The 95,719-nt window shown below is 36.3% G+C and carries 87 protein-coding genes, 1 tRNA gene and 2 pseudogenes; 62 read left to right on the plus strand and 28 right to left on the minus strand.

The features are described 5' to 3' along the window. Positions 1-110 precede the first annotated feature (110 nt). The 3 genes from BOQ62_RS20675 to BOQ62_RS20685 all read right to left on the minus strand — a co-directional run bounded on the left by BOQ62_RS20675 (position 111) and on the right by BOQ62_RS20685 (position 4,435). Entirely contained in the window at positions 111-2,408 is a 2,298-nt protein-coding gene (locus BOQ62_RS20675; RefSeq protein ID WP_129042251.1) for a GH92 family glycosyl hydrolase, read from the minus strand. A gap of 77 nt (positions 2,409-2,485) precedes the next feature. Next, the gene (locus tag BOQ62_RS20680) at positions 2,486-3,169 is read right to left on the minus strand and encodes a response regulator transcription factor (protein WP_129042252.1); all 684 of its coding nucleotides are present in this window, start codon (positions 3,167-3,169) and stop codon (positions 2,486-2,488) included. A 12-nt stretch (positions 3,170-3,181) separates the two neighbouring features. Then, positions 3,182-4,435, minus strand: a complete 1,254-nt coding sequence (locus BOQ62_RS20685; protein WP_129042253.1) for a sensor histidine kinase — start codon at positions 4,433-4,435, stop codon at positions 3,182-3,184. 148 nt (positions 4,436-4,583) lie between these two features. On the opposite strand from BOQ62_RS20685, the gene BOQ62_RS20690 reads away from it, so the two are divergent. From BOQ62_RS20690 to BOQ62_RS20730, 9 genes are all read left to right on the plus strand, one after another. Next, a complete protein-coding gene (locus BOQ62_RS20690) occupies positions 4,584-4,994 on the plus strand; it encodes a DUF1573 domain-containing protein (protein ID WP_129042254.1) in 411 nt (136 codons plus the stop codon). Between the two features lie 176 nt (positions 4,995-5,170). Further along, complete coding sequence (locus BOQ62_RS20695; protein WP_129042255.1) at positions 5,171-6,067, plus strand: SDR family oxidoreductase; 897 nt, start codon at positions 5,171-5,173, stop codon at positions 6,065-6,067. Between the two features lie 67 nt (positions 6,068-6,134). Further along, entirely contained in the window at positions 6,135-8,099 is a 1,965-nt protein-coding gene (locus BOQ62_RS20700; protein WP_129042256.1) for a M1 family metallopeptidase, read from the plus strand. A gap of 332 nt (positions 8,100-8,431) precedes the next feature. Beyond that, a complete protein-coding gene (locus tag BOQ62_RS20705) occupies positions 8,432-9,319 on the plus strand; it encodes a DUF2589 domain-containing protein (RefSeq protein WP_129042257.1) in 888 nt (295 codons plus the stop codon). Between the two features lie 16 nt (positions 9,320-9,335). Then, complete coding sequence (locus tag BOQ62_RS20710) at positions 9,336-10,031, plus strand: hypothetical protein (RefSeq protein WP_129042258.1); 696 nt, start codon at positions 9,336-9,338, stop codon at positions 10,029-10,031. After that, a complete protein-coding gene (locus tag BOQ62_RS20715; protein ID WP_129042259.1) occupies positions 10,031-10,609 on the plus strand; it encodes a hypothetical protein in 579 nt (192 codons plus the stop codon). Before BOQ62_RS20710 ends, BOQ62_RS20715 begins: the two co-directional genes overlap by 1 nt. Before the next feature lie 11 nt (positions 10,610-10,620). Further along, a complete protein-coding gene (locus BOQ62_RS20720) occupies positions 10,621-11,883 on the plus strand; it encodes a S8 family peptidase (protein WP_129042260.1) in 1,263 nt (420 codons plus the stop codon). Further along, a complete protein-coding gene (locus BOQ62_RS20725; protein WP_129042261.1) occupies positions 11,880-12,083 on the plus strand; it encodes a hypothetical protein in 204 nt (67 codons plus the stop codon). The genes BOQ62_RS20720 and BOQ62_RS20725 overlap by 4 nt, the downstream gene beginning before the upstream one ends. A 66-nt stretch (positions 12,084-12,149) precedes the next feature. Next, entirely contained in the window at positions 12,150-12,977 is an 828-nt protein-coding gene (locus BOQ62_RS20730) for an endonuclease/exonuclease/phosphatase family protein (protein WP_129042262.1), read from the plus strand. A gap of 5 nt (positions 12,978-12,982) precedes the next feature. Here the strand turns inward: BOQ62_RS20730 and BOQ62_RS20735 are convergent, their stop codons facing one another. Then, positions 12,983-13,669 (minus strand): response regulator transcription factor, encoded by a 687-nt coding sequence (locus BOQ62_RS20735; protein ID WP_129042263.1) that lies wholly within the window; start codon positions 13,667-13,669, stop codon positions 12,983-12,985. Further along, positions 13,659-14,981, minus strand: coding sequence for a sensor histidine kinase (locus BOQ62_RS20740; protein WP_129042264.1), 1,323 nt, complete (start codon positions 14,979-14,981; stop codon positions 13,659-13,661). Before BOQ62_RS20740 ends, BOQ62_RS20735 begins: the two co-directional genes overlap by 11 nt. A 323-nt stretch (positions 14,982-15,304) precedes the next feature. Between BOQ62_RS20740 and BOQ62_RS20745 the strand changes: the two genes are divergently transcribed. Both BOQ62_RS20745 and BOQ62_RS20750 read left to right on the plus strand, forming a co-directional pair. Continuing rightward, positions 15,305-17,599 carry an outer membrane beta-barrel family protein gene (locus tag BOQ62_RS20745; protein ID WP_262708375.1) on the plus strand — a complete coding sequence of 765 codons (2,295 nt, stop codon included), beginning with the start codon at positions 15,305-15,307 and terminating at the stop codon, positions 17,597-17,599. Between the two features lie 106 nt (positions 17,600-17,705). Then, positions 17,706-19,571 (plus strand): M1 family metallopeptidase, encoded by a 1,866-nt coding sequence (locus BOQ62_RS20750; protein WP_129042266.1) that lies wholly within the window; start codon positions 17,706-17,708, stop codon positions 19,569-19,571. A 36-nt stretch (positions 19,572-19,607) separates the two neighbouring features. Here BOQ62_RS20750 and BOQ62_RS23695 read toward each other — a convergent pair whose 3' ends face one another. From BOQ62_RS23695 to clpB, 11 genes are all read right to left on the minus strand, one after another. Next, positions 19,608-20,117: a hypothetical protein gene (locus tag BOQ62_RS23695; protein ID WP_228414416.1), complete on the minus strand. Its 510-nt coding sequence runs from the start codon at positions 20,115-20,117 to the stop codon at positions 19,608-19,610. Continuing rightward, positions 20,092-20,838: a phosphatase PAP2 family protein gene (locus BOQ62_RS23700; protein ID WP_228414418.1), complete on the minus strand. Its 747-nt coding sequence runs from the start codon at positions 20,836-20,838 to the stop codon at positions 20,092-20,094. Before BOQ62_RS23700 ends, BOQ62_RS23695 begins: the two co-directional genes overlap by 26 nt. Next, on the minus strand, positions 20,820-21,014 hold the full coding sequence (locus tag BOQ62_RS23705) for a hypothetical protein (RefSeq protein ID WP_228414420.1): 195 nt from the start codon (positions 21,012-21,014) through the stop codon (positions 20,820-20,822). Before BOQ62_RS23705 ends, BOQ62_RS23700 begins: the two co-directional genes overlap by 19 nt. 101 nt (positions 21,015-21,115) lie before the next feature. Then, positions 21,116-22,129: a zinc metalloprotease gene (locus BOQ62_RS20760; RefSeq protein WP_129042267.1), complete on the minus strand. Its 1,014-nt coding sequence runs from the start codon at positions 22,127-22,129 to the stop codon at positions 21,116-21,118. A gap of 364 nt (positions 22,130-22,493) precedes the next feature. Further along, a complete protein-coding gene (locus BOQ62_RS20765; protein ID WP_129042268.1) occupies positions 22,494-23,507 on the minus strand; it encodes a zinc metalloprotease in 1,014 nt (337 codons plus the stop codon). A 246-nt stretch (positions 23,508-23,753) separates the two neighbouring features. Then, the gene (locus BOQ62_RS20770; RefSeq protein WP_129042269.1) at positions 23,754-24,395 is read right to left on the minus strand and encodes a response regulator transcription factor; all 642 of its coding nucleotides are present in this window, start codon (positions 24,393-24,395) and stop codon (positions 23,754-23,756) included. Further along, positions 24,392-25,123: a sensor histidine kinase gene (locus BOQ62_RS20775; RefSeq protein ID WP_228414436.1), complete on the minus strand. Its 732-nt coding sequence runs from the start codon at positions 25,121-25,123 to the stop codon at positions 24,392-24,394. Before BOQ62_RS20775 ends, BOQ62_RS20770 begins: the two co-directional genes overlap by 4 nt. Before the next feature lie 32 nt (positions 25,124-25,155). Further along, entirely contained in the window at positions 25,156-25,803 is a 648-nt protein-coding gene (locus BOQ62_RS20780; RefSeq protein WP_129042271.1) for a hypothetical protein, read from the minus strand. Between the two features lie 20 nt (positions 25,804-25,823). Then, on the minus strand, positions 25,824-26,375 hold the full coding sequence (locus tag BOQ62_RS20785; protein ID WP_129042272.1) for a hypothetical protein: 552 nt from the start codon (positions 26,373-26,375) through the stop codon (positions 25,824-25,826). Between the two features lie 202 nt (positions 26,376-26,577). Beyond that, the gene (locus BOQ62_RS22645) at positions 26,578-26,730 is read right to left on the minus strand and encodes a hypothetical protein (protein ID WP_164976812.1); all 153 of its coding nucleotides are present in this window, start codon (positions 26,728-26,730) and stop codon (positions 26,578-26,580) included. A gap of 138 nt (positions 26,731-26,868) precedes the next feature. Continuing rightward, positions 26,869-29,463 (minus strand): ATP-dependent chaperone ClpB, encoded by a 2,595-nt coding sequence (gene clpB / locus BOQ62_RS20790; RefSeq protein ID WP_129042273.1) that lies wholly within the window; start codon positions 29,461-29,463, stop codon positions 26,869-26,871. A gap of 371 nt (positions 29,464-29,834) precedes the next feature. Here clpB and BOQ62_RS20795 point away from each other — a divergent pair, with 371 nt between their 5' ends. The 23 genes from BOQ62_RS20795 (at position 29,835) to BOQ62_RS20905 (ending at position 49,027) form a co-directional block, all read left to right on the plus strand. Beyond that, positions 29,835-30,413: a TetR/AcrR family transcriptional regulator gene (locus tag BOQ62_RS20795; protein WP_129042274.1), complete on the plus strand. Its 579-nt coding sequence runs from the start codon at positions 29,835-29,837 to the stop codon at positions 30,411-30,413. Between the two features lie 229 nt (positions 30,414-30,642). Beyond that, positions 30,643-31,959, plus strand: coding sequence for a phenylacetate--CoA ligase family protein (locus tag BOQ62_RS20800; RefSeq protein ID WP_129042275.1), 1,317 nt, complete (start codon positions 30,643-30,645; stop codon positions 31,957-31,959). Next, entirely contained in the window at positions 31,959-32,972 is a 1,014-nt protein-coding gene (locus tag BOQ62_RS20805; RefSeq protein WP_228414422.1) for an FAD-binding oxidoreductase, read from the plus strand. Before BOQ62_RS20800 ends, BOQ62_RS20805 begins: the two co-directional genes overlap by 1 nt. Positions 32,973-33,149: 177 nt before the next feature. Then, on the plus strand, positions 33,150-34,088 hold the full coding sequence (gene paaA / locus BOQ62_RS20810) for a 1,2-phenylacetyl-CoA epoxidase subunit PaaA (RefSeq protein ID WP_105684614.1): 939 nt from the start codon (positions 33,150-33,152) through the stop codon (positions 34,086-34,088). 103 nt (positions 34,089-34,191) lie between these two features. After that, positions 34,192-34,473: a 1,2-phenylacetyl-CoA epoxidase subunit PaaB gene (gene paaB / locus BOQ62_RS20815; protein ID WP_129042276.1), complete on the plus strand. Its 282-nt coding sequence runs from the start codon at positions 34,192-34,194 to the stop codon at positions 34,471-34,473. Positions 34,474-34,576: 103 nt separating this feature from the next. Next, the gene (gene paaC, locus BOQ62_RS20820; RefSeq protein ID WP_129042277.1) at positions 34,577-35,326 is read left to right on the plus strand and encodes a 1,2-phenylacetyl-CoA epoxidase subunit PaaC; all 750 of its coding nucleotides are present in this window, start codon (positions 34,577-34,579) and stop codon (positions 35,324-35,326) included. Then, complete coding sequence (locus BOQ62_RS20825; protein ID WP_129042278.1) at positions 35,320-36,015, plus strand: hypothetical protein; 696 nt, start codon at positions 35,320-35,322, stop codon at positions 36,013-36,015. Before paaC ends, BOQ62_RS20825 begins: the two co-directional genes overlap by 7 nt. Further along, a complete protein-coding gene (gene paaD / locus BOQ62_RS20830) occupies positions 36,012-36,476 on the plus strand; it encodes a 1,2-phenylacetyl-CoA epoxidase subunit PaaD (RefSeq protein ID WP_185146814.1) in 465 nt (154 codons plus the stop codon). The genes BOQ62_RS20825 and paaD overlap by 4 nt, the downstream gene beginning before the upstream one ends. Positions 36,477-36,618: 142 nt before the next feature. Then, a complete protein-coding gene (locus BOQ62_RS20835; RefSeq protein ID WP_129042280.1) occupies positions 36,619-37,419 on the plus strand; it encodes an enoyl-CoA hydratase/isomerase family protein in 801 nt (266 codons plus the stop codon). Between the two features lie 35 nt (positions 37,420-37,454). Then, a complete protein-coding gene (locus tag BOQ62_RS20840; protein ID WP_034695809.1) occupies positions 37,455-37,808 on the plus strand; it encodes a four helix bundle protein in 354 nt (117 codons plus the stop codon). A 40-nt stretch (positions 37,809-37,848) separates the two neighbouring features. Then, entirely contained in the window at positions 37,849-38,979 is a 1,131-nt protein-coding gene (locus tag BOQ62_RS20845) for a 3-hydroxyacyl-CoA dehydrogenase NAD-binding domain-containing protein (protein ID WP_129042281.1), read from the plus strand. Between the two features lie 270 nt (positions 38,980-39,249). Continuing rightward, positions 39,250-39,558, plus strand: coding sequence for a hypothetical protein (locus tag BOQ62_RS20855; protein ID WP_129042283.1), 309 nt, complete (start codon positions 39,250-39,252; stop codon positions 39,556-39,558). A 113-nt stretch (positions 39,559-39,671) separates the two neighbouring features. Then, on the plus strand, positions 39,672-39,980 hold the full coding sequence (locus tag BOQ62_RS20860; RefSeq protein WP_262708376.1) for a hotdog fold thioesterase: 309 nt from the start codon (positions 39,672-39,674) through the stop codon (positions 39,978-39,980). A gap of 89 nt (positions 39,981-40,069) precedes the next feature. Continuing rightward, entirely contained in the window at positions 40,070-41,275 is a 1,206-nt protein-coding gene (gene pcaF / locus BOQ62_RS20865; protein WP_129042284.1) for a 3-oxoadipyl-CoA thiolase, read from the plus strand. 106 nt (positions 41,276-41,381) lie between these two features. After that, positions 41,382-41,975 carry a transferase hexapeptide repeat family protein gene (locus BOQ62_RS20870; protein WP_129042285.1) on the plus strand — a complete coding sequence of 198 codons (594 nt, stop codon included), beginning with the start codon at positions 41,382-41,384 and terminating at the stop codon, positions 41,973-41,975. Between the two features lie 84 nt (positions 41,976-42,059). Continuing rightward, entirely contained in the window at positions 42,060-42,638 is a 579-nt protein-coding gene (locus tag BOQ62_RS20875) for a transposase (protein ID WP_129042286.1), read from the plus strand. Between the two features lie 57 nt (positions 42,639-42,695). Continuing rightward, positions 42,696-43,523, plus strand: coding sequence for an alpha/beta hydrolase (locus BOQ62_RS20880; protein ID WP_129042287.1), 828 nt, complete (start codon positions 42,696-42,698; stop codon positions 43,521-43,523). A gap of 65 nt (positions 43,524-43,588) precedes the next feature. Then, positions 43,589-43,810 carry a hypothetical protein gene (locus BOQ62_RS20885; RefSeq protein ID WP_129042288.1) on the plus strand — a complete coding sequence of 74 codons (222 nt, stop codon included), beginning with the start codon at positions 43,589-43,591 and terminating at the stop codon, positions 43,808-43,810. A gap of 8 nt (positions 43,811-43,818) precedes the next feature. Next, positions 43,819-46,314: a phenylacetic acid degradation bifunctional protein PaaZ gene (gene paaZ, locus BOQ62_RS20890; protein ID WP_129042289.1), complete on the plus strand. Its 2,496-nt coding sequence runs from the start codon at positions 43,819-43,821 to the stop codon at positions 46,312-46,314. Between the two features lie 95 nt (positions 46,315-46,409). After that, entirely contained in the window at positions 46,410-47,123 is a 714-nt protein-coding gene (locus BOQ62_RS20895; RefSeq protein WP_129042290.1) for an XAC2610-related protein, read from the plus strand. Between the two features lie 135 nt (positions 47,124-47,258). Next, positions 47,259-47,420: a bacteriocin-like protein gene (locus BOQ62_RS22650; protein ID WP_164976813.1), complete on the plus strand. Its 162-nt coding sequence runs from the start codon at positions 47,259-47,261 to the stop codon at positions 47,418-47,420. A 147-nt stretch (positions 47,421-47,567) separates the two neighbouring features. Beyond that, complete coding sequence (locus BOQ62_RS20900) at positions 47,568-48,338, plus strand: DUF4241 domain-containing protein (RefSeq protein ID WP_129042291.1); 771 nt, start codon at positions 47,568-47,570, stop codon at positions 48,336-48,338. A gap of 2 nt (positions 48,339-48,340) precedes the next feature. Continuing rightward, positions 48,341-49,027, plus strand: coding sequence for an SMUG2 DNA glycosylase family protein (locus BOQ62_RS20905; RefSeq protein WP_129042292.1), 687 nt, complete (start codon positions 48,341-48,343; stop codon positions 49,025-49,027). An 85-nt stretch (positions 49,028-49,112) separates the two neighbouring features. Here BOQ62_RS20905 and BOQ62_RS20910 read toward each other — a convergent pair whose 3' ends face one another. Next, positions 49,113-49,934, minus strand: coding sequence for a T9SS type A sorting domain-containing protein (locus BOQ62_RS20910; RefSeq protein WP_129042293.1), 822 nt, complete (start codon positions 49,932-49,934; stop codon positions 49,113-49,115). 36 nt (positions 49,935-49,970) lie between these two features. Continuing rightward, positions 49,971-50,522, minus strand: a complete 552-nt coding sequence (locus BOQ62_RS20915) for a phage tail protein (RefSeq protein WP_129042294.1) — start codon at positions 50,520-50,522, stop codon at positions 49,971-49,973. Positions 50,523-50,781: 259 nt separating this feature from the next. Here BOQ62_RS20915 and BOQ62_RS20920 point away from each other — a divergent pair, with 259 nt between their 5' ends. The 12 genes from BOQ62_RS20920 to BOQ62_RS20975 all read left to right on the plus strand — a co-directional run bounded on the left by BOQ62_RS20920 (position 50,782) and on the right by BOQ62_RS20975 (position 62,448). Next, positions 50,782-51,546: an enoyl-CoA hydratase/isomerase family protein gene (locus BOQ62_RS20920; RefSeq protein ID WP_129042295.1), complete on the plus strand. Its 765-nt coding sequence runs from the start codon at positions 50,782-50,784 to the stop codon at positions 51,544-51,546. A gap of 430 nt (positions 51,547-51,976) precedes the next feature. Beyond that, complete coding sequence (locus BOQ62_RS20925; RefSeq protein ID WP_228414426.1) at positions 51,977-54,949, plus strand: SusC/RagA family TonB-linked outer membrane protein; 2,973 nt, start codon at positions 51,977-51,979, stop codon at positions 54,947-54,949. Between the two features lie 11 nt (positions 54,950-54,960). After that, on the plus strand, positions 54,961-56,463 hold the full coding sequence (locus BOQ62_RS20930) for a RagB/SusD family nutrient uptake outer membrane protein (protein WP_129042297.1): 1,503 nt from the start codon (positions 54,961-54,963) through the stop codon (positions 56,461-56,463). A 172-nt stretch (positions 56,464-56,635) separates the two neighbouring features. Next, the gene (locus BOQ62_RS20935; RefSeq protein ID WP_129042298.1) at positions 56,636-57,253 is read left to right on the plus strand and encodes a hypothetical protein; all 618 of its coding nucleotides are present in this window, start codon (positions 56,636-56,638) and stop codon (positions 57,251-57,253) included. A 100-nt stretch (positions 57,254-57,353) separates the two neighbouring features. Further along, positions 57,354-57,644, plus strand: a complete 291-nt coding sequence (locus BOQ62_RS20940) for a winged helix-turn-helix domain-containing protein (RefSeq protein WP_129042299.1) — start codon at positions 57,354-57,356, stop codon at positions 57,642-57,644. 71 nt (positions 57,645-57,715) lie between these two features. Continuing rightward, complete coding sequence (locus BOQ62_RS20945) at positions 57,716-58,006, plus strand: hypothetical protein (protein WP_129042300.1); 291 nt, start codon at positions 57,716-57,718, stop codon at positions 58,004-58,006. Between the two features lie 33 nt (positions 58,007-58,039). Beyond that, a complete protein-coding gene (locus tag BOQ62_RS20950) occupies positions 58,040-58,336 on the plus strand; it encodes a hypothetical protein (RefSeq protein ID WP_129042301.1) in 297 nt (98 codons plus the stop codon). Positions 58,337-58,348: 12 nt separating this feature from the next. After that, on the plus strand, positions 58,349-58,834 hold the full coding sequence (locus BOQ62_RS20955; RefSeq protein ID WP_129042302.1) for a Coq4 family protein: 486 nt from the start codon (positions 58,349-58,351) through the stop codon (positions 58,832-58,834). A 368-nt stretch (positions 58,835-59,202) separates the two neighbouring features. Next, on the plus strand, positions 59,203-60,513 hold the full coding sequence (locus BOQ62_RS20960; protein WP_228414428.1) for a DUF4153 domain-containing protein: 1,311 nt from the start codon (positions 59,203-59,205) through the stop codon (positions 60,511-60,513). Between the two features lie 65 nt (positions 60,514-60,578). Beyond that, the gene (locus BOQ62_RS20965) at positions 60,579-61,283 is read left to right on the plus strand and encodes a DUF1361 domain-containing protein (RefSeq protein ID WP_129042303.1); all 705 of its coding nucleotides are present in this window, start codon (positions 60,579-60,581) and stop codon (positions 61,281-61,283) included. 53 nt (positions 61,284-61,336) lie between these two features. Further along, positions 61,337-61,876 carry a hypothetical protein gene (locus BOQ62_RS20970; RefSeq protein ID WP_129042304.1) on the plus strand — a complete coding sequence of 180 codons (540 nt, stop codon included), beginning with the start codon at positions 61,337-61,339 and terminating at the stop codon, positions 61,874-61,876. Positions 61,877-61,935: 59 nt separating this feature from the next. Then, complete coding sequence (locus BOQ62_RS20975; protein WP_129042305.1) at positions 61,936-62,448, plus strand: hypothetical protein; 513 nt, start codon at positions 61,936-61,938, stop codon at positions 62,446-62,448. An 89-nt stretch (positions 62,449-62,537) separates the two neighbouring features. Here BOQ62_RS20975 and BOQ62_RS20980 read toward each other — a convergent pair whose 3' ends face one another. The 3 genes from BOQ62_RS20980 to BOQ62_RS20990 all read right to left on the minus strand — a co-directional run bounded on the left by BOQ62_RS20980 (position 62,538) and on the right by BOQ62_RS20990 (position 65,376). Then, positions 62,538-64,196, minus strand: a complete 1,659-nt coding sequence (locus tag BOQ62_RS20980) for a S8/S53 family peptidase (RefSeq protein WP_129042306.1) — start codon at positions 64,194-64,196, stop codon at positions 62,538-62,540. Between the two features lie 266 nt (positions 64,197-64,462). Continuing rightward, the gene (dtd, locus tag BOQ62_RS20985) at positions 64,463-64,912 is read right to left on the minus strand and encodes a D-aminoacyl-tRNA deacylase (RefSeq protein ID WP_129042307.1); all 450 of its coding nucleotides are present in this window, start codon (positions 64,910-64,912) and stop codon (positions 64,463-64,465) included. A gap of 8 nt (positions 64,913-64,920) precedes the next feature. Beyond that, entirely contained in the window at positions 64,921-65,376 is a 456-nt protein-coding gene (locus BOQ62_RS20990) for a hypothetical protein (protein ID WP_129042308.1), read from the minus strand. Positions 65,377-65,484: 108 nt separating this feature from the next. On the opposite strand from BOQ62_RS20990, the gene greA reads away from it, so the two are divergent. The 8 genes and pseudogenes from greA to BOQ62_RS21025 all read left to right on the plus strand — a co-directional run bounded on the left by greA (position 65,485) and on the right by BOQ62_RS21025 (position 71,399). Then, positions 65,485-65,955 (plus strand): transcription elongation factor GreA, encoded by a 471-nt coding sequence (gene greA, locus BOQ62_RS20995; protein ID WP_121490200.1) that lies wholly within the window; start codon positions 65,485-65,487, stop codon positions 65,953-65,955. Between the two features lie 57 nt (positions 65,956-66,012). Next, positions 66,013-66,402, plus strand: a complete 390-nt coding sequence (locus tag BOQ62_RS21000; RefSeq protein WP_129042309.1) for an HIT family protein — start codon at positions 66,013-66,015, stop codon at positions 66,400-66,402. Positions 66,403-66,464: 62 nt separating this feature from the next. Next, positions 66,465-67,651: pseudogene (clpX, locus tag BOQ62_RS21005) on the plus strand (ATP-dependent Clp protease ATP-binding subunit ClpX). A gap of 70 nt (positions 67,652-67,721) precedes the next feature. Continuing rightward, the gene (locus tag BOQ62_RS21010) at positions 67,722-69,698 is read left to right on the plus strand and encodes a T9SS type A sorting domain-containing protein (protein WP_129042310.1); all 1,977 of its coding nucleotides are present in this window, start codon (positions 67,722-67,724) and stop codon (positions 69,696-69,698) included. Between the two features lie 5 nt (positions 69,699-69,703). Beyond that, positions 69,704-69,928 (plus strand): signal peptidase, encoded by a 225-nt coding sequence (locus tag BOQ62_RS21015; RefSeq protein ID WP_129042311.1) that lies wholly within the window; start codon positions 69,704-69,706, stop codon positions 69,926-69,928. 61 nt (positions 69,929-69,989) lie between these two features. Next, complete coding sequence (locus BOQ62_RS23710; RefSeq protein WP_228414430.1) at positions 69,990-70,382, plus strand: hypothetical protein; 393 nt, start codon at positions 69,990-69,992, stop codon at positions 70,380-70,382. Further along, on the plus strand, positions 70,370-71,281 hold the full coding sequence (locus tag BOQ62_RS21020; RefSeq protein ID WP_228414432.1) for a TlpA family protein disulfide reductase: 912 nt from the start codon (positions 70,370-70,372) through the stop codon (positions 71,279-71,281). Before BOQ62_RS23710 ends, BOQ62_RS21020 begins: the two co-directional genes overlap by 13 nt. 44 nt (positions 71,282-71,325) lie before the next feature. Continuing rightward, positions 71,326-71,399: transfer RNA gene (locus BOQ62_RS21025), tRNA-Met, on the plus strand. Positions 71,400-71,798: 399 nt separating this feature from the next. Here BOQ62_RS21025 and BOQ62_RS21030 read toward each other — a convergent pair. From BOQ62_RS21030 to BOQ62_RS21060, 7 genes are all read right to left on the minus strand, one after another. Continuing rightward, positions 71,799-73,097: an HlyD family secretion protein gene (locus tag BOQ62_RS21030; protein ID WP_129042312.1), complete on the minus strand. Its 1,299-nt coding sequence runs from the start codon at positions 73,095-73,097 to the stop codon at positions 71,799-71,801. Positions 73,098-73,398: 301 nt separating this feature from the next. Next, positions 73,399-75,606, minus strand: a complete 2,208-nt coding sequence (locus tag BOQ62_RS21035; RefSeq protein ID WP_129042313.1) for a peptidase domain-containing ABC transporter — start codon at positions 75,604-75,606, stop codon at positions 73,399-73,401. A gap of 177 nt (positions 75,607-75,783) precedes the next feature. Then, positions 75,784-77,298, minus strand: coding sequence for a thioredoxin domain-containing protein (locus BOQ62_RS21040; protein WP_129042314.1), 1,515 nt, complete (start codon positions 77,296-77,298; stop codon positions 75,784-75,786). Positions 77,299-78,042: 744 nt separating this feature from the next. Further along, the gene (locus tag BOQ62_RS21045; RefSeq protein WP_228414434.1) at positions 78,043-78,951 is read right to left on the minus strand and encodes a DUF3810 domain-containing protein; all 909 of its coding nucleotides are present in this window, start codon (positions 78,949-78,951) and stop codon (positions 78,043-78,045) included. 144 nt (positions 78,952-79,095) lie between these two features. Beyond that, positions 79,096-80,541 carry an MFS transporter gene (locus BOQ62_RS21050; RefSeq protein ID WP_129042315.1) on the minus strand — a complete coding sequence of 482 codons (1,446 nt, stop codon included), beginning with the start codon at positions 80,539-80,541 and terminating at the stop codon, positions 79,096-79,098. A gap of 30 nt (positions 80,542-80,571) precedes the next feature. Further along, positions 80,572-81,309 carry a lysophospholipid acyltransferase family protein gene (locus BOQ62_RS21055; RefSeq protein ID WP_129042316.1) on the minus strand — a complete coding sequence of 246 codons (738 nt, stop codon included), beginning with the start codon at positions 81,307-81,309 and terminating at the stop codon, positions 80,572-80,574. Positions 81,310-81,312: 3 nt separating this feature from the next. Then, the gene (locus tag BOQ62_RS21060; RefSeq protein ID WP_129042317.1) at positions 81,313-81,771 is read right to left on the minus strand and encodes a GtrA family protein; all 459 of its coding nucleotides are present in this window, start codon (positions 81,769-81,771) and stop codon (positions 81,313-81,315) included. Positions 81,772-82,133: 362 nt separating this feature from the next. Here BOQ62_RS21060 and BOQ62_RS21065 point away from each other — a divergent pair, with 362 nt between their 5' ends. The 8 genes and pseudogenes from BOQ62_RS21065 (at position 82,134) to BOQ62_RS21100 (ending at position 95,216) form a co-directional block, all read left to right on the plus strand. Beyond that, a complete protein-coding gene (locus tag BOQ62_RS21065) occupies positions 82,134-82,397 on the plus strand; it encodes a hypothetical protein (protein WP_089696488.1) in 264 nt (87 codons plus the stop codon). 85 nt (positions 82,398-82,482) lie between these two features. After that, positions 82,483-83,334 carry a BadF/BadG/BcrA/BcrD ATPase family protein gene (locus BOQ62_RS21070; protein ID WP_129042318.1) on the plus strand — a complete coding sequence of 284 codons (852 nt, stop codon included), beginning with the start codon at positions 82,483-82,485 and terminating at the stop codon, positions 83,332-83,334. A gap of 16 nt (positions 83,335-83,350) precedes the next feature. Continuing rightward, complete coding sequence (locus BOQ62_RS21075; RefSeq protein WP_129042319.1) at positions 83,351-85,636, plus strand: NADP-dependent malic enzyme; 2,286 nt, start codon at positions 83,351-83,353, stop codon at positions 85,634-85,636. Positions 85,637-85,952: 316 nt separating this feature from the next. Then, positions 85,953-86,624: a GLPGLI family protein gene (locus BOQ62_RS21080; RefSeq protein WP_129042320.1), complete on the plus strand. Its 672-nt coding sequence runs from the start codon at positions 85,953-85,955 to the stop codon at positions 86,622-86,624. A gap of 82 nt (positions 86,625-86,706) precedes the next feature. Further along, the gene (ruvA, locus tag BOQ62_RS21085; protein WP_129042321.1) at positions 86,707-87,291 is read left to right on the plus strand and encodes a Holliday junction branch migration protein RuvA; all 585 of its coding nucleotides are present in this window, start codon (positions 86,707-86,709) and stop codon (positions 87,289-87,291) included. A 57-nt stretch (positions 87,292-87,348) separates the two neighbouring features. Next, a pseudogene (sprA, locus tag BOQ62_RS21090) lies at positions 87,349-94,379 on the plus strand (cell surface protein SprA). A gap of 107 nt (positions 94,380-94,486) precedes the next feature. Next, positions 94,487-94,864 carry a glycine cleavage system protein GcvH gene (gene gcvH, locus BOQ62_RS21095; protein WP_129042322.1) on the plus strand — a complete coding sequence of 126 codons (378 nt, stop codon included), beginning with the start codon at positions 94,487-94,489 and terminating at the stop codon, positions 94,862-94,864. 25 nt (positions 94,865-94,889) lie between these two features. Further along, on the plus strand, positions 94,890-95,216 hold the full coding sequence (locus BOQ62_RS21100; protein WP_410494232.1) for a VanZ family protein: 327 nt from the start codon (positions 94,890-94,892) through the stop codon (positions 95,214-95,216). Positions 95,217-95,719: the final 503 nt, after the last annotated feature.

Below are 95,719 nucleotides of genomic sequence, written 5' to 3' on the forward strand. Positions count from 1 at the left end.
AAAAATGGTCGGAAATTTCTTCCGACCATGACTAGGCTTTAGCCCGCTCTCTTTATTTTAGATCTTCCATTGGCTTTAGCCAAAACTTATTATTTCAACCCCTGACCGTTTTACTTCTTCGCTTTACCTCCCATATAAAAAGTAAGTTTTCCACCATTCATAATCTCAGAATGCTTCAACGTAAAATTCTTAATCTCTTTTCCATTCAAAAGAACTTTCTGAACATAGACGTTTTTCGGACTTTGATTAATGGCTTCAATTTCAAAAGTTTTTCCATTTTCCAGATTCAATACAGCGTTATCAACCGCAGGACTTCCAATAGAGTAGTTTTCTGAACCGGGAGCTACAGGATAAAATCCTAATGAGCTTAAAATATACCATGCACTCATTTGCCCGGCATCATCATTTCCTCCCAGTCCGTCCGGTGTCGCTTTATATTGCATTTCCAGAATACGGCGAATTTGTGCCTGAGCTTTCCAAGGCTGTCCAGCCCAGTTATAAAAATAAACAACATGGTGGGCGGGCTCATTTCCGTGAACATATCCACCGATAATTCCTTCACGGGTAATATCTTCAGTGTCTGCAAAGAACTCATCTGGTAAATGCATGGTGAATAGTTCGTCCAGTTTTGAAGCGAATTTCTTTTTTCCACCCATCAGAGTAATCAATTCATCAGGATTTTGTGGCACAAAGAAACTGTAGTTCCATGAGTTTCCTTCAATAAAACCCTGCCCGTGGGTGCTTAGTACATCAAAATCTTTTTTAAAGCTTCCATCTGCCAGACGAGGACGCATAAATCCGATGGTTTTGTCAAAATTATTTTTCCAGTTTTCAGATCGCTTGATAAACTGATTATAGATTTCTGTTTTGTTTAAATGTTTTGCCAGCTGAGCAATAGCCCAGTCATCATAGGCATACTCCAGCGTATTGGAAACTGAAGTTCCGTTTTTCTCAGCCGGAATATATCCAAGGTCGATATATTGTCCTATTCCTTCGTAATTTCTTTTATTAGCAGTTTCTATACATGCTTTTAAGGCTTCTTCGGGATCACCCGCATAATTTCCTTTAATAATAGCATCAGCAACAACACTTACACTGTGATAGCCACTCATACACCAGTTATCATTCGCATAATGTGACCAGATGGGCAGCATTTTCATCGAAAACTGATGATAATGAGCCATCATAGATTTTACCATATCACCATTTCGCTTAGGCTGGATGATATTAAAGAAAGGATGCAGCGTACGGTAAGTATCCCATAGAGAAAAGGTAGTATAATTGGTAAAGCCATCTGCCTTATGAACATTTTGATCAAGCCCTTTATATTCTCCATTTACATCCATGTAAGTGGTTGGATTAATGAATGTATGGTACATTGCAGTATAAAAGTTCGTTTTTTCAGTATCAGAACCTTTGATGACAATTTTATTTAATTCCTTATTCCAGTTGTCCTGAGCCTGAGTTTTGGCCTGATCAAAATTTATATTTCCGGCTTCTTTTTCCAGATTTTCCAGGGCATTGGTCTGGCTTACCGGAGAAATAGCCAATTTTACTTCAATGGCTTCGTTTTCATTGGTATCAAAATCAAAGTACATTTTCAGATTCTTACCTGCGATTTCCGGGAAATTCTGATTTTGATCAAATTTTCTCCAAAATCCCTTGTAAACCTGCTTCTCATCATAGTTCTTCTGACCATAAGATTTAAAAGGTTTCGAAAACTTCATCGCAAAATAAACCGTTCTGGTTCTTGCCCAACCGTTGGTTTGACGGTAGCCCGTGATCGTATTTCCGTTTTGTACACGTACATAGGTCCAGATATTTTTTCCGTCATAATTGTAAATGCCAGCCATCAAATCCAGAATAATATGAGCCTGGTCAGATTTAGGGAAAGTATAACGGTGAATTCCTACTCTTGGTGTTGCTGTCAGTTCAGCCAGAATATTGTGATCATCCAGTTTAACTTTATAATATCCGGCTTCTGCGGTCTCGTTCTGGTGTGAAAATCTGCTTCTGTAGCCACTTTCCGGGTTGGAAGCTGTTCCCGGATTCAGCTGAAGTTTTCCTACGGTAGGCATTACCAGAAAATCTCCCAGATCAGAATGTCCTGTTCCACTGAAGTGAGTCGAACTGAAACCTACAATCGTTTTATCTTCATAACGATAGCCGGCGCAGTATTTATAAACCTCACCATTATATTTTCCATTAAGTTCGTAAGAAATAGAGTCTGTTTCAGGGCTTAGCTGTACCGCGCCAAAAGGGACCGTAGCTCCCGGGTAAGTATGTCCCATCTTTTCGGTCCCGATCAGAGGGTTGACATATTGGATTAATTTTTCAAATTTTTGAGCCTTAAATTGTGCAGTTACACATAAAAGAAATAGAAAAACAGTAGATCTGTGATTTTTCATTAATAGGAAATTTTCAGAGTTTAAAATTAATTAAAATCATCATTTGCTGTTGTGTTTTGGAGATGTTTGCGTACTATTTATTCTTTTTCAGAAAAACGGAAACCTATTCCGTGAAGGTTTTCTATTAAAACATTCTGTTCTTCGGCTAATACTTTTCGCAATCGGGAAATAAACACATCAAGACTTCGGCCCATAAAATAGTCATCATCCCCCCAAATCGCTTTCAGGATTTCCTGTCGTTTGACCACCAGATTCTTGTGACGGATAAAGTATAAAAGCAAGTCAGATTCTCTCTGAGTAAGGGTCATGCTATTTTCTATACCCTGCAGGGTGTAGTTTTTAGGATCAAAATCATATTTGCCGACTTTATATTTTAGAGGAGAAGTATCTGTTTTCTTGGTACGTTTCAGAAAAACTTCAATTTTCAACATCAGTTCTTCAATGCTGAATGGTTTTACCAGATAATCATCAGCACCTATTTTAAGCCCTTTAATCCTATCTTCTTTTAAAGCTTTTGCAGAGATAAAAATTATCGGTATTTCAGAATTTTTACTACGAATTCGTTGTGCTACTTCAAACCCATTCATGCCGGGCATCATAATATCCAGCAGGCAAATATCGAAATCCTGACTGTTAAATGCTTCCAATGCAGATTCACCATCAGAATAACAGCTGATATCATAATAACTTTCCAGACTGTCTTCTACCAGGAAAGCTATTGTTTTGTCATCTTCGGCATATAAAATTTTAGATTTCTCCATACTTACACATGATTAATTTGAAAACGGGCAAAAAAGAGTTGTGGTAATTCCTCTGTCTTCATTATTCTCCACAGAAATTTTCCAATGGTGCTGCTGAACGACTTTTTTTACATAAAATAATCCCAGCCCAAAACCATTCACCTCTTCACTTCTTTTGGTATGTACCCGGTAAAATTTTTCAAAAATATGAGGAATATTTTTAGCGGGGATTCCCATTCCGTTGTCTTTAAACTTTAAATATAACCCTTTTGAATCTTTATGGGCCGAAATTTTAATCACAGGCTGCGTTTCACAATACTTGATGGAATTATCCAACAGGTTGTAAATGATGTTGGTAAAGTGAAATTCATCAGCCATCACGGAAGTGCTGTTTTCAATATCAATTTCGACGCTGAGATCTTTATTTTTTTGCTGTATATTGTCTGCAATCTCCTGAATAAAGGGAAGAAGTAAAATTTTTTGTGGTTTTAATAAAAGTCCGGCAGCATCGTTCTTAGCAATATTCAATATTTTCTCAATATGATTATTGAGCTTGTGACTTTGATTAATGATAATGGAAGTGTACGTCTGTAGTTTAGAGTTTTCCTGTACCATTTCCTGTTTATTAAGCGCTTCTGAAGCCAAAAGTATCGAGGATAAAGGAGTCTTAAACTCGTGAGTCATATTGTTGATGAAATCACGCTGTAGCTCTGAAAATTTCTTCTGCTGAATGATGGTATAAATGGAATATACATACACCAGAAGAATAATGATAAGGGCAAATGTCAGAAGATACCAAAATCTTAACGAACTGATCAGATAAGTGGTTTTATCGGGAAAACGAATGGAAAAATAATAGATCAGATTTTTATGTTTCGGAAAATTGATTACCTTATTACTGGGACTTTCCTGATGGGAAGTCATGTATTTTCCGTAGACCATTTTATCGCTGTGGCAATTGTATAATGCATACACATAATCTGTATTGATCTGAAAGCGGGTAAATTCTGTCTTTAGATAATATTCAAGAACAACGGGATGAAATTCATTATTAATATTAACCACGTAATAGTCATTGGCAATATTCTGTACTGGATTTTCTGTGTAGGATGTCTTTCCTCCGGAAAGCTTTTCCGCAACCTCCATTAGGGCAATATTTACCTTTTGGTTGAATTTTTTATCTTCAAGATTATAAGCCTGGCGGGTCCACATCAGCTGGGCTATTAAAATTCCGATAATAGCAATGAACCCCAGCGTTATGATAATATTGAGTCTTTTTATTTTCATTTCCTGAAACAATATTATCCAAAAATATCTATTTATCTTTTATTATTAACAACTCGTTAACAAATGTTTGACAGCGGTTAACAAGTTGTAATCACTGTGTGCTTTACATTTGCTATATCGAAATATAATAATATTAAAATTTATACTCATGAAAAAACTAAAAATTACAGCTCTTTTGGCAGTGTTAGCATTCTCTCCTTTTTATGCTAATGTATTTACTGCAGACGCTCCATCTATTGTAAAAATGGTAGCTGATGCTATTAAATGGAAATCAGAATCTATTGATGTAGGAAATATTCCTCAGGGAAAACCAAAATTGATCAGATTTGAATTCACGAATACAAGTTCAAAACCAATCATTATCCAGAATGTAGCTCCTTCATGTGGATGTACAACAGCAGATTATACAAAAACTCCTATTCAGCCAGGAAAAAAAGGATTTGTAGAAGCTAGCTATAATGCAGCTGCAGCAGGTCCGTTTATGAAGACTGTAAATGTTACGACAAGTGACAGCAAAACTCCTAAAACACTTTCATTCAAAGGTGTAGTAGCTTCTTAATATTTTATTTTTTAAAAGATAAAAACAGCCTGATAAGTAATTGTCAGGCTGTTTCCTTTTTGAAGAATCTGATGGATTTAAAAATAATATCAGGAATAATTATTTGTAGCATTATTTATCAATCTATTTTAAAGGATTGCATTTTAATATTTATTATTTTTAAGAAAAAATAAATTATGAGTCTATATACACAACCTATGCTGCGCGAAGGTGCACTAAAAGATAAAGTAGCAATTGTAACAGGAGGCGGAAGCGGTCTTGGAAAAGCGATGACGAAATACTTTCTTGAATTGGGCGCTAAAGTAGTGATTACTTCCAGAAATCTGGAGAAGCTACAGGCAACAGCTAAGGAGTTGGAAGATGAAACAGGAGGCAAAGTGCTTTGTGTCGCTTGTGATGTAAGAAGCTGGGATGAGGTAGAAGCGATGAAAGAAGCGACATTGAAAGAATTCGGGAAGATTGATATCTTATTGAATAATGCTGCCGGAAACTTTATTTCTCCAACAGAAAAATTGACTCACTCGGCTTTTGATTCTATTTTAGATATTGTTTTAAAAGGAACAAAAAACTGTACTCTTTCGGTAGGGAAACACTGGATAGACTCTAAAACTCCGGGGACTGTACTGAATATTGTAACAACTTACGCATGGACAGGTTCTGCCTACGTAGTACCTTCAGCCTGTGCAAAGGCAGGAGTTCTGGCCATGACAAGATCTTTGGCGGTAGAATGGGCTAAATACGGAGTCCGTTTCAATGCCATTGCTCCGGGACCTTTCCCTACAAAAGGAGCTTGGGACAGACTTCTTCCGGGAGACCTTCAGGAGAAATTTGATATGAAGAAAAAAGTTCCGTTGAGAAGAGTAGGAGAACATCAGGAGCTTGCCAATCTTGCCGCTTATCTGGTTTCCGATTACTCAGCGTATATGAATGGTGAAGTAGTAACGATCGATGGAGGAGAATGGCTTCAGGGAGCTGGAGAATTTAACATGCTTGAAGCAATTCCGAAAGAAATGTGGGATGCTTTGGAAGCGATGATTAAAGCAAAAAATCAAATTAAATTAAACTTATATTAAAAAAGCTCCCGGATGTGTAACAAATCCGGGAGTTTTTTTTACCTATACAGTAAATAATATTTTTCAAATGAATTATAAACTTCCAACCTTCGTTTCCGCCATTGCAGTGATTCTGTTTTCAGGATCTGTATATGCACAGGAGAACCCAAAGTATGATTATGTAGAAGCATTTAAGCCGTTTTTCTATCCGCAGACAGGTACAGTAACCCGTTCTGCAAGCGGACAGCCGGGGCATGCTTATTGGCAGAATTCGGCAGATTATCATTTGAACGTCAGCCTGAATGAAGATAAAAAAGAGATTACAGGTACAGCAGAAATTACGTATACCAACAACAGCCCGGATAAATTGGGCTTTCTTTGGCTGCAGCTGGATCAGAACCTTTTTGCAAAAGATTCCAGAGGAAATGGGGTAGTGCCGCTTTCCGGAAGCAGAAATGGGGCGCACGGTGAAGAATTTAATGGAGGATATAAAATTAAATCAGTCAAACTTGACGGAAAAAGAGAAGTAAAATACACCATTACCGATACAAGAATGCAGATTGATCTTCCAAAAGAATTAAAAGCGAATGGAGGCGTTGCTAAAATAGAAATTGAATACACATTTATCTCTCCGGAGTACGGTTCAGACAGAATGGGAATTCAGGATACCAAAAACGGTAAGATATTTACCATGGCACAATGGTATCCGAGAATGTGTGTGTATGATGATGTTCTGGGATGGAACACACTTCCATATCTTGGAGCCTCAGAGTTTTATTTAGAGTATGGAAATATTACAGCTAATATTACTGTTCCGGCTAATCATTATGTGATGGCATCGGGAGAGCTTCTGAATGAGAAAGAAGTGTACAGCAAAGAGGAAATCAACAGATGGAATGTGGCGAGAAACAGTGATAAAACAGTAATGATCCGTCCAGAATCTGAAATCGGTAAAAATAAAGCTTCCGGTACAAAAACATGGAAATTTAAAATTACACAGGCCAGAGATTTTGCCTGGGCATCATCGGCTGGATTTATTTTAGATGCAGCAAAAATTAATCTTCCTAGTGGAAAAAAATCTTTGGCTATTTCAGCTTACCCGGCAGAAAGTGCGGGTGAAAAAGCATGGGGAAGATCTACAGAATATACGAAAGCTGCTATAGAACATTATTCAAAGAAATGGTATGAATATACCTATCCGGCTGCTACCAATGTAGCAGGAAATGAAGGTGGTATGGAATATCCGGGAATTGTTTTCTGCCATATGGATTCCAAAGGAGAAGATCTTTGGGGGGTTACAGACCATGAGTTTGGACACAACTGGTTTCCTATGATCGTAGGATCTAATGAAAGACTTTTTGCCTGGATGGACGAAGGATTTAATACATTCATTAACGGACTTTCAACCGAAGCTTTCAATAAAGGAGAATATTATCGTAAACCGAACCTGGCAAGATCAGGAACGTATTTGTTAACTGATAATCTGGAGCCTGTAATGGTAGGACCGGACAATATGAAAGAGAGAAATATCGGTGCATTAGCTTACTACAAACCAGGAACAGGATTAGATGTTCTAAGAGAAGCTATTCTGGGCCCTGAAAAATTTGACAAAGCATTCAGAACGTATATTGACCGATGGGCTTTCAAACATCCTACACCTTGGGATTTCTTCCATACGATGGAAAATGTTTCCGGAGAAGAATTGAACTGGTTCTGGAGAGGATGGTTCTTTAATAAATGGAAAATTGATCAGGCTGTTAAAAATGTACAATACGTCAACGGAAGTTTTAAAAACGGAGCTCAGATTACCATTGAAAATCTTGGTCAGCTGCCAATGCCTACAACAGTTCAGCTGAAATTTAAAGATGGAACAGCACAAACGATAAATATCCCTGTGGAAGTTTGGAAAAGAAATAAAGAATGGACATTCAAAGTAGATTCTAACAAGGAAATAGATGAGGTGAAACTGGATCCTAATTCTGTTGTTCCTGATGTCAATCTGGAAAACAACAGCAAAAACCGTCGTAGAAATCTTGGATCTACTTCATTTTAACGCAAAGATTTAATATCTCCTGTTGAATTTTCAAGGAAGCGAAGGTGGAATCAATGGAATTGATTCTTTCTAAGCGTAAGCATATTCATACAGCTTCATCAGCAACTTTGTTGCTTTCTTAGCTTACTTAAGAATAATAATAGTTAATATGATCTTTGCGTCTATAAAATAAATATCTGCAGTATGCATTACAAAAGCCTGAGCTTACCATCGTAAGTTCAGGCTTTTTATTTTAGGGTGTTTTTCCGGGGTAAGTAGAGTTGTTTCCCTTCAATGTTTGGGTGGTTTGCAATATAATTTTGCCTTACCATATTAATCAAAAACAAAACAACATGGAAACATTAAAATCAGTGCTTGAAGCAAGCCACGCCAAAAAAACAAAAAATGAGTTAATTGACCTCTTATCGGGAGTAGAAAAAGTGCTTACTCCGGCAGTGTATGAAAAAGTATCAGGAATTGAAATTTCGGAATTAAGTACACTGACCAATAAAGAGCTACAGAACATTGTAGAAGATTTCAAAAAAAATTATGATGCGAAATGGGAAAAATCATTTTCCGGAGCTTCATCAGATATCCTGAAACTGATTGCCGGTAAAATAGCTGCTGATGAAGAAATTTTCAAAACTTCAGATGCCGCCAGTGCAGATTTTGCAGCAGAATTGGGAAGTATTGATTTCGCTACCATTATTGGAGGACCTTTGGATGCCTGTGTAAAAGCACAGTCTAACGCCTCTATAGCCACCGTTAATTTCATCAATGAAGTTGGTTTCGAGCTTACGGATCCTAATAACCCGAATAGTGCGAAAAAGCTCAGAATGGCAGAATTCAAATACAAAAAAAACATTCCGAATCCGGATTTTAAAGAAGATGAACCGGTAAGTGCTACCAATCCTAAAACAATTCCGAATGATGTAGAAATTTCAGTGCCTTTTATTGCGCTTCTGAATGTTCCAAGTTTCAGAATTGAAACCTGTGAAGTAGACTTTAATGTTAAGCTTAATTCTACTTATACCAAAGATGTAAGTGACGAATTCGGAATCAATGCCGGAGTATCAGGAGGATGGGGGCCTGTGAAATTCAAAGTGGATGTGTCTTACAAAAGAACTTCCAGCACAGGCATTAAAGTGGAAAAAGAATATTCTCTTGGAGTAAAAGTACGTGCAACCAACGATGAGATGCCTGCCGGATTAGAAAAAGTTCTTGGACTTCTTTCACAATAAAAATATTTTACGAAAGATGATAAAACTATCAGATTACCTGGATTATCTCAACAACGAGATAATTCAGGCTCGTAAAAAAGCAGACGAGAATGCAGTTCTTATTGCCAAAGAATATGCCCGTCATGAATACCTTAAATATTTTAAGGTGCCAAGATATGCCCTGCCCAGTGTAAAGATGGATATTCCGATCAAAATCACAGATATAGATTCAGATCCTAAGTATAATTTTAAACTGAATCAGGATCAGTTTGTGACAGAAATAAATGAAAGAATCCGTCTGGTGAATAAAGAGAAGAAAATGAATATTCTTGAAATCAACAAGAGACAGATTCAAACTGAAGAGTTTAAAACCCTGTTCAGTAACCTGGAAAAAAATGATCAGAAATTCGGAAAGCTCCCAGCCAATGAAGTTCTTAAGCTGGATCTCAGAAAGAAAATGCAGCTTCTTAATTCCGGAATATTTAGACCTCAGGAAGGAATAGAAGAAGAAACAGATGAGCTGAAAGAAATTTTTTCAAAAGTTCTGTTGAATAAATATACGCTGGTGAATGCAAAGCTGAACAGCATTTACATAGATCCCAATACCAGTGCAGCAGAAGATAAAGATAAACTATTCATCAACCTTCATGTGGAAATGGAGGAGGAAGGAATCAGGATTGTGTCTTACAAAGATAAAGACGGCAACGAAATAGAACAGATAACTTTTGAGTAATGCAGGAACTTATTCACTTTACAGTACAGAAAATCAAAGAATTGCTGGAACAGTTCAATGAGGTTCAGGCTTTATACCTGTCAAAATCATTTGACTTTGATACCCGGTTTGATGCTTTTCTCAACGAAGTTCTGGAGTATTTCCGTACTAAAGGAAACACCAGCCACGAATCTGAAGTATTGAAAATTATGAATATGATTTCCACCGTTAAAAGAGGTTTTAATCCAATAAAAATGGAGAAAATAATGAATGGGAGAAGGGAAATTCTTGGAGGATTCTCATTCAATGGAATGGAAAGTATTTATGATATTCTCATGGAAATATATGCCAAAGAAAATAAAAAACTTGAGGATGCGGAAGAACTTATTTCAGGAATCATTGTCTCATTATATCAGAGTGGTATTCTTGATGATGAAAAACTGAAAGAAATGAATTCCGTTCCCAAAATTGAAAACTTCTGGAACTCTCTCGTGGAACAGAATGCTGCTATATCCGGAATCAACAAAAAGCTGAGACTTTCTATCATTCCGGAAGACGTTTTTCTTATTCTGGAAAAAATATTTATGAAATTAATTTAAAAAAGATCATTATGGAAACCGGAAGATATATTGTTCTGCTACAGGATCAGCAGAAAAATTCGCTCAAAAAAATAGAAAAAGAGCTGGAAGTGAATATTACTTCTTCAGAATTGCTGTCCAAAGAAAACCGTTCCTACGAAATCATTGATCAGGATAACGGTGTGCTTTACAAAAATCTGGGAGTTCTTGTGGTGGAAAATATGGATGAAGACCAATTGAAAAGTGCCGTGAAAAATGAATCAAATTCTATCATTTATTATGAAAAAGAAAGAGAATTTTTTCCTGCAGATGAATTGCAGCTTATTAATGAGCTGAAAAAACAGTCAGCCGGACTTGCTGAAAAAATCTCAGAACTTGAACAATATATAACCACCAAGCCTTTGCCTCAAAAATCATTTGTTGAGATGGAGTGGGGATTAAAAGCTATTGGCCTGGAAAATACTAATTATACAGGAAAAGGAATTGATATTTGTATTCTGGATACCGGACTTGAAACTTCCCACCCCGATTTTTCTTCTGAAGAAATTGAAGGAAAATCTTTCATAGATGGTCAGGACTGGAACAGAGATCCCAACGGGCATGGTACACACTGTGCCGGGGTTGCTACAGGAAATACCAGAAGTGATACAGGACGCCGCTACGGAATTGCGCGAGACTGCAATCTGAAAATAGCAAAAGTGCTCGCAGACAATGGTAGAGGAACTACCAGCAGCGTAATTGATGCGATAGACTGGGCAATCACGAAAAAATTCAGAATTTTGTCTCTTTCGCTGGCTTCTCCGGTGAAGCTTGATGATCAACCTTCTGTCCTTTTTGAAACCATTGGAGAACGGGCACTTGAAAATAACTGTCTTATTATAGCTGCTGCAGGAAACGACAGCAACAGACCCCAGATTCCGCAGCCGGTTTCCATGCCGGCCAATTCAAAATCTATAATGGCAATCGGAGCTATGGATGCTCAGATGAAAATTGCCAGATTTTCAAACGCAGGAATCAATCCGTCTACAGGAGGAAATATCAATGTCTGTGCTCCCGGAGTAGATATTATCAGTTCCTATCCTAAAAATGCTAAGAACAAAAATAATTTATATTACAGCATTAGCGGTACAAGCATGGCGGCACCGCATGTTTCCGGACTTGCCGCTTTGTATATGGAACAGTTTCCCGATAAATCAGCAAAAGAGATCTGGGAACTGATTGAAAATAAAGCAAGGCCTATTGAAGGCATAAAATACAGAGATATTGGAAACGGTTTAATACAGGTATACTTATGATCACTTATCTCGCAGTTTTAAAAAAAGATATAAACATTAAAAAGCTGGAAGCGCTTCTTAAAAGTAAAAGCATAAAACTGGCTTCTCATTACAAAACCATCGGCGTTGTAAAACTTGAAAGTAACACTTCCATTTCGGAGTCCGAATTTCAGGAGTATTTTATATCTATAGAAGAAGAAAAAGATAATTTAACAATATAATCACATCAATAAAGCTTTTCTGTCGCAGAGAAGTTTTATTTTTGTCTCTTACTGATAAAATAAGATATGAATTTCAGATTTTCAATCGTGTTTCTGATGCTTTTTGCATTAGGATTTTCACAGGACCTTACCGTAATGAGTTTTAATATCAGACTGAATGTAGAGTCGGATAAAGACAATGCCTGGCCAAAAAGAAAGCAGGATGTTGCAGATTTACTGGCCTATTATCATCCTGATTATTTCGGAGTACAGGAAGCGCTTCCGGAACAGATGAAAGATATTAAAACAGGGTTAAAAAACTATGATTATATCGGAGTAGGAAGAGATGATGGTAAGGAACAAGGAGAATTTTCAGCGATCTTTTATGATACGAATAAATTAGAAATTGTAAAATCGGGGACGTTCTGGCTGTCTGAAACCCCGGAAAAACCTTCAAAAGGCTGGGATGCTGCGCTGAACAGAATTTGTACCTATGCTGTATTCAAAGATAAAAAATCGAAGAAAGAATTCCTTGCAATGAACCTTCATTTCGATCATGTAGGAAATGTAGCCAGAGTAAAATCTTCCGAACTGATCCTGAAAAAAATCAAAGAACTGAATCCAAAAAATCTTCCGGTGGCACTAAGCGGAGATTTTAACCTGACAGATGATTCAGAACCTATTAAAATTCTTTCCCAGAATATGAAAGATACTTTCTATCATTCAGAAACCAAACATTATGGTCCGGTAGGAACTTTTACAGGTTTCAATGTGAATGAAGTTCCTAAAGACAGAATTGATTATATTTTTACAAAAGGCTTTAAGATCAGATCTCACAGACACATCAATGACAGAAGAGAAAATCTTTTGTATCCTTCAGATCATTTTCCGGTGATTGTGAATCTTTCCCTATAAAAAAATCAGTGGGTTGGAAAATCGACTTCAAATCCAATTCCTCTCAGGGATTGGATTTTTATTTTGGGATCACTGTTGAAATACTTACGAAGCCTGCTGATGAAAACATCAAGACTTCTTCCAGTAAAATAGTCATTGGTTTCCCAAAGATTATCCAGAATATTATCCCTTGTAATGATAGATCGGTTGTGCTTCAGAAGATACAGCAAAAGCTCTTGCTCCCGTATGGTCAGACGATTGTTTCCGTTAGGATGAGACAACAGAAGTTTAGTGGTGTCAAGTGAAAATTCTCCGATTTTTATCTGACTTTCGGTAATGGCGGGAAGTGTTCTCTTCAGAATATTTTTAATTCGTAAAACCAGTTCTTCGGGATCGCAGGGTTTGGCAATATAATCGTCTGCACCTATTTTCAATCCTGTGAGGCGGTCTATTTTTTGATTTTTGGCGGTTAAAAATAACAATGGGAAATCCTTTTTTTCCTTAATGATCATTTTTGCCAGAGAAAAACCATCAATATTGGGCATCATCACATCCAGAATTCCTATCTGAAAAGGAAAATCAGCATGAAGCAATGGAGCTACATCTTCCGGATTCTGAAACCAGCTGACTTCAAAATCTTCCAATTCAAGATACTGCTTAAGGATCATTCCGAAATCCGGATCATCTTCTGCCAGAAGGATTTTAGTTTTCATAAGGAATTGATATTTTAAAAGTACTGCCTGCATTGATTTGGCTGGAAACCTCTATTTTTCCATTATAATCTGTAATGATCTTCTTCACAAAATAAAGCCCAAGCCCAAGCCCTTTGCTGTTGTGAATATTGTTATTCTGTATTCTGTAGAACTTTTCAAAAATAGTATTCAATTCTTTGGCTTCCATGCCCTGGCCGTTATCAGAAACTTCAATATCCAATTGTTGAGAAATGTTGTGAAGGTTTATGGTAACTGTAGATGCTCCATATTTTACACTATTTTCACAAAGGTTTTTAATGACTGTTTCCATCAGATTTTTATCAAAAGGAAGACCCTGTGAAACAGTATTTTCAAGCTTAAAATCAATATCTGGATAAGTAACTGAAAGATCCTGAATGAAAAAAGTCCAGTCCTCAGGCTGTACAGCGGTCATTTCATCAGGTATTTCATCCTTATGAAGCTGAAACATCAGACTTTCAAGGCGGGAAATCTGTCTGTCAACGAGAGGAAGTGTTTCGGGATTCCATTCTTTTTTTAATGCTTTTGAAGCTATTTTTAAAGTAGCGATCGGAGTTTTAAACTCATGTGAAATGTTATCCACAATAGTGTGGAGAACTTCAACCTGCTTCTGCTGCTGGATCAGATTTCTAATGGTGAAAATATAAAGCAGAAGAACTCCCGAAAGCAGAAGAATACAGCAGATAATCAGCAAAGTAAGCTCTTTGAAAACAATACTTTTTATGTTTTTGATCTCAAAATCTGTCTGGGTTTTGACAAGAAAAGTGTTCTTTCTTTCAACATGGCCTTTATCACTATCATTTCTTTTGGTTGTTGAAGTTTCCCAGCTTCCGTTACTGGCAATACGCGGATTTTTTATCTTATCCTTTGTTTCAAAAATAACAATCGGTTCAGTAATTACTTTGGCACTGTCCGGAAGATGTACAATAGATAAATAGCGGATTCTTGCAGAGATTACATAGCCGTCTTTCTGGTAACGGCTGTCGATATAATGAATCAGCCTTTGTCTGGCAGGTTTTCTGTTTTCTATGAAATAGTTTAGAAAATCTTTTTTATTGACCTCCTTATTATGGTATCTGATAATGATTTGCTGAAGAGAATCATCGTTCCTTTCCTTGGCTTCCTGGATGTCTTCAAGATTGTCCGTATAATTGGTAAGCCCGTCATTCACGGATCTGTAGATATCCCTTTCCTTTACCTGATAGGTTTTATACATAAAGTAAACCTGAATTCCCAGTAATAGTAGGAACAGGGCGGCAAAAACCGAAATCAGAATTTTACTCTTGGCGATCATCGAAACAAAGATAAAGCTTTAGCTATTTTCCAGAAATGATTATTTTATTATTAACCTTCCATTAACCATAATTTTGAATCCACAAAATAAATAATCATTCATACTTCCGAATTTGTGAATTTTGATGGCAAAAAAAGACATTAACCCATCATTAACCTTCCATTAACCCTGTTTTTTCTGGCTAATATAGAATTTTGTACCCATAGAACAGAACAGTGATTTTGTTTAAAAGGATAAAAAAAATAGTTATGTATAAAATTCTTTTTCTTCTGTGTTTGCCGGTCTTGATTTTTTCCCAGCAGCAAAAATCTGGAGGCACAATTGTGAACACCGAAAATGAAAAGCTTTCATCAGTGAAAGTGGAAGTGTATAATGCTCAAAATGAATTAATCAAAGAAATAAAAACAGATGATAACGGAACATTTGTACTGGAGGATATTGCGGAACAGGAGGTAAAACTGGTTATTAAAAATCAGGGATACTCTTTATTTGAGAAAAAACTGAATTTGAATAAACCTGAACCTTTAAATATTATTCTTAAAAAAGAATCTCAGGAAATAGAGGGAGTAGTAATGACGAAACGTAAACCTTTGGTGAAAAGAAAGGTCGACCGTCTGGAATTTAATGTGGAAAACAGTAATATTTCATCACTCAATGCCTGGGAAATCTTAAAAAATACACCCAGTGTCACTGTCAATAATAGTGTATTGAGCGTAAAGGGAAGCACGGGAATTCTGGTGACTATTAATGATAAAAAAGTGATGCTCACAGGGGATGAGCTTAAAAATCTTCTTGAAAATACACAGGGAGATGAGGTGAAATCAGTAGAAGTAATTACCAATCCGCCTGCAAAATATGAAGCCTCAGGAAGTTCAGTGCTGAATATCGTTCTGAAAAAGAATAAAATTGAAGGTTACCGTGGAATTCTTTCTTCAAAATATGTGCAGACACAATATGCGAAAGGCGTCTTCGGTCTTTCCCAATATTATAAAAAAGATAAACTTTCCGTTATGGGAAGCTATTATAGAGGGCTGGGGACGTACTACCGTGAAGGAACAGATTATGTAAATTATCCGGAAAGCCAAACCCGATGGATCAGTACAATGAACAGGAAGGATAAGAACAATAACCAAAATACCCTGAATTTTAATGTGGAATATGAGCTGGACAGTTTGACCAACTTAAGCCTCAACTATTCAGGGTTTTTCTCTCCAAAATCCTTCGGAACCTACAATGTTCCTACACTCATCTATAATCAGCAAGATATCGCAGAATCCAATTATACTACCATCAATGATCACCGTTCACGGTCCATCAACAACTCTGTGAGTTTTCAGATAGACCGGAAATTGAATAAGAAAAGTAGCCTTTCCTGGGTTAATTATTTTACCGGGAATAATGCTGATAAATACCAAAATGTGATTACCGACCTGAACTTTGCAGGACAGCCTCCAAAAGAAGATAATTTCATTACTCAGAATAAAGCGGATGTTCAATTATATTCCACTCAATTCGATTATCAGTGGAAAGGAGATAAACTGGAGCTGGAATCCGGAGCGAAATATAGTTTTGTAAAGACAAACAGTACGCTTGACTTCTCTGACAATGAGAATGGAGTATTGCAATACCGTCCGGAAAAGAGCAGTATTTTTGATTATAAGGAACACAACTTTGCGCTGTATTCTTCATTAGCCTACAATATAGGAAAATGGAGTTTCAAAGGAGGACTCCGTGCAGAAATGACAGATCTTGAAGGAATAGTTTCTGAACCTTATGAATTGAATAAAAGCAATTACTGGAAGTTTTTCCCTACTTTTTATGCACAATATACCACAGAAAATAAACACGAATTTGGTTTCTCTTATGGGAAAAGAATCAGCAGACCTTCCTATTCATGGTTGAATCCGGCAAAGTCTTATTATAACCTGTTTTCATACTACCAAGGGGATCCAAAATTAAAAGCAACCATTACTCATAATCTTAACTTTACCTATTCCTGGAAAGACTGGAATCTGGATTTATACTACAGGAAAGAAATATATCCATCCATGGAAATTTCCTATCAGGAACCGAGTACCAACAGCCTGATTTATTACTTTACCAATATTGAGAAAGGAGAAGCTTTCGGATTAAGTTTATACAAAAACTTTCAGGTCAAGTCATGGTGGAATATCATTCTCTCTGAAAACCTTGAACACAACGAAAATTACTTCAAAGGAACAGACGGAATGCTGTATAAAAATAAAGTATGGAACTGGGTTTCCAATATTTCCACAAGTTTTACCCTTGATAAAAACAGCGATTGGAAAATGGAAATGGGGCACCGCTACTATTCTCCTGGAATACAGGGAACATTCAGGATTTCTTCTCTCTGGTCAGCCTATTTTGTAATGAACAGAAAGTTCTTTAATAAAAAGCTGGATGCCAGTCTCATTTTTACCGATATTTTCAGAACTACAGGTCAGAAAGTGAGTACGAAATATGCCAATCAGGATAATTATTTTCTTGATTATACAGATGCTCAGGGTTTTACTTTTTCTCTGAAATTCAATTTTGGAAATCAATCTGTGAAAAATGCAAAAACGATCAAAAAAACTGCGGAACAGGATAGACTGTAGAATAATATGATAGAAATCCCATTACAATAAAATATTATTATAAAAGAAATGATCTCCTGATGTCACATTTTCGCTATTTTTGATACCTATCTTTAAAAAGATCGCTATGAAGAAAATTTTTTCCGGAATGCTGATGGTTGTTTCCTTACTGCAATTATCTGCACAGGAACTGTATATGCCGAGGAATATCAAAAAGGCTTATGATAAAGGAACGCGTGATATCTCTGGAGCACCAGGCAAAAACTACTGGCAGAATAAGGGAGTATATAATGTAGATGTAAAAGTGGATGCCAATACTAAAACGGTTTCCGGAAAAGAAACAATAGTCTATATTAATAACAGTCCGGATAACCTGAATGAACTGGCTATTCGATTTGTGAATAACCTTCATAAGCCGCAATCACCAAGATCGGGATTCGTGTCTAAAGATTTTCTGTCATCAGGACTAAAGATTAAATCTTTCATTGTAAACGGTGATAAATATGATATCAATAGTAATGACTGGAGCACTGTTGAAAAAGTAAAATTGAAATCAGCTTTAAAATCCAAATCAAAAGCTGAAGTTAAAATAGAATGGGAGTATCCATTATCTGTACAGAGTGGAAGAGAAGGGCAGATTGACCCGGAAACATTCTATGTTGCATATTCTTTTCCAAGAATTTCTGTGTATGACGATTACAACGGATGGGATATGCTTCAGCACTCAGACAGGCAAGAATTTTATAATGACTTCAATGATTACAGTTTTGCTATCACTGCCCCCAAAAATTACGTGGTCTGGGCTACTGGCGATTTTCTGAACCCGGAAGCTGTACTTCAGCCGGAATATTTGAAAAGATATAAAGCTTCATTAAAAAGCGATAAAGTAATGCACATTGCTACAGAGCAGGAAATGAAGTCCGGAAAAGTTACGCTGCAAAACAAGTGGAACGTTTGGAAATTTAAAGCCAGCCATATCACAGATTTCTGCTTTGCGATGAGCAATCACTATGTTTGGGATGCAGCAAGTGTTCAGTTGAAAACAAAAAGAGCAAGCGTTCAGTCGGGATATAAAAACGGAGCGAAAGATTTTGAACACTATGTAGACTGGATGCGATATAACCTGGATTGGTTTTCAAAAAACTGGCCGGGAGTAGAATATCCTTATAATGTAATGACAGCTATTCAGGGGTATGCAGATATGGAATATCCAATGATGATCAATGATACCAGTATTCCTGATGATCTTCAGGATGCAAGACTTACCGCAGATCATGAAATTGCTCATACTTATTTCCCTTTCTATATGGGAATCAATGAAACAAGATATGCATTCATGGATGAAGGCTGGGCTACTACACTGGAATATCTTATAGGAATTGATGAAAACGGAGAAGCTGCAGCAAAAGAATTTTATAAAAATTTCCGTGTGAAAAAGTGGATCAATGATCCTTCTACAGAGCAGGATCAGCCGGTGATTACCATGAGTACACAGGTGAGCGGAGCCGGATATGGAAATAACTCTTATGTGAAAGCATCGCTGTCTTACCTGGCTTTGAAAGATTATTTAGGAGATGAGCTGTTTAAAAAAGCATTACACCATTATATGGATAACTGGAACGGAAAGCACCCTGTTCCATGGGATTATTTCAATTCGATGAATACGGGTTCAGGAAAAAATCTGAACTGGTTCTTCCAGAATTGGTTTTATACTAATAATTATATTGATCTAAAAGTAACGGGAGCATCCCAAATGAATGATATGCTTACCATAAACGTTGCGAATGTTGGAGGATTTGCCATTCCGTTTGATGCTATATTAGCTTATGAAGACGGAACTACAGAGAAACTTCATTTCTCACCTTCCGTTTGGGAAAAAGATCAGAAACTGACGGACCTCGTGATTCCTATTAAGAAGAAAGTGAAATCTGTGCAGTTGGATGGAGACTTATTTATGGATTATACTCCGGATGATAACCGTAAAACCTTATAAAAGTAAAAGCCTTCAGATTCTGAAGGCTTTGTCTTTTTAAAAATAGGCAGTTAATCTTAAGCCTAATGTAATATAACTGATCTTTTCTTTAGCAATCATATTGTTTAGTTCCTGATCCAGTTCATCGCTTTCTTTAATCTCATCGCTGAAGTAATAGCGGATGGTAGAATTGATCTGGTTATAATCCGTATAGAAAGTAAGACCTAATCCTGGATTGAATTTATAAGTCATAGAAGTTCCGGTATTCCATCGGAAAGCTGGTTTCGGTTTGTATGTGGCTATCTGAAGCTCGTGATTGGGAGCATCAATATCACTTCCTTTTACAAAAACTTTTCCGCTGGCAGTTGCCGCATAACCTCCTGTTACCTTTAGCATAAGCTGCCATTTATCAGAAAATTCATGGGAAAAATAAGGTCCTATGCCTGCAGAAAGAAATCCAAGAGATTGTGTTTTGAGCTCATGATCCCCAAAAACCTGCTCGTCATCAAAAGTTATTCTTTGAGATTTAATAGGAAAGCTGCTAAAGGACACATCTGCACCTACCATCCCTTTTTCGAAAGAAATAAGCGCCTTCCAATCCACCTTCAAAACCAATTTGCTTTTTGTCATCCAGTTCAGATTCCTTCAGGAAATTGGTGGTACCTAATGCGGTACCCATTTTTAGAGCAAGAAAAGAAGGGTAATCATTACCATGTATTCTGGATAACAGGCTTAAATTATCTCCTTTGTTCTTATAAATTTTATCAATAAAGAAATACCCGAGCTCTGTGGAAATAATCCCAATCCCTGCTCCAGCAAGGATATCCGGAACCCAGTGTCTGTTATTTAAATTCCGCCCAAGTCCTGTAAGGGTAGCTGAACCATATCCTGCAATACTGTAGGCTGGGTTTACCATTCCATATTCTTTGTGTAAAAAGCTGGCATTGGTGAAAGCCATAGCAGTATGCCCTGATGGAAAAGAATTGTTCTTGGAGCCATCCGGACGTTCCACTTTTGCTGTATACTTAATGGAATTGACTAAAATAGCCATGATCGCTAAACTTGTACCGTAAGATAGAGTTGCTCTCCCGAGATTGTTCCTTCCTTTTACACCAGCTAGCTTTAATCCATAAACGGCAGCGGCAGGAGCGTATTGAAGATAATCGTCATATTTTACTTTGAAGTTGGGAAGATATCGGTTTCTTACCTCGCGGATGTTCTCTTTTTCTCCCCATGTTGCAGCAGCGGCTGTGAAAAGAATAGCAGGAGCTATAGATTTTTTTCCCATGGTTTTTTGAAAAAAGGAGTCTTCTCCTGAATGCTATATCCAGTATTGATAATTGCAAGATCTTCCTTGAGATTCCTGGTCGGGATAGTATCCTGTGTTTTGATCTGAATAGTATCCTGTGCCTTAATACAGTATAAGTGCAATAGTATTCCTGATGCTAGTGCTATTTTTTTCATCGTAGTAGTGGTGCGAAATTAAATCGTGTAAAAATATAAAAAAAATCTATCCCAAGTATCGGGATAGACTATTTTTATAACATTACAAATCAAGTTGTTAATTATCTTAAACCAGCTCTTGGTCCTGCAGCAGCTACTACAGCCTGCATTCTTGTTTTTTGATTGGCAGAGAACATTACCATAGATTTATCATCTACATAATCCATATAGTTCATGAACATCTGAGAACGGCTTACCCCTCCGCAAACTCTGTTTAGTGGGTATGTAGGATTTCCGTAGTTAGGGCCAGGAGAGGTAGGGGTATCATTAGAGTAATCTGTCTGGCATCCTGCATCAGAAGATCCCCAAAGGTGAGGCAGATTCAGGTAGTGTCCTACTTCGTGAGTAACAGTTCTTCCTAAATTGAATGGAGCAGAAGCACCTGTTTTCCCGATATACTGATACCCGATTACAAGACCGTCATACCATTGTCCTGCATTTTCAGGGTAATAGGCGTAACCTAATGTTCCAGGTTGGTTATTTTCGTCAAGGATCGAATTCACTACCCAGATATTCATGTTTTTATTTACATTAGTAGCATCAATACCTCCAGTACTTGCTTTTTTCATTTGCTCAAGATCAGATCTCCAGCCTGTTTTTGAATTTTGCTTACGATTAGTGGCTACCAGTTTGAAACGAATTTTTACATCACCAGCAGCTACGGGCTGAAATGCTGAAGGAATTTTATTGATGTCAGAATTTGTGGCACCATAATCAGCATTCAGTACTGCGATTTGTTCTGCAATTCTTGCATCAGAAACATTTTGTGCGGAAGTGTTGTAGATTACGTTAAAAACAACTGGGATTTCAACAGTTCCGTCTGCAAGAACTTTTCCAAGTTTAAGATTCTCAGCGAAGTTTTGAGTACGTGCTTCAATCTCTTCTGCTTTTAATCGTAGTGCAGGGTTTTTCTGTAACATTTGAGCTCTCAATTCTTCTGATGGACAGCTTCTTTTAAGAGCGCTTGGGGTTGTTGGCTCTTGGCCCTGAGGGGTTTCATTCTGATTGGTTAAGTTGTCAGTGTTACATGCCGACATAAGGCCCAGAACTAGGGCTCCAAATAGGAATTTTTTCATATCGTTATAATATAATTTGGTTGAGGGTGTGAAATTATATTATTTGAATTTAATATGCAAATAATTCGTAAAATATTTATTAAATTGATATGTTTTACTCTATTTGAGTGTTTTTAATTTAAAGTTATTGTAAAACGATTGAATTTTAATTAATTTAAACTATTTTGTTTTGTATTTCACGATTAAGTGTATTTTAAATGTAAATAATTTTTTATTTTTCGTTTTTTATAGAATTTTTTACTAAAAATAAAACTATAGATTCTTATCATAGTTTTCATAAACTACCGCTTAAACACTTTAATAATGGTAAAAAAGCCTATCTCAAAATCTGAGATAGGCTTTCTGTATTTAAAAAGATTTAATTTTAATAAACTCTTAATCCGGATCTTGCACCAGAAGAGGATGTTACAGACTGCATTTTTGTTTTTTGTCCCGCTGTAAACATATAGAGAGAACTGTCATTAGAATAATCCATGTAATTCATAAACATTACAGATCTTTTTACTCCATAGCAGGTGTTATAAAGAGGGTAGGTTGGGTTTCCACTATTATAATTTGTTTGAGTAGGTGTATCTGCAATTAAGTCATCACCACAATTGGTATCTCCCCAGATATGTCTAAGACCTAAATAATGACCCACTTCATGAGTAGCTGTTCTTCCCAGATTAAATGGCGCAGAAGCTCCAGTTTTTCCGAAATAAGGAGCGGCAATTACAACACCATCTTTCCATGTGCCCGCATCCTCAGGGAAGGTAGCGTATCCAAGAATACTTCCTTGGGTATCCGGCATGCTTCCAACAATCCAGATATTAAAATAATTGGTAGGATTAGTAGCATCAATTCCTCCTGTGGAAGCTTTTTTCATGGTATTGTTTACTCTGTCCGTTTTACTCCATGATGTTTTAGTAGTTGTTTTTCTTATGGTGTTTGTCAGTTTGAATCTTACTTTGACATCACCAGCTTTTACTCCCTGAAATTCTGCAGGGATCTGTGAAACATCACTGTTTGTACCACCATAGTCAGCATTCAAAATTGCAATTTGCTCTGCAATTCTCGCATCAGATACATTTTGTGCTGCGGTTTTATAGATTACATTAACAACTACGGGAATTTCGACAGTTCCATCCGCAAGAACTTTTCCTAAAGCAAGATTATTGGCAAATTTTTTTGCATTAGCTTCAATTTCTTCTACCTTTTGTCTGAGTGCTGGATCTTTTTGTAATGCCTCTTGTCTCATTTCCTCAGATGGACAAATTCTTTTGGAGGCCAGTGAAGAAGTTTCTGATTCAGGCTGTACTTCATTTTGGTTAGGAATGTTGTCATTGTTACAAGCCGTCATTAACCCGAGCATAAGAGCTCCGAATAATAGTTTTTTCATATCGTTATAATTTGGTTGAGGATGTGAAATTATATTATTTGAAATTAATATGCAAACAATTTCGTAAATTAATTACGAAATTGTTATTGTTTTTGAATTTTAATTGATTTTATTTCAATATTTTTTAATGTGTTTTGAATTTAAATCAATTACCGAAAATATAATGATGTGTTTTGTTGATATGTTGTTTTTTGATGAAATTATTTCGTTTTAATCTGGTTTTTAATGAATTTTTTAAAAAGGAAATTAGTTTGCAAAACCATTTTTGATCGCAAAAACTGCCAGCCCTACACGGGTCTTTAAATCCAGTTTTTCGCAAAGCTGATCACGATAGCTTTCTACAGTTCTTGGGCTGCAGCGCATTCTGTCCGCAATTTCTTTATAACTTAGTTCTGTGACTGTATATTTCAGGAATTCTTTCTCCCTGTCAGAAATTCTTATGGCGATTTCAGCCTCAGTTTCCTTGTTAAGATTAGAGAAAATGATTTTTGAAGCCCAGTCCGGATAAAAGAATCCGTCACTGTTTAGTCGGGTAAGTGCTGTTTCCAGATCTCTTGGATGGGTATTTTTCAAGAGATAACCTTTTGCTCCGCTTTTGATCATTTTAATCACGCTGTTGTCATCGCCCTGCATACTGAGAGCCATGACCTTAATACCGGGGTGATTTTTTGTAAGCCAGACTGCTGTTTCAAAACCATCCATAATGGGCATACTGATATCTAAAAGAATAATATCCGGAACAGGATTGCCCTCTTCAAGTTTTTGGATGAGGTCTTTGCCGTTTTCACATACGTAGATAACCTCAAATTCGTTAAAATTACCAATGATCCCTTCCAGCGCTTTCGCAATAAGTATATGGTCGTCAACAATTACAATAGATTTTTTCATGACTGTTTTTTTAAGATAATATGGAGTTGGGTTCCTGTATTTTCATGGCTTTCCATGCGAAAACTGGCACCTATAATTTCAGCTCTGTTTTTCATGTTGGTAAGCCCTATTCCGTTGGATTTGATCTGTGAAGTATCAAACCCTCTTCCGTCATCACGGATATTGAGTTCCCAAAGGATCTCATCAGAAGTATTCAGGCTGATAAAAATATTTTTACAACCGGAGTGTTTTATACTATTCTGAATAAATTCCTGTGTGATTCTGAGCAGCATATTTTTATGAACAAATCCTAAATCTAATTGTTTAAAACTATGTTCAAAACTAACATTGCATTTTTTAAAGGAGTTGGTATTGTCTACTTCCTCCTGGATAAGTGTTACAATTTCCTTTTGGTTAATGTTGTCATCCGTAAGTGTTTTAGACAAGCTTCTGAGATCCTGCAGAGACTGGTTGATAATCTGGGAAACCTGATCAATCCTTTCACTGGCTTCAGAAACTTTGTTTTCATAAAGCATCTGCTGTACATATAAACTTACCAGCGTAAGTTTTTGGCCGATATTATCATGAAGCTCCCGCCCGATCTGCTGCATGGTAGCCTGTTGAATTTCCAATTGGGTAGAAAGGAGCTCCCTTTGATGAAGTTCGTTTTTCATCTCAATTTCATTCAGATACTCTCTTTTTCTTTGTCTGTAATTCCGGATATAGATAAACACGGCGATTACAAACATCAAGAAAAAGATGTTGAATGAAATAATAGTTATTAAGAGCTCTGTTTTCCCCATATGAATGAACTTGCAAATAAAATATACATTACTGCTCCTGAAACCTGGAAGTATATAAAATAAATATCCCAAATATCAATATATTTCCACAGAAGAGAATTAAATGTCATAAATGGCTGATTGGCAATATAAAAAAGCGTTATTCCCAGATTGATATAAAACATCCTGTTTTTACTGAAATTGAGGATCTCGGATGAATTAACCTGTTTATAAAATTCCATAATCACAAGTCCCATTAAAAGTAAGCAGCCTACATTATAATTAAAAGAAAAGATGATTTTCTTTTCGGGAAAGAAAAGCCCCCTGAGGATATAGGTTAAAATATATATGCCTGTCAGAATGTAGAATAGTTTTACTTTCTTCAGAGATTCTTTTGCATACAGCCAATAAAAAAATATAAACTGCAACGGTATTACGAAATAGTTGTAAAAATTTATTCTGTCTATTTTAAGCGGTTTTTCTCCCCATTTTACTGCTGATTCACACAGAAAAATAAGAATGAGATAAATGGCCAGATATTTCCAGGGCTGCTTTTTTACACGGTTATAATAAACCAGGGAGATTATAGCGGCAAAGGCTTCTCCCCAATACATAAATGATGCAAAAATTTTTTGAATCTCAGTCATGCGGCTTTTAAGAATGGTAATTAATAAGATGTGCCCATTGGGGGAGCTGGTGGAATAAGAGTTCCACTGTTTTCTCCAAGACCGGTGTCGTCACCTTGGGGACCTCCATCACCATCACCGGATGGAGTAAAGTTGCGTGCATTTAATGCTAATTTTGAATTGTCTCCATTGGCTTGAAGAGTATTAAAATCAGAATCATAGGCGATACCATTTTCGCTTGTTTTTTTTATGGTTGGTATTAAAACCAACGTGTGCTTTTCAGCGTATTCCTGAGGTACCGGGTGAGATGCCATGACATCCCAGTTTTCAGTTTTAGGATAAGAAGCGTAGTAAAATCTGATTCCCAAGTCTGCTTCTGAAGCAGCAGGATTTACTTTTGCAACTTCTTCTTCAATTTTTGCGATGAAACTTTTTAATTTCGGAAGATCAAACCAAATAGAATGAGCGTCCTGTATTCCTAGAGCAGTGTTAATTGCTGTTAAGTGATTTTGACGGTAATTATCGATCAGAGCCTGGATAAGGCTGTTTGACATTATTCCAGGTTGTAGTGGATTGTTTGATTCTGTATTCATAGCTTAGTGGTTTACGGTAAAACTCAATTAATATGCAAATCTCGGAAAAATATGCTAGAAAATGTATTCGTAAATAGGGAATTATACTGTTATTTTTACCGTGTTTTTACGGATTGTATGTAAAGTATAATAATTTAGATCCTACTCATAGGAGAATTCATACTATAAAAAAGCGGAGAAATGTTTTTTCTCCGCCTGTTCTTTAAATACATGGATATTTTTTCCAATCCCTGCAGACAAGTCCAGATGTACAGCAAAGACCTTGAGGACAGCTCCAGTCCTCACCGCATGCAATTGGGAACGGTTCAATTCCTCCATCAATTTTCTTTAATTCATTTCTTTTTAACTTTTTCATGTTGATTTTGTTTAAGTTATTAGAGTAGTAAATATAATTATATTTCACGCAATAAGGATAAATTAGGTGAAAAAATAAGTGCTGCAGATTATTCTACAGCACTTATTCACAAAAACTATGTATATGAAAAAAACTATTTTATTGTTCGGTAGGTCTGAAAACCAACCCTGTTTCTACAAAGTAATCCAGAGTGATTCTATCTCCATCATTTACATTTCCTGCAAGAATTTCTTTAGACAGTTTGTTTAATACCTCCTGTTGGATCACTCTTTTCAGTGGTCTTGCTCCGAAGGCCGGATCATATCCTTTATTCATCAGATAATCTACCGCATCCTGAGTGAAAGTCATGATAATGTTTCGTTTTGATAACATTTCATTAAATCCTCTCAACTGATACTGTACGATTTTTCCGATTTCTTTTTTTCTTAAAGGCTGGAAAAGTACAATCTCGTCAATTCTGTTCAGGAATTCCGGACGAAGGGTTTGTTTTAAAAGATCAAAAACTTCATCTTTTGTTTTATCCACAATTTCATCCTGGTTTTCCTCAGTAAGGTTTTCAAAATTCTCCTGAATAAGGTGGGAACCTAAATTCGAGGTCATAATGATAATTGAATTTTTGAAATTCACCACTCTTCCTTTATTATCCGTCAAACGTCCATCATCCAATACCTGAAGTAATGTGTTGAACACATCCGGGTGTGCTTTTTCAATTTCGTCTAAAAGCACAACAGAATAAGGTCTTCTTCTAACCGCTTCCGTCAATTGTCCACCCTCATCATAACCTACATATCCCGGAGGAGCTCCTACCAATCTTGAAACACTGTGACGTTCCTGATATTCACTCATATCAATTCTTGTCATATTGTTTTCATCATCGAATAAGAATTCCGCTAATGCTTTTGCCAGCTCGGTTTTACCTACCCCGGTTGTTCCCAGGAATAAGAATGAACCAATAGGTTTTTTATCATCGCTCAATCCGGCTCTGTTTCTTCTGATAGCATCAGCAACCGCCTGAATTGCCTCATCCTGTCCTACCACTCTGTGATGCAGCTCAGATTCAAGATTCAGTAATTTTTCTCTTTCAGACTGTAATAATTTGGTTACAGGAATGCCTGTCCATTTACCAATCACCTCAGAGATGTTTTCTGCAGTAACTTCTTCTTTAATCAGTTCGTTCTGATGATTCTGCATTTCCAGCTCCATTTTGCTGAGCTCTTCTTCTTTTTCACGAAGTTTTCCGTATTGGATCTCCGCTACTTTTGCATAATCTCCTGCTCTGGAAGCTCTTTCTGCTTCATGTTTCAGAGATTCAATATCTTTTTTGATCTGGGTAAGATCTTCACTTTTCTGTTTTTCTTTCAGCCATTTGGCATTGATCTCATTTCTCTGTTCAGAAATTTTGGCAATATCCTCCTTCAAATGATCAATTTTTGTCTGATTACCTTCTCTTGAAATGGCTGCCAGTTCAATTTCCAGCTGCATCAATCTTCTGTCCAGAACATCTAGCTCTTCCGGCTTGGAATTGATTTCCATTCTAAGCTTTGCAGAAGCTTCATCAATAAGGTCAATCGCTTTATCCGGTAAAAAACGGTCTGAAATATATCTTTGAGACATTTCCACCGCCGCAATAATTGCCTCATCTTTAATCCTTACCTTATGATGAGCTTCATATTTGTCTTTAATACCACGAAGGATAGAAATGGCAGATTCAGTATCCGGTTCTTCCACCATTACTTTCTGGAAACGTCTTTCCAACGCTTTATCTTTTTCAAAATACTTTTGATATTCATTAAGCGTAGTCGCTCCGATCGCTCTTAATTCTCCTCTTGCCAAAGCAGGCTTTAAGATATTGGCTGCATCCATTGCTCCTTCGCCACCTCCGGCTCCTACCAAAGTGTGGATTTCGTCAATGAAAAGAATAATCTGTCCATCAGACTTAATCACTTCATTCACTACGGATTTTAAACGCTCTTCAAATTCACCTTTATATTTTGCTCCGGCGATCAGAGCTCCCATATCCAATGAGAATAACGTTTTATCCATCAGGTTTTCAGGAACGTCACCACTAATAATTCTGTGGGCAATTCCTTCAGCAATGGCTGTTTTACCTACACCCGGTTCCCCGATAAGGATTGGATTATTTTTAGTTCTTCTGGAAAGGATCTGTAAAACCCTTCTGATTTCCTCATCACGTCCGATTACGGGATCCAGTTTCCCTTCTGCTGCTAACTCGTTAAAGTTTTTAGCATATTTATTTAAGGATTGATAAGTTTCTTCCGAGCTTGCAGAAGTAGCTTTGCTTCCTTTTCTTAATTCTTTAATAGCGCCTTCCAATAGGTTTTTGGTTACGCCCATATCTTTCAGCATTTTGGAAACTTCTGAACTTGTTTCCAAAAGAGATAGCCATAAGTGCTCAATCGTTACATATTCATCACCCATTTTCTTAGCGATATTGGGTGCATCCAGCAATACTTTATTGGCAGATTGTGAAAGATAAATGTTTCCTCCCTGTACTTTGGAAAGTTTCTCTAAATTTTCACGGTTGCGCTCTCTTACTAAATTGGCATCTGCTTCAGATTTCTTCAGTAGGAAAGGCGATATATTTTCATCCACCTGGAAGATACCTTCAAGGAGATGTTGAGGTTCGATACTTTGGTTGCCCAGTTCCATAGCAACCTGTTGTGCTGCCTGGATGGCTTCCTGTGATTTTACAGTATATTGGTTTAAGTTCATATTTTATATATTTTTGGTAATGGTTCGTTTAAAATTTCGTTTTAAAAAAACATCAAGAAACCAAATTCTGAGGCTCAGTTTCTTAATGCCATCAATTATTTAATCATTTATTCGCTGACTGTATCGCAAAAACTGTTCAATTATTAAATTTACAAAAAAATAGGACAAATTTTCCGGATATTGTATTTTTAACGGAAATTTAACTTGACAAAATTTCCGATTTCGTAATTATTTCTTTGAAATCCATGAACAAAAAGTCATAACAAGATAAAATAATCAAAGATTGAAACCGAGAGTGATAAGTCTTTTTTCTTTTTATGGTCAAAAAATGAACATTTTGAATCAGAATAATTACTTTTGCATTTTACCAAATGGAACTAAAAGAAAAACAAAGAAAAATATTAGACGTAGCAGTAGAACTTTTCAAGGAGAAAGGTTATATGGGAAGTTCTGTAAGAGACCTGGCTACGAAACTCAATATCAAAGCTGCATCATTGTATGCACATATCCGTTCAAAGGAAGAAATTCTTGAATGGATTTGTTTTGGCATTGCTCAGGAGTTTTTCGATGAACTTCAGGAAGTGAAAAATACCAATATCGCTCCAAGGGAAAAATTGAATCTCTTATTGGATAAGCACTTATCCGTTGTTCTTAAAAACCGTGATGTTACTCATATTTATTCCAATGAATGGAAACATCTTGAAGAAAGGCTTGCCGAATTTGTAGAATTAAGAAAAAACTACCAGCAGGAAGTTGAAGAACTGATTTCTGAGATCTACAAAGCTGAAAACTGGGAACTGAAATCGCCGTCATTTACCACAAGATTTATCCTTCATACATTAAATAACTCTTATTTTTGGTTCAAAAGAAGCAGCGATTCTACAGATGAAATTACAAATGAAATAAGAGATAAGATTCTTTTTGGACTGCTTGGAAACCAGAAAAAATAATCACTCTGTTTACCTCGAATCTAGCAATAAATCTGAATATTTTCAAAGATTCTTCACTACATTTCTTCACTATGTTTGCAAACTTTCAGTGTGTGCTTAGAATGGCATAGTGCATAATTTTAACCATCTTTCTTATTTAGAATCATTCAAAATATGACAAAAGTCATAAAAATTTTGCCAGCTTCCAAAATCTTTTTAAATTTACACCTAACAAATGTTAGTTAGTTTTATGGATTTTTCAGTTGAATATCTGGAGCTGGGTCAGTTGAGACAGCTTCAATCCGACCGGTTGATCAGCCTGATCAGCTATTTGGGAGAGAAGTCGGAATTTTATAAAAAGAAATTTGATGAATTGCAAATATCTCCGCAGGATATAAGGTCGATTGAGGATATCGCTAAACTTCCTATTACTTACAAGCAGGATTTAAGAGATAACTATCCGTTCGGATTATTTACCGTTCCGAAAAGTGAGCTTCAGCGTATTCATTGCTCAAGTGGAACCACGGGAAAACCGACTGTGGTAGGATATACCAAAGAAGATGTAGACCTTTTCAGTGAAGTCGTGGCAAGATCGTTACACGCCGCAGGAGCAAGACCAGGAATGCAGTTACATAACGCTTATGGGTATGGAATTTTCACCGGAGGTTTAGGGCTTCATTATGGAGCCGAAATGTTGGGCATGAGTGTTCTTCCTATTTCTGGGGGAATGACGGCAAGACAGGTAGATCTGATTGTAGATTTTAAACCGGAAGTGATATGCTGCTCTCCTTCATATGCCTTAACGATTGCAGATGAGTTTGCAAAAAGAGGAATTGCTGCAGAGGACATCAGTCTAAAATATGCAGTATTAGGTTCAGAGCCATGGACGGAGATTATCAGAGGCCACATTGAAGAAAGATTAGGCGTTCATGCAACCAATATTTATGGATTAAGTGAAATTATTGGCCCGGGAGTTTCCATGGAAGATTTTGAAGAGAAAGGAGGAGCTTATATCTGGGAAGATCATTTCTATCCTGAGATTTTAGACCCGGTTACCAAACAGCCGGTTCCTTTTGGAGAAGAAGGCGTATTGGTGATTACCACTTTAACCAAAAAAGCAATGCCGCTTTTGCGTTACTGGACAAATGATATTACAAGCCTTTACTACGATGAAAATGCCAAGAGAACGATGGTGAAAATGAAGCCGATCGTTGGAAGGGCAGATGATATGCTGATCGTAAGAGGAGTAAACGTATACCCAAGCCAGATTGAAGAAGCTTTTTCTTATGTAAAAGGAGTAGTTCCTAACTATTATCTGACTCCTGTAGAAAAAGAACAGATGTGTATTGCTTTGGATATTGATGTGGAAATAGATGATGAATTGGTAAAATCTCAAAAAATAGAATCAAATACCGATGATTATTTTAATTTTGTCGGGAACTTTGGAAAAAACATAGAAAACGAAATAAAAAAGAGGGTGGGGATTACTACGAAAGTAAAAGTTCATGCTCAGGACAGCCTGCCGAAGTGCGAAGGTGGAAAAATTAATAGAATACTAAAAAAATAATGAATTCATTTTATAAACTTAAAACAGTTAAAGTTCAGAAAGATACTTCCGAAGCAGTAAATGTAGCGGTAGAAATCCCTGAAGAACTGAAAGATAAGTTCAGATTCAAACAAGGGCAGTATCTGAATTTCCGAATGATGATCAACGGAAATGAAGAAAGACGTTCTTACTCTATCTGCAACGCTCCAAGTGAAAAAGGCAATACGCTGGAAGTATTGGTGAAGTTGCTTGAAGGCGGAAAAGTATCAGGGTATTTCAATGAACATCTTCACATGGATGAAGTGCTGGAAGTAATGCCACCAATGGGTGGTTTCAATACTTCTTATCACCCGACAAACGTAAAGACTTATGTTGGTCTGGCTGCAGGAAGTGGAATTTCCCCTGTTTTATCCAATATTAAAGAAAGCCTTTATCAGGAACCGAATTCAAATGCTTATTTGTTCTACAGCAATAGAAGCATGAATCATGTGATGAAAAAAGGTGAGATCGATAAATTGGTGGAATCTTTTAATGGCAGATTGAAAGTTGTTTATTTAGTAAGCCGTGAAAAACATGAAGATCCGATTTTTGAAGGAAGAATTTCTCCTGAAAAATTAGATTTACTGTTTGAAAGATATACCGATATTGATGTAAAAGATGCAACCTATTTCATTTGCGGACCTTCGGAAATGATCAAAGGGATTGCAGATTATCTGAAAAAAGATAAGAAAGTTCCTGCTATTCAGGTTCTTTTTGAATATTTCACCGCTCCGGATGAAGAAAATACGGAGGAAATGAGTGATGAATTCAAGGCAATTGCCAATATTGAAAGTATGGTAACGGTAATCATTGATGATGATGAATATTCGTTTCACCTTAATTCTAAAAAAGAAAGTATCTTAGATAAAGCATTGAAAGATCAGCTTCCGGTTCCTTTCGCATGTAAAGGAGGCGTTTGCTGTACGTGTAAGGCGCAGGTTTTGGAAGGAGAAGTTTTCATGGAAAAAACTATGCACTTACCGAAGAAGAAGTAGCCAGAGGCTTCGTTCTGACCTGTCAATGTCACCCTACAACCAATGTGGTGATGCTTAATTATGATGTTTAAGACAATTTGAAAATGAGAAATGTGCTAATTTGAAAATGCCATTATCGTGTTTAAAATTTCCGAATTCTCAAACTATCAAATTATTTAATTTTCAAATTCAAAAAAGATGGACTTAGAAAAATTTGTTCAATACGTTCACGAAGAAAATAAAGTAGAACCAAAAGATGTAATGCCAGATGATTACAGAAAATTATTGGTTCGTCAGATTTCACAGCACGCTCATTCCGAGATTGTAGGAATGTTGCCGGAAGCGAACTGGATTTCCAGAGCGCCTTCATTGAGAAGAAAAATGGCTCTTTTAGCGAAAGTTCAGGATGAAGCAGGTCACGGCCTATATCTTTATTCTGCCACTGAAACGTTAGGAGACGGAAGCATCAGAGCAGACAGAGATGCTACTTATGATGATATGCTGGAAGGAAAAGCAAAATATTCAAGTATTTTCAACTATCCTACCTTAAGCTGGGCAGATATCGGTGCCATCGGTTGGTTAGTAGACGGTGCTGCAATCATGAACCAGGTAATGCTTATGGGGAACTCTTACGGCCCTTATTCAAGAGCAATGGTAAAGATCTGTAAGGAAGAATCTTTTCACCAAAGACAAGGATATGAAATTTTGATGGCATTGTGCCGTGGTACAAAACAACAGAAAGAAATGGCTCAGGCTTCGTTAAACCGTTTCTGGTGGCCGGCTCTAATGATGTTCGGACCTAATGATGACAGTTCGCCAAACTCTAAAATCTCTATGAACTACAGAGTAAAAAGAGAAAGTAACGATAACCTTCGTCAGAGATTTATTGATGTTACTGTTTCTCAGGCTGAATTCCTAGGATTAACCATTCCGGATAAAGATTTAAAATGGAATGAGGAAAGACAGCATTATGATTTCGGAGAACTTCCTTGGGATGAATTCATGGAAATCTTAAAAGGAAACGGACCTTGCAACAAAAAGCGTATCGAAACGAAGAGAAAAGCGCAAAGAGAAAATTCTTGGGTAAAAGAAGCTGCAGCAGCTTTTGCGGAAAAACAACAAAAAGAAGTAATATAATTTAATGTATTAATTTGAAAATGTGCTGATTTGAAAATGTAACTACTCCAGATTAATTTTCAAATTAACTTATTCTCAAATTTTCAAATTCTCAAATTACAATATGGCAAATTTAGATATATGGGAAGTGTTTATTCAAACTAAACCGGGGTTATCTCATAAACACGTTGGAGTTGTACAGGCACCAACAGCAGAAATGGCTTTGCAGAACGCAAGAGACGTTTATACAAGAAGAAAAGAAGGAACTTCTGTTTGGGTCGTTCCAAGCAAATATATTGTGACTTCAGAAGGGGTGGATAAAGAAGCATTCTTTGATCCGGCTGATGATAAACTATACCGTCACCCAACGTTCTACGAGATTCCAAACGACGTAAAAAATATGTAATAAAGAATAGACTTGGAGATCATAGACCAAAAGATAATAGACAAAGCATTGAAGTCTATTTTCTATCTGTCTATAATCTATTTGTCTTAAAATGTATTAAACAATGAACCCATTATATAATTATTTATTAAAACTAGCAGACGACAGTTTCATTATGGGACAACGTTTGTCTGCGTGGTGCGGTGAAGGTCCTTACTTAGAGGAAGATATTGCGTTGACGAATATTGCGTTGGATGAACTAGGTCAGGCTAACAACTTTTACGTTTATGCTTCAAGAGTGATTGACAACGGAAAAAGTGAAGATGATATCGCATTTTTAAGATACGAACATGAATATGTGAATGCCCATTGGGTAGAACTTCCTAATGAAGATTATGCACAGACTATTCTGAAAGTATATATATTGTCTGTATACCAGAAACTGATGTATGAAGCATTATCAAACTCTGCTAATGAAGAATTGGCTGCCATTGCTCAAAAATCATTAAAAGAAGTAAGATATCATTATACTCACGCAGCATCATGGATGAAAATCTTTGCTCAGGGAACGGAAGAAAGCCGTGGACGTTTGGTAAAAGCTATTGAAAATATCTGGGAATACACGAAAGGTCTTTTTGCTAAAACAGAAGGTGAAGATGACCTTGTTGCTTTAAATATTGCTCCCAATGCAGACGCTCTTTACGAAGAATTCCTTGCAATTACCAAGAAAGACTTTGCCGATTTCGGTTTAGAATATCCTGAAAATGCTTTCATGCAGCCAAAATCAAGAACAGGATATCATACAGAATATTTCGGATTTATTCTTTGTGAGCTTCAGTATATGCAGAGAGCATATCCTGGGTGTTCTTGGTAATAAAAACCTATGAAGAGGTTTATCATTTTTTATTATTTAGTTTAATTGTCTCATCTTGTTCAAAGAAGCAGGAAAAAACGAAAGTAATTAAAAATATCTCAGATTTAAATGAACTGTTTCATTTAAAAAACTATAAGACTCAGGTTAGAATGAAAGTTAATGATTCTATAGATCATATAACGGCTCAATGGCATAATTTCACTTTAGCAGGCGATTTCGATACTAAAATGAATAATAGAACAGGAATCTGGACTTTGAAAAATAAATTGGATTCTAAGGAAGTTCTGATTGATTATATTATTTTTAGTAAGGGTGATGTCTTTAAAAATCAAATTATTTTTAAAGAACACAATAAAATTGATTCTTCTAAAAGTAAATTTTATATAGCAAAAGAAAAATCCTTTAAACATATACTATTAAAGTTCTTTTCACCCACAATAGAGCAGGAAGTTTCAAAAGAAGCGAAAGTTGGATATAGAATATTAAGGGGTTCAAAAGTTCTAAAAGATGATTCTTTAGCTTACAAAAACAATAAAGATGGAGTTTATCTTACTAATATAAAATTTGATTTTCAAAAGGGAGATAAACTTGCAGGCGCTTTTAGTGAGTTTGTAATGGCAAAAAGTCCTAGTAGTAAGGATAGTCTTATAATGGGAAATAATTCAATATATTTTATAGAAAGATTTTGAAAAACCTTTTAGATTTATTAAAAACAATTCCCGATCCGGAAATTCCGGTAATCAATATTGTGGAATTAGGAATTGTAAGAGAAGCGAAAATTACTAGCGAAAATTCTTGCGAAGTAATCATTACACCTACTTATTCTGCCTGTCCAGCCATGTTTACCATTGAGGAGGACATTATTAAAATGATGAAAGAAAACGGATGGGATGCGAAAGTGGTAACCAAGATGTTTCCGATCTGGACAACAGACTGGATCACCGATGAAGCGAGAGAAAAACTTCGTGTTTACGGAATCACACCTCCTGAAAAAGGAGCAGACGAACACCACATCGGGAAACCGAAAAAATGCCCTCGTTGCGGTTCTGAGCATACCAAGCAGATCAGCAGATTTGGATCTACCTTGTGCAAGGCATCTTATCAGTGTTTGGACTGTCTGGAGCCGTTTGATTATTTTAAATGTCATTGATGGGTTATTAATCAATCCACAACAAACTTTACGGCTATGCAAAGCATAACGAAGGAATTGTTAGAATGTTAAATTATTAGAGGGTTACATTAATTTATATTGTTAAATTAGTGCGTTGTTAAATAATAAATTAATAAAAACTATGTATACACAACTTGATATTGAAACGCATTTTGACGGGAAGCTTAAAATCGCATATCTGAATCAACCTGAAACCATGAACGCCCTTACCAAGCCGGCTTTATCGGATCTTAAAGATTTTGTTAAAGAATGCAGCGAAGACGAAACGGTAAGATGTGTGGCCATTTCCGGAAGAGGAAGAGCATTTTGCTCAGGTCAGAATCTGGATGAAGCTTTTGTGGTAGGCAGAGAACACCATGATCACGACATCATCAGAAAAATTGTGGTAGACTATTATAACCCTTTAGTATTGGAAGTTACCCGTTGTAAAAAACCGGTTATTGCTTTAGTAAATGGTCCTGCAGTAGGAGCTGGAGCGATGCTGGCTTTAATTTCTGACTTCGTTTTAGCGAATGAAAAAGCGTATTTTGCTCAGGCATTTTCAAATATCGGATTAATTCCTGATACAGGAGGAACTTACTTCTTACCGAAGCTTTTAGGTAGACAATTAGCCAATTATTTAGCATTTACAGGTAAAAAATTATCTGCAGAAGAATCTAAAGCGCATGGCCTTGTAGCAGAAGTGTTCACTGAAGAAGAATTCGTTCCAAAATCTATGGAAATTCTTGAAAGAATGGCGAACATGCCGACAGCGGCAATCAAACTTACGAAAAAAGCCTTTGCCAATTCTTATACCAACACATTGAAAGAGCAGCTTGAACTGGAAGGAGATCTTCAGCAGGAAGCAGCAGGCACAGAAGACTTCATTGAAGGAGTAAATGCCTTTTTACAGAAAAGAAAACCTAATTATAAAGGAAAATAATTAATTTGAAAATGAGTTAATTTGAGAATTTGAAAATGAGAAATGACAAAGAAAATATTATTGTAAATAAGACTTTTGATTTTGCACTCAATATTATTGAGTTTTCAGAAGATTTATACGAGGATAAAAAATTTCCTTTGGCAAATCAAATTTTTAAATCAGGAACTTCGATTGGAGCCAATGTTAGAGAGGCTCAAAATGCAGAAAGTAAGGCAGATTTTATTCATAAATTAAAAATTGCAGCTAAAGAAGCTGATGAGATAGAATATTGGCTTTTGCTGTGCTTAAAGTCTCCATATTTGAAATCTCCAAACGAAAAATTAATGTCTGATTTAAAGGAAATTCTATTAATTCTGTCTAAAATTATTTCAAGTTCAAAATTAAAATAATTTTCAAATTAACTCATTTTCAAATTTTCAAATTTAAAATATGAATGTAGGAATTATCGGTGCCGGAACCATGGGAATCGGCATTGCACAAGTAGCCGCAACGAACGGATGCAAAGTTTGGGTGTATGACGCCAACGCAAAACAAGTAGAAACGGCAACGGTAGGTTTGGAAAAAACCTTGACCAAATTGGTTGATAAACAAAAAATTTTGGCCGAGAAAATGACTGAAATTTTAGCTAATATTTCCATTGCTACAGAATTGAAGGATTTCAAAGATTGTGAACTCATCATTGAAGCCATCATCGAAAACAAAGAGATCAAAACCAAAGTGTTTACAGAACTTGAAAACTATGTTTCAGAAAGCTGTGTTCTCAGTTCCAATACCTCATCTATTTCTATCACCTCTCTGGGTGCAGAACTCAAGAAGCCGGAGCGTTTCATCGGAATTCACTTTTTCAATCCGGCTCCATTAATGCCTTTAGTGGAAGTTATTCCATCCTTATTAACAGAAAAAACTTTAGCAGAAAAAATATACAACCTCATGAAAGAATGGGGGAAAACTCCTGTTATTGCCAAAGATATTCCAGGATTCATTGTCAACAGAATTGCCAGGCCGTATTATGGAGAAGGCTTGAGAATTGTTGAAGAAAACATCGCCACACCGGAACAGGTGGATGAAGCCATGAAAACATTGGGTAACTTCAAAATGGGACCTTTTGAATTGATGGACCTTATTGGAGTGGATGTCAACTTTGCGGTAACAACTACCGTTTACAAAGACTATTTCTACGATCCGAAATACAAACCGTCTTTACTACAGCAAAGAATGTCTGAAGCCAAACTTCATGGCAGAAAAACTGGAAAAGGTTTCTACGATTACAGTGAAGGAGCAGAAAAACCTGTAGCTCAAAAAGATGATGCCTTATATCAGCAAATCTTTTTAAGAATTATATCAATGCTGATCAATGAAGCTGTTGAAGCCAAAAGATTAGGAGTTGCCAATGACGAAGATATCGAACTGGCAATGCAGAAAGGAGTTAATTATCCAAAAGGATTATTAAGCTGGGGCAAAGAAATCGGGTATGCAAAAATTTCAGAAACCCTTCAGAATCTTTACGAAGAATATCAGGAAGAAAGGTACAGACAAAGTCCTTTGCTGAGAAAACTATAAAGATTAACAGCATATTTATTATGAGTAGGTCAAGGAGGAAAACTCCCATAACAGGAGTTACAACTGCAGTGACAGAAAAGGAAAATAAAAGAGATGCCAATCGAAAATTAAGAAGGTTGAACAAAATCAAAATCCATAAAAGAGATTATGATTTATTTCAATTAAGAGAGATCTCAAATGTATGGGGGTTCGATAAAGATGGTAAATATTATGTCAAAAATCCCAGCAAAAGATCTTTAATGAAGTAAATGGAAAAAGAGATAAATTTTCATGAATATAGATGAATTCAGAGCAGAGCTGGAGACCAGACTTTTAATTGAGAAACAGTATTTAACTCAGGAAGCTTCCGCTGTTGATAAGCAGGAAAGACTTGAGCTATTGGGTAAGTTTAATGAAAAATATAAAGAGTTGATCAAAAGATTAGCCAACGAAAATGGAATTGATTTAAACGCTTCCTATCCCTCTGAAAATTCATCAGACTCAGAAAACCTTTCATACGAACAGATTATTCTTGGGAAAACCATGAGTGTTTACGACAGATTATCAGATGAGCTGTATGAAGAAATAACAAACATATAATTAATAGAAATGAATCCAAGACAAGTAGCAGATTATATGTTCAATCAGGATTATTTTCCCAATGGATGAATATCAAGATGATTGAAGTAAAAGAAAATTACTGTTTAATAGAAATGCCAATTAAGAAGGATATGCTGAATGGACTTAAGACAGTTCACGGTGGAGTTACCTTTGCTTTTGCAGACTCTGCGCTGGCATTTTCCTCCAACAATACCGGAGATGCTGCAGTAGCATTGAACTGTATCATCAACTTTACCAAAGCAGGAAAGGAAGGCGATGTTTTCAGAGCAGAAAGTGTTTTGGTCAATAATACAAGAAAAACAGCTGTTTATGACATTCAGATTACCAATCAAAACAAAGAACTGATTGCAAAATTTGTAGGAACAGTTTACAAAATCGGAAAAAAAGTAACAGAATTATAATAAGCAGTAAGCTTGAAGCAATAGGCAGTAAGCTTTTTTGAAGCTGATAGAGCCTGCTGCATATAGCTTAAAGCCTAAAGCAAATAAAAATGAACAACGTATACATCATAGACTATGTGAGAACCCCCATTTCAAAATTACAGGGAGGGTTATCAGAAGTAAGAGCTGATGATTTAGCAGCTATTGTGATCAAAGAAGTGGTAGCAAGAAATCCTGAAGTTCCTGTAGAGGAAATTGAGGACGTTATTTTCGGATGTGCCAATCAGGCAGGTGAAGATAACAGAAACGTTGCAAGAATGGGACTTTTACTGGCAGGTCTTCCTTACAAAATTGGAGGAGAAACAGTCAACAGACTCTGTGCTTCCGGAATGTCTGCTGTAGCCAATGCATTCCGTTCCATTGCTGCTGGAGAAGGAGAAATTTATATTGCAGGAGGAGTAGAGCATATGACACGTTCTCCTTATGTGATGTCAAAGCCAAGTGCTGCTTTCGGAAGAGACAGCCAGATGTTTGATACTACTTTCGGATGGCGTTTCATCAACCCAAAAATGAAAGAAATGTATGGGGTTGACGGAATGGGAGAAACTGCAGAAAATTTAGCGGATATCCACCAGATCAACAGAGAAGATCAGGATAAATTTGCCCTTTGGTCTCAGCAAAAAGCTACAAAAGCTCAGGAAAGCGGAAGACTGGCAGAAGAAATTGTAAAAGTTGAGATTCCTCAGAGAAAAGGAGATCCAATCGTTTTCGAAAAAGATGAATTCATTAAACCTACTTCATCTATGGAAGGATTGGCAAAACTTCGTCCGGCTTTTAGAAAAGAAGGAACTGTAACTGCTGGAAACGCTTCCGGAATGAATGATGGAGCAGCTGCTTTAATTTTAGCAAGCGAAGAAGCTGTCAAAAAATATGGGTTGAAACCAAAAGCAAAAATTCTGGGATCTTCCGTAGCAGGTGTAGAACCAAGAATTATGGGGATCGGACCTGTAGAAGCTGCCCAAAAATTATTGAAACGATTAAACCTTTCTCTGGAAGATATGGATATCATTGAATTAAACGAAGCATTTGCAGCACAAGCTCTGGCTGTCACCAGAAGTTTAGGTTTAAAAGATGATGACACAAGAATAAATCCGAACGGAGGTGCTATTGCAATTGGCCATCCACTGGGAGTTTCCGGAGCGAGAATCGTAGGTTCTGCAGCAATAGAACTTCAGAAACAGAATAAAAAATATGCATTGTGTACCCTTTGTATCGGTGTAGGACAGGGATATGCAATGGTCATCGAACGAGTTTAATTTGAAAATGTGCTAATTTGAGAATTTGAAAATGATATTCAATATAATTTAAGTTAGCTCATTAATTTCCAAATTATCCCATTCTCAAATTTTCAAATTAAAAAATATGAACATCTACTCATACCACGGGATTCGTCCCATTATAAAGAAATCTGCTTACATTCATCCGCAGGCAGTCATTATCGGGAATGTAGAAATAGGTGAAGAAGTTTATATAGGTCCCAACGCCGTAATTCGTGGTGACTGGGGAAAAATTATCATTAAAGATGGAGCTAACGTACAAGAAAACTGTACCCTTCACGTTTTCCCGAATATAGAAACCATATTAGAAGAATCAGCACACATTGGACACGGCGCAATTATCCATTCGGGACATATTGGGAAAAATTGTCTGATCGGGATGAACTCGGTGGTAATGGATAAAGCTTACATCGGCGACGAAAGTATCGTTGGAGCATTAGCTTTTGTACCCGCAAACTTCAGATGTGAGCCAAGGAAACTGGTTGTGGGAAGCCCTGCAAAAGTGATTCGTGATGTTTCTGATGAAATGATTCACTGGAAAACAGAAGGAACAAAACTATATCAGGAGCTGGCAAGAGAAGGAAAAGAAGCTATTCTGCCTTGTGAACCTTTTACAGAATATGTTCAGCAGATTCCAACCAAAATTGTAGATTACAGCATCTGGGATGATATAAAATAATGACCATTACAATTAAATATATACAAGAAAACCTAACAGGTTTCTAAAACCTGTTAGGTTTAAAATTTTAATATCGGATTTAAAATGATTAATACAGAAAATTTTGAATTTGAAGGTACATATCACATTTTCTCTCATGTAAATGGGACTGAAGTTATTTTTCGTGAACCATCAAATTATCAATTTTTTCTGGAAAAAGTAGAAAAATATATTCTTCCGGTCGCTGATATTTATGCTTATTGTCTATTACCTAATCATTTTCATTTGTTGTTAAGATTTAAGAATTTTGATGATGTGAATAGTGAAAATGAGCATCAGTTTTTAATGAAGCATTTTGGTAATTTATTGAATGCTTATGCTAAAGCTTACAACAAAAAATATAATAGAAAAGGAGCTCTTTTTCTGAATGCGGTAAAAAGAAAGAAAATATCTGATGAAAAATATTTATTGAAAGTTTTCCATTATATCCATAATAATCCGGTTAATCACGGATTTGTAAATAAAATTGATCAATGGAAGCATTCTTCATATAATTCATATGTAAATCCTGAAAAAGAAAGTAAATTGAACAGAAAGGGAATCATGCAGTATTTTGATTCGGTAGAAGTTTTTAGAAATTATCATAAGTCTATTATTGAATATGATTTTTTAAATTTTGAATAATTGCTAATAATCAAACCTAACGGGTTTTTAAAACCCGTTAGGTTTAACAAAATAAATATGATTAAAAAAATTGCGCTTGCATGCAGTATAATGTTTGCGGTAGGTTGTACGCTAACAGCACAGACCGTTACTACAAAACCGCTTACAATAGGAGAAGTGAGGACCATTAAGTCCAAAACATTAAATGAAGACAGAACGCTGAATATTTATCTTCCACAGGGATATGATAAAACAAAATCATACCCGGTGATCTACTTGTTAGATGGAAGTATGAACGAAGATTTTATTCACGTGACAGGGTTAGTACAATTCTTTAATCAGATGTATTCCATGCCGGAAACCATTGTGGTAGGAGTTGCTAATGTAGACAGAAAAAGAGATTTTACTTTTCATACGGATTTAAAAGACTTACAGAAAGACTATCCTACAACAGGGCATTCTGATAAGTTTATTGAATTCGTTGAAAAAGAACTAAAGCCTTATGTGGAAAGCCAGTTTAAAACAACAGAAAAATACCTTTTCGGTCAGTCTTTGGGAGGACTTTTGGCAACAGAAATTCTTTTGAAGAAACCGGAAATGTTCAATAACTATTTTATCATCAGTCCAAGTTTGTGGTGGGATGATGAAAGTCTTTTAAAACAAGCTCCACAACTGCTTTCAAAATCTCCGGATACGAAAAAGTTTGTCTATGTTTCTGTTGGAAAAGGAGAACACCCTCTAATGATAAAAGATGCTGAAGCTTTCTATGATGTTTTGAAAAAAGCAGGAAAGAAAAACTGGACATTGGAATATAAAATGATGGAAACAGACAATCATGCAACCATTCTTCACAGAAGCTTATATGAAGGATTAGTGAAAATGTTTCCTTATCAGGAACCGAAATAAATCAGTTCCAGTTGATGAATGTTCTGAAGAAATACTGGATCATAATATTGATTTTTATAATCGTTATGAATATTCTAGGGCTTTATATGGTAAAAGAGTCAATAGGAATTTCAGATGCTTTGGAACATGTTGAATCAGATGAGGTAATTGCTAAGCTAGAACGTAAAGATTATTTCTATACATTATTTGTTGAAATCGTCATCATTTTAGACGGCTGGCTTTCACTTTTTATCCCTTATTTGATTATTAGAAACTTTATTAAAAAGATTAATCTAAGCAAAAAGTAAAAAACTATATGGAAAAGTTAAAAAACTATATCTACGGACAATGGGTAGAAGGAACCGGAACCGGAGTTCCTTTGTACAACGCCGTTACAGGAGAACAGGTAGCTGTTTCCGATACAGAAGGGCTTAATTTTGAACAGGCTCTAGACTACGGAAGAACCGTAGGATATAAAAACCTTTCTTCAATGACTTTCTACGACCGTGGGGAAATGCTGAAAAAAGTAGCTCTTTATCTGTTAGAAAGAAAGAAAAAATACTATGATCTATCATACAAAACAGGAGCTACTCACGTAGATTCATGGGTAGATATTGAAGGAGGTTTCGGAACTTTCTTTACCTATTCAGGATTGGCAAAAAGAATGCTTCCCAATACTTCATTTTGGGTAGATGGAGACACTCAGAAAATTTCTGCAAACGGAACTTTCTTAGGAACTCATATTTTGACACCTAGCGAAGGAATTTCTGTACAGATCAACGCCTATAACTTTCCGGTTTGGGGAATGTTGGAAAAACTATCCACTTCCTTATTGGCGGGTGTTCCTTCTATTGTGAAACCTTCTCCTTTCGGATCTTATCTTACCAATGCGGTATTTCAGGATATGATTGAAAGCGGAGTATTACCTGAAGGAGCTGTGCAGTTAGTCTGCGGAGAACCAGGAAATATCTTAGATTATGTACAGGACGGAGACTCTGTATTGTTCACAGGTTCAGCCAATACAGGAAGAAAGTTGAAATCACTTCCTTCTATTGCAGGAAATGCGGTTCGTTTCAACATGGAGGCAGATTCCCTGAACTGTTCAATTCTTGGATTGGAAGCAAAACCGGGAACTCCTGAATTCGATTTATTTATCAAAGAAGTTCGTAATGAAATGACAACAAAAGCAGGGCAGAAATGTACTGCTATCAGAAGGATTATCGTTCCTGAGCATTTAATCGGTGACGTTCAGAATGCTTTGTCTAAAGCTTTGGATCAAACAAAAATCGGAAACCCATTAAGCAGAGAAACCAAAATGGGATCTTTAGTAGGAAGACAGCAGTACGAAGAAGTTCTGAGAAAAGTAAATATTTTAAAATCAGAAACAGAACTTGTCTATGACGGAAAACACGAGCTTGTAGATGCTAACTATGAAAATGGAGCATTTATGAGTCCGAAATTATTCCTGAACGACAAGCCTTTCGAAAAAAATATCTCTCACGATGTAGAGGCTTTCGGGCCGGTATCTACATTAATGCCGTATAAAGATGCTGAAGAAGCAGCTGCACTGGCAAAAAGAGGAAAAGGAAGTTTGGTAGGATCTATCATTTCTCTTGACGAGAATTTTATCGCAGAAACTTCCTGGAAAATGGCTTCTCAACATGGAAGAATCTTTGTACTGAACAGAGATAATGCCAAGGAAAGCACTGGTCACGGTTCACCGCTTCCTACCTTAATGCACGGAGGTCCTGGTAGAGCAGGTGGCGGAGAAGAAATGGGCGGACTGAGCGGTCTTCATTTCTTCCTACAGAAAACAGCAATTCAGGGATCACCGGATGTGTTGAAAGCAATTACTAAGATCTATCAGCAGGGAGCAGAGAAAAAATTCTCAGATAAACATCCTTTCCAGAAATATTTTGAAGAAGTTGAAGTAGGAGACTCTTTAGAAACTGCGGGTAGAACAGTTACCGATGCAGATATCGTCAACTTCTCCAATGTTTCATGGGATCATTTCTATGCTCATACAGATGCTACAAGTTTAACGGGTACTATCTTTGATAAAACTGTTGCCCACGGATATTTCATCCTTTCAGCAGCAGCAGGATTATTTGTTTCAGGGAAAAAAGGGCCTGTTATTGCTAATTACGGATTGGAAGAATGTAGTTTCTTTAAACCTGTATACGCGGGAGATACCATTACGGTGTATTTAACAGCAAAAGAAAAAATCAACAGAGGAGTAAAAGGAAGAAATATTCCTTCCGGTGTTGTAAAATGGCTGGTTGAAGTAGTGAATCAAAGAGATGAGGTCGTGTGTGTAGCAACAATTTTAACATTGGTGGCAAAACAATCTCCTTTCATTGATCTGAATGTGAAAAACGTTCAGAAACTATTGAATGGATTAACGGAAAGTACTCCTTCTCTTTGGGGGAAAATGTCTCCACAGCAGATGTTAGAACATCTTGAGCAGGCGGTATTGGTGAGTTTTGGAGAGCCCGAAGCAGAAAAATGCTTTACTCCGGAAGAAAATCTTGAAAAATGGCAGGATTCTCTTTACAACCACAGAGCAATGCCAAAAGAATTTACAGCTCCATTCCTTCCGCAGGATGGTTCCCTTCCGGAACTTACCCATAAAAACCTGGAAGCAGCAAAACTGTCATTCATAGATAACGTAAAGAAATTTGTGATCTATTACAAAGAAAATCCACAGGCAGAACACATGAACTACGTATTCGGAAAACTCAACAAAGAAATGTGGGAACTGATGCACAAAAAGCATTTTACGCACCACTTCCAACAGTTTGGATTGATTTAATTCATAATAATGATAAAATTTCCCCTTCAGACTAATACTGAAGGGGATTTTAATTTGGCAGAAAATACTTAAATTCATACCTATTCTTTTAAATCATGAAATTTTTTAAAGTTTTCCTTTTAGCTCTACCAGTTTTCCTTCTTTTTTCTTGTTCCGGAAATCCGAAACCTGATAAAGAAGGCTATTTTTCTGAAGAAAAATTTGTTGATAGTTTGAATGCTGGAGTAAAAGGAAAAACCAAAGTTGAATTTGAGAAATTCAGGCATACAAGTAACGGAGATGTATTTGTGTCAATTAATTTTTATAAATCGGAAAAGAAGTGGGTAAAAGGTGAGAAAACGGATGTTGACATCTGGCGACTGACAAACAGTTTTAAATTCGATAAAGATGGAGTATCTGATATGGATGTTCAAATTGGTGATTTCAATAATGATGCATTTAACGATATAACCTACCAAAGTGCTATCGCTGGAAGAGGAGGAAATATAGTGATGACATTATTTGTTTATGATCCTGAGAATAAAGATTTCATCCACATCAAAAACTCTGAATCTTATCCAAACTTAACTTATAATCCAAAATTAAATTGTATTAATTCACTGATTTTAACAGGCTCTACCATCACATCCTTTCTTACAATCAGAAAAGACTCTCTGCAGGAATTTGCCAGAGTGGATGTTTCCGATAAAATTGTGGTGGAAGAAAAAGACTCTACAGGTAAGTTTAAGATTATTGAAGAAAAGCCATTCAAGGGAAATGATGAAGACTTTTATAAAACTTTTAGAAATTACAAGCCTTTAGAATATTAATAATTTTATTCTTTATTTAATTAAGATATTCATGTTTTCAGTTAGTTATGTTCTTTTTTAATTAAAAATGATTAACTTTAATAGGCGAAATCCGAAAAGCATATAGAGTAGGAGAGAACATCAAAACTAAACACTATGAAAAACTTAAAAAAACTTTCAAGACATGAGTTGAGATCTCTTAAAGGAGCCGGACCAAACTGGTCTTGTGCCCTTAATCCTTGCCCTCCCGGAACCTGTTGTCTTCCTGGAAGATGGCCAGACATTGCAAGAGCATGTTATATATGTGCCGATTCTTAGATTTTTTAAATTTAAAACAATATATAAAGCTGTAATTCGCAAAGAATTGCAGCTTTATTTTTATAATCTTTTGTTAAAAACTCTTTCCTGTTTGATGTCCTTAGATTTATTCATTATTTTCAAACTTAAAATCAATTCAAAAAAATAATGAACGAAAGCTGGATGCAAAAATGGGAAGAAGTGAAAAATATTCTGGTGTGTCCTACAGATCTGGAAACATATTTTACTTCTGATGAAATTCTGGGGCTGAAAATGGAGACAATGAAAATTGGAAATGTTTCTCTTCCATCCGGAAAAGTGGTGGTAAGAGATCCATTGGTTTCTTTGAATGCCAATCAATCACCTTATTTTATTCAGGCTCCGAAGGGGGATTTTCCTGTCTCTATTGCTGTGGTAAAATCTGAAGACTGGGGGGAAAGGTATGCGGTTGTAAAAGTTGAATTTACTAAAGAAAAGCCTGTTGTTTACAGAGAAGCATTGGTTGGGATTGAAGAATTAGAGGGAGTAACTGAAGACGATTTTTTTGGTTTTGAAGTGGATGCTGGTTTAGGTTGTATTGCGGATAAAGAAGTGCTTCCTTTTGTAGATCAATTTGTTGATGAAATAAATGTCGACAATGTTTATGATGATTATTTCGCTGAGCTTTTTTCACAAAGCTATAAAGATTATCCCAACAATCAGAGAGAAGCAGGAGACTGGATCAACTGGACGGTTCCGAATAGCAATTATCAGATTCCGATGTTTGCTAGTGGCTTTGGTGACGGCAGCTATCCTGTTTATTTTGCTTATGATGAGAACGGAGAGATATGTGGTTTATATATTCAATTTATTGATATTGAATTGGCTTTAAGTGAAGAAGATGAAGATGAGGATCTTGACGACGATCAACCTGAAAATTTTATTTTTTCTAAAAACTAAATATGAATACAACTTTTGCAGATCATGTCATAGAATTCAATAAAAACCTGAGTTATACGGGAAATTTACCCGAAGGTTTTGACGTTTTAAATCCGTATCTGGATAATCCTGAAACCATGATAGCTATGCAAAAGTTTTATCATCAATATTATGATGATACAATCCGCAGAAAATTTATCATTGGAATCAATCCAAGCCGCCACGGAGCAGGCGTTACAGGTGTTCCGTTTACCGATACAAAAAGGCTTGAAAGTATTTGTGGAATAAAAATGAAATCTGCCCATACGCATGAAGTTTCTTCAGTTTTTATGTATGACATGATTGAAGAATATGGTGGCGCTGATCTTTTCTACAAAGATATTTATATCAATTCTCCATTTCCACTGGCTATCGTAAGAAAGACAAAAAACGGATGGCTTAATGCTAATTATTATGATGACAAAATGCTGTTCGAAGCGGTAAAGGACTTTATGATTGAATCTTTGAAGAAGCATATCAGTCTTAATATCGATATATCAGAGGTTTTTATCCTTGGTAAAAAGAATGCCGATTTTATTTCAAAATTAAATAAAGAAGCAAAATTATTTGATACGATGACCGTCCTGGAACATCCAAGATATATTCAGCAGTATAAATCAAAAGAAAAACAACTTTACATAGACAAGTATATTCTGGCATTGAAAAAATGACGAAATCCCTTCTTGGAAAGGGATTTGTCATTCATGAATTAGAATCTTTATGGGGAATGTGGAACTTATGCGAAGTTTTATAAGATTAGTTTTTAATTACCTTGGTAGATTCCGTTGCTGTTTTGATAATATAAACTCCTTTAGGAAGCTCTGAAATATTGACTTCATTATTTCCCTTCTGAGTTTGTAATGTTTTCAGAGTTTTACCGTCCAGACTGTAGATTTTAGCTTCACTTGCTTTTTCAGTAGTGATAGAAATAGGTCCGTTGGTTGGGTTAGGATAAACAGTCAGGTCTTTTTTAATGCTTTTAGACTCTGAAGTACCTAATACCAGATTGGTGTCTTTTACCCATGTGAAAGCATCAAGAGCTACATATCTGAAGGATCCTCCTACAGTTAGTTGTAGTTCATCAATAATGATGTTAGAGTAGTTTTGACCATTTAAGTTGGTGAGATCAAGGAGTGTGTATCCGTTCGTGGTTCCTAAGCTTGTTGCGAAACCAGTGGTTTTTGTTTGGGTAAATTTGGTTACTCCGCTGAGTTTTCCGGTTACAGTCAGTGTTCCACTTACATTGAGATCCAGATTCAATGCTGAAAGATACATCCAGAATCTGTTTACCTTAAATAAATTTGAAGTAGTTTTAATACTGAATGATGGTGGAGACTGCGTGTCGTTGGAATTATCAATATATCTGTTGTCATTTGCTGTTCCACTCCACCCGGTTCCCGGGTAATTTCCCTGAATGTCAAAAACACTTACATGTGAAATGATATTGAAAATGACACCATTATCGGTGAAGCTGGTACTTCCGTTCGATTCCGTTTCAAATTGCTCTGTACTGGTCTGCCCGAATGAAAAAATTGAAATGAGCAGACTACAAATTGTTAAAAAAGTAGTGCTTTTCATGATTTTTGTTTTAAATGTTAGGTTATTGTATGAATATTAATCCCTTGGTGGATAAATCCCTTCCACACATATGATATAATTTAAGCCAAGATAAGGAGGCATATTATTCACAGGTATATTTTGCCCTACAAAGGCGATGCTTTGATTATTAATAACCGTATCAGGGTTCGCATCATTCACGAAACTAGATACTACATTGAAATCCCTTCCCACTTGTGTTCCTGAGATAGCAATGGTTGAAGTAGCTGTAGGAGTTGATGAATTGGCATTCTTATTCGCTACTTTAAGCTGAAATCCGGCACCTACACTTGGAAGATTTGATGCTAAAAGGGTATTTTGTGTAGTACCTGCTGTTACACCCAAAGGATAAAATTGGTTGGCATTTACATTTCCTGCTCCTATAGCCATACGCCCTTTTAAGTTGGGTAAAGCAAAAGTAGTGATACCGTCTCCACCATAAGTGGTTCCTAGAATAGAGAATAAAGCTGAATTTCTTGAAATAGCTATTAAGCTTCCGTCGCAAAACATCCAGCCTCTAGGTGCGAAATTTCCTGCAAATAATTTTACGATTCCAATGTACTCGTCCATGATAATAAGTTTTTTTAGTTGTAAATTTTCTTACTCTCTTATAGGTTTTTCAGATACCACCTTTTGGTTATTAATTCTTAGACCAAAGGAACAACTAATAACGTTGGAGTACTAGAGTAGAAAATACCAAATTGAAGACTCCGTATTTCTACGTAAAGGATATCTTATGGAATGATTGTATATAATGGAAATTGTCTGTTTTAAGTTTCTCAGAAAGAGTGGTATTTCGTATTTTTGTAAGAATCCAATAAAAATAAAAATGAGCGAATTTGTAGCATCAGAAATTAAAAATAATATTGCCGAGATCACTTTCGGAACACCCAAAAGCAATTCCCTTCCAGGAGCAGTCTTAGAAAAACTGGCAGAAACAATCCTTCAGGAAGGAGCAAAAGATGAAGTGAAAGCCATTCTGGTTAAAAGTGCAGGAGAGAAAGCTTTTTGTGCAGGAGCAAGCTTTGATGAACTTTTAGCGATTGAAGAACTGGAGGCTTCCACGCAATTTTTTGGAGGTTTTGCAAAAGTTTTAAATGCAATGAGAAACTGTGGGAAAATTGTAGTGGTAAGAGTTCAGGGAAAAACAACAGGAGGTGGAGTAGGAATTGCCTGCGGAGCAGACTATTGTTTTGCAACAAAAGACTCAGCATTAGCCCTTACGGAGATCAATCTTGGGATAGGACCTTTTGTAATCGGGCCTTATGTAGAAAGGAAAATAGGAAAATCACAATTCTCTGCAATGGCTATTGATGCAGACTTCAGATCTGCCGATTGGGCGGAGCAGCATAATATTTACCACTCCGTTTCTGAAAATATTCAGGAGATGGATGAAAAATTGGAAAAGTTTTTACAGACTTTAGCCTCAAGAAGTAGTGATGCCTTAGCATTAATTAAAAAGGTTTCATGGGAAGGTACAGATCATTTCAATGAATTGATGCCTGCAAGAATTCATATGAGTGCAAGTCTTATCCTTGAAGATTCTGCAAAGAAAAATATTGAATCTATTAAAGAAAGATTGAGAGTAAAGTAATTTTCCTCTTAAGTGATGAAAGAATAGCGGTTTTTAATCCACATATAGACCGGAGAAACAAGAACGTTTCTTCGGTTTTTTTATGTCTTATAGTATTTAAATCACTTATTTCATTAGAATCATTTTGAAATTTCATGATCCTTGTTGTTGGATTGATTTATTTTGGTGTTTTTGCTTTTTATTGTGTGTTTTTGTTAATTAAAATGTCTTTTTGGCTTAAAATAAATATTAATTTAACTGTATTTAAGTTATTTTATTCTTTTTAAAAATCTATATTAACCAAATTTTAACATATTTTTTTAATAAATATATGAATATTGGTTAAAAATTTAAATCAATTGAATTTAATTAATTGAAACGGGATTTTCTTTGTGTTTTTAACGGTTTTTATTACATATATTTGCTGAACTACTGTTAAAATATGTTAAATATGAAAATGAAATTATTATTAAGCACAGCCGTGCTGTTCTTTGTGGGTGGACATGTAGTGGAAGCCCAAAAGACAAAACGAGACACCATACCACAGGATACTAAGATTGATGAAATCGTTGTAGTGGCCTACGGAAGCCAGAAAAGAGAAACTATGGTAGGTTCTAATACTGAAGTAAAAGCCAAACAATTTGCAGACCGACCGATTACGAGTATCGGACAGGCTTTAGATGGAGCCAGCGCCGGAGTTAAAGTAAGTACCGGTACAGGACAGCCGGGAAGTTCACCAAGTATCCAAATCCGTGGGATAGGTTCTTATGGTATTACAACAAATCCTTTATACGTTGTGGATGGTACTATTTATACAGGTTCTCTTGCTGCCATCAACCCTAATGATATCGCATCATTCAATATCCTGAAAGATGCAGCTTCCACCTCTTTGTATGGTTCTGCTGCAGCTAACGGAGTTGTTTTGATTACTACAAAATCAGGAAGAAAAGGAGGGAAAGATATCGTAAATTTTAGCATGAGCACTGGAGCGGTGGGACGATCTATTCCTGAATATGACAGAGTAGATGTTTATCAATATTACCCACTTATCTGGGAGGCTATAAGAAACGGAAGATTTGCCTCTAATCCATCATTAGGACTTGCGGCGGCTAATAATTATGCCTCTACAGTTTTGGTTACGGGAAATACTGCATTTGGAGCAGGAGTTCTGAAAACAAACGTATTTGATGTTGATCCTCATCAGTTAGTGATTGATGGAGTATTAAACCCAAATGCTAAATTGAAATATACCGATTTAGACTGGCAAAAACCCTTGATGAATACAGGGTTCAGACAGAACTATGAGTTGAATTACAGTGGAGGAAGCAATACGACAACTTATTTTTCTTCAGTAGGGTATACTAATGAAACAGGATATCTTATCAAATCAGACTTTGAAAGATTTACAGCAAGATTAAAAGTAGATTCTCAAGTAAAAAGCTGGTTGAAATTAGGAACAAGTATTAGTGGAGTAGCTTCTAACGGAAATAATTCTGTAGAAGGTGTGGATAATAATTCTGCTTATATCAATCCATACAGATGGACAAGAACAATGGGGCCTATTTACAGTCCTTATGCTCATGATCCTAATACATTCGCTACCCTTTATGACAATGCAGGAAATGTTGTGTATGATGCAGGAAGCGCAAGAGGAGCAGATGCGGCAGCTGGAAGAAACGTAATTCAGGAAACGCTTTTAAATAAAGATCTTTCTAAGAACTATTATATCATTTCCAGAGCCTATGCTGAAATCAAAGTAGATCCTTATCTTACTTTATCTACCAACGTAGGATATGATATCAGAAATAACAGAAGAAGTACCTACGGAAATAAAATCATTGGAGATGCAGCTCCGGGAGGTTCAGCAGAAAAATATAGCTTTACTGAGCAAACCTTCACGTGGAATCAGCTCTTAAACTACAAAAGAAAATTTGGAGATCATAATTTTGAATTCCTTTTAGGACATGAAAACTACAAATTCATGTATGAATATCTGTACGGATATAAAAAAGGACAGATTGTAGATGATAATGATGAATTGATCAACTTTGTAACGCCTGCAACGCTTACTTCCCGTACAGACAATTATAGAAAAGAAGGAGTATTTTCAAGATTAAATTATGATTATAAATCAAAATACCTGCTTTCAGGATCTATCCGTTGGGATGGCTCATCCAGGTTTGCCAAAGATGTAAGATGGGATTCATTCTGGTCTATTGGTGCTGGGTGGAGACTGAAAGGTGAAGAGTTCTTAAGCAATTCTAATCTTATCAGTGAATTAAAAATCAGGGGTTCATATGGTGAAGTAGGGAATGATAGAACAGACAGTTACTATATGTATAAAAGTACTTATACTTTAGGATATAATAATGCTCAGGAGCCTGGGATCTTATTTGGATTTTTGGCTGATCCTTCTATCACTTGGGAGGCTAATAAGCAAACCGATCTAGGGATTGATTTTGGATTTTTGAATAACAGAATTACAGGTTCCGTAGAATACTATAACAGAGTAACTGAAGATCTGATCTTCCCGGTTCCTCTTCCTGTTTCTGCAGGTGTTCCGGATAATACAATCAGTAGAAACGTGGGAACAATGTATAATCGTGGATTCGAATTCAGCATTAATGCAGATGTTATTAAAACCCCAAACTTCACTTGGAATATCAATGCAAATGCATCAACACTCAAAAATCAGGTTACAGAACTTTCAAACGGAATAACAGAGATTATCAATGGAACGAAAAAAGTTTCCGTAGGACATTCAATATATGATTACTGGTTAAGACAATGGTATGGGGTAGATCCCGCTGATGGTTCACCTTTATTCCTTGTTGCTGACGCATTTGCTAATACAACAGCTGCTGATATCAGAACGGTGAACGGTCAAAAAGTGACCACCAATTTCAATAAAGCTAAATATGACTATTCAGGTACAGCAATCCCTGATTTATTCGGAAGTTTTGGAACAACAATTACATATAAGCAATGGGCATTATCTGCCATGTTTACCTATCAGTTAGGTGGAAAAACATATGACTCCAACTATGCAGCTTTGATGTCAAGCTACTCTCAAGGAGGAGCTTTAAGTACAGATATTCTGGACAGATGGACAACGCCTGGTCAGATTACTGATGTTCCGGCATTGAATTCTTCAACATATACAAGTTCAAATGCAGCTTCATCAAGATGGTTGGTTAGCTCAGATTTTATTACATTTAGACAGGCTACTTTAAGCTATAGCTTCAGCCCTGAAACTTTATCTCAGCTTGGAGTGTCAGGATTTAAAATCCTTGTTTCAGGTGAGAATTTATGGAGCAAAACAGCAAGAAAAGGATTAGAACCGTCTCAGGCCTTTAACGGAACAACAACAAATAGATATACTCCGGCGAGAGTGGTAACGATAGGATTTAATGTATCATTTTAAATAATTAAGTAATGAAAAATATCGCAAAACAATATATAAAATGGGCTGTTGTTCTTTCAGTCTTCACAGGAGCAGTTTCATGTCAGAGTGATTACCTTGAAGCAGATCCTACTACTGCAGCTTCTGAGGAAGCAGCTTATTCAAGTGCGGCTAACCTTATGGCCATTGTCAATGGAATGCATAGAGATATGTATTACAGACAAAGCGATCAAGGACAAAATGGTCAGGGCGGAATTATGATTATAATGGATGCTTTGGCAGATGACCTAGTTTTTCCGTCTACAGGAAATGGCTGGTATGTCTCAGCTGTAAGGTGGCAAGATCAGGTAAATGATAATGCTTCCAATGATCTTTATCCTTATCAGTTTTATTATGCATTGATCAGAAATGCAAATCTTGTTATCGCTAACGGTCCTTCAGTTCCTGCACCTACGGCAGCTGATGCAACAACCATTAAAACAGCAATTGGTGAAGCGTATGCATTCAGAGCTTTCTGCTATTACATGTTGGTTCAGATCTATGGTAAGCGATATGTTCCGGGGACAAACAATACTCAACTTGGTGTTCCGATCAGATTGGTGGCCAATGAAATTCCTTTGGCAAGAAATACGGTAGAAGAAGTATATACTCAGATCGGAAAAGATCTTAATGAAGCGTCAACCAGACTTACAGGAATTACTAGAGCGACAAAATCCCATTTTAATGACAAGGTTGTTTTAGGATTAAAAGCCAGAATTGCATTGACACAAGGGAATTATGCTGCTGCAGTAACCGCTGCTCAATCAGCCCGTGTAGGATTTGCTTTGATGGATAATACAACTTATACTGCCGGGTTTAATAATTTGGCAGGTGTAGGTGAATGGATGTGGGGTGCTACTATTATAGCAGATCAGGGAGATTCATTCTCAAACTTTGGTGCTTATATGTCCAGAAACTTTAACTCTACCAATATCCGTCAGGCTCCGAAAGCTATTAATAGTAAATTATTCCTGTCATTCCCGTCTACAGATATCAGAACGAAGAATTTTGATCCAACAGGAGCACACACCGCTCTTGCATTGCCTTCAACATATTCTAAGTTCCCATATACAGGGCAGAAATTCCTTGCAGCAAGTCAGGCAGACAGTAGAGTAGATGTTCCTTATATGAGATCTGCGGAAATGTATCTTATTGAAGCGGAAGCTCTGGCCAGATCAGGAGATGAGGCTGGTTCAAAAGCAGTATTCAATGTATTTGCAAAAAACAGAAACCCTTCTTATGCAGGGGCCACTACAACAGGAGCAGCTTATATCACAGAAATTCTTAACAGCAGAAGGCTGGAGTTCTGGGGTGAAGGTTTCAGATTCTTAGATTTGAAGAGACTGAATCAAGGCTTAGATAGAACAGGAGCTAACCACTCTTCGGTAGTAACCAATAATGTAATGACAGTTGCTAATACAGACTTACGTTGGGAATTCCTTATCCCAAGATCCGAGATCAATGCTAACCCATTGATTGTTCAGAATCCTTTATAACACGTACAGATTTTAATATATGCTTGAGAACCCGGCCATTGCTGGGTTCTCTTTTTTATTTCAATAGGTAAGTATGCGATGAGGTTTTCAGCAGAAAATATTTTTTAAAATTTAAAATAAAAAATTGGTGGATTGAAAATAAATTATAACTTTGTAATTCAAAGTTCTTTTTATGGATTCAAAAAACTATCACGAAGATCTATCCCATATCCGTTCTATGATGGAACGGTCTTCCCGATTCATCTCTTTAAGTGGTTTGTCTGGAGTTGTTGCAGGGTTGACAGCAATTATTGGTGCTGTATATGTGTATTTTGTTTTTCAGAGGGAAGGAATCAGTTATTTGGATGGAGACAGAAATATTCTGGGACCAGCTCTGGTTAAAGAACTTGTTATGATTGGATTCGTAATTTTGGTGGTTGCCATTCTTAGCGGTTACATTTTTACAGCTCATAAAAGCAAAAAGAAAGGCTTGAAGATCTGGGATGCTACTACAAAGCGACTTTTGATTACCTTTGCAGTGCCTTTAATAGCAGGAGGAATCTTTTGCCTTGCGCTTCTTTATCATCATCTTTTTGTTTTCATTGCCCCGGCTACCCTTATTTTTTACGGATTAGCTTTGGTAGCTGCAGAACGATATACATTAACAGATGTAAAATATTTAGGATATCTTGAAATTGTTTTAGGACTTATTTCTTTATTCTTTTTAGGATGGGGATTGCTGTTTTGGGCTATAGGTTTCGGAGTTTTGCATATTGTGTATGGATTGATCATGCATAAGAAGTATAAGTAATAGAGGTAGGATATGATTTTGCTATTGACCAGCAGAATCAGGAGAATTAAGCATAGCTATTGCCTATAACAATGGTTCTGAATAAATAAGATAAAGTAAAATGATCAAAATAAATCAACTCAATAAAGAATTCGAAAGCCGTGTAAGACTGGGGATTATGTCCGTTCTTATGGTCAACGACTGGGTTGATTTTTCTGAAATGAAAAACCTGCTGGAAATAACCGATGGAAATCTGGCCAGTCACAGCAATGCATTAGAGAAGGCAGGATACATAGAAGTGAAAAAAGAATTTGTAGGAAAGAAGCCTAAAACCTCTTATCGTGTTACGCAGAATGGGAGACAGGCTTTTACCGAGCATTTGGATGCTCTTGAAAAATTATTGGGGCGATAGCGATTGTCCTATATTTTTTTGAAAATTTACTTTGAATTACAAAGTACTTTATATTTTAAAAATTAAATAAAATGATGACACAAAAACAAAAAACATGCACAATTTATGCCTTTCAATTGGTTGTACTCAGTATCCCATTGGTTGGAAATCTATTTTCTAAGGAAGTTAACTGGTCAGGATCGGATTTTCTGATTGCAGGGGCTTTGCTTTTTACAACCGCTTTTCTCATCAATCTGGTTAGAAGCAAGATAAAGAAACAAAGTCAGAAAGTCTTCATCTGTATTTTCATTTTAGTGGTTGTTGCATTAATCTGGCTCGAACTGGCAGTAGGTATTTTCGGAAGCCCATTTGCAGGAAGTTAAATGAAAGGTTCAGTAATAATAAATTAAAATAGGATGAAAGATCAGGAAATTTTATACTTCGGAAAGTCTCTGTTTGCTTTGTGTTTTGTACTTGGAAGTGTTTGTCTTATTGGATATTTGACAACAAGAATGGCGGAATTTGCAATAGGAGGATATATGCTGCTCATCTTTGGAGCTTTTTTAAATATACTGGTGGTGCTGGGACTGTTGATCTATGGTTTCGTATACAGATCGAGATTGAATGAATGCCTGAAAGCAATCGGGATCCTTCTAGTCAATATACCTATTGCTATTCTTTATACGGTTATAGGACTCAATAATATGCATTAAAATAAATACATTATGAAAAAAATACGCGTTCAATTTCTGCTTTTTGTATATGATAAAACACAAAAATTATACAGGAAATATTTCAAAAAGAAAAAAAGACAATGGCAGTTCAATGAGAAACAGCTGTTGGAGTTTCAGGAAGATTCTTTAGGTCGAAAGCTGGGTGAGTTTTACAAAAAACATGGTTTCTCAATGATCCCAAAGATGGAAAACCATGATGTACACCACTTAATTACCGGCTGTGGAACCAATTTCGAAGATGAAATTGCCATGCAGTATCTGCTCCTCGGAAACGGTAAACTCAATGCCCATCTTTTGGCTGCAATCGTATTAGGAACAATTATTCTCCCGGAATATGTAAAAATTTATATCAAAGCTTATAAAAAAGGACAAAATATGAGAACCTTTCATCATTGGGACTTTGAAGAACTGCTATGGCAGAATTATGAGCACGTGAAAGACTTTATTCAACAAAAAGAAACAGTAGTTCTTCATTAAATTAAAAATAATGGGAAAAATAAAATTCAGTCCGTTAGGAGAAAAAACATTTTTAATCTCCTTTTTGCTGGGTACCTCTTTGCTGCTTTTATTTTGGATGACAAGAGCTGGATTTCTGATCATATTCGGGTTTTATTATGTGGTGATAGCTGCAGTGGTAAATCTGTTAATCATTTTATATGAATTGATGGAATATCTGAGTGATGTTTCAGAAAAAAGACAAACGGAAACTCTGTCCTTCTATTGTTGGTTAATATTCCTATTACTTTTTTATACCTCAACCTATTCTTAATTTTTGATAATCTCAATACTTGGCCACATTAAATCTTTCAATTCTTTAAATTTTCAATCTTTAAATCATTAACCTCATGAAAACACATCATTATATATTCATTACAGCCCTTCTCTTTGTTATTGTCTTTTATGATCAGGAGGTAGGGCTGAACCTAGGAATTCTGGGTGTCATCTATGCTATATTAACGCTCTTTAGAACCCCGGAAAAAAATAAAACAAGAGCACTATATATCCTTTTTGCTACAAGTGTTCTATCCAGTATTGCTTTTGCCTGGTTTGGAGATTTTCCATCGTTTATTGCGGTGGTGAGTTCATTGCTTTTACTGGGATATAAATCGAAGAACAGAAGGCTGAAAATTCTCTTTTTAATTCCGGTTTTTATTGTGAATTGCTGCACTTCATTCTGCCGTTTTTTCAGTTTTGATGAATGGCTGCCTAAAAAGAATGTATCCGGATTATGGCAAAAAACATTTGCTTTCATTTTGATTCCTTTATTGTTGGTTTCTGTTTTCTTTGGGATTTATTCTGCAGGAAGTAATCATTTTGCAGCTCTTTTCACAGATTATGAGCTGGATCTTAATATTTGGCAGGTGTTCTGTCTCTCTGTTTTAGGATTTTTTATTGCCTTTAATTACTGGAATTATGCAGTGGAAAAACTCATCTACAAAAACAATCATTTTCTGGATAATGAGTTTAGCCGAGATTCCCGCCTTCCTAAGGCTACCTATTCCTTTCTTGATCTGGGTGCAGAAAGAACGAGTGGAGTTATTTCTTTTGTCTTATTGAATATTTTACTCATCTTCTTCATTATTACCTACAATTACGAACAGTTTTATGAAGTTGTGAAAACACCCGTTCAGCTTTCCGAGGAAACCCATGAAAGAGTGAATGCCGTGATCATGTCTATTGTGATGGCTATTCTGGTAATCATGTTTTATTTTAAATCCGGATTTAATTTTGATCCAAAAGCAGGTTTATTGAAAATTTTAGCCAAAATCTGGATTTTCCTCAATGCCATTCTTGTGATTTCCGCAGCCCTTAAAAACTACGAGTATATTGTTAACTATGCATTTACCTATAAAAGGCTGGGCGTTTTTGCCTTCTTACTTTTATCGCTGGTAGGTTTGGCTTTGACCTTTATTAAAATTCAAAAACAGAAAAGAAATATTTTCCTTGTCAATACCATGATCTGGTATTTTTACGGAACCATTCTCGTGTGCAGCTATATCAATTGGGGCGGTTTTATAACCTCCCAGAATATGAAACGAAAAGATTTTGCAGTCAATTATCATGTAACATCCATCAACTTCAGTGAAAAAGCACTTCTGAAATATGCAGATGAAAAAATGATCAGAAACTTAAAAAGACCTTACAGGATAAAGTGAAAAATGAAACAGCCAAAACGTTTCTTTCAAAAATTATGTATTATCAGACAATACAATAAAATATCATGAAAAGCTTTGTTGAATCTTCAAGATTTAAAATTAATATATTGTTGATCCTGATGACCTTATTCTGTTTCAGCCTTTCGGCTTTCAGATATTATATCAGTGATACAAAAGTGTTTCTGTTTCTCAACTGGAATCTGTTTCTGGCATGGATTCCTTTATTGCTAAGTTCTTTCATACTTGCCTTTAATATCAAAAGTAAAATTTCACTCATCTTTATTATCATCGTCTGGATCTTGTTCTTTCCCAATTCTCCTTACATTCTGACAGATCTTTTCCATCTCAGAGCAAGAAATGAGATGCCGGTCTGGTATGATCTCATTGTAATTCTTTCCTATGCCTGGACGGGACTGATCTGTGGGTTTATAAGCCTTAAAGATATCGAAAAACGACTTTCTGATTATGGTAACAGAAATATCATCAACGGAGTCATTGTATTCTTCCTTTTCATGAGCAGCTTTGGAGTTTATCTCGGTAGATTTTTGAGATGGAACAGCTGGGATGTGCTCAATAACCCTTTTGGTCTCTTCTCAGATATTGTGTTACGGATAATTTACCCAATGGAATATACCAAAACCTGGGGTGTTACAGTTTTAATGGGACTGATGCTGAACTTTATGTACTTTACCTTCAAATGGGCAGGCGCAAATGATGAAAAAGAATTGCAGCCGGAAAACAAATCATTCAACGGATTGGAACAATTTTAGCATTTAAATGAGCTCAGCATCATAAATGTTGATCCACTTTTAAAATTAATATTATGAAAAAAAGCTTATTATTAATTCCATTGATTATTCTTTCATGTAAAAAAGAACCAGCCGTTACAGCCGTTCAGGACAAAGATTCTACCATTGTAACAGAAATGCCGGATTCTATGGTAAAAGCAGATTCTGCTGCATTGAGAGTAAAAGATTCAATTATTAACAACGCTCCGGCCACCAAAGAAGTCTTGCGTAAAGGCGTAATGAGAAATGAAAAAGATGGTCAGATTATAAGAACGGCAGATGCCAACCAGCTTCCTTTCACCATTGGAGAGCAGTTTACAAAAGATGATCAGGAATTGGTTTTAAAATTAACCCATTACGACCGCCCAAATATCAAAGCAAAAATTTCTACCAAAGAGAAAGATTTTAATATCCGTTTCAATCAGATCAAAGTTCCCAATGGAGATTATGACGGACCTTTCGGAAGAGAAATCACGTATGACACTCCAGGAAAAGGAGAAGTGTGGCTTATCATCGGAAAAAGTAACATGGCTTCCGGAAATACTAAAGGAAGTTTTACGGTAATTATAGAATAAGGTAAACCAATTTGGTATAATTTCTGCAAATTATACTCAGAAGTTTAAAATTTAAAATTATGAAAAATATAGTTCTAACAGCAATGGCCGCTTCAGCTGTACTCGTAAGTTGCGGAACCGTACAGTCGCTGGTTCAGAATACATTTCCATACACAACGAATGTTTTGGTATCTACAGGAGTTCCAGCAGATAAAGAAGTTTCTTCTACAGCAACGGCTACCAATGTACAGACCTGGTTCGGAGGAAATAACAATGCTAAGATTAAAGATGTAAGAATTTCAGATGCGAAAATTTCTGTGGCATCACCATCAGGAGGAAATCTGAGTGCATTCAAAACCATTAAAATATTCGTTTCATCCAATGGAACAGGAGAAAGACTGGTAGCATCACGCTCCAACATATCTACCAATTCTTCCAGCCTGAATCTGGATCTGAATGATACAGGATATCTGGATGAAATCGTAAAAAGTTCAGGACTCACCGTAAGAACGGTTTACGAGCTGAAGAATCAGACCTCTTCGGATATGAACATCAAAGTAGCGCTTAATTTTAACAGCGTTCCTGCCAACTAAAACGGATAAAAATTGACATTAAAAACCCTCCCTCAGTATTCTGAGAGAGGGTTTGATGTGAAGTAAAATGGTTTAAAAATCTTTTTAAATTATAGTTTTGTCAGTTTTTCAACAACTCTTCTCTGCCCTTCATTGATGTTGATAATGTACTGACCAGTAGGAAGCTGTGAAATATCAATTTTTTCATTAGGTAACACTGAATTTTTGAGTACGCTGCGTCCCTGAAGATTAATAATCTCTACATCCAGTTTTTTATTTTCATGACTTTGAATAGCGATAGAACTACTGGATGGATTAGGATAAATTTTAACCTCTAAAGCAGCCAAAGTCTTAATGGGTGTTGCAAATTTACTTTCCAGCTGAATAATAGCATTCTTCACATTAGGAAGAGGTCCGATTTTCTGACCCGTCACTGTGCCTCCCTGAGGAATTCCCGTAGAAATTAAAAGATTCTTCATTGCTGATGGCGTCAAATATTGACCTGTAGTCTGACGATAGAAAGACTGGATCAGAATAGCTGCTGAAGATACTACCGGTGTAGCAGAACTTGTACCACTGAAATAATTATAAGTTCTGTTGTTATTGTTATCATATTTCGCATAAGATCCATAACCTGCTGCCATCACACTGCTTCCCCAACCCTGAACATCCACTCTGTTTCCAAAAGTACTGAAACTTAGTTTCGAATGGGTCGTATTAGGAGATCCTGCACCTACTATGATAGCACCACTATTTCCTCTGGCAAGATATGACGCATAAAAAGGATCATCCAGATTTTGATTTCCATTACCGGCCGCAGCAATGATAATGATCCCTGAATCAGTAGCCGCTTTTGTAAGATCCCAGATTACTTTATTATATTCTGCAGGGCAATACTGACCGTCTTTTCCGCCAGTCTGCATTTCGTATAATATAATATCTCCGGACTGAGAGGCATTGATAGATCTGCTCACCGCAGAAGCTCTGTTGTATCCCGCAGTTGTCCATTCCATATAGCCTTTGATCTCAGAAGCTTTGTAAGCAGCTCCTGTAAGTCCGATATTATCTTTTACCGAACCTAAAATACTTACCACTGCCGTCCCGTGGTCACGATAATTATTATTAGCTAGCCCTGCATTCGGAGAATATCCTGGTTCCAATTGTATAGAATTTTGATTAGAAAGCATTTCGTGAGTTTTATAAAAACCATATTCCACATCACGCACACGGATATTCTGTCCTGTAATCCCTCTTGACCATGCGTATTTTGCATTGATTCCCGGGTTGTCATTCAGATAAGTCTGCAGACTTTCCAAATTAGGAGTCGCTACAAAAGCATTAACCAAAGGAGGTTCAATAGGAGCAGCACTCATTACAGATACATATTCTATTTCAGGAAACCTTTCAAGAGCCTGAATGATTTTTTGTGCAGATTCCTGATTTTGAATGGGAAGATCAGCCTTATAAATTCTTTTCAACTTTTCCACAGATTCTGTTGAGTTTCCAATGGCTTTACTGCTTCTGGCCATTTCATCAAGTTTGTTGTCTGTGAAATCCAGATCATATTTAAACGAAATTTGATTTTCTCTTGAAAATCTTTCCAGATCAGCATTTCTGCTGAAAGCTGTTTTTTCCGAATTAATGCCTTTTGAAAAGCATACATAAATAATTGAATTTTGATCATTAGCCATTTTGGCCTGATTGTCCTGACCAAAAGACATAGAAGAGCAGAACGCAAGTAATGCGAGAAGATTGATTTTTGTTTTCATATGATTTTGTTAAATGGTTGTGAATCAGTTTTGATCTACATCAAAAATAATAATAAAATAAAAACATATCACATTTTTGTGATTTTATTTTTTGAATTTTTACTCTTTTCTTTTGTATAAAGGATTTCTTTGTTTATGAATGATAAACCTCACAGGTTTTTAAAACCTGTGAGGTTTAATGAAGGGTGTGTTTTATGCATATCAATCAAAAAAATACGTTCCAACAAATTGAAACGTATTGCTTTGTGGTATATTTATTTTCGGATTTAGCTTTTGGTAAGAGAATCCATGACGATGGTGACAGGTCCGTCATTAATCAGCGAAACTTTCATATCTGCTCCGAAAATTCCGCTTTCTGTTGTGAGTCCGGATTTAGCAATTTCTTCTTTAAAATAGTCAAAAAGAGGAACTGCTTTATCTGGTTTTGCTGCTTTTATGAAAGAAGGACGATTGCCTTTTTTATAATCTGCAATTAAGGTGAACTGGCTGATACAAAGGATTTCTCCGGAAATATCCTTCACAGAAAGATTCAGTTTATCATCTTCATCGCCAAAGATTCTTAGGTTTAAAACCTTCTGTATGAGCCAGTCTGCATCTGTTTTTTTATCATTTTCATCCACACCTACCAGCAGCATTAATCCCTTTCCGATTTCACCGACAATTTTTCCATCCACTTTTACACGGGCCTCAGAGACTCTTTGTATTACGATCTTCATCTTGTATTCTAGTAATAAATATTTAAAGTTTTGCTGGGTGCATCATAGCTGTAAGGATAAGTTTTAGGAGGAAGAGAGGTTTTGGCCCCTGATTCCGGCTGTCCTGTACTTAAAATCCATCTTGTATTATCCTGTGGGCAGATAATGGCAATATTATCTTTTACTTCAAGAGTGGTATTATTATCAGGACATATGTGAGGAGCATTTCTGTCGTACACCTTAAATCCGTTTGCGGTTCTGACAACAATTAGTCCTCTTGTTCCGGACTGCTGTTCATTTACGTAAATCCAGCCATTAATATTGTTCAAAGCATAGTAGGCAGGCAGGTTTAGATTAAGGGTTACGTTAATGGGCGTATTGGGGAAACAGTTCACAGTATCTTCTCTGCTTCCACAAGAGTTTATAGTTAAATTACTGAAAATCAATAAAATGAAAATGGATAGGATTGAAAAAGTTTTTTTCATTTCAATTTAAATTTTTATATATTTGTAAAAATAAAACGATTACAACACGAAAACATTGTCCGGCAAATGTCGGATTATTTTTTATACTAAAACTAAATTTTGAAAATTATGGCAAGCTATGTAACTAAGGAGGGCCTAGAGAAAATGAAAGCTGAGCTGGAACAGTTGGAAACTGTAGAGAGACCAAAAATTACTCAACAGATCGCAGAAGCAAGAGATAAAGGAGATTTATCGGAAAATGCAGAATACGATGCGGCTAAAGAGGCTCAAGGGATGCTTGAAATGAGAATTTCTAAGCTGAAAGATGTTATCTCGACTTCTAAAATTATAGATGAAAGCCAATTAGATACTTCAAAAGTTTCTATCTTAACAACAGTGAAACTTAAAAATAATGCTACCAAGCAAGAGCAGGTATTTACATTGGTACCGGATAACGAAAGCGACCTGAAAACAGGAAAGATTTCTGTGAACACACCCATTGCAAAAGGTCTGTTAGGAAAAGTTATTGGCGAAACTGCTGAAATTACTTTACCAAACGGAAATAAACTGTCTTTTGAAGTATTAGACATTTCTTTATAGTTTGATACTCTTTTCTGTTTCTAAACTTCTAAATACCTAACCCAAACTTCTGATAAAATGAGCACTATATTCACAAAAATCATCAATGGTGAGATTCCCTCTTATAAGATTGCAGAAAATGAACACTTTATCGCTTTCTTAGATGCAATGCCTTTGGTGAAGGGGCATACTCTGGTAGTCCCTAAAAAAGAAGTGGATTTGATTTTTGATCTTGAAAGTGAAGAATACAAAAACCTTTGGGGATTTGCCCAGGAGGTAGCCAAGAAGATCAAAACTGCAGTTCCATGTGTAAGAGTAGGAGTGGCGGTGGTAGGACTTGAAGTTCCTCATGTACACATCCATCTGATCCCTTTAAACAAGGTGGAAGATATGAATTTTAGAAACGAAAGATTAAAATTAACGAACGAAGAATATACAGAGATTCAAAACTCAATTATTAATTCTTAAAAAACAGAAAATCGTAAAAAAGTAATTTTTTACGATTTTCTTTAACATATATATTATATCATATGAATTCTAACCAATGTTCTTTCTGCGGCAGAAAAAGAAATGAAGTACAGATGCTGATTCTGGCCAGAATGGTTTTATTTGTGAAAATTGTATAGAGCAGGCACATGCTATTGTGAAAGACGGTGCATCCAAAACAGGATATTCGCCTGCCGACAGTATGGAAGAGCTTAAAAAGCCAAAAGAAATCAAAGAATTTCTCGATCAGTATGTGATCGGGCAGGATCAGGCAAAAAAACAGCTTTCAATTGCAGTATATAATCATTATAAAAGATTACTCCATGCAAAGGACGAAAATAGAGAAGTAGAACTTGAAAAGTCTAACATTATCATGATAGGAGAGACAGGAACTGGTAAAACGCTCCTGGCTAAAACTATCGCAAGAGAACTTAATGTTCCTTTCTGTATTGTAGATGCTACTATTTTAACGGAAGCAGGATATGTAGGAGAAGATGTGGAAAGCATCCTGTCCAGACTTCTGATGGTAGCAGATTATGATGTGGAAAAAGCAGAGAAAGGAATTGTTTTTATTGATGAGATTGATAAAATTGCCAGAAAGTCTGATAATCCAAGTATTACAAGAGACGTTTCCGGAGAAGGTGTACAGCAGGGGCTGCTGAAACTGTTGGAGGGAAGCATCGTAAATGTTCCGCCACAGGGAGGAAGAAAACACCCGGATCAGAAGTATATTCAGGTCAATACTCAGAATATATTATTTATTGCCGGTGGAGCTTTTGACGGGATCAAAGAGATTATCGAAAGAAGGATGAACAAACAGGCGATAGGTTTCAGCTCTGAAAAAATCAACAAAACAGACGAAGACGAATATATATTAACAAATATTAATGCAATTGATCTTCGTACTTTCGGATTAATTCCGGAACTTTTAGGAAGATTTCCAATCATTACTTATCTCGATAAACTCACAAAAGAGACGCTTGTAAGAATTATGAAAGAACCTAAAAATTCAATCGTGAATCAATTTGTGGAACTTTTCAAGATGGATGGCACAAATTTGATAATAACGGATGGGGCAATTGAGAAAATTGTAGAGGAAACTATTGATAAAGGATTAGGTGCAAGAGGCCTTCGAGGGACCACAGAAAAAGTTCTAGAAGACTATATGTTTTCAATAGGCGAGGACAAGGAGATCATATTGACGGAAGATAATGTTTTGATTAATAGATAAAAATATTTTTTCTGAAAAAAATAATATCTTTGCCGTTAAAGATTGTATTAACACACAAATAATTTATACAATGAGAAAAAGTTTATTTGCTATAGGTCTTTTAGCAATTAGTTATTCTGTTCAGGCGCAGATACTTTGTCATGTTGACACTAATGCTAATATGTATGTGAGCGAAGGCACCCTAGTTTATAGTGGTGGAGGTGTACAAACAAAAGCTAACGGTATTTTGGATGTACATGGAAATATTATGGTTGTAGGATCTGGTTCAGATGCTTTTAAAACAATTGATGCTACCGGTGCGGATAAAACGGATGGTGGTAATATTATTTTAAGGCTTAATACTCCTGGTACCTTTGCTACTTCTACGTATGGCCAATTGTTCATCGACGGAATTTCCCAGTCTAATATTACAGGTATTGTTACCAAAGAATACCGAACTACAAGTAATGGTAGTGGTAACTATTTTCAACAGGTAGCTTTACCTTTCAGTGGTAAGGCGCTAAGTACTTTATCTACTGAAGTAGGTAAAACTTTCAATACCGGAAGATATAGCAACCCAATCTTACAATGGGATAATGCTAACGCTGTTTCTAAGCACTTTACAAGTTTAGCGACTACAACTACAGATCCTTCAGGATATTATATGCTAAAGGTTACCGGTAATGACTGGAACCCAAGTGCTCCTTCTGGTGCAGCAACCGTATATAATATTAACGGAAGACCAAATGCACCGTATGCTGCTCCTGTAACACTACAAAATGCAGGGAAATCTAATATCGGAGCTTCTAACGTTGTTTTCGGAGCTAATGGTAATGCTGTGAACTCTTACAATGAGAAGTATAATACTTATCTTGATGACAGTTTTGAGTTTACTACAAGTCCATGGGCTGGAACATTCGGACAAAACTGGTATCAGTTCGGAAACCCTTACCTTACCAATTTAGATTTATCTAATATCGGATATACTGAAAATCTTACAGGGTCTGACGGAAATGTTGTGAGCAACATCTGGGGTATTGAATATAACCCAGGTACAGTTGTTACACTTTCTGGTGGTTCTACTTATGCTACAGGAGCTCAGGTAGTTACTTTCTTACCTTCAGGTGACGGATATGCTCTGGCAGCTGGAGACGTAGATAAAGTAGTTATCAAGCCTATGCAGTCATTTAAAATCAAGTTGAGAAATAATACAGCTCAGACTTTAAACTTTAATACATTAAGAAGATTTAAGTCTACAGCAAGAGCAGCTGCAACTAATTATAATGTAAATGCTGCTAAAATGGCTAATGGTAAAACTACAAGCAACACAATAAAACAGCTTGGAGTAATTGGTTTGGATGCTAATGGAAAAGAAATTGGAAGAACATATTATGTTGTTTCTCCAGGCTTAACAACAGGACACCAAATTTCAGCAGCAACTTCAGTTCAGTCTTCAGCAGGTTCTGGCCTTATGGGTACATCTGAAGAAGCATTGAACGGAGGATATGATAATACATATAAAGATAGCTATTGGTTGTATATCAACGAGGCTAATGAAAATAACTTCCAAGGTAAAAATATTAAGTTAAGAAACTTCTACGATCAGGTGAAGTCTTATAAGTTTGAGATTAGAGAAAATACTGAGTTAATTCCAAATGGTGCACACCAGTTATCTTCAGGAATCGGTTTCTACTATAAAGAAGAAAACGGTAATCTAATTGAAGCTAAGCAAGGAGATGTTGTACCTGTAGCCAATATGGAATCTAACTTATATTATGGAGAACCAAGTAATCTTACTCTAGCAACAGATAAGACTACTCCTAAAACTTCTAATACTCTAGTGGTTTATAATTCAGCAATTTCAAACTATATTGTTAGATTTGATCCAAGCTGGAAAAAAGCAGACATTCAAGTTTATGATATGAGCGGTAAACTGGTAATCTCTAAAAAGGCGGTTGAAACAACCAGAGATTTTGTAATCGAGCTAGATGGCTCAGTTAAAAATTCATATGTTGTAAAAATCGTTTCTGATAAAGGAGAGACTGTTAACACTAAAATCTTAAAATAAACCACATGAAGACTATTAATAAACTAGCACTGGCATTTTTCTTATTTGTTGTATCTTTGGCATATGCTGATACTATGCCACAGCCAGCAATCCCAGGGGGAGGAGGTAACGGAGGTAATGGTACAGGACAACCTGCTTCACCTATTGATATGTATGTATATGTACTTGCTATCGTGGCAATTGGATTTATTGTTTACTTTACAAAAAAGTACAAGAGCGTAAAAGCATAAAATTTTATTAAAATAATATTAAACTCTCTGATTAGTCAGAGAGTTTTTTTATTTTTACTCTATGAAAAAGATTTACACACTATCTGCAGTTTTGGCTGCATTTGCTCTGCAGGCTCAGTTTACAATTACGATTCAGACTCCTGCAGATTTTAAAGACAAAGACGCTATTCTATATACACTAAACGGCTCGAAAGATATTATTGTTACTAAAGAACAAAGTAAGAATAATGCATGGACGTTTAAATATCCAGGTAATTATATGGGAATGATGAAAGTTTACTTCCCAGGTTCTAATAACACAGTAAGCTTTATTTCTGAAAATAAAAATGTCAACTTTAAACTGGATATCCAGAATAATAAGGTAAAAGATGTTATTTATCTGGATGAAGCCAATAATCTGATGAGTAAACAGCAGGAAGGCTCACAAAAAAAGAGCTTATTTTGCCGGCTTTAGCACAGATCAAAGAATATTATAAAGATAATACAGACTTTGGAAAAGCTCTGCGAACTGAGATTGACAGACTTTCCGGTACTTCAGGTTCTATTGACGCTGCTCAGCATCCGTTTATAGCTTATTATAATACCAATTACAGCAAGTTTCTTTCTAACTCCCAGGATTCAACCAAAAAAGTAAGCCAGGAGGAGATTATCAACTTTTTGGATAAGTCAGGGGATATGCTAGAGAGTTCATCATTATTGAGACCTGTATTGGTAGCTTATCTGAACTCTGGAGGTAATACAAATGTTACAAAATCTGTTGATGCATTGTTAGACCGTTTAAAAGTAGAAACTCCAAGAGGACAGACTGTATTGTCAGAACTGATTGATATTTTTGATGTGTATCAGATGGATGAATATAAGAGCAAGTATTTATCCCTTGCTAAGAATCTTAAGTGTACCATCACAGACAGGCTTGCATCTACCTTGAAATCAAATGCAAATATTGAAATGGGCGCTGCTTTTCCTAATTATAAGTTCCAGTCACCTGTTAATACTACTGCGAAATCACTATACGATGTAAAGGCAGATAAAAAGGTTATTGTATTCTGGTCATCTACATGTTCCCATTGTGAAAGTGAATTGCCGAAACTTCTGGAGAAATACAATGATCTGAAATCAAAAAATATCCAGATTGTGGGATTGTCTTTAGATGTAGACAAAGATTCTTATTCTAAAAAGATTGCTGCTTTTCCTTGGGTGAATGATTCCGAATTAAGAGGATGGAACAGTAGTTATACCGATACTTATAATATTCATGCAACTCCTACGTATTTTATTTTAGATGCTAACAATAAGATTATCAGTAAACCAGATCATGTTGGCGATGTTTTGGAATATTTTAAGTTAAAATAATTTTGGAGGTAAAGAAATATTTTCTATATTTGCACCACCAAAACGGCGAGGTAGCTCAGTTGGTTAGAGCGCAGGATTCATAACCCTGAGGTCACGGGTTCAATTCCCGTCTTCGCTACAATAAACCGCAATCATTGATTTAATGATTGCGGTTTTTCTTTTTATGAAAATCACGACGCTGTTTTTTCATCTTTATAAATAATCGTATTCCAATAGAGGATTAAGGGAATATTGATCTTATTTCAATCTTACTTCATCCTTTTTACTTTGAGATAATAGAGAGATGTTACGGATCCCTCTGTATAGCCTTTTTTATAGTCCTTTTTTGGGAGATTTATTATTTTAAGGCCAAATACCAGTTCCGTTGTGAAAACACCTATAATAGGAGGTTAATTGGAAAAAAATAATCTTTTTGTATTTACAATAAAATTTTGAAGCATTGTTGTTGGAACATATTTATAAAAAAGCCGTCTTACAATCTGTAAAACGGCTTTTTGTTTTTTGTACAGGTATATTATTAAACCTGATACCCAAGTAATTTTCTGATCTGATAGAAGAATCTTTCAATCAGTCGCAGATCTTGTGTTACAATTTCTGCGCTACCTCTAAGCTCCTTATCAAATGTAAGCTTTTTGTTGTAGCTTGTTTTTAATCCTTTCGGTAAAATCACATCTACATAATAATTTCCTTTATCATCAGGAATCAAAGATATATTCTGTACTTTTCCTTCAATGATACCATATTCCTGGAATCGGTAATTGTCTAATTTGATCAATACTTTTTCACCCGGAATGATCTTTCCGGAGTTTGTGGTTGGAACAGACATTCTGCCCACCAACTGCTCTTTGTTTTTCGGAAGAATAGAAAGGATAGGTTCACCTACCTTTACGAACTGATTTTCGCCAAAAAACTGTTGGAAACTGGCAACACCATCCGTAGATGAAATAACAAGATAATTCAGCTCCCATTGTTTTAACGATTTTCTTAATTGCTCAAGAAGCTGTAAGGTTTGTGAAGAGTATGTAATTCTGTCTTTTTCTGTATTAATGGCGGTTCCACTTTTGGTTTTATTAAGATTGGAGATCCCTTCATCCATTTGTGAAATGGAGATTTTAAGGTTTTCAAGGTTTTGCTGAGCCTGAAGATATTTGATCTTTTCATTCTCAAGTTCCATAGCTGAAATAACCCCTTGATTGAAGAGTTCCTGAGATCTGTTGAAGTTTTTTCTGGTCAAATCATATTTGATTGATTCCAGATTTTTTTGTTGTTTTAAAGTAGCTATTCTTACCTTGTATTCAGAAATGCTCTGATTGGCAGCCAGATTTTCCGGAGCGTAAGGTTGTAATCTTGTGAAAAGGGCTTCATCCTGAAATGCTTTTGCGAAACTGTTGTATTCTCCCTGCAGTTCCCCCAATTTAAATCTTGAAGCCTGGGCAAGAGGGAAGGTATATAACTTATCAGGAGTAATGGAATCTACCAGTTTTTTTAGTTCTAAAATATCCTTATAGTTGGCAGCAGACTGCATCACCATAAGTACATCATTCTTTTTAACTTCCTGATGGTCTTTTATGAATATTTTTTCAATTTTCGAACTGGTTCTGGCTTCGATCTTCTCCGGAGGATTCTGGGAGGTCACAATAATAGGAGCCGGTACAAATTCCGGATATTTTATAATGTAGCTCATGAAGAGAATCAGCAGGAGGATAACGAATATCACCGTATTTCCCCAGCGGATCATCCAATGTGGCGGCTGGGTAAGAATATCCTGTACACTCTCTGAGCGGAGTTCAATATTGTCTAAAACGTCTTCTTTCATTGTTCTGTAGTAAAGTTTCCCCCAATATTTCAGGGGGAATATAATTTAAATAAACGGACAGTTGCCATCATACCATTCAGGGGCTGAAGTGTCTGCGTCTGGTGGGCATGCAAAGTGATTCATACGACACGGCACCCAACTGCCAAGACACCAGGATCCACAACAGTTTCTGTCTGGAATAACTACACCTCCGCTGACAAATGTCAAATCTTTTCTCGAAAGTTTTTTTAGATTTTTCATGATAAATATTAGTTTTTATTTTTCTTACTCTATAAGCTTTTCGGATACCGCTATATGTTGATTAGCTTCCTAATTCAAGCTGATTTCTTACAAGCCTGTAATATTCTCCTCTTAAATCTACCAGCTCAGCATGGCTTCCTTCCTCTACCACTCTTCCATGATCCAGTACGATTATTTTATCAGCGTGTCTTACTGTGGAAAGTCTATGGGCAATCACTACAGCCGTTTTACCTTTAAAGAATTGCTCAAGGTTTTCCATGATCACTTTTTCATTATTAGCATCCAGTGCTGATGTGGCTTCATCAAAAAGAATATACTCAGGAGATTTGTAAACGGCTCTTGCAATGAAAAGTCTCTGCTTCTGACCACCACTGACTCCGACACCCTCATTACCGATCTTTGTATTGTAGCTTAATGGAAGACTTTCAATAAATTCTTTGATATTGGCTATTTCTACAGCACGTCTCAGTTTTTGTTTGTCGATATGATCTTCACCTACAGCAATGTTATTAGCAATAGTGTCGTTGAAGACATACCCTTCCTGCATTACCACTCCACAATGATCCCTCCAGTATCTTGGAGAAATATTTTTCATATTGGTATTCCCGATTCTGATCTCTCCCTGATCAGGATCATAAAACTTCATCAATAATTTCAGTAAGGTTGTTTTACCGCTTCCGCTTGCTCCTACAATTGCTGTAGTCTGCTGATAAGGAATCGTAAGGCTCAGGTTCTCAAAAACAGGAACATCAGAACCAATATATCTGAATGACATATCTTTGATTTCTATATCTCTTTTTGGAACATCCGTCACATACTGCTCATTTTTGTCTTCTTCATCATCTTTATCATGGATCTCACCTAATCTTTCAAGGGAAATTTTAGCATCCTGAGTCTGTTTGATAAAGTCGATAAGCTGTAGGAGAGGGCTGTTCAGCTGTCCGATAATATACTGAACCGAAAGCATCATCCCTAAAGTAAGATTCCCACTTAAAACAAGCTTTGCCGAAAGGAAACTCACCAGGATATCTTTCATCTGATTGATAAAGTTACCTCCTACAGACTGCCATTGTTCTAATGAAAGAGATTTTATTCTGATTTTAAACAGTTTTACCTGAAGAAATTCCCAGTCCCATCTTTTTTGTTTTTCGGCATTATGCATTTTAATTTCCTGCATGCCGTTGATAAGCTCAATTACTTTACTTTGCTCCTGAGAGACCTGTGAGAATCTTTTGTAGTCAAGCTCTTTCCTTTTTTTCAGGAAGAAACTGATCCACCCGATATACAATACAGCTCCAACAAGGTAAACAATAAAAAGCCTGTAATCATAAAACAGCAAAACAATACTGAAAATGATAAGGTTCACCAGTGAGAACAGGGTATTTAATGAGGAGCTTGTAAGAAGCTGTTCTATTCTGTGGTGGTCATTAATCCTTTGCATAATATCTCCTGTCATTCTTGTATCAAAGAAACTTATCGGAAGCTTCATGAGTTTGATAAAGAAATCAGAGATAATTGAAATATTAATTCTTGCCGAAAGGTGAAGGAGAATCCAGCTTCGGATGGTTTCGATTCCCATTCTTCCCAGGAAAAGCATAATCTGTGCAAGTAAAACTACATAGATAAAATTAATGTCCTGGTTCTGTATCCCAACGTCTACAATACTTTGCGTAAGAAACGGGAATATCAGGGATAGTAAGCTTCCTCCCAAAAGCCCTATGGCTAACTGAATAACAAGTGTTTTGTATTTAAAAAGGTATTTGGAAAGAAAAGTAAAGCTGGCTTTACTTTCTTCAGCATCAAATTCTGTCTGGAAAAATGCAGGAGTTGTTTCAAGAATCAGGACAATTCCTTCTTCTGTATTTTCGTTGGCATTTTCTCCGATCCATGATTTGATGAATTCTTCGCGGGTATAGGTGATCAATCCGTAACTGGGATCTGAAATGTATACTTTGTTGTTTTTATCAATTTTGTAAACAACAACAAAGTGATTTTTATTCCAGTGTGCAACACATGGAAAAGAAACCTCTTCTTTAAGGGTATTGAAATCGATTTGGACACCCATTGACCGGAATCCAAGGTTTTCTGCCGCATCGCTTAGCCCAAGAAGGCTGCTTCCTTCACGGGTTGTTTCGGAAAGGTTACGAATCTGCTGCAGGGATATACTTTTACCGTAATACTTACTTACGATCCTAAGACATGTAGGACCGCAATCTTTAGTGTCTGGCTGCTTATAAAATGGAAATTTTTTTTCAAAACTACTACTCATTATAAAATGCCGTCAAGGGATGACGACATTTTTTGCTTTAATTCAATTATAATTCAATGAAACAGAGACTAAAAATAGTCCCATTTATCACTGTTTTTCTGCTCTCTTGCATCTTTTCAGATGGTTATTTTGTTTTTCCTAAGATAGTGAAATTTTCGAATAGGTAAGATTTATTTACTAAATCTCATCATCCTCTATTAATTCATCAATAAAGAATAAAATATCTTCACGATCGTACTTGTCAGGGAACTGATATCCGTTGATAATAAAGATGGGAGTAAAGCTTAATCCCGCATTACTATTCTCCTTAGACATTTCCACCAAAGGATTCAGATTTTCTGATGTCACGGTTCCTCCGGAAAGAGCATTAATCTTGCTTTCGTCCTTCGTTTCAAACCATTCTTCTACGGCATGTAAAAATTCTTTTTCAGGTTTGTTGTGATAAATGTGAGTAAGATCTGAAATAAGCTGTGTATATTTCTCAGGAGCTCTTTCAGGACTGTAATTGAATCTCATTTGCAAAGAAATAGCATCCGGATATTTCTCAAGAAGGCCTTCCGCCAGTTTATGGGCATCTTTACAGAAACCGCAATATGGATTAGAAACAATAGAAATACGAAGTTTTGCATCTCTTTTCCCCACAGCAAAAGTTTCTGTATCTTGAAATTCAATTTTTTGATTCTGCTCCATCTGATTTTTGAAAAGCTCATAGTTTCTTTTGAATCTAAGATTTTTTGCATTCGATTTCTGAAGAGATTCTTTTTGCTCAAGCAATGTATTGAAATAAATAATTGCAGAGAAAACAAGTGCCCATAGAATAACAGTCAGTAGAAGAGTTCCTACACTGAAAGAAAGATTTTGGAAGAATAGGCTGCTGATTACCAATTGTCCCACAAGAATTGAAATAATCAAAAGACATACTCTACAAAATGTCTTTTCTACAAAAGCCTGAATGTATAGAGAATAACCTATAGCCAGTACAGAAACGAAGGTAAATCCTTTTACAATATAGGCTGTTGCTGGTAAGAACAGACCTAATATGGCAAGTCCGGCAAAATAAATCAGAGAAAAATCTGCAAATTTCAACCCTAAAATACTGGTTTTATCCTGTTTTATAATTTTATCACATGAGTTTGCAGTTTGGCTTGCCGCAGCACCACCGCCGCCACATATACTACCGATTACTGTAGATGTATTTCCGAATTTCTGATTGAAAATTTCCAGTGAAATATAGACACCAGCCAAAGAAAGAAGATTGAAAATGGCCTCATAAATACTTTGGCTTGTCAATGAATAAGCAAGTACAGCTGCAAAAATGATGTAAAGGACGGGTTTGAAATTGAAAGCCAGTTTATTTTCTACATTTTCCGTTTTTTCAAATAGAAGGACAAAATCTGTTGACTTGGTATAAAGTTCCTCTTTACCGAAGGTTTTTGCTTTTTCTGAATATACTGAATAATTGTTTCCTGCCTTTTTTACAAGTGAGAATGAGTTCTCAACAATCGCGATAAATTCTTCCGGAAGTTCGTCCCAATATTCTTTGTCTAGTTCATATGCGTCATTTTTTACCCCCATAAAGTTAAGGGTGTCACTGAAAGCCAATGCAGATGGGTAATTGGGATGTGAGTTGAACTGGAAAATAAATTCCTGTTTATCGAGTTTTAAGTGGTTAATTAGTTTGTCAAAAATCATATTAATATTTTTATCTAAAATACACAGATGTTTTAAATAAACAAAAATTTTTTTCTTTTATTAGTGAGATATAGACGGTTGTTGATAGATCTGGTTTGACTTTCAATATTTTATTCTGTAGAATGTAAATTTAAAAATAGTTTGTAAAGTGTGTCTTTTAATCAAATTCTGTTGGTTTTTGCATGGGTTTAGGTGTCCCTCAAGATGTATAATTTTCTTTTGAATTAGCAATAAGAAAACAAAATTCCAAAACTCATCAGGATAAAACGGGGATTGGCTGTTCTATGGAAATTTTTATTTTAAATGAATAAATAAAATAAAAAGTGCTAAGTTTTTTCGATTACAAAATCTTTTAAATTTTGAAGATCAAATTGTAGAGATATTTCATGAAATAGAGTAGATAACTCCTATTTTTAAAATGGTGAAAAAAGCGGGAAAATAGAATATTATCTATTTAAACAATTGTTTAGTTTTGTGAATATTTAATAGGTTATGCGTTATTTAAACGATGTTTTTATATTAAATAGGGAAGTTAGTTGTGATTTGTGAAGTTGGGATATGAACTCAAAAAAACATAAAAAATCATAAAGTTTTCTTAAAGTTTTAAAAAAGGATGGAAATGTTTTTGTATTTATAAAATATGTCGTACTTTTAAATCGCCTTGAATGAGGGAACAAGTCAAGGTAATAAATTTTTTTTCATCATTTGTGTTTTTAGAATCGTATCGCCTGATACGATTCTTTTTTATATATTCTCATAATTTAAGAGCAGATCAATAAAGTAAGAATAGGTAACAGAGCCTTCTTGCTGATTGCTTTTCAGGAACAGATTATTGGTAAATCCAAAGAAATCATCCAGCCAGCCCTGATGATTGAAAACGAAGCTCTTTTCGTAAGCCCGATCTCTTTTCATAGCAGGAGAATAATGATGAAGAATATTCTTTACAAATTCGGGATCTTCCTCCACGATGAATCTTAAAAGGCTTTTTAAAGTAAAAAACTCAGTGCTATATCTCAACTCCAGATTATTGGAATGAATTCCTATTAAATACCCCACAAAATTAGCTTCCTGTTCGCGGGCAAAACCAAGCTGATGGGAGCTTTCATGGGCGGTGGTAAAAGGTATGAATGTATGAGGCAGTTCAGAGTTATACTGAGCTTCTGCGGTAAAAGGATTATAATATCCCAAAATCCCTGTAAAACTCATTACATTTTTGAACAAACTGGGTTTGATATCCAGAATCTCAGGTGCTTTTTTACCTGAAATATAAGAAGGTAGTTTGGTCTGTTGGTGCAGGATTTCCTTTTGTATATCCGTAAGGTTGGTGATGATAAAAACTCCATTTTTATCCTCATGAACAGACTGTCTGGTTTGCTTACATTTTTCGAGATAGGCAAGGGCTAATTTTTTTGCCTTATTCATATCGGGTTCCTCCTGGCTGGAAAGTTTTTTAATAATGGGAGTCTGGAAATACAGCATTCCCCAAAATACCTGATAAATAAAATAAAAAATATTGATGATCATCAGGATTCTGATCAAAGAATGATTTCTTTTTTCTTTTCTGAATAAAGCAATTGCATAATACAAAAGAAGAGCTCCGAGTGCAATATACATAAGATCTCCCACAGAAAACGGAACCCAGCTGAACAACATCTGGTGTATTCTTTTTGAACTTCAAAAAAGCGCTCAAAAAAAGAAATCAACATCCTGGATTTTGAGAAGACATAGAACAAAAGAAATTGGGCAAGTAATACACCTGCCCAAAACCTTTTCTTCTTATATATTGTTTTTGTTATATTAATGACCACTGCCTTTAGATATTTTATCAAGATCAATGCCCTGAGCTTTTAGAATTCCAGTTACACGGATCGCATAGAATGCAAGATAAGCAAAACAAACGACCCCTACTATATAACTGAAATGAATATTCGTGATATCTGCAATATACCCCTGTATAAAGCTTACGATACCTCCCCCCATAATCATCATGATAAGGTATCCTGAACCCTGGTTGGTGTGCTTTCCAAGCCCGTTGATTGCCAATGCAAAGATACATGGCCATAACGTTGAGCAGAAAAGACCTACACTGGTAAATGCATATACAGATACCATTCCGGTCGTGAACATTCCTACCAATAAAGCTGTAATCCCCGCTACAGAGAAGATCAGAAGCATTCTTGCTGGGTTTCCTTTACTTAAGATATCACAGATGATCATCGCAATAATAATGAATCCATATACATAGAATGGAGAAAGATCATGCTTAGCAATGGCGTTTACCAATAAAAATACACCGAATGCAAGATAAGGAGCTAAGAATCTTAAGATCTTTTTGAAACCTGCGTTAACGTCAAATGCTTCTACAGCACCTGTCCAACGGCCAATCATTAATGAAGCCCAGTATAAAGAAATATAAGGTGCTACATCTTTTGTTTCAAACCCTAAATTCTTTTCCATATAAGCAGGAAGGTTACTCGCTGTAGAAACTTCTACTCCTACATACACGAAGATCGCGATCATTCCCATGACCAATTGAGGATACTGAAATGCTGATGTTCTATGCTCTCCCGGAATTTTGTCATCTGTATTCTCCGTATTAGTGGGAGTTACAGCAGGAAGAGATGAGAATTTAAGCATTAAAGCTACAAGAGCGAAAGCAGCTCCTAATATAAGGTAAGGTGTTTTTACACTTTCTATACTCGCTTCCGTATTACCAGCGCTGGCAGAGCCAAAAATAGCAAATGCAACAATAAGCGGTCCTATGGTAGTTCCTAAATTGTTGATACCTCCAGCCATTGTTAATCGCTGAGATCCTGTTTCTGTAGGACCTACTTCAATAGCGAGCGGGTTGGCAACAATCTGCTGAAGAGAGAATCCTAAACCTACAATAAATAATCCGGAGATCATTAGAGGGAAAGAATGCATATTGGCAGCTGGATAAAACAATAAAGTTCCCATTGCGGAAATAAGAAGTCCCACAATAAGACCGTTTTTGTACCCGATTTTATTGATCAAATCCTGTTTGAGGCTCTTTGATACAAGCATATAAATTAAAGAACCTACCGTATACGCTACATAAAAGCATATCTGTACCAGCATACTTTCAGTTTGGGATAGATTGAAGGCTTTTTGAAAAACAGGGATCAGAATATCATTACTGGCGGCTACAAATCCCCAAAAGAAGAATACAGTAACCAACGGAATGAATTGGGCCCAATTGGTTTGTTTAGAATAATTTGACATATTTATTATAGATTTCACAAACAAATATAACTATTTCCTTTCAACGGAATACCTGATTAAGGTTTTTTTTATTGTCTCATAAGCCTCTGCTTTTAAGTCTTTTGGCGAATCTGTAGGCTCAATGATTCCGTTGAAGTATACCTTTACTCTTCCAGGATAGCCTTTTGAATTTTCAAAAGGGAACATTTCCTTAAGTCCCACAAAGGTATAAACAGCTATAGGAGAATGATGTTTCGATGACAGCATAAATGCACCGTCCTTGAAATCATCCAGGATAATAGAGGTGTCGTCGGGAACACCACCTTCAGGAAAAATGGCAATGGTATTACCTTCTTCCATCTTCTCTGCACATCTGCGGTATACATCTGCCCGGCTTTTGGCACTTGCTCTGTCTACCATGACACAGATCCTTTTATATATGGTCCCAAAAATAGGGATCTTTACCAGCTCTTTTTTTCCTACAAAACATATCGGATGATGTGGAGACAGAATGCAGACAAGCATAATATCCATGATGGAAGTGTGATTGGAGATAAAGACATATGGTGTATTCTTATCCTTTTCCTGTTCTGAAAGTTTAATCAGGTCATATCTGAAGCCCATTCCGTAAAACATCCCGAAACACCAGAGTCTTACAAGTTTATAGCCGTACTTATAATGCTTTTTATTAAAGGATAAAATATAGACCGGGATTCCAATACTCACTGTCAGAAAAAATGCCAACAATAGCAGCCAGAATCTCCAGAGATAATTTAAAATTTTTGTCACAGCTTAACCGTTAAAAATTACTTTCTTCTTTATCGAATAATTCAGAATGGAAACCAGCAATATTGCTGCAATTTTGCTGATCATTTCCGGGCTCAAGGTATAAAAAAATAAATTGATATTATCTTTAAATATGAAACTGTAGAAGATTTGGAAAAAACCTAAGCTGAGTAATGTGGAAAAGAAAGATACGACCATAAAATAAGCAAACTCTTTTCTCTTGGAATGCTTTCCTCTTTCAAACACAAACCAGATGCTCAGAAAATAATTGGTGATAATCCCACAACTGGTAGAAAAAATGTTACTTAAAGGGTAATGTATACCATAGAAGTTGGTTTCCTTTACAAAGAAATGCGGAAGATAGGTACTGAATATTTTGAAACTGCCTATTTCTACAATGGCACTCAGTCCTCCTGCAATGATGAAGAACAAAACCTGTTTCTGGCGTAAGAGTATTTCTTTCATTTAATGAATATAAAACTAAAATCTTTCTCCATATTGTATTACCTGCAAATATGATTGATGTCTCAGCAGATAAACACTTTAGTGAATCCCTTCTGGTAATAATGATTTTAAAATGTCAATAATTACAGAACTTCACAATATGAATATGCAAATTTATAACTATATGTTAAACAGTGAAAAAAGTTGTTAAAATATTTTTTTAATAAAAATTATTTCTAATTTTAATATTCAGAATGATGTAATAATGACCTGATAATAAATTCATTTTCAACTTCTTGTGTTGATGGTTTTTTCTATCTTGTAGTGCACGATTAAGAGCATATACTCCAACATTTTATGACCCAATTATTAATAATATTTGTATGAAAAGTCAAAACAAATACAGAAAATTCCAGCTTCAACAGAAAAATATTGAGGCTCTTGAGAAAGAAAATTCCCGCTTCAAAAGAGTGTATTCTGAATATGAAAATATGTCAAACGAATTGTGGAATCTTGAAAACTCCAAAGGAGAACCTGTGCCTGATGATTTTATCAATGCTATGGTATTACAGACTTCCTATCTGGAAGATGAAATAGAAGATTGGCTGATACAATTCAACGAAAAAAAAACACAAATTAAACATTAATGATTTTAAACAGCTTCCAGATTGTTTTTAAATGCTAATTGAAGATAAATTCCTAATTTAGCACCCTTAAATTAAAATCTAAAATATGGTTGCTATTGTAGATAGTGGTTCTACTAAATCGGATTGGGTAATACTTGATGACTTTAAGAAGGTTTTTCTGAAAACAGAAACAATCGGTTTCAATCCGAATTTTATCAACAGAGAACTTATCGCTCCTGAGGTACAGAAAAATAGCAATCTGATGTCCGTTAAAAATTCAATTACCAAAGTCTTTTTTTATGGTTCCGGATGCGGAGTGAAGAAAAATTGTGAAACCATTGAAGAAGAGTTGAAGAAGGTTTTTGTAAAAGCAGAATTTATTGTGAGGGAAGATCTGATGGCTGCAGCCTATGCAGCATACACCGGAAAGCCTGCTATCGTGTGCATTCTTGGCACAGGATCAAATTCTTGTTATTTCGACGGTGAAAATCTAAAAATAGAATTACCCTCATTAGGATTCCTTATTGGGGACGAAGGAAGTGGCAGCGCTATCGGAAAACAATTGCTGCGCAGATATTTCATGAAAAAACTGCCTTCAGATCTTCATACCGAATTTAAAGCAAACTATAAGCTTACCGTAGAAGATGCATTGCAAAATATGTATCATACCCCAAGACCAAATGCTTATTTGGCCGACTTCACCAAATTTGTGATCGAAAGAAAAGATCATCCTTACTTCAGGGATATGGTTTTTGAAGAAATGAAAAACTTCTTTGAATACCAGGTACTCCCTTATGAAGAAGCTAAAGATGCTGAAATCAATTTTATCGGATCTATCGCTTATTATTATGAAAACGTACTGCGCTCAGTAGCTGCAGAATTTAATTTAAATGTGGGACATGTAGTTCAGAAACCAATTGAAAGCTTAGTAGATTACCACATTAAATATATACTTTAACAAAAAACAAAATTTTATGTCAAGTAACAACAATCGTGACGAAAAGAACTTTAGCCAGGCCGCGCTAGATTATCATAAAGCAGAACCCAAAGGAAAAATTGAAGTGATCCCATCAAAGCCACACTCTTCTCAAAGAGACCTTTCGCTGGCTTATTCTCCGGGAGTAGCGGTTCCTTGTATGGAAATTCATGATAAACCTGAAACTGTATATGATTATACAGGAAAAGGAAACCTGGTAGCAGTAATTTCTAACGGTACTGCCGTACTTGGACTGGGAGACATCGGTGCTGAAGCTTCAAAGCCGGTAATGGAGGGAAAAGGACTTTTGTTCAAAATCTTTGCAGATATCAATGTATTTGATATTGAGATCGATGAAAAAGATCCGGATAAATTTATTGAAATTGTAAAAGGTATTGCTCCTACTTTCGGAGGAATCAATCTGGAAGATATTAAAGCGCCTGAAGCTTTTTATATAGAACAAAAACTGAAAGAGGAATTGAATATTCCTTTGATGCACGATGACCAGCACGGAACTGCAATTATCTCCGCAGCAGCATTGATCAACTCTCTGCAGATTGCCAATAAAGATATTGATAAAGTGAAAATGGTGGTGAACGGAGCAGGTGCAGCAGCTATTGCATGTACCAAGCTTTATATTTCATTAGGATTGAAAAAAGAAAATGTCCTGATGTGTGACAGTAAGGGAGTTATCAATCATAAAAGAGAAAACCTTACTCCTGAAAAACTGGATTTCATCGTTGAAACAGATATCGAAACATTAGAAGATGCGGTAAAAGGATCCGATGTTTTTGTAGGATTGTCAAAAGGAAACGTAATGACTCCGGAAATGCTTTTGAGCATGAACGAAAACCCAATCGTATTCGCTTTAGCCAACCCTGATCCGGAAATTGCTTACGACCTTGCTCTTGATACCCGTAAAGATGTCATCATGGCAACAGGAAGAAGTGATTATCCTAACCAGGTAAACAATGTATTAGGATTCCCTTATATCTTCCGTGGAGCATTAGATGTACAGGCTACAGGAATTAATGAAGAAATGAAACTGGCAGCCGTACATGCAATTGCTGATTTGGCAAAAGAGCCGGTACCAGAAGCTGTAATTTTAGCATATAACGTTCAGAATCTTCAGTTCGGAAGAGAATATTTTATTCCAAAACCATTCGATAACAGATTGATCACTAAAGTATCAAGCGCTGTAGCAAAAGCAGCTATTGAAAGTGGCGTTGCAAGAAAAGCTATTACAGATTTTGAAGAGTATGAGCACCAGCTGTTAGACAGAATGGGAAGAGATGAGAGATTGGTAAGAATGATGCAGAGCCGTGCGAAATCCAATCCGAAAAGAATCACCCTTGGAAATGCTGAAGAATATAATGTATTGAAAGCTGCCCAGATTCTTTATGAAGAAGGAATTGCTTACCCAAGTCTTTTAGGTGATAAAAAATACATCAAGGAGCAGATGGAGCGTTACGGAATTACCCTGGATGTTCCAATCATTGATCCAAGTGATGATGACCAGAAAGAAAACAGAAAAAAATACAGAGAAACCCTTTGGAAACTTCGCCAGAGAAAAGGAATGAACGAGTACAAAGCGAAAAGATATGTACGTCAGAGAGACTATTTCGGACCTTTGATGCTGAAACATGGAGATACTGACGGCCTTATCGTAGGATTCTCCAAAAACTATACTTCAGTTTTACGTCCTGTTTTAGAAGTGATTGAAAAAGATAAAGGAGTAGACAAAGTAGCAGCAATGATGATGATCCTGTCTGAAAAGAAACCTATTTTCTTCGCAGATACATCCATCAATCAAAACCCTACAGCAGAAGATCTTGTGAACATTGCTAAAATGGCAGAATTTACAGTGAAATCTTTCGCCATCGAACCAAGAATTGCAATGCTTGGATTTGAAAACTTTGCGGCAATTTCTGACACTTCTAAAAAAGTAGCAAAAGCAGTAAGCATCCTTCATGAGAAATTCCCTAAAATGATTGTGGATGGTGAAATTCAGCCGGACTTTGCAATGAATGCAGATCATCTTAGCGATTATCCTTTCTCAAAATTAGGAACAACGCCGGCGAATACGTTCATCTTCCCGAATCTTGAAAGTGCAAACCTTTCTTACAAAATTCTGAGAGGAATGAAAGTAGCACAGGTTATCGGACCAATATTGATGGGATTAAAGCAGCCGGTACATGTACTTCAGATGCGTTCAAGCGTAGATGAAATTGTAAACCTTGCTACCATTGCCGTTCTTGATGCGCAAAGAAGAGAGAAAAAGTAATTTATTTACTGTATATATTTAAAAAAGCATTTTGTAAAAGATGCTTTTTTTTGTTTGTATATCTGTTCATTCTTATAGCAGCTGGTACTACTAATAATGTTTTTATTACCTTTGAGGTCAATATATAGTTATATACTCTTACTGAAAGTAGGGGATATAAAAAAACAAAACTAATAATCTGATATATGCAATTGAAAACGTTCATAGCCATTCTGCTTTTCTCATTCGTACAAAATTTTTATTCTCAGAATATGAGAATAGATTATAATCTTGTCTATAAAGAAGACTCTTTAAGTACTGAAACAGTATCCAAAAAATGGTACTTCTCGTCCAGGATGGAGAATCCAGATTTTGCACGGAAAAACAATATCAGGTAGATTCCCTGAGAAGTATTGGTTTTCATGGTTTTGCCGTGGGAGACTATGTTTTTGATGCAGTAAAAGATAAGCAGGATAGAATCTCAAAGTATTACTATATGTCAGCCGATGTATATAAACTGACAGAATCTATACAGTTAGACTGGAAAATAGAAAAAGAGGTTGCTAAAAAATATGGTTATAACTGTCAGAAAGCAACATTAAGCTATAAAGGAAGAATTTGGGAAGCTTGGTTTACACAGGATATTCCCATGCAGGAAGGTCCCTATATTTTCAAAGGATTGCCAGGTTTGATTGTGGAAATGGAGGATAAAAGTCATTCCTATAAATTCTCCTTTTCAGGGTTGAAAAAAGATTTTCAAAAAATGAACTTTGTGAGCTTGGGCTTTAAGCTGGTAAATGTTTCAAGGAATAATCTTAAAAAGCTAATGCTGGACTATTATAATGATCCGTTTCGTGAGATGACCTCTGGAAATGTGAGAGCAAAATTCAAGGATGAAAAGGGAAATGAGATAGAACCCAATTTTAGGGAAATGACAAAAAATATACAAACTTCCCTGAAAAAAAACAATAATCCTATAGAATTGTCAGAAGCGATTAAATATCCATAGTCGTTAAAAACAATTTATTTTAACCTTTAATGCTGTATTTGGAGGTTAAATTTTTATATTTGGGGAGTTTCAAAAATTAATAATGATATTTTCTTTACAAGGTACTGTTCAAGAACTTACACCTACCTATGCAGTAATCAATGTACAAGGCGTTGGCTACTATGTGGGGATCAGCTTAATGACCTCACAAACACTTACTTTAAATCAACAAACTGTTTTATTTATTCAGCAGATTATCCGTGAAGATGCTCATCTTTTGTTCGGCTTTAACAGTCGTTCGGAAAAAGAAATGTTTAATTTGTTAATAAGCGTTAATGGAGTGGGTGCCGTTTCCGCACTTATCCTGCTGTCTACATTAAGCCTTGACGAAATAGCATCAGCAATACTTTCCGGTAACAGTGCATTGATTCAAAAAGCAAAAGGAATCGGTGCAAAAACTGCTGAAAGAATTATCGTTGATCTTAAAGATAAAGTGCAGAAATACAGTGATCCGAATGTGAATATTTCTGTGTTGGCAGATAATAAAATCAAGGAAGAATCGTTATCTGCATTAGAAGTTTTAGGAATTCCTAAACGTACCAGCGAGAAGATTGCCGATAGAATAATAAAACAAAATCCAAGCATCTCGGTTGAAGAATTGGTTAAACAAATTTTAAAAAACATTTAACATTTGGTGGCGAATATTAAGCATCTTAACATATTTTTGTTCCTGTCGTTCCTGTTTATGTCTGTCGGTGCTTTTGCACAAGTACAGAGAGATACGGCGATCATAAGAAAACAATATGAAGTGGCCGACCCTACGAGGTACGAAGCCTATTACGACATAAAAACCGGGATGTACTACGTGTATCCCAAAATCGGAAATACCATCACAGGTCCTCCTACAGCCATGTCTCCGGAAGAGTATAAACAATACATGCTTGCTACCCAGACTAAAGCTTACTACAAGGAGAAGTCTGATAAATACAACCTTCTTTTCAGAAAGGATAAATCAGATGCAAGGAGAAAAGGACTTATTCCTTCGGTGATGATCAATAACAAGCTTTTCGAAACCATTTTCGGAGGTAATAAAATTGAGATCATTCCTTCAGGATATGCATCCCTGGATTTTGCCGGACTTTACCAAAAAATTGATAACCCGATGATCCTGCCACAAAACAGGACCAGTTTTACCTTTGATATTGATCAGAGAATTCAGTTGGGATTATTAGGTAAGGTAGGAGAAAACCTTCAGTTAAAGGCCAATTATGACACCCAGAGTGGTTTTGCCTTTGAAAACAGAATGAACCTCGTTTGGCAGGCAAAAGGAAGCTGGAAAGATCTTCAAAGCAAAGGTCTTGGAAATGTAGATAAACCTAACGAAGGAGGAGAAGATAAAATCATCAAAAGAGTTGAATTCGGTAACGTAAATATGCCACTTTCAACGAGTCTGATCCGTGGTTCACAATCATTGTTCGGGGTGAAAACCGAATTCCAGTTAGGAAAAACATTTGGAACAGTAGTTCTTTCCCAGCAACAAGGAGAGGCTCGTAATATTGTAGTACAGGGTGGTGGGGTTATGAACAACTTTAAAGTCAATGCCATTGACTATGAAGAAAACCAGCACTTCTTTTTAGGACATTATTTCCTGAACAAATATGATGATGCATTGCTTAATTATCCACAGATCAACTCAACAATCAATATTACCAGAATGGAAGTCTGGGTATTGGATCAAGGGAACAGTAACCTGGCTTATCAGAAAAGTATTATCGGGATCAGAGACCTTGGAGAAGCTGCAGGTGGATTTACTTTACCAGATAACTCCCTGAACGGTTTATATGATGATGTGTCCGCAGTAGCAGGTTCAAGAGAAGCAGGAAAAAATTACAATGCTCTTTTTCAAGGGCATGTCTTCCCGGGAACATCTACTCCTTACAATAACGGGGAAGAATTTATTCTTGCTACAAAAGCGAGAAAACTGAATTCTAATGAATTTACCTACCAGCCGCAGTTAGGATATATTTCATTAAATCAAAAGCTTAATGACCAGCAGCTTTTAGCTGTTTCCTATTCATATACTGTTAACGGAAGCAATAAAATTTACAAAGTAGGGGAGTTCTCTGAAGAAAGCCCGGTGTTGATCACCAAAGTACTGAGAGTAAATAATAAGGTGAATACCCAATCTCCGATGTGGGATTTGATGATGAAGAATATCTATTCTATAGACGCAGGACAGGTTGCTCAGGATGGCTTTATTCTCAACGTATATTACAGAGATCCAAAAACAGGAGGTAAGGTAAACTACCTTCCGGATACTCCTGTAAAAGATCAGAATTTACTGAAATTATTCAATTGGGACCGTCTTAATATGAACGGCGATATCCAGAATAATAAAGATGGAAGTAAAGGAGATGGTATTTTCGACTTTGTCAATGGGATTACCATCAGACCTGAAACAGGAAGAGTGATTTTTACCAAAGCGCAACCTTTCGGTAAATATCTGGAATCCAAATTAGGAACCAGTGATCCTCAATATGTGTTTCAGGATCTTTATACCAAACAAAAACAACAAGCGTCCGCCAGTAACCTTTCTCAAAGATATACCCTTGAAGGCCGTTACAAAGGAGTTCAGGGTCAAGGTATATCTTTAGGAGCGGTAAACGTTCCTCAGGGATCAGTAAAAGTAGCAGCAAATGGAGTACAGCTTACAGAAGGAGTAGACTATACGGTAGACTATATGCTTGGTACGGTTACCATTATCAATGAAAATGTAAAACAGTCCGGGCAAGCAATCAATATTTCATTAGAAAACCAGTTGACATTTAATACCCAAAGAAAAAGATTCTTAGGATTAAATTTAGAAAGAAGATTTAGTGAGAACTTTATCTTAGGAGGAACGGTAATCAATTACTCAGAATCTCCGCTTACCCAAAAAGTAAATTTCGGGCAGGAAGCGGTAAACAATACCATGGCAGGGATCAACTTGATGTACAACAATCAGGCTCCTTATCTGACAAGACTGACCAATAAACTTCCGATGGTAAAAACCGAAGCTCCATCCAACTTAAACTTCAAGATGGAAGCTGCATATCTGATGCCAGGGCTGAATAAAGGAACTAATAACCAGTCTTATATTGATGATTTTGAACAGACAACTTCTAAGATATCATTAAAAGAACCGGCAGCATGGAGCTTAGCTTCAAAACCCGAAAAGAATAAATTGCCACCATTTAATACAATACCTGGCAATGACGACTTAACAAGCGGATATGGAAGAGGACTATTAACCTGGTATAATATTGACCCTAGATTCTGGGGTGTTGGAGGAAAAGCTCCTTCAGGAATTACACCTCAGTCTGTATCCAATCACGCTTCAAGAAGAGTACAATATTCGGAGATTTATAACAACAGAGATTTCGTAGCAGGAGAACAAACTTTCACCAATACTTTCGATATCTCTTATTTCCCTAAAGAAAAAGGACCATACAACGTAAATCCAGTAACAGAGCAGGCGCAAAGCAGATGGGGAGGAATTATGAGATCAATCAGTGTTCCGAACTTCGTTACTTCCAATATTGAATACGTTGAATTCTGGATGATGGATCCTTATGCAGATGGTAAAACTCTGGGAACTGATCCAAGACTTTTACTTCATTTAGGAAACGTTTCAGAAGATGTTCTGAAGGACGGGAAAATGCAATACGAAAACGGACTTCCAACTCCTGGTACACCATCATCTACTACGAATTCAAACTGGGGAGTACAGCCAAAACAACCACCAATCTTATACGCCTTCTCTACAGAAGGAGATGAGAGAAGAGTACAGGATGCAGGATATGATGGTCTTACTTCTGATCAGGAAGCCATGAGATTCGGAAATACATTTGTAAATCCGGTCACCAATATTGCTGACCCTGCAGTGGATGACTTCGTATTCTATCTTTCGGATAAATTTACAGGAACCCAGGCGTCGTCAGTGGTGGAGCGTTATAAATATTTCAGAAACCCGGAAGGAAACTCAGAAGCGAACTCTCTGAACGTAGCTTCTCAAACTCCGGATGCTGAAGATATCAACAAAGATTATAACCTTGATCAGACAGAGAACTATAACCAGTATGTTATTAAGCTTGACCAACCTAGCTTGACACTTGGGGGGGATAATAATATCGTAGATGTTAAAACGGTAAAAGCATCATTCCAGAATGGGCAGACTTCAGATGTAAAATGGTATTTATTCAGAATACCGGTATCTAAGTATGATCCACAGGAAGGATCACATGACCCTTCAGTATTGAACAATGTAAGATTTGCAAGATTAATGCTGGCAGGATTTGATCAGACCTCTACTTTAAGATTCGGAACAATGGATCTTGTAAGATCAGACTGGAGAAAGTATGATAGTAAAATTGCCAGTACAGTGGTTTCTGCACCAGAAGAAGGAATAGGTGCTGTGACAGATCCAAACTTTGAAGTAGGAAGTGTAAATATTGAAGAAAATGCATTGAACCAGCCTCCATATGTATTGCCTCCGGGAATTGACAGACAGGTATTGAGTGGAAATGCAGGAGCTCAAAGACAAAATGAAGCTTCACTTTACATGAAAGTAACTGATCTTAAATCAGAAGCAAGAGGGGTATTCAAAAATACAACGTTGGACATGAGAAGATACAAAAAGCTGAAGTTATTTGTACACGCTCACGATCCATTGAACAGAGTAATAGGAATGGATGAGAAAACCAAATTCTTTATCCGTTTCGGAAGCGATGCTACTGACAACTACTACGAATATGAATCATCATTAAAAATGACTCCAACAACGGCAACAGCTCCTATGGAAATCTGGCCATTGGAAAATGAAGTTGATTTTGACGTTCAAAATTTTGTAGATGCTAAGATCAGAAGAGATAAATCGGGAGTAGCAATTACCAATAGAACAATGGATCCTGCATACCAGGAACCTTTCAAAAATATTTATATTAAAGGTAGGCCAAGCTTAGGAAATATTACCACTATTATGATTGGGGTAAGAAATGCTGATGTAAGAGGAGGTGCCGGAATAACCAGAATATTATGGGTAAACGAAATCCGCCTTTCTGAAATTGAGAATGATGGAGGGTATGCAGGAAATGCCAGTTTAAACTTCAATATGGGAGACCTGGCAACTGTAAATGCCAATGCTTCTTATACTTCAGTTGGTTTCGGAAATATTGATTCCAAACCGGCAGAAAGAATACAGTCTACCCAATCAGCATTCAGTATTAATACTGCCGTTAATTTAGACAAATTCCTTCCGGAAAAAACAGGAGTGAAGATTCCTTTAAACTATTCTTATTCGCAGACTATCGAAGATCCAAAATATAATCCTTTGGATACCGACGTGGAATTCAATAAGGCACCGAATAAAGATCAGTTGAAAAAAGTAGCGAGAACCTACACTCAGCAGAGAAGTATAGGAGTCGTTAATATGCATAAAGAAAGAGTAAACCCAAATAAAAAGCCTAAGTTTTATGACATTGAAAACGTTTCGGTAACGGCTGTTTATAACGATGACTATTTCAGAGATATCTATACCAAGAAAAATTACAGACAATATCTGAGAGGATATATTGATTACAACTACACGTTTAAACCGTGGGTAATTAAGCCTTTCAATAAAATGATCAGCGATACTGCGAAATCTACCAAGTATCTGAGATGGGTTAAGGAATTCAACTTTAATCCGATCCCTACAAGGATATCTTTCAGAACTGAAATCGACAGAAACTACAATGAACTTGAGTTCAGAAATGTAGAAGCGATCCTGAACGGAGATATGAATAATAATTTTGATGCCATCAGAAACAGAAACTTCTTTTTGGATGGCAGTATGGGTTAGGATTCAATTTCACGAAATCATTAAAACTGGAAATCAATTCAGCAACCAGAACTTTGAATGATAATCTGGATGTAAACTCAATGGACAACAAGTCGATTTTTGGGAATGTATTCAGAGCTGGTAGACCTGTATTGTATAACCACAGAGCACAGTTGAATTATAAACTGCCGTTCCAGTATCTGCCTTACCTGGATTTCATTGATGCCGAAATAGGATATGGATTTACGTATAACTGGGCTGCAAGGTCTACCTCTTTGTTAGGATTTGTAGATCCTCAGACCAATCAGCAGCAAAGTTTAGGATCTGTTGGTCAGAATACAAATGTGATACAGGCAACAGCTTCAGCAGATCTTCCTAAGTTCTTTGGACAGTTTAATTATTTTAAAAATATAAATGCCAAGCTTCAGAAACGCAGACAGGAGATGGACTCTCTGAACAATGTGTATACGAAGCAGTGGGAGAAGAATAGATACAGATACAAGAAGTATAAGTTTAAAAACAGACTTACCCCACTTCAAAGTGCTGCCTTCTTCCTTACTTCTTTCAAACAGTTGAATGTAAGCTACACCGAAAATAATGGTACTGTACTTCCAGGATTATTATCTGCTCCAAACTGGTATGGATCCGGACAAACATTGGGAGGACCAACAATTGGATTCCTTTTTGGATCACAGGCAGACATCAGAAGAACAGTAATGGAAAACGGATGGGTAAGTGGCTCCAACTATATGACAGATCCATATGTAAGAATGTCTACCAAAGAATTGAGAGCAGACTTACAGGTAATGCCAATGAATGATTTAAGGATTGATTTAAATGTGCTGCATACTTTTAACAGTAACTTCTCACATACAGGATTCAACTATACCAATAACGGAGTTCCGGATCCTGACTTTACATTTGCCAGCGAATTGACAACATATTCCAACACAACAATGCTTCTTAGTACTTCATTCAAAGATGGGCAGGCGGTTTATCAGGCCATCAGAGAAAATGCAAGAGCACTGTCACAACAACTTGGAGGTACAGGAGCACTGGATAACAATGGATTTGCTCAGCATTACAGTATAGGAAACGCTTATGTATTGATTCCAGCCTTTAGAGCAGCTATGGAAGGAAAATCTGTGACACCAATGGGTAATCCTAAAAAATCAGGCTTCCCATTACCAAACTGGAGAATTACCTATTCAGGATTAAAAAATATCCCGATCATTAGCGGACAGTTCACGAAGTTTGATATCCTGCATGGATATACAGCAACCTATACTGCTACAGGAATCCAGAGTAATGTAGATTATCATGGCAATCCGGGGGGATATTATCAAACTGTAGATGATGCGGGTAACGTTATCAAAAATGCAGGAGATAAGATCAATCCATATACATTTGCACAGGTAGGATATGTAGAATCCTTCTCACCACTTATCGGAATAGATGTTACCATGAGAAACAATATGCAGTTTGGGATACAGTATAATAAAACAAGAATGATGGTATTGGGATTGGTAAATCAAACGCTTACCGAAGATGCCAATACAGAATATGTAGTAAGACTTGGATACATTGTAAGAAACTTCAGATTAGGAACTGCTAATATCAGAGGAAGAGGAACAAGAGGAAAAGGAAGTGATCTTAACATCAGAGGAGATATCTCATTAAGAGACAGCAAAACCTCCATTATGAATATTCTTCTAAATGATGCACAGGTGACAGGAGGGCAAAGACTGATGAATATCAAACTTTCCGCAGACTATAATGTTTCCGAGAATCTTAACCTGAGAGTATTCTACGAACAGATGACCTCAAAATATAAGATCTCCACAGCATTCCCACTGTCTACGATCAGAGCAGGTATCTCCGCCACATTTACATTCGGAGAATCCGGAGGCGGATTCTAAAAATAATACAAACTTAAAAGTCCTTCAGTTTTGGAGGACTTTTTTTATATCCAATATTTGAAGCTAGTATATTTTTGAATACATTTGTACAAAATAAAAATTAAAAAATGAACACACCATCAGAATTAAAGTACACGAAAGATCACGAATGGATCAAGATCGAAGGTAACGTTGCTACAATCGGTATTACAGACTTCGCTCAGGGAGAACTTGGAGACATCGTATATGTAGATGTAGATACTGTAGATGATGATCTAAATGGAGGAGATGTTTTTGGAAGTGTAGAAGCAGTAAAGACCGTTTCTGATCTATTCTTACCTATCGCAGGAAAGGTTATTGCATTTAATGAAGAATTAGAAAGCCAGCCAGAATTGTTAAATACAGATCCTTATGGAGATGGATGGATCATTAAATTGGAAATTGCTGATGGAGCAGATCAGTCTGAGTTACTTTCTGCAGATGATTACAAAGCAATCATTGGATAAGATTTCAAAAATATTTAGTAAGATATTGCCCATTTATTGGGCATTTCTTACTTATATGCTTCTCAAGCCCGGAGAAGAAAACCAGGAATACTGGTTTATGTTCAGCGGTATCGACAAAGTACTGCATTTAAGTATATTTGCAGCCTTGGGTTTTTCTTTCATTGCCGCATTTCCCAGAATAAAATTCTCATACTTCTTTCAGATCATCCTAATCTATGCATTCCTTACAGAAATTCTGCAGGAAGAAATGGGATTAGGTAGATCCATGGAAACATTGGATATCGTAGCAGATACTGTCGGATGTCTATTGGGATACTATACGTACAAGATGTTGGTCAAGCGTTTCTTTTAGCTTTATCTTATCCTCAAAACCCATCAGGAACTCATATTTCCCATCTTCCTCTCCAACCCTCCAACTCTCAGGTTCTCTCACGCTCCAATTCTCCAGTTTTTTTGGAGCTTTATCCTGCTATCCATTCATACTCCTCGTACCAGCACGCTCCCGTACCCAAACCCTCTCACTCTCGAACTCTCAGACTCTCCAACATTCTCAGGAGCTTTATCCTGCTATCCATTCATACTCCTCGCTCATTGCGCTCCCACATCCAAACTCTCTCCCGCTCCCACCCATACTGCGGGGTAACCATTTCTATCAGGGCTAGGGAAGGGGAATTAATGATGAATGATGAGTTCCGGGGTTCGGGTTTTAAAGTTACGAGTTTCTGGTTGTGTGGGTTCAGTAATCAGTCTGAAGTTTTTACATCTATAATTCTTATGCAATAATTAATGTACAGCTATACCATTATTTCTATTATGTCATTCCGTAGGAATCTAAACTTATTTACGAGAGTCTTA

The organism is Chryseobacterium sp. CH21, assembly GCF_004119445.1.
In the GTDB taxonomy this organism is placed as follows: Bacteria; Bacteroidota; Bacteroidia; order Flavobacteriales; family Weeksellaceae; genus Chryseobacterium.

Bases quoted from the DNA above. Each gene is read 5' to 3' on its own strand.
- BOQ62_RS20945 (WP_129042300.1), top strand. From the start codon at position 57,716: ATGATGACACAAAAACAAAAAACATGCACAATTTATGCCTTTCAATTG.
- BOQ62_RS23705 (WP_228414420.1), bottom strand. From the start codon at position 21,014: ATGAAAAAAATAGCACTAGCATCAGGAATACTATTGCACTTATACTGT.
- BOQ62_RS21060 (WP_129042317.1), bottom strand. From the start codon at position 81,771: ATGAAAGAAATACTCTTACGCCAGAAACAGGTTTTGTTCTTCATCATT.
- BOQ62_RS20695 (WP_129042255.1), top strand. From the start codon at position 5,171: ATGAGTCTATATACACAACCTATGCTGCGCGAAGGTGCACTAAAAGAT.
- BOQ62_RS20775 (WP_228414436.1), bottom strand. From the start codon at position 25,123: ATGTTTGTAATCGCCGTGTTTATCTATATCCGGAATTACAGACAAAGA.
- BOQ62_RS20880 (WP_129042287.1), top strand. From the start codon at position 42,696: ATGATTAAAAAAATTGCGCTTGCATGCAGTATAATGTTTGCGGTAGGT.
- BOQ62_RS20845 (WP_129042281.1), top strand. From the start codon at position 37,849: ATGAATGTAGGAATTATCGGTGCCGGAACCATGGGAATCGGCATTGCA.
- BOQ62_RS20750 (WP_129042266.1), top strand. From the start codon at position 17,706: ATGAAGAAAATTTTTTCCGGAATGCTGATGGTTGTTTCCTTACTGCAA.
- BOQ62_RS20700 (WP_129042256.1), top strand. From the start codon at position 6,135: ATGAATTATAAACTTCCAACCTTCGTTTCCGCCATTGCAGTGATTCTG.
- paaA (WP_105684614.1), top strand. From the start codon at position 33,150: ATGGACTTAGAAAAATTTGTTCAATACGTTCACGAAGAAAATAAAGTA.
- BOQ62_RS20975 (WP_129042305.1), top strand. From the start codon at position 61,936: ATGAAAAATATAGTTCTAACAGCAATGGCCGCTTCAGCTGTACTCGTA.
- BOQ62_RS20855 (WP_129042283.1), top strand. From the start codon at position 39,250: ATGAATATAGATGAATTCAGAGCAGAGCTGGAGACCAGACTTTTAATT.
- BOQ62_RS20770 (WP_129042269.1), bottom strand. From the start codon at position 24,395: ATGAAAAAATCTATTGTAATTGTTGACGACCATATACTTATTGCGAAA.
- BOQ62_RS20940 (WP_129042299.1), top strand. From the start codon at position 57,354: ATGATCAAAATAAATCAACTCAATAAAGAATTCGAAAGCCGTGTAAGA.
- BOQ62_RS20875 (WP_129042286.1), top strand. From the start codon at position 42,060: ATGATTAATACAGAAAATTTTGAATTTGAAGGTACATATCACATTTTC.
- BOQ62_RS20780 (WP_129042271.1), bottom strand. From the start codon at position 25,803: ATGACTGAGATTCAAAAAATTTTTGCATCATTTATGTATTGGGGAGAA.
- ruvA (WP_129042321.1), top strand. From the start codon at position 86,707: ATGATATTTTCTTTACAAGGTACTGTTCAAGAACTTACACCTACCTAT.
- BOQ62_RS20800 (WP_129042275.1), top strand. From the start codon at position 30,643: ATGGATTTTTCAGTTGAATATCTGGAGCTGGGTCAGTTGAGACAGCTT.
- BOQ62_RS21045 (WP_228414434.1), bottom strand. From the start codon at position 78,951: ATGTTGTTCAGCTGGGTTCCGTTTTCTGTGGGAGATCTTATGTATATT.
- BOQ62_RS20935 (WP_129042298.1), top strand. From the start codon at position 56,636: ATGGATTCAAAAAACTATCACGAAGATCTATCCCATATCCGTTCTATG.
- BOQ62_RS21065 (WP_089696488.1), top strand. From the start codon at position 82,134: ATGAAAAGTCAAAACAAATACAGAAAATTCCAGCTTCAACAGAAAAAT.
- BOQ62_RS21000 (WP_129042309.1), top strand. From the start codon at position 66,013: ATGAGCACTATATTCACAAAAATCATCAATGGTGAGATTCCCTCTTAT.
- BOQ62_RS20910 (WP_129042293.1), bottom strand. From the start codon at position 49,934: ATGAAAAGCACTACTTTTTTAACAATTTGTAGTCTGCTCATTTCAATT.
- BOQ62_RS21015 (WP_129042311.1), top strand. From the start codon at position 69,704: ATGAAGACTATTAATAAACTAGCACTGGCATTTTTCTTATTTGTTGTA.
- BOQ62_RS20760 (WP_129042267.1), bottom strand. From the start codon at position 22,129: ATGAAAAAATTCCTATTTGGAGCCCTAGTTCTGGGCCTTATGTCGGCA.
- BOQ62_RS20715 (WP_129042259.1), top strand. From the start codon at position 10,031: ATGCAGGAACTTATTCACTTTACAGTACAGAAAATCAAAGAATTGCTG.
- BOQ62_RS20730 (WP_129042262.1), top strand. From the start codon at position 12,150: ATGAATTTCAGATTTTCAATCGTGTTTCTGATGCTTTTTGCATTAGGA.
- BOQ62_RS20990 (WP_129042308.1), bottom strand. From the start codon at position 65,376: ATGAAAAAAACTTTTTCAATCCTATCCATTTTCATTTTATTGATTTTC.
- pcaF (WP_129042284.1), top strand. From the start codon at position 40,070: ATGAACAACGTATACATCATAGACTATGTGAGAACCCCCATTTCAAAA.
- clpB (WP_129042273.1), bottom strand. From the start codon at position 29,463: ATGAACTTAAACCAATATACTGTAAAATCACAGGAAGCCATCCAGGCA.
- BOQ62_RS20925 (WP_228414426.1), top strand. From the start codon at position 51,977: ATGAAAATGAAATTATTATTAAGCACAGCCGTGCTGTTCTTTGTGGGT.
- BOQ62_RS21070 (WP_129042318.1), top strand. From the start codon at position 82,483: ATGGTTGCTATTGTAGATAGTGGTTCTACTAAATCGGATTGGGTAATA.
- BOQ62_RS21035 (WP_129042313.1), bottom strand. From the start codon at position 75,606: ATGAGTAGTAGTTTTGAAAAAAAATTTCCATTTTATAAGCAGCCAGAC.
- BOQ62_RS20970 (WP_129042304.1), top strand. From the start codon at position 61,337: ATGAAAAAAAGCTTATTATTAATTCCATTGATTATTCTTTCATGTAAA.
- BOQ62_RS20835 (WP_129042280.1), top strand. From the start codon at position 36,619: ATGTATACACAACTTGATATTGAAACGCATTTTGACGGGAAGCTTAAA.
- BOQ62_RS22650 (WP_164976813.1), top strand. From the start codon at position 47,259: ATGAAAAACTTAAAAAAACTTTCAAGACATGAGTTGAGATCTCTTAAA.
- gcvH (WP_129042322.1), top strand. From the start codon at position 94,487: ATGAACACACCATCAGAATTAAAGTACACGAAAGATCACGAATGGATC.
- BOQ62_RS20685 (WP_129042253.1), bottom strand. From the start codon at position 4,435: ATGAAAATAAAAAGACTCAATATTATCATAACGCTGGGGTTCATTGCT.
- BOQ62_RS20805 (WP_228414422.1), top strand. From the start codon at position 31,959: ATGAATTCATTTTATAAACTTAAAACAGTTAAAGTTCAGAAAGATACT.
- BOQ62_RS20840 (WP_034695809.1), top strand. From the start codon at position 37,455: ATGAGAAATGACAAAGAAAATATTATTGTAAATAAGACTTTTGATTTT.
- dtd (WP_129042307.1), bottom strand. From the start codon at position 64,912: ATGAAGATCGTAATACAAAGAGTCTCTGAGGCCCGTGTAAAAGTGGAT.
- BOQ62_RS20905 (WP_129042292.1), top strand. From the start codon at position 48,341: ATGAATACAACTTTTGCAGATCATGTCATAGAATTCAATAAAAACCTG.
- BOQ62_RS20870 (WP_129042285.1), top strand. From the start codon at position 41,382: ATGAACATCTACTCATACCACGGGATTCGTCCCATTATAAAGAAATCT.
- BOQ62_RS20765 (WP_129042268.1), bottom strand. From the start codon at position 23,507: ATGAAAAAACTATTATTCGGAGCTCTTATGCTCGGGTTAATGACGGCT.
- BOQ62_RS23710 (WP_228414430.1), top strand. From the start codon at position 69,990: ATGAAAAAGATTTACACACTATCTGCAGTTTTGGCTGCATTTGCTCTG.
- paaB (WP_129042276.1), top strand. From the start codon at position 34,192: ATGGCAAATTTAGATATATGGGAAGTGTTTATTCAAACTAAACCGGGG.
- BOQ62_RS20965 (WP_129042303.1), top strand. From the start codon at position 60,579: ATGAAAAGCTTTGTTGAATCTTCAAGATTTAAAATTAATATATTGTTG.
- BOQ62_RS20930 (WP_129042297.1), top strand. From the start codon at position 54,961: ATGAAAAATATCGCAAAACAATATATAAAATGGGCTGTTGTTCTTTCA.
- BOQ62_RS20915 (WP_129042294.1), bottom strand. From the start codon at position 50,522: ATGGACGAGTACATTGGAATCGTAAAATTATTTGCAGGAAATTTCGCA.
- BOQ62_RS20895 (WP_129042290.1), top strand. From the start codon at position 46,410: ATGAAATTTTTTAAAGTTTTCCTTTTAGCTCTACCAGTTTTCCTTCTT.
- BOQ62_RS21075 (WP_129042319.1), top strand. From the start codon at position 83,351: ATGTCAAGTAACAACAATCGTGACGAAAAGAACTTTAGCCAGGCCGCG.
- BOQ62_RS20960 (WP_228414428.1), top strand. From the start codon at position 59,203: ATGAAAACACATCATTATATATTCATTACAGCCCTTCTCTTTGTTATT.
- BOQ62_RS20705 (WP_129042257.1), top strand. From the start codon at position 8,432: ATGGAAACATTAAAATCAGTGCTTGAAGCAAGCCACGCCAAAAAAACA.
- BOQ62_RS21010 (WP_129042310.1), top strand. From the start codon at position 67,722: ATGAGAAAAAGTTTATTTGCTATAGGTCTTTTAGCAATTAGTTATTCT.
- BOQ62_RS20740 (WP_129042264.1), bottom strand. From the start codon at position 14,981: ATGATCGCCAAGAGTAAAATTCTGATTTCGGTTTTTGCCGCCCTGTTC.
- BOQ62_RS20690 (WP_129042254.1), top strand. From the start codon at position 4,584: ATGAAAAAACTAAAAATTACAGCTCTTTTGGCAGTGTTAGCATTCTCT.
- BOQ62_RS21080 (WP_129042320.1), top strand. From the start codon at position 85,953: ATGGTACTTCTCGTCCAGGATGGAGAATCCAGATTTTGCACGGAAAAA.
- greA (WP_121490200.1), top strand. From the start codon at position 65,485: ATGGCAAGCTATGTAACTAAGGAGGGCCTAGAGAAAATGAAAGCTGAG.
- paaZ (WP_129042289.1), top strand. From the start codon at position 43,819: ATGGAAAAGTTAAAAAACTATATCTACGGACAATGGGTAGAAGGAACC.
- BOQ62_RS20720 (WP_129042260.1), top strand. From the start codon at position 10,621: ATGGAAACCGGAAGATATATTGTTCTGCTACAGGATCAGCAGAAAAAT.
- BOQ62_RS20725 (WP_129042261.1), top strand. From the start codon at position 11,880: ATGATCACTTATCTCGCAGTTTTAAAAAAAGATATAAACATTAAAAAG.
- BOQ62_RS21040 (WP_129042314.1), bottom strand. From the start codon at position 77,298: ATGATTTTTGACAAACTAATTAACCACTTAAAACTCGATAAACAGGAA.
- BOQ62_RS20860 (WP_262708376.1), top strand. From the start codon at position 39,672: ATGCCAATTAAGAAGGATATGCTGAATGGACTTAAGACAGTTCACGGT.
- BOQ62_RS20900 (WP_129042291.1), top strand. From the start codon at position 47,568: ATGAACGAAAGCTGGATGCAAAAATGGGAAGAAGTGAAAAATATTCTG.
- paaC (WP_129042277.1), top strand. From the start codon at position 34,577: ATGAACCCATTATATAATTATTTATTAAAACTAGCAGACGACAGTTTC.
- BOQ62_RS23700 (WP_228414418.1), bottom strand. From the start codon at position 20,838: ATGGGAAAAAAATCTATAGCTCCTGCTATTCTTTTCACAGCCGCTGCT.
- BOQ62_RS20680 (WP_129042252.1), bottom strand. From the start codon at position 3,169: ATGGAGAAATCTAAAATTTTATATGCCGAAGATGACAAAACAATAGCT.
- BOQ62_RS20675 (WP_129042251.1), bottom strand. From the start codon at position 2,408: ATGAAAAATCACAGATCTACTGTTTTTCTATTTCTTTTATGTGTAACT.
- BOQ62_RS20950 (WP_129042301.1), top strand. From the start codon at position 58,040: ATGAAAGATCAGGAAATTTTATACTTCGGAAAGTCTCTGTTTGCTTTG.
- BOQ62_RS20980 (WP_129042306.1), bottom strand. From the start codon at position 64,196: ATGAAAACAAAAATCAATCTTCTCGCATTACTTGCGTTCTGCTCTTCT.
- BOQ62_RS20955 (WP_129042302.1), top strand. From the start codon at position 58,349: ATGAAAAAAATACGCGTTCAATTTCTGCTTTTTGTATATGATAAAACA.
- BOQ62_RS20795 (WP_129042274.1), top strand. From the start codon at position 29,835: ATGGAACTAAAAGAAAAACAAAGAAAAATATTAGACGTAGCAGTAGAA.
- BOQ62_RS20710 (WP_129042258.1), top strand. From the start codon at position 9,336: ATGATAAAACTATCAGATTACCTGGATTATCTCAACAACGAGATAATT.
- BOQ62_RS21050 (WP_129042315.1), bottom strand. From the start codon at position 80,541: ATGTCAAATTATTCTAAACAAACCAATTGGGCCCAATTCATTCCGTTG.
- BOQ62_RS20735 (WP_129042263.1), bottom strand. From the start codon at position 13,669: ATGAAAACTAAAATCCTTCTGGCAGAAGATGATCCGGATTTCGGAATG.
- BOQ62_RS21030 (WP_129042312.1), bottom strand. From the start codon at position 73,097: ATGAAAGAAGACGTTTTAGACAATATTGAACTCCGCTCAGAGAGTGTA.
- BOQ62_RS20885 (WP_129042288.1), top strand. From the start codon at position 43,589: ATGAATATTCTAGGGCTTTATATGGTAAAAGAGTCAATAGGAATTTCA.
- BOQ62_RS22645 (WP_164976812.1), bottom strand. From the start codon at position 26,730: ATGAAAAAGTTAAAAAGAAATGAATTAAAGAAAATTGATGGAGGAATT.
- BOQ62_RS23695 (WP_228414416.1), bottom strand. From the start codon at position 20,117: ATGGTAGGTGCAGATGTGTCCTTTAGCAGCTTTCCTATTAAATCTCAA.
- BOQ62_RS20785 (WP_129042272.1), bottom strand. From the start codon at position 26,375: ATGAATACAGAATCAAACAATCCACTACAACCTGGAATAATGTCAAAC.
- BOQ62_RS20920 (WP_129042295.1), top strand. From the start codon at position 50,782: ATGAGCGAATTTGTAGCATCAGAAATTAAAAATAATATTGCCGAGATC.